The sequence below is a fragment of the Bacillus sp. AP8 genome, assembly GCF_000321185.1.
Lineage (GTDB): Bacteria > Bacillota > Bacilli > Bacillales > DSM-1321 > Bacillus_AD > Bacillus_AD massilioanorexius.
The window spans coordinates 1-115343 of record NZ_CAPG01000038.1; the positions used below are offsets into that span (position 1 = coordinate 1).

A 115343-nucleotide genomic window follows, 5' to 3' on the forward strand; every position below is an offset into this window, starting at 1 on the left:
AATTTTTATAATTATGATATATGTATCTTTAATCTCTAAAATAATTTTATTTTACAAAGATAGTTCTAAAGTTCTATAAATCCAGATCAATAAATGCTAATTATTGAAATTTCTTCATAACAGGCCTATAGCATCATAAATAATCAAAAAAAACCTCATCAAATTTGATGAGGTTTTTTATATATCATTTCATTTTCATTTAATTATTCTTTAATTTTTCTAATTCCATTAAGAATTTACTATTCAATACTTTAATGTAAGTTCCTTTCATACCTAGAGAGCGCGATTCAATTACGCCAGCACTTTCTAATTTACGTAAAGCATTTACGATAACTGAACGAGTAATTCCAACTCGATCAGCTATTTTAGAAGCTACTAATAATCCTTCATGACCATTTAGTTCTTCAAAAATATGTTCAATAGCTTCTAATTCGCTATATGATAACGAACTAATCGCCATTTGAACAACTGCTTTACTTCTCGCTTCTCCTTCGATTTCTTCCGCTTTTTCACGTAGAATTTCCATACCTACTACTGTCGCACCATACTCAGCTAGAATTAAATCATCATCTTGGAATTTTTCTTCTAAACGAGCAAGAATTAATGTTCCAAGTCTTTCACCACCACCGATAATTGGCACGATTGTCGTTAAACCATTCATAAATAAATCTTTGTTCTCAACTGGGAAAGCTGTATACTCACTTTCCACACTCAAGTTTGAAGATGTTTCTTGTAGGTTAAACAAACTATTTGTATAGTTCTCTGGGAATTGACGATCTTCGAACATCTTTTTCATACGTTCGTTTTCAATTTGTTGGTTGATTGCTAAACCAAGAAGTTTACCTCTTCTGCTTACAACATAAACATTAGAATCAATCACTTCACTTAAGCTTTCAGCCATCTCCTTAAAGTTCACTGGCTTACCAGCTGCTCTTTGAAGCATAGCGTTAATTTTTCTAGTTTTTCCAAGTAAATTCATGGATTTGTTCCTCCTAATAGTGCAATATTTAATTTTATGTCAAGTTTTAAGAATATTGTTTCAAATACTTTCAAATAGCTATTTTAGTCTTATTTCAATAAATTTATTCAGTAATCATTAAAATAAAATTATAAAATAAAGTGACTTAAATCTTTATTTTTTGCTATTGTACCCAATTTCCCTTCAACATATTGAGGGGTTATTTGAATTTTCTCCATCGTAATATCAGGAGCTTCAAATGATAAATCTTCAAGCAATTTTTCTAAAATGGTATGCAATCTTCTTGCACCAATATTATCAGTGTTCTGGTTAACATCATAGGCTACTTCAGCAATCTTACGAATAGCATCGTCTGAAAATTCTATTTGTATACCTTCAGTTTCTAATAAAGCAATATATTGTTTTAATAACGCATGATCTGGTTCATGTAAAATACGTTGGAAGTCTTCCACAGTAAGCTTTTGAAGTTCTACACGAATCGGAAATCTACCTTGAAGCTCCGGAATAAGATCTGATGGTTTCGCCATGTGGAAAGCACCAGCTGCAATAAATAAAATATGATCAGTCTTTACTGGACCATACTTTGTCACAACTGTAGAACCTTCAACAATCGGGAGTATGTCACGTTGAACACCTTCCCTTGAAACATCTGCAGAAGATCCACCTGAGGATTTACTAGCAATCTTATCAATTTCATCGATGAAGATAATACCAGTTTGTTCTGTTCTCGTTACAGCATCTTGTGTTACTTCATCCATATCAATTAATTTAGCCGCTTCTTCATTTGTTAAAACCTTCCTAGCTTCAGACACGGGTAGCTTTCTCTTTTTGTGTTTCTTTGGCAATAAGGAACTAAAAGCATCCTGCATATTCATCCCCATCTGTTCCATACCAGATCCTTGAAGCATGTCAAACATAGATGGTGGCTGTTCTTCCACTTCAACAGTCACAATTTCTTCTTCAAGTTCGCCTGCTGCTAGCTTTTTCTTAATAACACTTCTTTTTTCAGCTAGACTAGCTTCTTCATTAGCAGAAGAATCTTCTTGTTCTTCATTAGTATTTCCACCAAAGAACATTTCTAGTGGATTTTTAAATGAAGTAGATTTCTTATTTGAGGGAACGAGCAAATCCACTAGTCTTTTATTTGCATTTTGTTCTGCAATTTCTTTAACGCTTTGAATTTTTTCTTCTTTAACAATTCTAATGGATGTTTCCGTTAAATCTCTTACCATCGATTCAACATCACGCCCGACATAGCCTACTTCAGTAAATTTTGTAGCCTCTACCTTAATAAATGGTGCATTTACTAATTTAGCTATTCTACGAGCAATTTCTGTTTTACCCACACCAGTCGGTCCAATCATAAGAATGTTTTTTGGAACGACTTCATCACGAATTCCTTCTTGAAGTAAGCTTCTGCGATATCTATTTCGAAGAGCGATTGCTACTGCTCTTTTAGCATCATTTTGTCCAACAATATATTGATTTAATTTTTCTACGATCTGCCTTGGAGTAAGGTTTGCACGATTATCTTTCATTTTAAACATCCTCCTCGTTTTATAATTCTTCAATTATAATATTAGAGTTAGTATAAACGCATATTTCTCCTGCAATTTGAAGAGCTGCCTCAGCAATTTCACGAGCTGTTAGTGAATCTCCTGAATACCTTTTAAGAGCTCTTCCTGCACTTAGTGCATAACTTCCCCCAGATCCTATTGCTAAAATACCATCATCTGGTTCAATTACTTCACCAGTACCTGAAACAAGTAATATATTTTCTTTATCCATAACAATTAGCATAGCTTCTAACTGTCTTAACATTTTATCTCCGCGCCACTGTTTTGCTAATTCTACAGCTGCTCTTTGAAGATTTCCATTAAACTCTTCAAGTTTACCTTCAAACATTTCAAATAATGTGAAAGCATCAGCAACTGAGCCAGCAAATCCAGCTAAAACTTTTCCTCGAAAAAGTCTTCTAACTTTCCTAGCTGTGTGTTTCATAACGATTGCATTTCCCATTGTTACTTGCCCATCACCTGACATCGCACAATTTCCTTTATGATGAACGGCAAAAATTGTTGTTGCATGGAAGTTTCCCATACTACTTTCTCCTTTCATAACAAGCATTATGCTCGTGGATGTGAAGATAAATAAACTTTGCGAAGCTGTTCTTTCGTCACGTGAGTGTAAATTTGTGTAGAAGAAATATTGGAGTGTCCTAACAATTCCTGAACGGATCGTAAATCTGCACCATTGTTTAATAAATGCGTTGCAAAGCTATGTCTTAACATATGAGGATGTAATTGTCCATCTCTACAAGCATTATTAATCAATTGAGTCAAAATATACCTAATCCCTCTAGTTGTGATAGGCTCACCACGATAATTCACAAAGACAAAATCATGTTTAACATGTTTTAAAAGCTCATTTCTTGCATCATTAATATACATATGCAAAGCTTCTTCAGCATATTTCCCAAAAGGTACATATCGATCTTTTTTTCCTTTTCCATGAACAAGAATCGTCCCCAAAGAAAAATCAATATCCTTTAACGTTAAGCCACAACACTCACTCACACGTATGCCAGTAGCATACAAGATTTCCAATAACGCCAAATCTCTTTTACCTAATGCAGTATCAACCTTTATTGAATTGAACAAGGCTGTTATTTCTTTCTCGTATAAAAATTGTGGAAGCTTTTGCTCCTTTTTAGGTAAAGAAACGAGAGCAAAAGGATTATCAGTTACCATTTTCTCTCTCATTAACCACTTATAGAAGCTTCTTAAACTTGAAGTTTTTCTAGCGATGGATTTTTTGGCTAAATTTCTTTCATATAGCTTAGTTAAATAAAGTCGCGCATCAAAATATGTTACAGTATGTAAGCCTTTAATACTTTGTTCAATCATGAACATATAAAACTCATCAATATCAATTTGATAGTATTCAACAGTATAATCAGAATAGTTCTTTTCCAACTGTAGATATTGTAAGAAAGAACAAACAATTTCATCATTAGTTTGCATATATTAACACCTCACAAGGGCTACTAAATATTATCATACTTAGATAGCCCTTGCAATGAATAACACTAATTTTTCACAAAGTTCTGAATTGTTTCTAGTGCTCGTTTAGCATGCATTTCATTTCGTTCTTTTTTCCCTCTGATTTTTTCTGATAACTCAGGAAATAAACCGAAATTCGCATTCATTGGTTGGAAATTTTTTGAGTTTGCTGTAGTAATATATTTAGCCATACTACCTATTGCTGTTTCCTCAGGAAACTCAAGCGGTTCTTCGCCGTGGGCTATTCGAGCAGCATTTATTCCAGCTATTAATCCGGAAGCAGCAGACTCTACATAGCCTTCAACACCAGTCATCTGACCAGCAAAAAACAGGTTAGAGTTAGCTTGTAATTGGTACGTAGCCTTTAACACTTTAGGTGAGTTAATAAATGTATTTCTATGCATAACACCATATCTAACAATCTCTGCATTCTCCAGACCTGGAATTAATTTAATAACTTCCTTTTGTGCTCCCCATTTCAAGTGTGTTTGAAAACCAACAATATTATATAGCGTTCCTGCAGCATCGTCTTGTCGCAATTGTACAACTGCAAATGGTCTTTTACCTGTTTTTGGATCTTCAAGTCCTACTGGCTTTAACGGTCCAAATAACATGGTTTTCTTTCCTCTAGACGCCATTACTTCTATCGGCATACAGCCTTCAAAGAAAATTTCTTTTTCAAATTCTTTTAATGGAACTGTTTCACCAGAAATAAGAGCCTCATAAAAGCGATTGAATTCTTCTTCATTCATTGGGCAATTTACATATGCCGCTTCCCCTTTATCATATCTAGATTTCACATAAACTTTGCCAAAATCAATGCTATCTTTTTCAATAATAGGAGCTGCTGCATCGTAAAAATACAAATGTTCTTCACCAGTTAGCTCTTTAATTTTTTTAGATAGCTCAGGGCTTGTTAAAGGCCCACTCGCAATAATCGTTAATCCTTCTGGTATCTCTGTCACTTCTTCATTCACGATCGTAACATTCTCGTGATTTTTTAGTGTTTCAGTGATTTTCCCAGCAAACTCATGACGATCAACAGCAAGAGCTCCACCAGCAGGTACTGAACTTTCATCTGCTGCATTCATAATAAGAGAATTTAAATGTCTCATTTCTTCTTTTAAAACTCCGACAGCATTAGTAAGTGTATTAGCTCTCAATGAGTTACTACATACAAGTTCAGCAAATTGACTTGTATGATGAGCAGGTGTCATTTTAACAGGTCTCATTTCAAACAACTTTACTTTTACACCTCTATTTGCAAGCTGCCAAGCCGCCTCACTTCCAGCAAGTCCAGCACCAATTACATTTACAGTTATATCTGTCATAATTAAAAACCTCCGAATGAAGAAATAATAAGTATGGATCATGAACGATGCTACAATTGCTTATCTCAAAAACTCATACAAAGACAAGTTTTTCTAGTCAATTTCAAACATAACACTCTTAACCGATAGCAATTATATCCTTAATGTTCTCAATTTGTCCATATACATTTCACACAAATTTGAATGTTCCCAAGAAAAAAGTAGGTGAAAATCACCTACTGTTGTTGACCTTCTTTATAATCACAATCTACACATTGGACTTGAACGCCTTTTTTAAGCTTCTTCTCTACTAATAAACCGCTACATTTCGGGCATTTACGAGCAATTGGCTTATCCCAAGAAATAAAATCACAATCAGGATATAAATTACATCCGTAGAAAATTCTTCTTTTTTTGCTTTTTCTTTCTATAATTTCCCCTTTTTCACATTTAGGGCATTTTACACCAATTTCTTTTACAATCGGCTTAGTATTTCTACATTCTGGGAAATTACTACATGCCATAAATTTCCCATAGCGGCCCATTTTAAAGACCATCGGGTGCCCGCACTCTTCACAATCTTCTCCTGCTGGCTCATCTTTAATTTCAATCTTTTCCATTTCAGCTTCTGCTTTTTTCAAATGGACTTCGAAATCGCCATAAAAGTCGTTAATAACTTTTCTCCATTCTACATCGCCCACTTCAATATTATCGAATTCCTCTTCCATTTTAGCTGTAAACTCTACATCTATAATATCCGGGAAAAACTCCATTATTAGTTCACATACAATATTTCCAAGCTCTGTAGGAACAAATCTTTTATTGTCTAATGATACATAGCCTCTTTTTTGAATCGTATCAAGAGTTGGCGCATAAGTAGACGGTCTTCCTATCCCTAGTTCTTCAAGCGTTTTAACAAGCCTTGCTTCCGTATATCTTGGAGGAGGCTGAGTAAAATGTTGCTTAGGCTCAATATCTTTCGAAAAGACTTTATCGCCTTCATTTAAATCTGGTAGAAGGTGATCTTTCTCTTCGACATTATCATCTGTACCTTCAACATAGACTTTCATAAAACCAGGAAATTTAACCTTTGAGCCACTTGCTCTAAATATCACATCATTATTTTCAAGATCAACGCTCATTGTATCCAAAATAGCTGGTGCCATCTGACTCGATACAAAACGCTCCCAAATTAGCTTATATAATCTAAATTGATCTCTTGATAGGTACTCTTTAACAGAACTAGGATCCTTTACTGTACTCGTTGGTCTAACTGCCTCATGCGCATCTTGCGTTTTCCCTTGATTTTTCACTTTTCTCTTTTCAAGATTCACATACTCTTTCCCATACTGTTCTTCAATATATTGAGTACATTCACTTAACGCTACATCAGAAATTCTTGTAGAATCTGTTCTCATGTATGTAATTAAGCCGACAGTTCCTTCTTTACCAAGTTCGATACCTTCATATAACTGTTGAGCTAGCATCATCGTCTTTTTGGCTCTAAAGTTCAATTTTCTTGCAGCTTCCTGTTGTAGGGAAGAAGTTGTAAACGGAAGTGCTGCATTTCTTTTTCTTTCTTTTTTCGTTACACCGACAACAGTAAATTCATTTTCCTTGATATTCTTAACTATACTGTTTACGTCTTCTTCAGAGTGTAATTCTTGCTTTTGCCCTTTAAAACTATAAAAAGATCCGCTAAAGCCATCTTTTCCCTTAATAAATTCTGATCCAATTGTCCAATACTCTTCTGGTACAAATTTTTGAATCTCTTTCTCTCTTTCAATGATTAAGCGGACTGCAACGGACTGTACTCTACCAGCACTTAATCCTTTTTTTACTTTTTTCCATAAAAGCGGACTAATATTATACCCAACTAAGCGATCAAGAATACGTCGAGCTTGCTGAGCATCTACGAGATTCATATTAACTTGACGAGGATTTTTAAAAGATTCTTTAATAGCATCCTTGGTAATTTCATTAAATACAACTCGACACTTTGAATCTTCATCTAAATTCAACGTCTTAGCTAAATGCCAAGCAATTGCTTCCCCTTCCCTATCAGGGTCAGCTGCTAGATAAACTTTTTTCGCTTTTTTAGCGGCTGCTTTTATTTCTTTTAATACAGGACCTTTTCCACGAATCGTAATATACTTCGGTTCAAAATTATGTTCTATATCAACACCCATTTGGCTTTTAGGTAAATCTATTACATGCCCCATGGACGCTTTAACTTTATATTTTTTGCCAAGGTACTTTTCAATCGTTTTCGCCTTAGCTGGTGATTCTACTATGACAAGATATTCTGACATGCAAAATCCTCCTTAGAGGTATTTATAAATCTTCACTATTATTAATCAAACAAAAATGGTTTGTCAATCTCAATGTTATTTTCAATGATTATTTATATTCTAAATTTTGTTATTTTTCCTTCCATAAACAGATCTATTGAATATAAAGCGATGAAAACGTATTCACAGTTACATCGGTTTATTTCTCAAGGATTTTTTTATTTGTAGATTATTCAGAAATCTAAAACAAGAACGGTATTGATGATTTAAAACTATTTTAAATATATGAAAAATAATAATATACTTGATGCCCAATTTATCCTATATTAAAAAATATTTCAACCTATTTTGAAAATTATCCTTACATTTTTCTTACATTTTTCATATTTTTCATCTCACAAAAATCATTTGGATTCTTTTCCTCAAGCTACTTATACTTTTCATTGTATCAATAATAATTATCATTCTAGCCGTTCTAGCCGTTTTATTTCTTATTTTCCTTACTTTTTTATAAAAATTCTTGGTCAATATCTTTATATGATTGAACTAACTTAGCCCCTTCTTGGATTAAGGTATTCGTTCCCTCTGATAGCGGATTAGCAATATTCCCTGGAATACAAAATACCTCTTTTCCTTGTTCGAGAGCATGATAAGCCGTAATTAAAGAACCGCTTCTTCTAGTAGCTTCAACAATCAACACACCATCACTTAAACCGCTAATGATTCTATTTCTTTGAGGAAACATCCACGGCTCAGCCGCAAGCGCTGGATGGGCCTCAGAAAGCACTAATTGCTCATTCATCATCTTTAATGCAAGTGCGATATTTTCTTTTGGATATAGTTTAAATAAACCTCCACCAAGAACTCCAATTGTGGAACCAAGGTGACTTATCGCCAATTTATGAGCTAATGCATCAACACCTAATGCAAGACCACTTACAATCACATAGCCTTTCTTTATAAGCTGAGGTAATATCAAATCGAGTGCTTCAATACTATAATCAGAAAATTTCCTTGCTCCCACAACAGCGAGCATTTTTTGATTGTTTAATAGTTTCTTATTCCCCTTCATATATATAATCCAAGGAGGATTGTACATATTTTTCAATCGTTGTGGATAACCATCGTCAAAAATTGTCAAATAATCTATACTATTTTCTACATATTGTTCACTTTTTTTATCTATATTAATAGAGTGAAGATCATGATAAAATAATTGGATTTGTTGGGGATTTAATGGATGTAGAGTTTTTTGCCAATCTTTTAGAGATTTTTTCTTGAGGGTTTGAAGGTGGGGATCATTTTGAAGAATTAAAAAAATAGATTTCCATCCGATTCCTCGACAATGATGGATCAATAATAACTTTTCTCGAAATTCCTGCAATTGTTTTCCTCCTTAAAAAATACTATACACCCCTTCTAAAAGAAGCATAACCAAATGATCTAGCTAAACTATAATCCAGCTACAAATGGATATGCTTTCTAGTCTTTTGGAAAGAGTGTTTAGTTAAATACAAACGTATTAACCCTTCGCATTGGAAGGAAAATCGCTATTAATGTGTTTTACAAGAATCATAAATCCCTTTTTCTTTTATGACTGAAATAAGTGTTTCTCCCATAACCGAAGGAGTTTCTGCTACTTTAATACCACATTCATTCATTACACGGATTTTTTCGTCAGCTGTTCCTTTACCACCTGATATGATTGCACCAGCATGGCCCATACGTTTACCAGCTGGAGCTGTTCTACCACCAATAAAACCAACTACTGGTTTTGTCATGTTTGCTTTAACCCATTCTGCCGCCTCTTCTTCAGCTGTTCCACCAATTTCACCAATCATAATTACAGCGTATGTTTCTGGATCCTCATTAAATGCTTTAAGAACATCAATAAAGTTCGTTCCATTTACCGGATCTCCACCGATACCAACCGCTGTTGATTGACCTATTCCAGCTTGACTTAATTGATGAACCGCTTCGTAAGTTAAAGTACCAGAACGAGAAACTACACCAACATGTCCTTTTGTATGAATATATCCTGGCATAATACCAATTTTACATTCACCTGGTGTAATTACTCCTGGACAGTTTGGTCCCACTAAACGTGTTTTCTTTCCTTCCATAAAACGCTTTACTTTTACCATATCTAACACTGGAATATGTTCCGTAATACAAATAGCTAAATCGAGCTCTGCATCAACAGCTTCTAAAATTGCATCTGCTGCAAATGGAGCAGGAACATAAATAACTGAAGCATTTGCTCCTGTTGCTTCTACAGCTTCTTTTACTGTATTAAATACAGGCACACCTTCTACTTCAGAACCGCCTTTACCTGGACTAGTACCTGCAACAATTTGTGTACCATATTCAAGCATTTGTTTCGTATGAAAAAGGGCTGTTGACCCTGTAATTCCTTGTACAATTACTTTTGTATCTTTATTAATAAATACGCTCATTTTTCTCCCCCCTAGCTATTATCCTACTAATGCAACGATTTTTTGAGCTCCATCTGCCATTGACTCAGCTGCAGTAATATCAATACCAGAATTTTTCAAAATTTCTTTACCTAATTCAACATTTGTTCCTTCTAAACGAACAACTAAAGGTACTGAAAGCCCTACTTGTTTAGCAGCTTCAACTACACCCTCAGCAATTACATCGCACTTCATAATTCCACCAAAAATATTTACAAAAATCCCTTTTACTTTTGGATCAGAAAGAATAATTTTGAATGCTTCTGTTACCTTCTCAGCAGTTGCACCGCCCCCAACATCAAGGAAGTTCGCTGGGTCACCATTATAATGTTTAATAATATCCATTGTCGCCATCGCTAAACCAGCTCCATTAACCATACAGCCAATATTACCGTCTAAAGCGATATAGCTTAAATCATATTTTGATGCTTCAATTTCTTTTGCATCCTCTTCTTCTAGGTCTCGATAACCTATGATATCTTTATTTCTAAATAATGCATTACTATCAAAATTTAATTTTGCGTCTAACGCCATTACTTTTCCATCTCCAGTAACAACTAAAGGGTTGATTTCAGCGATAGAACAATCTTTCTCAACAAATGCCGTATACAAGCCCATCATAAATTTCACAGCTTGGCCTATTAAAGCATTTGGAATATTAATATTAAAGGCTATTCTTCTAGCTTGATAGCCTGATAATCCTACTACAGGGTCAATCACTTCTTTAAAGATTTTTTCAGGAGTCTTTGCTGCTACTTCTTCGATTTCCGTTCCACCTTCTTCAGATGCCATTAACACTACTCTCGAAGTTGCACGATCTAATACTAGACCGATATAGTATTCTTTCTTTATGTCACAGCCTTCTTCAATGAGTAAACGCTTTACTTCTTTACCTTCTGGTCCAGTTTGATGTGTTACGAGCGTTTTCCCTAAAATCTCTTCAGCATATGTACGTACTTCATCAAGATTTTTAGCTACTTTAACTCCTCCTGCTTTTCCTCTACCACCAGCATGGATTTGCGCTTTCACTACACAAACTTCTGTCCCTAATTCTTTAGCAGCTTCAACAGCCTCTTCTACAGAAAATGCCACTTTTCCATTTGGAACTGCTACTCCATATTTTCTAAGGACCTCTTTCCCTTGGTACTCGTGAATATTCATCTTCCATCCTCCTGTCATAACTTCTTTTTTCGACAAATAATTCAAAATTTTTAAACAAAAAGAAAATGAATCATTATTCAATTTTTAAGTAGCTTGCGCTTTCATTGTATATAATGTCAAAATACTTGTCTAGCATTTTTATGTAAAACTATAGAAAAATATGTTATTAAAATAGAATTATTTCGCCTAAAATACTATTTGTACTTATCGTTTTTTGCCGCTTCTCTATCTAATTTATAAATCAATACAAAAATTTCTGCGACAGCTTCATAAAGTTCCGATGGAATAGATTCATTAATATTTAGCTTTGATAATAGCTCTGTAAGTGAAGGATCTTCCTGAATAGGCACATTGTTCGCTTTAGCTATTTCCAATATTTCATCAGCAATTCTCCCTTTACCTTGTCCAACTATCTTTGGTGCAGAATCTTTCTCACGGTCATATTTTAAAACAACGGCTTCTTTTCTTTTTTTCATCATATTTTAATATCTACTCCATTGTATGGTGTTGTTTCATAAATTTTTTTATTTCTTTCCAAATTCATTGCTATCGGTCCTAATGATTTAGGTGGCTCAAAAGTAATAGCTGACAATTGATATCCAACCTCTTCTAATTTCTCTTTTACCTCGGATACCAAAGGACTCGCAAGTGTTTTCAATAAATTTGCTTTTTCATTTATAATATTTATTTTCATAATTTTATTCTGAACAACCATATCAATTACAGTTTCATTAATGTGATCTAGCTGTAAATAAAATAACACTCTACAAAAGGATGGATCGATTTCTCCTTCATTTTTCTTCCTTCCACTAAAGTGCATCGTTGCCTCAGTATGAAAACGATGATATGAAAGTGGGAAGCTTAGCATAATATGTTGAAGTGGACCAGAAGATTGTGAGAGCATCTGTTGGGCTGTGATTTTATGCAATAGCTGCTCTGCAGACTCTCTAGCCACGTGATTTTGATTTTCGTTAAGAAATTTTAAGAGCAGTGGTTTTAGATTTAGCAGTTCATTTTCCTCAATGACCGTTCCTTGATCAAGATTTGCCATATGATTCTCTAATCCTAATCCCATTAAACGTATAGCACTTTTCATTTCGTTAGAAAAAATGTTTGCTTGAGGAATATGTAATGCAGCTACTTCTTCTTGTAGTAACCCTTGTAAGAGTTTATTATCAAAGGTCAGATAATTCTTTGGTTGATGACTTTCTATTTTTTGCATAAGCATATTTCCAATATTATTTCTAGCTACTTCATAATTACCAGATTGATCCCCAGCTAAAGAAAATAGTTCAAGCATAGATTTAGCTTGAAGAAAATCATTATTTCTTGTATTTAAAAAGGACAATATATGTTTCGTCATATTCATAATAGCATTAAATATAGGGATCTTATCGCCAGATTTAACTGCAATTGATTGTGCCGTCCCAGTAACATTTACATTATTTTGGTGTATATTTTCGTTCTTTTTCACTTGAAGGGAAACAATTTCTTGAAGTAGTTGTTTCCACATCGGTTTTTCAGTACTATTATTTGATACAGTTTGCACTTTCTCATTTATAAGCTTCGCCAAATTTAGAATATTTTCTTGGAATTTATCATTTGTATTTCCTGCATTTTTTAAATACATACTAGATTGACCACTATTTCTTAATAATTCATTTAGTAGTTGAATAGAATTTTCTAAACTCGAATTTCGAACAATTATATTATTGTTCTCCAATAAATGTAGCGCTTGTGTAAATACTTTGTTTTGGTTGGTTTGTTCAGAAAAAAGTCCTACGTTCTGAAGCACTTTAAACAATTGATTTTTTATTTGCCCTTCCGATGATAACCATGCCGCAACAATTTTTTGCAATCCTCTCTCAGCCATTTTATCTAAGTTTGTTGACAGAAGGTGTATTAGTACAGATTTTAATGATGCTTCCGATACACTCTTACTAGAATTCAAGTTTTGTAAAATATCCTTAAATAAGGATTGCAATGTAACATTATTTTCAAACGCGGAAAGTGATTGAAAAACTTCTTTCGTGACTGGCAATGATAAACTATTTATCGTCTGCAATATTTTTATTGATTGACTTAAATCGTCCGACGAGCTTATGATTTGTAAGGCTTGAACAAACTGATCTTTCGTTATCGGAATCTGATTTTTCACATAGAATTGAGCCAACGCTAAACTTTCTTTTGTTTGAGATAAAGATAGATGCTGTAATAACTGTTGAGACATTTCTTTAAGATTCTCAGAGCCACCATTATTTTGAAGTACTTTTAGAGCGGTAATATCCGACGTATTTTGTACTTGAAACCAATAACGTTCACCAACTTTTATTGGTGCATCTAACTTAGCCATTACTTTTGATTGACCAATACTTATTTCAGCAGTTTGATTACTGTAAATTTTATTAACTTTTCCATATACCATTTGCCCATTGTTCAATGTAACATTTTGACTATTATGCTGTTGTGGAATTAGATTTTGGACGATACTTGTTGCCTGCATTTGTTTATCACTTCCTTATTCATTTCATCGTGATAACTCTTTAACTGGAGCAAAACTTAATCTATGCCAAGGTGTAGGACCATATTTCTTTAAGGCTTCTAGATGCTCCTTAGTGCCATAGCCCATATTATTTTTAAATCCATATTGCGGATATTGTTCATCATATTTATACATCATTGTATCTCGAGTAACCTTAGCTATAATTGAAGCTGCAGATATAGATACACTTTTAGCATCACCTTTAATAATTGACTGTTGTGGTACAGATAAAGGTAATTTCATAGCATCTATTAAGACATAATCTGGATCCACATTCAAATTGTTAATGGCCTCTAGCATTGCCTTTTTAGTAGCTTCATATATATTAATTTCATCAATTACATCATGATGCATAATTCCTATTCCAACTGCTAATGCACCATCTTTTATTTGCTGATAATACTCATTACGCTTTTTTTCATTTATTTTTTTCGAATCATCTAAACCAAGTAGGACAAAGTCTTTTGGAAGGATAACGGCAGCTGCAACTACAGGGCCCGCAAGAGGTCCTCTACCTACCTCATCAACTCCTGCAATGAAGTGATAGCCATCTACATAAAGGTTTTGTTCATATAGGGTCATCTCGTTCCACTTTTGTTTTAAGCTTTCTTGCTTTTCGTAGGCTTTTCTCCATTGTTCTACAAGTTTTATTACACCTTTTCTTTCATCAAGTAAACAGTTATTCAAGAAAGGATCGTTAGGTTCAGTAACAGTTTGTAATCGTTCTTTAATTTCTTTTATACTAGTAATTTTCGTCATTATTTTCACACCTTCTATTAATTCATTTATCGGCTTTTTACACAAAAAATAAAGAGGATGTCTCAAAAGCTTTACTTTTGTTAGACAGCCCCTTTACAGTTCATTTTATACTATTTGCCAGTTAAAGAATACTCTTGAAATTAGTGAAAATACTCTATATTGAAGTTTCATTCAAAATGAAATGAACTCAGAAGTGTTCATACAATGCAGAGCCTATTTTTTAAAAGTCCGTTTCTTTTATTTTATTGCTCTAGCTCTTCAATATCCTTTGGCGGCAATTCAAGAGTAATTCGTCCTAACTTCTCTGAACGCAGTTCACGAATAATCATTTCTGCAGTCTTATCATAATCAATCATTCCGCCACCTGCTAAAATACGGCGGTTTTTACCGATTGCATCGAACAATTCTACAATATCCTCTGGAATCACATCTAGTTGATATCTTTCCTTTAAGGCTTGCGGATATTCTAGCTCCAAAAATCGTAAAGCATATACAGCTAAATCCTGCTGATTCAATAATGTATCTTTTATAGCTCCAGTAACAGCTAATCTTTGACCAATCTCTTGATCTTCAAATTTAGGCCATAAGATACCTGGAGTATCTAGAAGTTCTAATTCTTTTCCAACCTTAATCCATTGCTGTGATTTAGTCACACCAGGCATATTACCTGTTTTAGCGATGTTTTTCTTTGCTAGTCGATTGATAAATGTAGATTTTCCTACATTTGGAATCCCAACAATCATAGCACGAATAGCACGCGGCTTGACACCCTTCGATTTCAAGCGATCTAGTTTTTCTTTTAGAAGCTCTTTAGACACACTTGTAATTTGCGATAAACCATTTCCAGCTTGTGAATTAATAGCAAGAGCCGTCATATCATTAGACGCAAAATATTGTAGCCATTGAGCTGTTTTTTGCGGATCAGCCATATCTGCTTTATTAAGTAATATTAGTCTTGGTTTATGTTGAATAATTTCATCTATCATTGGATTACGCGAAGAAAGAGGAAGTCTTGCATCAACAAGTTCATAAATAATATCAACTAACTTTAATTTCTCAGTAACTTCTCTTCTCGCTTTGGCCATATGGCCTGGAAACCATTGAATTGTCACTGGTATCCACCTTTCTTATTTTACGATTCTTATATCTTTAAAAGGCCAATAAACAATGCTCGTTTTTCCTAACACTTTATCTTCTGAAACAAACCCAATATGTCTTGAGTCTTTAGAAGAACGTCTATTGTCTCCCATTACAAATAAATATCCTTCTGGAACTTTTTCTTTTCCACCAGGAATATCCTTAAGTGTAAAATCTTCTGTTAATGGACCATCAAAAACCTGTGATTTATACTCATCTAAATATGGTTCCTTCTGTGCTTTTCCATTAACATAAAGTGTATCATCTTTATACTCTATCGTATCACCAGGAAGACCAATTATACGCTTTATATAGTCTTTCTTCTCTGGTGCATGAAAAACAACGATGTCAAATCGATCCGGATCACCTAATGTGTAACCAATTTTATTAACAATCATACGATCTTTATCATGTAAAGTGGGCATCATGGAATATCCGTCTACTACAATAGGTGCTAATAAAAAATAGCGGATCACTACTGCAAGACCTACAGCAATTAGTAGGGCCTTTGTCCATTCCCAAAGCTCGCTTTTCTTTTTCGTCATAATCCTCACCAGCCCATAAGTATATTTTCTTTATTAAACAAGGTCTTCATAATTAGAACAATATAAATTAGTATAATACTTATGTATTCATACAACAAACGATACGTTGGTAAAAATTCCGAACTGATTAAAAGAGGCTGCTCAAAAATAACTTTTTGGCAGCCTCTTTGTTCTTTGCATTCATTTATTTCCTACAAATGTAGCTAAGCTATTTGCTTGGAAAAATTAGCGGATCTCTTTAATACGAGCCGCTTTACCACGAAGACTACGTAGGTAGTAAAGTTTCGCACGACGGACTTTACCGCGACGAACTACTTCAAGGTTTGCAATTTTTGGTGTGTGTACAGGGAATGTACGTTCAACACCTACACCGTAAGAAATCTTACGTACTGTAAATGTTTCGCTAATTCCACCACCACGACGCTTAATAACTACACCTTCAAAGATCTGAATACGCTCACGAGTTCCCTCTACAACCTTAACGTGTACACGTACTGTGTCACCAGGACGGAAAGATGGAAGATCTGTGCGTAATTGTTCTTTAGTGATTTCATGAATTAATTGTTGCATCGTTTTCAACTCCTCCCACAGACGCTCTTGCAAGTCTTATATATACTTACAGCGGAACACCGTTATAAGTAACTTGGTCAATTTCTTCCCAAGCCACAAAAATTATCTTAACATATAAGGATTGCTAATGCAACTATTCATCTGTATTTTTAATTTCTTCCAGCCACTTTTTTTCTTGGTCTGAGAGCTCGATATTTTCTAAAAGGTCTCTTCTTCGATTCCAAGTTCTTCTTAAACTTTCCTTCATACGCCACTCTTCGATTTTTTTGTGATTTCCTGACATTAAAGTATCAGGTACTTTCATTCCTCTAAAATCATATGGTCTTGTATAATGAGGGTGTTCCAGTAAACCAGAAGAATAAGAATCTTTTACTGGAGAGTCTTCATTTCCAAGTACACCTGGTAAAAGACGAACAACGCTATCAATGATAACCATTGCCCCTAACTCTCCTCCAGTAAGTACATAGTCTCCCAGAGATATTTCATCCGTTACAATATGTTCACGAATTCTCTCATCATAACCTTCATAATGTCCACAAACAAAGATAAGATGCTCTTCTTGAGCCAACTCTTCTGCTTTTTTCTGTGTATACCTTTCTCCTTGAGGACATAAAAGAATCACGCGTTGTTTTTCGGTAGAATTTGAAGCTTGTAAATGTGCAACAGCGTCAAAAATTGGCTGTGCCTTTAACACCATACCTGCACCACCCCCATAAGGGTAATCATCTACTGTATGATGTTTATTATCAGCAAAATCACGGAAATTAACGACATTATAGCTTGCTGCCCCTTTTTCTTCGGCCTTCTTTAAGATTGAGGACCCAAACACCCCAGTAAACATTTCTGGAAACAATGATAGTACATCTATTTTCATTCTAATAACCCTTCCATTGGATCGATAATAATTTTTTTAGTAGGAACATGAATTTCTTTAACAATCTCATCGATATAAGGAATTAAAATGTCTTTTCCTTTTTTGGCTTGAATCACCCACACATCATTAGCACCTGGAGTTAAAATCTCTTTAACAGTACCAATAACTTCACCCTCTACTGTAGATACCTCACAACCAATAATTTCATGGAAATAATATTCATTTTCTTCTAATTCAGCCAGTTGTGATTCCGGCACCTTTAAAACGCTTCCTTTAAATGGCTCTACTTGATTAATATTATAAAATCCTTCAAATTTTAAGAGATCAAAATTTTTATGCTTTCGATGTGAAGTAATCTTTAATTCTAATGGACTTACTTGACCTTCTTGGAATAAAAATAATGTATTTCCTATTTTGTATCTTTCGTCAGCAAAATCCGTTTTCGAAATGACTCTGACTTCACCCTGTACTCCATGTGTATTAACAATTTTGCCTACATTAAACCATTTTTCCACAATTTACACCTCTAACGTATTTCTGTTACAATTCCATCCGTAACAATTATTGTTTTCGTTTTTGTTAATTCCTCCCAATTAGATCCCACTTCGACATCAACAAACGCCTGAATTTCACGTTCCTTTAATTCACTACCAATAGGAAGAATATTAAGTTGTTCTATTTTATAATCAATTAGCTTAATTTTTTCCGAACGATTCGTTATTTCTTTTTCAAAATGCGCTTTTAAACTAATCGGTTGATTTTTTTTAGTTTTTTCAAACTTTTTCAATTCAAACTTTAACTGATCTATTTCTTTTTGCATTTGATTTTTTTGATTGACATATTTTTCGAGGAGCTGATTCTTGCTGGTAACAGTTAAAACTTGCTTTACATTAATTGTTTGAAGAATCCTCATTTCATCCCCTCCTAATAGAACCTAACTTTATCATTCCATTATGTATAAAACACACTTATCTACAGAAAAACTTAATTCTTCCGAGTTGTTCTTCAAATGAACAAGTATGCTTAAATCTATTTCAAAAGTCTTCCACACTATCAACAAGGCTCCTCATCCTTATAGAAACTTACATTAGTATAATTGTTAAATACAACTATCATCAGCTCGTACATGATAGATCTGTAAAGTTCTTTTGCCATAAGTATTTATTACTTTTCTTTATTTTATCATACCAAAAAAGGAGGGTTTTAGCCCTCCTATTCGGAAATCTCAAGATAGATTTTCTTTTGCTGCGTTGACCCTGCTGCATATATTACAGTTCGAATCGCCTTAGCTACGCGTCCTTGTTTACCAATTACTTTCCCCATGTCTTCTTCATGAACAGACAAGTAATAAGTAATTCGGTTTTCATCTTCTTCTGATTTAATTGAAACAGCTTCTGGATGATCCACAAGTGACGTTACAATAGTTTTGATGAGTGAAGTCATCATTATTCGTATTATTTGCTGTGCTTAGCATTGTGGAATTTTTCCATAATACCTTGGTTAGATAATAAGTTACGAACTGTATCAGATGGTTTAGCTCCATCTTGTAACCATTTAAGAGCAAGCTCTTCATTGATTTCTACTTTAGCTGGTTGAGCTACTGGATTGTAAGTTCCTACAACCTCGATGTAACGACCATCACGTGGTGAACGAGAATCTGCTACTACAATACGATAGAAAGGAGATTTTTTTGCTCCCATACGTTTTAAACGAATTTTAACTGCCATTTTTAAAGCACCTCTTCCGATTAGTTTCAACAAGATAATATATTATCAAAGTTATTTATAGTTTGTAAAGGTTTTTTTCTTAACAGTACTAAAAACCTTACATAAAAGGGAGTTTAAACCCTTTTTTCTTACCTTTTTGCATACCTGTCATTTGTTTCATCATCTTCTTCATGTCATCAAATTGCTTCAACAGGCGGTTTACTTCTTGAATAGACGTACCACTACCTTTTGCAATTCTTTTTCGACGACTCGCATTAATGATTTCTGGGTTTGTTTTTTCTTTTGGTGTCATAGATTGAATAATTGCTTCAACATGTCCAATTTGCTTTTCATCAATTTTGAGATTGTTTAAACCCTTCATTTTGTTTGCTCCAGGAAGCATTTTTAGAAGGTCATCTAAAGGTCCCATATTGCGTACTTGGCCTAATTGTTCAAGAAAATCATCAAGGGTAAATGATTGAGTTCTGAATTTCTGCTCTAGCTCTTTTGCCTTCGCTTCATCAACATTTGCTTGTGCTTTCTCAATTAAAGAAAGAACATCACCCATTCCGAGGATTCTAGAAGCCATTCTTTCCGGATGGAAAACTTCTAATGCATCTAATTTTTCACCCATACCAACAAATTTAATTGGTGTATTGGTAACGGAGCGAATTGATAGTGCAGCTCCACCTCGGGTATCCCCGTCAAGCTTTGTTAAAACAACACCTGTAAGACCAAGCTGCTCATTAAAGCTTGAGGCTACATCCACAGCACTTTGTCCAGTCATACTATCCACAACTAAAAAGATTTCATCTGGCTGTGCTAACTCTTTAATATCTTTAAGCTCAGTCATTAGTTCTTCATCGATATGAAGTCGACCTGCTGTATCAATTAAAACATAGTCATTATGATCTTCTTTCGCTTTAGCAATAGCTTGTTTTGCTATTTCCACTGGACTTACTTGATCACCTAGTGAAAATACAGGCATATCCAATTGTTTACCAAGTGTTTGTAACTGCTTAATAGCCGCTGGACGATAAATATCAGCCGCAACTAATAACGGGTTACGATTATATTTTTTTCGAAGAAGATTAGCAAGCTTACCAGTAGTTGTTGTTTTACCAGCACCTTGTAAACCTACCATTAAAATAACAGTAGGAGGTCTCTTTGCAACAGCAATCTTACTTTGTTCTCCTCCCATTAAGTCTGTTAATTCTTCTTTAACAACCTTAATAACCTGTTGGCCAGGGGTTAAGCTTTTTAGAACTTCTTGACCTACTGCTCGTTCACTAACTCGCTTAACAAATTCTCTAACAACCTTAAAGTTAACGTCTGCTTCTAAAAGAGCGAGTTTTACGTCTCTCATCATCTCTTTTACATCTGTTTCGTTAACCTTTCCTTTGCCTCGAATCTTCTGGAGCGTTCCTTGCAGTCGATCGGCTAATCCTTCAAATGCCATACATGCCGCCTCCTAATCTAATTTCTCGAGCTCAGCAATCATTTCAAGCATTTTATTTGTGTCTAGAGAAGAAGCCTTCACTTCTTCAGTTAGCTTTTCAAGTAGGATACTTCGCTTTTGAAACTTTTCAAGTAATAAAAGCTTTGCTTCGTATTCCTCAAGCATTGCTTCTGTTCTTTTAATGTTATCATAAACTGCTTGTCGACTAACATGATATTCTTCGGCAATTTCACCAAGGGAGAAATCATCTAAGTAATATAGCGCCATGTAGCTTTTTTGTTTTTCAGTTAATAACGACTGATAAAAATCATATAAGTAATTCATTCTAGTCGTTTTTTCAAGCGTCATAGTGCTACCCCCCATGTTAAGTAAAACACCTTTACAATCCATAGTGTACAAGGTACAGATACAGATGTCAAGAGAATTTCTTGACAAAGTAAAAGTCTTTTGCAAATATACTTTTTTTGTTTTAAAAGTGCTGTCTCATTAATCGTTTTCATTCTAAAAAATACACTGTGGTAGCGTTCATTTTTCATAAATTCAAGTAGGTAAGCTCCCTTTCTCCTCATTCGTACCTCCAGTAGGAAACCTTATCAGTCTCGCTTTTTATCCCAGTAGGTTGACAAATTTACATTTCAATTTTTAACAATAAGTTCAGTGAATACAATTAGCATAAAAAGATTGATGAGATGTATATGGAGCAAAGATCCTGCGAGAGCAATGGGCAGATAAACATCCTAAAGAATTTAATTCATCTGAAATTCGCCACTTGTTCATTAGCAACAAACTATGCAAAAACCATCTTTAACAGGAACGTATAATCATACCATTTTCGAAATAATACAATACTTCACATATAATCAGAGTTGTATAGCTTGTGTTATAAAAATAAAGAATGTTCTATACATAAAGTCTACCAAAAGTAATGTTGTAACTTCTCATAATATACCGTTGTAGGTGATCCTAGTGAAATATAAAAATTGTCAAAGCTGTGGTATGCCTTTTTCTAAAAACAGAAAAAAATGTGGTAAAGAAAAAGCTGGAACAAAAAGCGTAAGATATTGTAGTCACTGTTATACAAATGAAGAATTTGTTTACCAAACATAACTTTACCAGAAATGAAGCAACTCGTTGAATAAAAGATGTCTCAAACTGGGTTTCCAAAATTCATTTCCAAACTTTTCACAAGAAAAATGACAAAGTTAGATCGCTGGAAATAGTATTATGAATTCTTTAATTTCCCCTTCGAAGTTCCCAAACCTTATAAACCAAAAGCGTCTAAAAATGAGTATAAACCCATTTTTAGACGCTTTTTTGGCATTTTATTCTTTTTCAACTAAATCTGCAAATAATCCGTACACATATTTTTCTGCATCGAATTCTTGCAAATCGTCCATTTTTTCTCCTAAACCAACGAACTTAACAGGAATCCCTAATTCATTTCGAATCGCTAACACAATACCACCTTTAGCTGTACCATCTAGCTTCGTTAATACAATTCCAGTTACGTTAGTAGCTTCCTTAAACATCTTAGCTTGTACTAAGGCATTTTGACCCGTAGTTGCGTCCAGAACTAGTATAACCTCGTGTGGAGCACCTGGAACTTCTCTCTCGATCACTTTTTTAACTTTTTCAAGCTCTTTCATTAAATTCACTTTGTTTTGTAGTCGGCCAGCTGTGTCACATAATAAAACATCTACATTACGTGATTTCGCAGCTTGAACTGCATCAAACATTACAGCAGCAGGGTCAGAACCTGCAGTTTGTTTCACAACATTAACACCTACACGCTCTCCCCATACCTCCAGCTGTTCAATTGCACCTGCACGGAAAGTATCTCCAGCTGCCAATAATACATTTTTTCCTTCACTCTTATATTTATGAGCTAATTTACCAATGGTAGTCGTTTTTCCAACACCGTTTACTCCCACAAATAAAATAACAGTTAAATCTTTTTGTATTGAAATAGCTGGATCATCTTCATCACCTTTACGATAAATATCTACAAGCTTTTCAGAAATAACAGCTTGTACTTCTTGAGGATCTTGAATATTTCTACGCTTTACTTCTAATTTTAATTCGTCAATTAAAGTCATTACTGTATCAAAGCCAACATCTGCTGTAATTAAAATTTCTTCAAGTTCTTCGAAAAAATCCTCATCTACTTTGCGATATCGTGCTACTAAATCATTCACTTTACCAGCAAATGAATCCCTTGTTTTTGTAAGGCCTTTCTTAAACTTTTCACTAGCTTGATCCGTTGTTGCCGTGAATTTTTCTTTTAATTTTTTAAAGAAACTCATATATTCACTTCCTATTTACTATGTTCTACTAACTCTTTGTCATCTAATCTAACGGACACAAGTTTAGAAACACCTGATTCTTGCATGGTAATACCATATAGTACATCTGCTGATTCCATTGTTCCTTTTCGATGCGTGATTACGATAAATTGTGTTTCCTCACTAAATTTCTTCAGATACTGACTAAATCTAACTACATTAGCCTCATCCAAAGCAGCTTCCACTTCATCCAAGATACAAAATGGTACAGGACGAATTATAAGAATAGAGAATAATAAAGCAATAGCTGTTAATGCTCTTTCTCCACCAGATAGCAGGCCTAAATTTTGCAGTTTTTTACCAGGCGGCTGTGCAATAATTTCAACACCAGTATTTAACAAATCATCTGGATCCGTTAATTTTAATTCAGCTTTACCCCCACCAAACAACTGCTGAAAAACACTTTCAAATTGTTCACGAATACCATTAAAGGTTTCTTCAAAACGTCTTTTCATTTCCTCATCCATTTCATCAATAACTTGGAAGAGAGTATCTTTAGCTTCTAGTAAATCTTCTCTTTGTTCGGTTAAAAAATGAAAACGTTCATAAACTCGTTCATATTCATCAATTGCGCCGAGGTTAATGGTTCCTAATTCATCAATAGCTAATTTAATTAATTTTACCTTTTTCTTCGTTTCATCGGGTGAAGCTTGAAGTTCATACTTTTCTTTCGCTTCTTCAAATGAAAGAGTATATTCCATTTGAAGGTGTTGCAGGCGATTCTCTAATTCTACATCCAAGCGATTAATTTTTACTTCTTCATCCTTTAAAGCCTCAACATGACCTTTATAGATTCTTTTTACTTCTTTTATTTCTTTTTCTTCATCCTCTAAACGAAGCTGTAGATGATTTCTTTCATTACGACGAGATGCAATAAGTTGAATCGTTTCTTCTTTATCTTGTGATTTTTTCTTTGCAGCCTCTTCCAGTTGAATTTCTCCACTTTCATTGCTTTCCATATCACTAAATAATAAATCAATATCTTCTTTAGCATCCTGTTCTTTTGTAGACCATTCTTCTATATCGCGTAATAGTCTATTGTATTTTTCTTGTATGCTTTGCAATTTCTCTTTCTTTGAAGCATGTGAAACTTTTAATTCATGTATTTCACTCGTCAATTGAGCTTTAGAAGATTGTTGCATTTGCTTTTTCAAAGTAAGCTCATCAATTGTTGCTTTTTGTTCTTCTAATCGATTCTTACAAGTTTCTAAAAATTGATTCAACTCTTGCAAACGGTTCTCTTTTTGTTGTTGTTCTTCTAAAAGTGAAGTTTTTTCATGATCATACAACGTTAATCGATCGTTCATATTTTTTTCTTCTAATTCAACTTCACGAATATCCCCTTTAATACTTTGCTCATGGAGGCGTGTATCTTCCTGCATTTGACGGGCTAATTCCATTTCTTTCGTTTGGAGCTGAATCATTTCTTTTAATTGTTTCACTTCTAGTTCAAGCTCTTCGGTCTTCGCTTTCATTTTTGGAAACTTATTATTTAGTTCGTCTAGCTCACCTTTTCTCGATAAAAGAGAATAGTTTTTCCCTTTTGATGCTCCCCCTGTCATACTTCCACCAGGGTTTACCACATCTCCTTCAAGTGTAACTATTCGATAACGATAATGAAGCTGTTTAGCTAATTCATTAGCACCTTTTAAATCATTTGTAATAATGACAGTACCTAATAGATTCGCAATTACTGAAGCATATTTTTGATCGAATGTTACTAATTGAGAAGCAACACCTATAAAAGCAGAATGATGTATGACCGACTGTAACTGGCTTTGTGGAATCATTCTTTCCTTCATTACTGATAAAGGTAAAAATGTTGCTCTTCCAAATGAATGCTGTTTTAAGAAAGCAATCGCTTTTCTAGCATTTTCTTCTGTTTCTACAACGATATGTTGTAAGCTTGAACCAAGTGCAGTTTCGATAGCTAGATTATATTCTTTAGGAACAGTAATTAAACTTGCAACAGCTCCTTCTATCCCATTAAGAGTCTTAGCCTTTAATACTTCTTTTACACCTTGAAAGAAGCCAGCATATTCATCTTCCATTCCTTGGAGCATTTCAATTCTAGATTGGCATTGCTGAACATATTGATAAGCCTGATATAATTTTGTTTCTTGATTTGTATACTTTTCTTGTAGCTTTTCCAAACTAGCTTTCTGTTCAAAAAGCTTAGATGCTGCATCTTCAATTTTTTGTTTTATTAAATTTAATTGCTCATTTAATGATTCTCTTCTATCAACTATCTCATTACGTTTAGCAACTAAGCCTTCATTATCTTGATCTAAACGTGAACTACGATGAGTAGTCTGTTCTAACTGCTGAGCTAGCATTCTAGCTTCATTATTTGCCGCAGCTTGTTCATTTAACAACTCAATATAATCACTTTTTAACGTCTCGATCTCAGCTTCAATATCTTCATTAAATTCCGCAAAATTCGCCTCTTTTAACGAAAGCTCTGAATTAATTCTTTCCACTTCATTTTCAGCTTCATCTAACGCTATTTTCTGTTGTTTTTGATCGATTTGTAATCGTTCTAATTGCTCTTTCGCATCTTGAATAATTTGTTCTAATTGCTGTTTACTTTGTGTAGCGTTTTTCTTTCTTTCTTGAAGAACATTTTTTCTACCTTCTAATTTTTCTAATTCCTCAGTAGTCACAAGTAATACATCTTGCAAATCACTCACGGATTCATCTAGAGCCGTCATTTGATCCCTTAACTTCGCAATCTCAGCTTCCTTTTGCTGCAATTCTGAACTTAGGGTAATTTCTTTATCTTTATGAATACGATGCTGTTCAGAAAGTGATTGCCACTTCTCATGTAGCGTTTCAATTTCGAAAACAGTTAAAGCAACTTCATATTGCTGAAGTTCTTCTTTTTTCTCAAGATAATCCTTGGCTATGGAAGCCTGTATTTTCAACGGTTCAACTTGTCCTTCAAGCTCATACAAAATATCTTGCACACGGTTTAAGTTTTCACGTGTTTCAGTTAGCTTTTGTTCCGCTTTCTTTTTACGGTTTTTATATTTTAAAACACCGGCAGCTTCTTCAAAAATTATTCTTCTTTCTTCAGCTTTACTGCTCAAAATTTCTTCTACTTTACCTTGGCTTATAATAGAGAAAGCTTCTCGACCTAAACCCGAGTCCATAAATAGGTCAATAATATCTTTTAATCGACATGCTTGTTTATTAATATAAAAATCACTTTCACCCGATCGAGATACTCTTCTTGTTACACTTACCTCATGAAAATCGATTGGAAGAAAGCTATCTTCGTTATCCAAAGTTAAAGTTACTTCAGCGAAATTTAGTGACTTCCGAGAGTCACTTCCTGCAAAAATAATATCTTCCATCTTAGATCCGCGTAAAGATTTTGCTGACTGTTCACCAAGAACCCAGCGGATGGCGTCAGTTACGTTACTTTTCCCACTACCATTAGGGCCAACTACTGCTGTAACACCATTTACGAAATCGATGGAAATTCTCTCTGCAAACGATTTAAATCCAATTACATCTAAACGTTTGAGGAACAAACAAATTTCCCCTTTCAACAACTACTATTATTTCTTTTCTATTTTCCTTAAGTTCATTAATGCTTCTTGCGCAGCCTTTTGTTCCGCTTCTTTTTTAGAGCGTCCTACACCTGTACCTTTAATATCTCCATTCAAAGAGACATTCGACACAAATTCTTTATTGTGCGCTGGGCCTTTTTCTTGGTGTATTTTATATTCTATCGTACCAGCTGCATCTCGCTGTACAAGCTCTTGTAATTGACTTTTGTAATCCATCACATGAGAAAAAGCACCTTCATCTATTTTTGGGAAAACTGTTACCTTTAAAAATTCAAATACAGCATCCATTCCTTGATCTAAGAAAAGTGCACCTACAAACGATTCAAAGACATCAGCTAATAAAGCAGGACGTTCTCTTCCACCAGTAAGTTCTTCCCCTTTACCGAGTAAAACAAGTTTGCCAAATGATAATGCATTAGCAAAAGTAACAAGTGATGGTTCACATACAATTGCTGCACGTAGCTTTGTCAGTTCCCCTTCACTCATTAATGGATATTTTTTATAAAGGTATTGTGATACTGTCAGTTCTAAAACAGCATCTCCCAAAAATTCAAGCCTTTCATTGTCTTCATATGGCTTACGACGATGCTCATTCACATAGGATGAATGAGTAAAAGCTTGCTTTAATAGTCTTTCATTATCAAATCGAAAGCCTATTTCATCTTGAAATTGTTCAAATTTCTTATTCGTATTTGGAGATTTTTTCTCTTTTCCGTTCTTCCGCATAATATCCTCCGAACCATAAACCTAACATCTTAGGGAGCAAGCATAAAACGAGCATCCACTCACTCTCAAACAAGGTTACATTGATTTAATACATTATAAAGTAATACCCAACAATAATTAGTATATAAAATGATAGTAAAAAAAGAAAACAAGTTTTTTAAATAACATTCTATATGCACAAGTTTACATGAGACACAACATAGAAGAAAGATGAAAAACCCCATTACACACGAAAACTTAAGCACGTTAATGAATAAAGACCGTTTCCGGTCCGTATTTATTTATGACTGTGTTATATTTCATTGTTGATAATGGCTTCGATCCGTTCGCTTCTTGCTATGCGAGTACTAAACTTCCTCGCTCAGTCCACACTCTGATGTCTTGACTTTCTTGTTTCTTTCACAGAGGATTTTCACGGATTTCTGATTTCCGCCTAAATTATTCCTAGTTAAATTTCACATGAACATATAACAAAGTCTTATTTCACTATATTATCATGTACGTAAAGTAGATTACAGTTTCCATTCCTACTGATAATACAAGAAAAAGCCAACTCTTTAAAAGAAGTAGCAAATACTAAAAATGATTGAAATCTTTCAAAGTAATTGTTATCTTCTTTTAAGAGTAGGCCTTATCATTAAAATTGAATAAATTACATATTGCTCTCTATGTAATTAACGGCATCTCCTACCGTTGAAATTTTTTCTGCATCTTCGTCAGAGATTTCCATTCCGAATTCATCTTCAAGCTCCATAACAAGCTCAACTACATCAAGAGAGTCAGCACCTAAATCTTCTTTAAAAGAAGCTTCTAGCTTAACTTCTGATTCTTCAACTTCTAAACGGTCAACGACGATTTTTGTAATGCGTTCTAAAACATCTGCCACAAATATCACCTCCCTTCAAGTCATTATATTGCATTTTCTATAGAGAATAAAGTGAAACTTCTAATTGATATTGTAAAATAAGAGTCTGTATTAGAAGTAACGTTTTACATTACCATTCCACCATCAATTGTAAGTGTCTGACCAGTCATATACGAACTATCATTTGATGCTAGAAAAGCCACTACTTTAGCAATATCTTCTGGCTCACCAAAACGTGCTAATGGTATTTGTTGAAGCATCGTATTTTTCACATCTTCAGGTAATTGATCTGTCATATCCGTTGAAATAAAGCCAGGTGCAACAGCATTTACAGTAATTCCACGAGGTGCAAGTTCTTTTGCAGTTGTTTTTGTTAAACCAATTACACCAGCTTTAGCAGCAACATAATTTGCTTGGCCAGCATTCCCACTAATACCAACCACACTAGCAACATTGATAATTCGGCCTTTACGTTGCTTCATCATAGGTCTTGTAACACTCTTTGTGCACAGAAAAACACCTTTTAAGTTTGTATTAAGAACCGTATCCCATTCTTCTTCTTTCATACGCATTAATAAATTATCACGAGTAACACCTGCATTATTAACTAGAATATCAACTTTTCCAAATTCTTCTATAGTTGTTTTAACCATAGAAGCAACATCATCACTATCTGCCACATTACAACGGATAGCTATCGCTGAACTACCTAATGCTTGAATTTCAGCAACTACCTCTTTCGCTTTTGCTTCACTTCCTGCATAGTTTACTACTACTGAAGCACCTTCCCTAGCTAACTCAAGAGCTATTTCTCTACCAATCCCTCTTGAAGCTCCTGTAACAATTGCTACCTGATCTTTTAATTTCATACCAAAGGTTCCTCCTTTAGGGCAGCTAGCACTGCCTGTACTTCTTCTTCATTGGACACTGAAAGTATACGTACATTACGATTAATTTTCTTGATTAATCCAGATAATACTTTCCCTGGACCAATTTCAATAAAAGTATCTACGCCCTGTTCAATCATAGTTTCTACACAATCTTGCCATAGCACTGGAGAATATAATTGTTCAATCAATTTCTCCTTAATTTCCTCACGAGAAACCATAGGCTGAGCAGTTACATTAGAAATAACAGGTATGAATGCTTCTTCCCATTTCATTTGTTCAAATGTTGCTTGTAATTTAGAAGAAGCTGGTTGCATTAAACTTGAGTGAAACGGTCCACTAACGTCTAACGGAATCGCTCTTTTCGCTCCTATTTCTTTTATTCGCTCTATCGCTTTTTGTACGCCAGCTGCTGAGCCTGAAATAACAATTTGCCCTGGACAATTAATATTAGCCAGTTGCACCGGTGTACCTTCATTAGTAATGTTAGCAGTCAATTCCTCTAGTTTCGTACGGTCTGCTCCCAAGCAGGCTGCCATAGCTCCTAAACCATTCGGCACTGCTTCTTCCATATATTCGCCTCGTTTTCGTACAGCAGCTACAGCATCTTCAAAAGTTATGACACCAGCTGCTACTAAGGCACTATACTCTCCTAAACTATGACCTGCTACAAAATCAGCTTCAATATTATGCTCTTTCAATCGAGATAGAATGGCAATACTTGTTGTCAATAATGCAGGCTGTGCATTTGTAGTTAAAGTCAATGTTTCTTTTGGTCCCTGAAAGATGACTTCACTTAGAGGAAATTTCAATGTTTCATCCGCTAAATCAAAATATTCCTTCACACTCGTAAATTGTTGATAAAGTTCCATACCCATGCCTACAGTTTGTGAACCTTGACCTGGAAAAACAAAAGCGATTTTTGCCATAATTCTCTCTCCCTCAAGCTTTTAATTGCAATTTATAAACATTCAACTATTGCTACCACCATAAAAAAACACATTGATTATATTAGTTTTTTAGGAATTTCGCTTCGTTAAAGCCATCAAAAAGGAATAACTTCCTTACTAATACATCCTTTACTGCATTTCATCAATATACTTTTGAATCGTAGGAGCAACTTCATGTTGAACCATTGTTTTTGTTTGTCTTATAGCATTAAAGAAAGCATTGCTATCAGATGAACCATGCGCTTTGATTACAGGGGCCTTTAATCCAAACAAACCAGCTCCACCATATTCAGAGTAATCCATCTTTTGTTTAATCTTCATTAATTCTGGTTTTAATACAGCTGCTGCAAGTTTGCTTTTTAAATTACTCATCATGGCATCTTTAATCATTTTAAACATATTTAAAGCTGTACCCTCTATTGATTTCAAGACCATATTTCCTGTAAAACCATCTGTTACAACAACATCAGCTACTCCGTTCATTAAATCACGACTCTCTACATTCCCAACAAAATGTATAGGAGCATTTTGCAGTAATTCAAAAGCAGCCTTAGTCAACTCATTACCTTTTTTATCTTCAGTACCAATATTTAAAAGACCCACACGTGGCTTAGTAATTCCTCTAACTTTTTCCGCGTAAACAGAACCCATTATGGCAAATTGAACTAAATGCTCTGGTCTGGCTTCTGAATTGGCACCCACGTCCAATAGCACGAATCCATCACCATTTAATGTTGGTAAAGTTGGTGATAAAGCAGGTCTTTCAATTCCTTTAATTCTTCCAACTACAAATAATCCAGCAGCCATTAGCGCCCCCGTATTTCCTGCTGATATACAAGCATCAGCTAAACCATCCGCTACTTGTTGTGCCGCTAACACCATAGAAGCTTGTTTTTTTCTTCTTACTGCTCTTACCGGCTCATCAGTAGCCAAAATTTGTTCTTCTGTATGTAATATTTGAATTCGTTCGTTGGGAGTTAAATACTCCTTGATTTTTGCTTCGTCACCAACCAACACAATTTCTAAATCAGAATATTCTTCAATTGCACGAACGGCTCCAAGTACCGCTTCTTTCGGTGCATGGTCGCCACCCATTGCATCAATAGCTATTTTCATCGTTGTTTCCATCCTTTTCACAAGATATGCATGTACATATTTAATCCTTGGTCAATACCACCTAGTCCTTGCTAATCCTAGAAGTATTGTCTAAGTCGCTTGATCTGTTATACGAAAGACACATAACAATCACGCTGTAAAGTATAGTTGTTTCTACATATAAACAATCAGTTGTTTTGTCCGATCCAAGTAGCTATTCTTTCGCATTTGATCTAAACATATCGAAAGAGCCTTTAAAAACTAATTCTTGTCCTACATAGCTTCTTACTTTTACTGTTGATCTAGTCGGATCATTTTCATTATTTACAACACTTGCTTTAGCAATAATTCGCTCGTTTTCTTTAACTGGACGAGTGAATGTAATATTAGCTTTAGCAGTAAGTGTAAATGGGTCATTCATAAGCGCGACAGCTAAAGAATTAGCTTGCGCAAATAAATGATGTCCACGTGCGATACCATTTCGAGTAAATACATGTTCTTTTTTTACATCGAATATAGAAATTGCACTTTGATCTAGCTGTATATCTATAATATCTCCAATTACCTCTTCAATAGGCAATGATTTAATTTCATCTCTATGATTTTTTTCCGCCACATGTTTTATTCTTTCACGTAATTCTGGGATTGATAATTCTAAACGATCTAAACGAATCGTTTGGACGCTAACTGAAAATTTTTCCGCTAAATCTTCATCAGTAATAAACGGATTATTATCAATAGTCTCTTTTAACATGAATTGGCGCTCTTTTTTATTCCGTCTCATTTTTTGTCACCATCCGCAGTATTATGACTAGGTACTAATAGTAGTATATATATATTAAAAAAAGATTGCAAGACAATATGTAAAGCTTACAATCTATTTAATTATTTTGACATTATCTTTTTAATCTAGTTTTTCATTATCAAATAAGCCTGAAGTCTCTAAATAAGCTCTTAAGAGAGCGAATTCATCCGACTTCCAAAATTCAGTGGAATTAACTAATTTAGCAGCATCGTCTCTAGCCACTTCAAGAATCCGATAGTCGTGTACAAGATCTGCCACTTTGAATTCTGGTAATCCACTTTGCTTTTTACCAAAGAAATCTCCTGGACCTCTTAATTCTAAATCTTTTTCGGATAAAACAAAGCCATCATTTGTTTCAGTCATGATTCTCATACGTTCCTTGCCATTTTCGGATTTCGCATCACTAACCAAAACACAATAGGATTGTTCACTACCCCTTCCAACTCGTCCTCTTAATTGATGCAACTGGGACAATCCAAATCTTTCTGCGTCGTAAATGAGCATAAAGGTTGCATTCGGAACATTTACTCCAACTTCAACAACGGTTGTTGATACTAACACTTGTATTTGATTCTCACTAAATGATTTCATCACTTCGTCTTTATCGGTTGAAGAAAGTTTACCATGCATTAATCCAACTTGATATCTTGTACCAAAATAATGAATAAGCATGCTATGAACCTCGATAGCATTTTGAAGATCAAGCTTTTCAGATTCCTCTATAAGAGGACATATGACGTATGCTTGTCTTCCTTTTTGAAGTTCCTTTTCCATAAAACCCAGTGCTCGTTCTAGCATGTTATGCTTAGCCCAATATGTTTCTATTTGTTTTCTACCTGCAGGCATTTCATCAATAATGGATACATCCATTTCACCAAATACCGTAATAGCAAGCGTTCGAGGAATAGGGGTAGCTGTCATAAATAAGACATCTGGATTCTCCCCCTTCTCGCGAAGTATTCTTCTCTGTTGAACCCCAAATCTGTGCTGTTCATCAGTTATTACTAGACCGAGCTTTTTAAAAAACACTTCATCTCCTATAAGGGCGTGAGTACCTATTAAGATATCGATTTCTCCTACTTTTAGGGCTTCCAAGAGTTCTCTACGTTTTTTCCCTTTTACAGAACTAGTAAATAAGGCCACTTTAACACCAGTATGTTTCAATAAAGATTGGATAGATTCAGCATGTTGCTCAGCTAATATCTCAGTAGGAACCATTAATGCACCTTGATAACCAGAATACACACTTGCTAATAAAGCAATAGTAGCTACAACTGTCTTTCCTGATCCTACATCACCTTGTAATAAACGATTCATTCGATATGGTGATTGCATATCAGTAAAAATTTCATGTATAACTCTTTTTTGAGCATTGGTTAATGGGAAAGGCAATTGTTCAATAAACAACTGAATTTGATTAGAATCATATTTATGAGTAATTCCGACTGAACCTTGTCGTTGAACTCGTCTTAATGCTTGCATTTTTAATTGAAAGAGTAATAGTTCTTCATATGCCATTCTCCTTCTAGCTTGCTTAAGATCTTCAGCACCAGATGGAAAATGCATAGCTTTTAATGCCTCTTTTTTTCCAAGTAGTTTATATTTTTGAAGTAAAAAGAATGGAAGTGTTTCTTGTATTTCATTTTCGTATTGAGAAAAAGCAAGGCTAATAAATTTCCGTAAGCCTTTTACAGTCACACTTCCTTTTACAGAATATACTGGCTCAAAATCATGTTGCTGCTTATTCAAACCTACTTGATACGAGTTAGCCGTAATCGTTTGTCGATTGCGGTCCCACTTACCGCTTATTGTTACGGATTGCTGTAGCTCAAATTTATTTTTCAAATAGTGCTGGTTAAAAAACACAACTGTAATAAGATAACGATTAACAAGTAATTTAAATGTAAGCTTTGTTTTTTTCTTTCCGTAAAACATGACAGATGGAGGACTATGAACAACACCCTCCACCGTAATACGTTCATCATGATTTACTTCTTCTAAATCTTTAAGACGATAATCTTCGTAACGATATGGAACATATTCCAATAAATCAGATATAGTTTCAATACCCATCTCACTTAAAGCCAAAGTTGTTTCAGAGCCGATACCTTTTATTTCAGATACCACATTAGATAAATTCGTCATTTTTTCACATTGAGCGACTTACCAAAAATTTTCGCTTCGAGTTCTCTACCTGTTGGCGTAGCCGCTAAACCTCCTTGTGCTGTTTCTCGTAAAGCAGAAGGCATCGTCTGACCAATTCTAAACATAGCATCTATTACTTCATCACACGGTATCCGACTTGTTACACCAGCTAAAGCCATATCGGCAGCTACAACTGAATTCGCAGCCCCCATTGCATTTCTTTTTACACAAGGTACTTCTACAAGACCAGCAACAGGGTCACATACTAATCCAAGCATATTTTTCAATGTAATAGCCATAGCTTCTGCACACTGAGAAGGAGTACCACCTGCCATTTCAACGATTGCAGCTGCTGCCATTCCGGAAGCTGAACCTACTTCAGCTTGGCAACCACCTGCTGCTCCTGATATAGAAGCGTTATTAGCTACTACAAAACCAAATGCTCCTGCTGTAAACAAAAAGGCTATCTTCTGTTCTCTAGTGGGATTCAGTTTGGGGATCAAAGCAAATAAAGTACCAGGTACAACACCAGCAGATCCAGCAGTTGGTGTTGCACAAATTGTTCCCATGGCTGCATTTACTTCATTAGTTGCCACCGCTTTGCTAACAGCATCCAGCAATAAAGACCCAGATAAACTTTTACCAGATTGGATATAATTTTGTAAAAGTACAGCATCGACACCCGTTAAACCTGAATGTGAATGTACACCAGCCAATCCTCTTTCAATTGCTTTTTCCATAACATCTAGGTTTTTTTCCATCATGGCAATTATCTCTTCCCTAGTACGCCCTGTGACCTCTATTTCTTGTTCAATCATAATTTCTGATATTTTTTTATTTTGGCTTTCAGCCAATCTGACTAATTCTGCTACGTTTTTAAACAATGACCATCCCACCTTACCATTCAATCATTAGTCAACAATTTTTGTTACTGCTAGTATATTAGGCAGCTTTTCTAATTCCGATAAAATACTATCATCAATATTTTGATCCACTTCAATCGTCATCAAGGCTTTTTGCCCAACATCCTTACGTGAAACTTCCATGTGACCTATATTTATTTCATGAGCAGCCAATACATTTGAAACACTTGCAATAGTACCGAATTTATCATTATGGGCTACTAAAATAGCAGGGTGATGTCCAGAAAGTCTCAATAAAAATCCATTTAGCTCAATAATTTCAATTTTCCCACCGCCAATTGAAATACCAACTAATTCAATTTCACCATCATCATCTCCCATTGTAATTCGAACTGTATTCGGGTGATCTGTCAGTGCTTCTTCTTCAGTAAATGAAATCTTCATACCTTGACTCTCAGCTATTGAGATACTTTCAATAATCCTCTCATCAAACGTATCGAAATCTAAAATCCCCCCGATTAAAGCTACATCTGTTCCATGTCCTTTATATGTGTTGGCAAAAGATCCGTATAATGAGATATTTACCCATGTAGGTTGTCTTCGAAATAAACTTCGAGCAACCTTACCGATTCTTGCTGCACCAGCTGTATGTGAACTTGAGGGACCAATCATAATTGGACCAATAATATCAAATACACTTTTATATTTCATATTTTACCCTCACTGTAATTAATTATTTTGGTTGTTTTCGCATGCTTTGTTGCTTATGAACAAGTAGTGATTATAGGTGGAGTTGAATTCTACTCCAGGATGCTCATTTTTATCCTTTGTATATTCACCAGACTTATTTATTATCAACAATCTTTTATAAAACAGCTTTTATTTTTAACTATTCAACATTCCCAATTATATTATATTTATTCCCAAAACTCATCCATTGTGTAAAGAAAAACTCAAGCACATTGCAAACAAAAAAAGATGATAATCCCCCTCATTCTATAGGAATGTCTTTTATGCGCGTAAAGCTATAAGCATCTGCTCCTGGCATAATCTACATTAGTAGAGATTACTCAATGAACGTTTAAACATATCGATTACTAATTTCGAAAGCTAGATAGTGTTTGATAATTACTTATTTACTACAAACATGGTATCCTCTTTCTCATACAGAAGGAAAACCCTCAATTATATTAGATAGACACAAAACAGGAATAGAAGAAAATGTCTTCTATTCCTGTTTTGGAAGATCAGCAGCAAATTAAAAATATTAAATGTTAGCAAACAGTATTACTGCTATCAAATATTATCTTGTCTAATACTTTGAATCGTTCTTATCTAATTATGAAATTACTTATAACTTATTCAGCAGAAAAAATAAAAGAGTACAGTGGTTGTTTTCCATCATGGATTTCAACTTCAACATCTTCATAATTTTCTTCTACAAAAGATACAAGTTGATTAACTTCTTCTTCTGTTACATCTTCACCATAAATGATTGTTAGAATTTCAGTATCTTCATCTATCATGTTACCAAGCAATTCCTTAGCAGCCAATAGTTTATCTTTGTTTTTGTTTTTAATTTTCCCTTCAACAATACCCATAAAATCGCCATTTTCAATTTCAAGGCCATCAATACTTGTATCACGTACTGCAAATGTAATTTGACCTGTTTTCACTTGAGAAAGTGATTCAGTCATATTTTTCTCATTTGCTTCAGCGTCTAATGATGGATTAAATGCTAACAATGCAGACATTCCTTGTGGAACTGTTTTTGATGGAATGACAATAACATTTTCATCTACAAGATCAACAGATTGCTGAGCAGCCATTATGATATTTTTGTTATTAGGTAAAATAATAACATTTTTTGCGTTAACTTCCTTAATAGCCTTAACAATATCTTCCGTACTTGGATTCATTGTTTGGCCACCTTCTATTACCGCTTTTGCTCCGATACTTTTAAATAGATCAGAAATACCAGAACCCATAGCAACAGTGACAATACCATATTCTTCTTTTTTCTTAGTCAATACAGGTGCTTGTTGTTCTGCAGGCTCATTTCCATAAACACTAGAGTATTGCTCTCTCATATTGTCTACTTTAACTTTAATTAAGCTACCATATTTCTGACCATAACTTATACACTCACCTGGTTGTTCAGAGTGAATGTGAACTTTAACGATTTCATCATCTGAAATGACTAATAATGAATCTCCATATCCACTTAAATCATTGCGGAAATCTTCTTCATTAAAAGTTTTTTTATCCTTTTCAAAGCGAACCATAAATTCCGTACAATAACCATAAACAATTTCTTCATTGCTCATATGGCCTTGAACATTCATATGGTGCTCAGCACTTACTAGAGATTCCATAGAAGGCTGTGCAGATGCTGCAAGATTTACTTTTTCACCTTTTAGTTGTGCTAAAAAGCCCTCGTATACAAATACTAAACCTTGTCCACCACTATCAACTACACCCACCTCTTTTAATACAGGAAGTAAGTCTGGTGTGCGCTTTAAGGAAGCATTTGCTTCTTTAACGATATCTTCCATAACTGCCACAATGTCTTCATTTTTCGTTGCTGATTCTACTGCAGCTCTTGCTGCATCCTTAGCAACAGTTAAAATCGTACCTTCTACAGGCTTCATAACTGCTTTATAAGCTGTTTCTACTCCTGCAGCAAATGCTGCTGCAAATTCAGTACTGTTAATTTCAGCTTTTGCTTCGATTTTTTTTGCAAAACCTCTAAACAATTGCGAAAGAATAACTCCTGAATTCCCTCGAGCACCCATAAGCAAACCTTTTGAAAGCGCTGATCCAACTTTCCCAATATGCTCTTGGATATGACCTTCAACTTCCTTAGCACCTGAAGTCATAGATAAATTCATGTTTGTTCCAGTGTCTCCATCTGGCACAGGAAAGACGTTAAGTGCATCGACTAATTTGGCATTAGCAGATAATTGATTAGCACCTAATATGATCATCTCTGCAAAACGCTTTCCATCTATACTTGTAATTGACACAAATGTTTCCTCCTTACTAAGGGTTCGTCACTCGAACTCCCTGTACAAAAATATTGACGGAATCTACTGCTAAGCCAACCGTTTTGTCCAGGGTATATTTCACTTTAGACTGAACATTATGAGCAACTTCTGAAATTTTCGTACCGTAGCTCACAATAATGTACATATCGATATGTACAGCTTCTGATTCTTCTTCTTGGCGCACAATTACACCCTTAGTGAAGTTTTCTTTTCTTAAAATCTCTGCAATTCCGTCTTTAAATTGCTTTTTACTTGCCATACCTACTATACCGTAACAATCTACTGCAGCTCCACCAGCAATTGTAGCGATGACATCATTAGATATATCAATTTGTCCGAAATTTGTTTTCAATTCAATGGACATTCGTTATTCCCCCTTTGGAAAATACAGTTTGACTACAAACATTTTACTACAACAATAAAATTATTAAAAGTTTTTCTCTGTTTTATTATAAAGCAACATTATTATTAATATGTCAAGGTTTTTTTCTTGAAAGCATGTAGCTTGAACTATTGCATTTCAATTTTATGTATGATACATTATTTAAGTATTTGATTATGACTTAAGAACAATTGATACTTAAGCTCGCTGTAGTTAGGAGGGAATTTATATATGGCACGCAAATGTGTAATCACTGGAAGAAAAACAACTTCAGGTAACACTCGCTCTCACGCAATGAACGCTAACAAACGTACTTGGGGTGCTAATCTTCAAAAGGTTCGTATCTTAGTTGATGGAAAACCAAAACGCGTATATGTTTCTGCTAGAGCATTAAAATCTGGTAAAGTTGAACGCGTATAATGAATGGGCATCCTATTAAACGGATGCCTTTGTTATTCTTTAACAAGTATAACTATTGATAATTATTATTATACATAGAGGAAGCGCCTAAATATTATAAAATATTTAGGCGCCTCCTCTATTTTCATCCTTTGATTCTTTCCGTTCATTACTAAATTGTGAAAAGGGAATTCTCATATTATTCGATATATTTTCGAACAAAAATTAGACTATTTGTTGCCTATGAACAAGTAATGAATATAGGTTACCTTGAACGCCACTTCATGATGCTCTATTTCCGCAGAATTGGACGGTAAGTATCCCCGCCAAATAGTTACCTGTGGGCTCTCATCTCGCCTCTGCTCACCATAGAAAAAATTCTTAAATAAAGAGGGTGCCTAGCAAAATAGATTTTGAAGACACCCTACTTAATTATCCTTTTCTAAAAGCACCTAGCATAGCCCTTACAATTCCACCTAATAGCCTCGGCAATTTAATTGTATAAAATTTCATTGTTTCCCTCCTCATTAAAACAATGCACTTAATTTTATAAGTTCAAATATAATATTTGTCTCCATTAAAAAGCACGATGATCACTGCTTCTTACGACTAATAATATGCCATAATCAAATGAAAAAGTACCAATATTTGAAATTAGTTCATTACTAACACATAGTGTAGACCCCAGCAAAATATCTTTTTTATTTAAAGGATATTTAAATCCTAACAAGGTAATACCTTTCACTTCTGAAGAAATCGGGAAAAAGGAAGTATAGGTATACTTATCATCCTGTAATATCGAATAATTACCTGGAAGAACTGCATAAATGACATTACTACGATCGTAAATAGTCACTTTTGATTTTCCGCTTAATGTTCGATTAGCTAATAATAATTGAATAGCACCCATCATATGATCAAATCTCCCACCGGTACTTCCATATATATGTATATGATCAGGCTTTTGTTCCAGAGCCCATTCTACAGCTAAACCAAGATCCGTATCATCTTTTTCAGGGGGATATGTATAAATTTCAATATTTTCTTTTTTTATTTTATGTAGATCATCTTTAGCTACAGAATCAAAATCACCAAATACAATGCTTGGGTGGATATCTCTTGCTAGTAAGGTACTTATACCACGATCAACTCCAATCCAAAAAGCACCTTCAGTATTAGGAAGGGAATCTGGAATCAATTCTATAGGACCTCCAGCCATAATATAAATATCTTTCAAAATAAAACCCTCTTTCTATAAGGAAATTTTGAACACCGGTCTTCTTAATATTTTACCTATTAAAATAACGTTGATATATTTTATTAATTAATATCACTGTCACTATATGAACGATGAACCTTCCCCCTCATTACCTATTCAGTTAGGATGTTATTACTATTTGTATTATATAGATCATTTACCTAACTACGTTGTAAATCATATTAGTATTCTTTAACAAAAACTGCACTTTTAAAAAAGAGGGTGCCTTAAAAGAAAAAATTTGAAGACACCCTCAGATATTTTATTTGATTTTCATACTCTTCCTTATCAAAGCGATGCACAGTACAAAAGTCCGTAATAGCTTTTTTCATAAACTTGTACAAAGCAGAGCCATAAAAATAGCATAAAGCATAGGGGCCTCCGCAAAGTGATAAGAATCACTTTGCAGACAGCCCCTTTTTACGTATCAATAGAAATTAATTACCTCTAATGGCTTCTATCGCTTTTTGACGATCAGCTTTATTATATATAGCCGAACCAGCTACTAATACATTAGCTCCTGCTTCAATACAAAGTTTTGCAGTTTCTTCATTAACTCCTCCATCAATTTCGATTTCAAGGGTAGGATTATATTGTTCTGCCATCTCTTTAACACTTCGTATTTTAGGCAGTACTTCTGGAATAAAGGATTGTCCACCAAAACCTGGATTTACACTCATAAGTAGGACCATATCAACATCCTTAATGACATGTTGAATTGTATTAACAGGAGTCGCTGGATTTAAAACTACTCCAGCTTTAACACCAAAAGATTTAATTAATGAAATAGTACGATGCAAATGTTTACATGCTTCAACATGCACTGTAATATAATCGGCTCCTGCATTTGCAAATGCTTCAATATATGTATCTGGGTTCTCAATCATTAAATGTACATCTAATGGAAGCTTCGTAACAGGTCGAATTGCATCAACAATTAATGGTCCAATAGTAATATTGGGAACAAAATGACCGTCCATCACATCTACATGGATGTAATCAGCGCCACCCAATTCTACATCTTTAATTTCTTCTCCCAGTCTAGCAAAATCTGCTGATAAAATCGAAGGGGCTATTTTTACCATATTAGTACCTCGGCTTTCTATCTTTTATTTCTAATAAAAACTCTAAATAATGATCATAGCGATATTTTTCAATTTCACCCTCTTCAACAGCCATTTTGACAGCGCATTTTGGCTCTTGATCATGAAGGCATCCTCTGAATTTACATTCATGGCTCTTTTCTCTAATTTCAGGAAAGCAATCTGATAACTCATGTTCTTCAATTGTGAATTCTAAAGAAGAAAATCCAGGTGTATCTGCTACCAATCCCTCTTCAATTGCTATTAATTCTACATGTCTTGTAGTATGCTTACCTCTACCTAAATGCGTAGAAATATCATCCGTTTTTAATGCTAAATCGGGATTTAAGGTATTTAATAAAGACGATTTACCTACACCTGACTGCCCTGCAAAAACACTAACCTTTCCTTTAAGAAATGGACGTAAGGACTCCATTCCTTGTGCTGTGATTGAGGATGTAGTAATAACTGTGTATCCCATTTTTTGATATTCTTTTTGGTATTGAAGGATTCTTTCCTTTTCTTCATCTGCTAATAAATCTACTTTACTAATAACAATTATAGCATCAATATGATTGGCTTCAATAAGAACTAAAAAGCGGTCTAACAATACTGTACTAAAAGCTGGTTCTACAGCAGAAAAAACTAATATAGCTTGATCGACATTACTGATAGGTGGTCTTACAAGCTCGTTCCTTCGTTCTTTAATTTCTAATATATACCCTTCATGTTCCTTTTCATATTGATAAACGACTGAATCCCCAACAAGCGGTGTGATTTTTCTTTTACGAAAAACCCCCCTACCTCTACATTGGATTGTCTTTTCTCCATCCATAACATAGTAAAATCCACTTAGTGCTTTTATTATTTTACCTTCAGGCATAGCATCCTCCTAAAATACATCTGTGTCCAACTGCCTACAAGTAGAGAACAACAATAATTGAAAGCTTCCTAATTTCTAGGAAGCCTCCAATCGTAGTGATTATGGATATGGAATTGATTCATCCATAATGACTTTGTTATCTCTAAATACTTTAAATCCTGCTTTTTGATTGGGAGCAATTTGGAATGTTAACGTTTTTTTCGTTGTAGCCGTAATCGTAAATTTATCGGCTGGATCGGTCATATCATGCTTCATATCTTGAATATAGATAATTACCTCTTGTTCATCGCCAGGGTTTACAGGTTCATAAGGTATGGTTATCTCTTTAGAAACTGTTTTAGGAGGTAACTCTTCCTTCCCTTTCGATATAACAACATACACTTTACTACCTTTTTTTAGTTTAGATCCTGGATTTGGTGACTGCTGCACTACAGAGCCTTCCGGAATAGTATCAGAAAAAGATTCCCTTGAATATTTTACGATTAATCCAGATTCTTGAATATAATCCTCAAGAGCTGTTTTACTATATCCTCGTAAATCCTTTAAAGTAATTAAATTTTGCCCCTTACTTATAGTAAGATGCAACACTGTATCAGATGGAACGATACTACTACTAGGCTGTGGATCTTGATTAATAATAAGCCCTTCCTCAATTTGATCATTATATTCGTAGGATATATCAATAGATTTAAAGCCAATATTGTCAAATACACCTTTCAAACTTTCATAACTACGTTCTCTGTAATCGTCTATTTCAATTTCCTTTTTCCCACTGCTTATTAAGATATCAACTTTTGAACCTTCGCTTACTTTCTTACCAGCTTCTGGGTCCGTTCCTATTACTTTACCTTTTTCTATTTCTTCATTTGGCAATTCAGTTGTTTTACCGATTTCAAATCCTTTTTCATCTAGCAAAGCTATAGCATCATTTAATTCTTTCCCCTCGACATTAGGAACGGATATGTCTGATGGTTCCATTAGCTTTGGAAGAACAGCAATAATTAGAACGGCAAGTATAGCAACTAAAAATAATAAAGCAATAACTATTTTTTTAAATTTGCTTTTAGGTTTCTTTTGATTATTTTTTTCCTTTTTGGTTTTCGTCTTGGTTTTTGTAATACCCTTCTGAGCTTTATTCTTTTTTACTTTTTGTTTCTTTGGTGGTTCTTCATCATATGAATCACTGTAAGCTTGAGTTTGATCATTCAATACAATCGTGTCTTCCTGTTCAGGAGTATAGGTATCCTGTGTTATAACTGGAATTGCCTTGGTCGCATCCATATCTTCTGGTACAACGAAAGGCTTTTCTCCTTTTCGGTCAGGAGAAAGAGCGGTAGTTATGTCTGCCTTCATTTCTTCCACATTATCATATCGATGAAACGGGTCTTTTGCTGTTGCTTTTAATACAATATTCTCTACACTTTGAGGTATAGATGGATTCCATCTTCTTGGAGAAGGTGTTGTTGATTGTAAGTGCTTTAATGCAATAGAAATAGCCGATTCACCAGAAAAAGGTAATCTACCCGTTAACAACTCAAACATAACAATTCCCAAAGAATAAATATCAGATTTTTTATTTACCATACCACCCCTTGCTTGCTCAGGTGATAGGTAATGAACCGATCCAAGGACGGCATTCGTTTGAGTAATACTAGTTGCACTTAAAGCTGTTGCTATACCAAAATCAGTAATTTTCACATTTTCAATTTCATCAATTAATATATTTTGAGGTTTAATATCTCGATGAATAATACCATGTTGATGGGCATGAGCAATGGCTAAAGTGATTTGCTCCATAATATGGAGCGTCGTTTCTATTGGTATATGTTGGTGGTATTGAATATATTGCTTTAGTGTATATCCCTTCACATATTCCATAACAATATAGTATATATCTTGATCTTCACCAACATCATATATACTTACAATATTCGGATGAGCTAGGCTAGTAGCAGATTGTGCCTCACGATTAAATCTTTTAATAAATTCTTCATCATTTGAAAAATCCATACGGAGGATTTTTATGGCCACTTCCCTTTCAAGAATCATATCTTGAGCTAGATAGACGTTTGCCATACCTCCTCCACCAATCATCTCCACAATCTTATATCGACCATTTATACGTTTTCCTATTAACATGGTTGTCACCTACCTTCGCTTTCAAAACTGTATTGTAAGAGTACGAGGGTAATATTATCTTCTCCACCATGATTATTTGCTATATTTATAAAATGATCCGCTTTTTGTTCTAGAGTTTCATCTTCTTCTATAATTTTTAACATTTCTTCAGAATTAAGCTTATTGGATAAGCCATCTGAACAGAGTAATAAAAAGTCCCCTTCTTCAAAAACTATCGTGACAATATCCATCTCCACATTAGGCTCAGTGCCCAACGCTCTAAGCAGCACATTCTTTCTAGGATGATGTTCTGCATCCTCACGACTAATTTGTCCTGTTCGTACTAATTCATTTACGAGTGAATGATCTTCTGTTAATTGTTTAAAGCCACTTTCATTCTTTATGTAGCAACGGCTATCGCCAATGTTAGCAATAGTTATGAAACGCTCTGTACATAAAGCCGCGACAAGGGTAGTCCCCATCCCCTTACATTCAAGATGTGATTCTGCATGTTTAAATAAAAGTTGATTTACTTTTTGAATATTTTCTTGCAACCAATTTTCGGCGTTTTCTGCTGTAAAATCGCCTTTTACCTGACTCCAAGATTCCTTAAAATAGGATAATGTCATACTGCTAGCAACCTCACCGGCACGATGTCCACCCATACCATCTGCTACAATTGCTAGAAATCCTGTTTCGTTATGAAAGATTCCACCATTATCTTCATTATGCTGTCTCACTTTGCCGCGATCTGTTCTAAAAACAGCCTTCATCATCTTCACCTCGTTTCTTCTTTTCTCTCCTTCGCACGAAGTTGTCCACATGCAGCATCAATATCATGGCCTTGTTCTCTGCGAACTGTTACATTAATTCCTTTATTTTTAAGTGTTTTTTCAAATAAATCAATTTGCTCCTTCGGTGTTCTAACATAGTCACGCTCTGGAACGTAATTGACTGGAATTAAATTCACATGGCATTTAAGCTTTTTAATTAAATCCGCTAGCTCAATCGCATGCTCTACTTGATCATTAACTCCACCAAACAAACCATATTCAAATGTAATTCTTCTTCCAGTCTTTTCAGTATAATACTTTACAGCTTCCATAAGATCCGGAAGTTTATACGCTCTATTAATCGGCATTAGTCTACCACGAATTTCATTATTTGGAGCGTGTAACGAAATAGCAAAATTGATTTGAAGATTCTCATCAGCAAATTTATAAATCTTTGGAATAATTCCACTTGTTGATACTGTAATATGTCGAGCTCCAATATTCAATCCTTTTTCATCATTAATAATCCTTAAAAAAGCCATCATTTGGTCGTAATTATCAAATGGTTCTCCTATTCCCATTATAACAATTGAACTAACTCTCTCGTTTGTTTCATCTAATGCTTGTTGTACCTTTACAACTTGAGCAACAATTTCACCAGCTTCTAAATTTCGCTTTAAGCCCCCTAATGTAGATGCACAGAAAGTACAACCGATTCGGCAACCTACTTGTGTAGTAACACAAACAGAGTTTCCATAATCATGTCTCATTAACACTGTTTCTATTGAATAACCGTCTTGTAGTTCAAACAAAAACTTCATAGTTCCATCGTTCGAAGTTTGCTGAATAATTGTATTAAGTGTTGTCAATGTAAAGTTTTCTTCTAATTTTGTTCGTAATCCTTTAGATAAGTTCGTCATTTCATCAAAGCTTTTCACTCTTTGCTTGTATAACCATTGTAATATTTGATCAGCTCGAAATGATTTCTCTCCATTATCCGTGAGCCAATCCTTCAATTCATTTGGCTGTAAAGAATAAATTGAGGGCAATTTTTTCTCAGCTGTATTCTCTAATTGTTTCATTATTTAATCCTTCTTTCTAAAACAAGCAATGAAAAAGCCATCACTTTCAATATCTTGTGGAAAAAGCTGTAGGGCGTTTTCTTTGATGAAAGGACGAACCTTTTCAGGTAGTCTGTTTTTAAACTCATTATCTTTAACAAATTCTGGATGATCTAATAAAAAGCTTTTTACAACCTCATCATTTTCTTCTTGGTCGACAGTACATGTACTATATACTAAGGTTCCTCCCGCTTTTAACAAAGGAGCTGTAGCATTCAAAATATCTTTTTGAATGGCTGCTAGTCTTTCAATATCTGCTTCACTTTTCGTATACTTAACATCTGGCTTTCTTCTCATTACTCCTAAACCAGAACATGGTGCATCAACTAAAATTTTATCAAATGTTTGTTCTTCAAATAGTTCAGAAGATTTTCGCGCATCAAATGCTCTCGTTGCAATATTTGCCAATCCTAATCGTTTTGCCTGCTGCTCAATTAGCTTAACTTTGTGATCGTGTAAATCTAACGCTACCACGCTTCCTTGTGGTAATCTTTCCGCGATTGAAGTTGTTTTCCCACCTGGTGCTGCACAGCAATCAAGAATTCTATCTTTTTCGTTTACTCCTAATGCATGAGCAACAAGTATGGAGCTTTCATCTTGAATACTCAATAAGCCATCCTTAAAAGCTTGAGAATGTGCAAGATTTCCTTGTAAACAAACGATACCTTCTGGAATGGCTTCGCTAACCTTCACTGAAAACCCTTCTTCTTCTAACTTTTCCATTACTTTCTCTCGAGTTATTTTCGCCACATTAATTCGCGCTGTTTGATGTGGTGCATATAAGTTACTTTCACACATTTCCTTCGTTTTTTGAACGCCATATTGCTTAATCCAACGTTCCACTAACCAAAGTGGATGACTTGTCTCTACACTAATTCGCTCTTCGTCATTATTTATTAGTTCAAATGAAGGTAGCCCTTTACGTTGAATATTTCTAAGCACACCATTCACCATGCTTGAAATTCCTTTATGGCCTCTTTTTTTTGCAATTTCTACCGCTTCAAATAGTATGGCATGGTCCGGTATTTTATCCAAATAATGCATTTGATATACGGATAATCTTAATAATATTCTTACCCAATCATCCATTTTAGCGTTATTTTTTACAAAAGGTTGTAAAAAATAATCTAACGTTAATTTACGTTGAATTGTCCCATATGTTATTTCAGTTAATAATCGACTATCAGCAGCTGATAATTGATTTTTATTTATAACCTTATTTAATAACAAATTACTATACGCTTGATTTTTTTCAACGGAAAGAATTAAATCGAGTGCAAGTTCTCGAACACCTTTGCTTTTGTTTTTACTCATGCTCTACTCCTAATTGATTTCCAATTTGCAAATTCGCACCCGCTCCACGAAGAAAATCAAAAGACGACATCTTCTTTTTACCTGCAGGCTGAACTTCTGTCACTTTAATAGCTATATCATTTCCTGTTTTCACAATGAAACCATCATCTTCAATCATAATAATTTCTCCAGGCGCTACTTCTGCTATTCTTTTCACTTTTTCTGCTTTCCAAACCTTCATGACTTTGCCGTCTAAAAGAGTGTAAGCTACTGGCCAAGGATTTAAACCACGAATTTTATTATAAATTTGCTCTCCATCAACAGTCCAATCAATTTTCTCTTGTTCGCGTTTAATATTTGAGGCAAATGTTGCTTTTGATTCATCTTGCTTGATAGCGTTTAATTGTCCTTTGATTAGTTGAGGTAATGTTTCTGATAGCAAATTAGCTCCAACTTCACTTAGCTTATCATGAAGGGTACCTACATTATCATCTTCATCAATCGTTACTTTTGCCTGTGTTAGAATATCACCTGCATCTAATTTCTCCGCCATGTACATAATCGTGATACCTGTTTCTTTTTTACCCTCTAAAATGGCATAATGAATAGGGGCTCCACCACGTAACTCAGGTAACAAGGAAGCATGCACATTAATACATCCATATTTCGGAGCTTCAAGTAATTCATTAGGTAGAATTTGCCCGAATGCAGCTGTAACTACTAAATCTGGTTGTAATGCAAGAATTGGCTCTAATTCCTCTTTATTGCGGATTTTTTCTGGCTGATAAACAGGGATATTATGCTTTAATGCCTCAACCTTAACAGCTGGAGGTGTTAGCACTCGTTTTCTTCCAACTGGACGATCTGGCTGAGTGACAACAGCAATTACATCATATCCATCTTGTATAATTCTTTGTAAAACTGGCACTGAGAAATCTGGCGTTCCCATAAAGATTATTTTTGTCATTCTTCTTCAAACCCTTCTAATTCTTCTTCCTTAATATATCGAATTACTTTAGAGGTAAATAATACCCCATTTAAGTGATCTATTTCATGCTGTATTGCACGTGCATAGAACTCCTCAGCTTCTAATTCATAATGATTTCCATTTCTATCTTGTGCTTGTATGACAACGAAGTCTGGTCTCTCAACTTCACCGTAAATCCCAGGAAAACTCAGGCAACCTTCAATATCGATATCAGAGCCTTTTTTTTCAATGACAACGGGATTAATCATTTCTAATGTGCCTTCTTCTTCATCTATTTCAACGATAGCTATACGTTTATTAACATTTATTTGTGGTGCAGCTAAGCCTACACCATCAGCTGCTATCATGGTCTCATACATATCATCCAACAGTTTCGCTAAATCTTGGTCAAAAACTTTCACATCTTCACATTTCTCTTCTAAGATTTTATTTGGATAGGTAACAATTTCTAACTTTGACAAATTTCTTCCTCCTACAACTTTTCATGAAAGTTACATCATCATCTGTGGATGTAAGTCTACAATGATTTGTAAATCCTTCTGAGCACGATTTTGTTGATAATGCTCAATTACATTTCTTAATTTATTTTTCAACTCAGGTTCACGCTTGTATTTTATCAGAACTTGATACCGATATCTATTATTGATGCGTGGAATAGGTGAAGCAGCTGGTCCAAGCATAATAGCCTTTCGAGATAATCCGCTTCTCATATAATTTGTTATTTTTTCTGTCACAGAAATTGTAGTCATAAGATCAGGATGTGAGACCGTTATAAGAGCGATATAATAGTAAGGTGGATACATACTTTGTCTTCTCATAAACATTTCATGTGTGAAAAAGGCCTCATACTGTTGATCAGCAGCGAGAACTATTGAATAGTGTTCCGGAGTATAAGATTGAATAATCACTTCTCCAGGAAGCTCATGTCTTCCAGCTCTTCCACTAACCTGAGTTAATAATTGAAATGTTTTCTCCGAAGAGCGAAAATCTGGTAAATGAAGCATTGTATCCGCAGATAGAACACCTACTAAAGTAACATTAGGGAAATCTAGCCCTTTCGCAATCATTTGTGTTCCAAGTAAAATATCAGCTTGTCCTGATTGAAAAAGCTGCAATAGTTTCTCATGACTTCCTTTCTTACTAGTCGTATCCACATCCATACGAATGATTTTCGCATTTGGTATTAATTTCATTAATTCTTCTTCAACCTTCTGTGTACCAGTACCAAAAAAACGAATAGCCTCACTTTTACAAGCTGGACAATGTGAAGGCATACCTTCTTCATGTCCACAATAATGACACTTTAGCAGATGGTTATACTTATGATACGTTAAAGAAATATCACAATGAGGACAATGAGCAACCTCTCCACAACTTCTACACATTACAAAAGAAGAATGACCACGTTTATTAAGCATTAAGATGGTTTGTTCTTTCTTTTGAATGCGGTCTTGGATTTTCTCGAGCAAAATCTTAGAAAAAACCGAACGATTACCCGCACGAAGTTCTTCCCTCATGTCAATTATCTCTACGGTAGGTAATGGACGATTGTTCACTCGATTTTTCAATTCTAAAAGTTTATATACACCTTTTTTTGCACGAGCATACGTTTCAAGAGAAGGAGTGGCACTTCCTAAAACAACCGGACAATTATGATATAAACCTCTTTGAATCGCAACATCTCGAGTGTGATAACGTGGTGTTTCTTCTTGTTTATATGTTCCTTCATGCTCTTCATCAATAATGATAATTCCTATATTATGAAATGGAGCAAAAATAGCTGAACGAGCCCCCACTACTACTTGTACTTCTCCTCTTGATATTTTTCTCCATTCATCATATTTTTCACCAATAGATAGTCCACTATGAAAGACTGCAACACGGTCCCCAAATCTAGATTTAAAACGTTCGACCATTTGTGGTGTTAATGAAATTTCAGGAACAAGCATAATGGCCTCTTGTCCTTTATTTAAAGCTAAATCAATACTTTGAAGATATACTTCGGTTTTTCCACTTCCAGTCACACCATGTAATAAGAATACATCATGTTTATTAATCTCCATACTTTCTTTTAAGGGAACAAAGACAGAAGCTTGTTCCTCAGTTAAAGCTAAATGATGACTTTTAGTAAAGGTCCGCTCTTTAAATGGATCACGATAAACTTCAGTCTGAATAAATTTAATATAGCCTTTGTCAGCCAAAGCTTTTATTACACTTTCGCCACAATTGCTTTGTTTAATTAACTTTTGAACAGAGATAGTCTCTTGATGAGTCATTAAATAATGCATAAGTCTTATTTGTTTCTTAGCACTTTTATTCATTTCTTCTACCTTTGATTGTAATTCTTCTGGTGAAAGTAGGACTTCAACGCTTCTCTCTGTCTTTGTATTATGTTTATCCTTGACTTGATAATTGACTTCAATATTTCCTGCAATAATTTCTTTTTGAAAGATTTTAGCATACTCATGTTCCATTGCTGCCTCAAAATCAACAGCATCATTATGAATAAAATATTTTCTTATATGATCATTAATATTGGCAATATTCCCTTTTAGGGTTAATAATTTTTTATATTTTGCTTTCAAAGCAGCTGGTAACATCGCTTGATAGGCTACAATTTTAAGACATAGTGTTTCTGTTGTTAACCAATCAGCTAATTGGAGTAACTCTTGATTTAAGACAGGTTCAAGGTCTAATAGTGAATCAATTCCTTTTAGCTTGTCGATAGAAGTGCTCTCTTTTATTTCAACAACAAAACCTTGCACCTTCCTTGGACCAAATGGAACTACAACACGAGTCCCAGGAACTATCATTCCTTCCCACTGCATAGGAATAAAATAATCATATGCTCGATCGGTCTGTCTAGTAGGAACATCTACAACAACAGAAGCAATTTCCATTCTAATCAATCCTTTTTCAGCAAACTCGCAATCTCATCAAGTATTACTTTGGCAACATCATGCTTACTCATCATCGGTACGTCTACTACCTTACCACTTTGCTCGTAAATCGTAACCATGTTTGTTTCTCCACCAAAGCCAGCCCCTTTAGTTGCTACGTTATTAGCTACTATCATATCTGCTCGTTTCTTTTCAAGCTTGGCTTTTGCATACTGTTCAACATTTTCTGTTTCAGCTGCAAAGCCTACTAAAATTTGTGAAGTCTTTTTCTCACCCAGCTCCAATAAAATATCCTTCGTTCTTTCGAGCTCAATCGATAAATCTCCACCCTTTTTTTTCATTTTTTGATCATAGGTTGTTTTAGGGCGATAATCTGCAACAGCCGCCGTTTTAATAACAACATCTTGTTCTTCAAAATTAGCAAAAACGGCTTCATACATATCTTGAGCAGATTCAACAGAAATCAAATGAACATTAGAAGGGGCTTTAATATTAACAGGACCTGATACAAGTGTAACTTCTGCTCCCATATTTGCTGCTTCTTCAGCCAATGCATAGCCCATTTTCCCTGTTGAATGGTTTGTAATGAATCTCACTGGATCTATTCTTTCTCTTGTAGGTCCAGCTGTAATAATGATCTTTTTCCCGGATAAATGCTGACTTGGCTTTTGATTTTCTAAATAATGTAACAAATATTGAATCATATTGTCTGGTTCCTCTAATCGACCTTTTCCTATGTATCCACATGCTAAATAACCTTCACCTGGTTCAATAAATGAATAGCCAGATTGTCTAAGTGTTTCTAAGTTTTTTTGTACAGCTGGATGAGCATACATATGTACATTCATTGCAGGAGCAATAAAAACCTTCGCAGTCGTTGCTAACATAATTGTCGAAATCATATCATCAGCAATTCCATTTGCCATCTTACCAATAATATTTGCCGTAGCAGGAGCGACAATAACAATATCTGCCCAATCTGCTAAATCAATGTGCGCGACAACTTCTGGATTATTCTCTTGAAATGTACTTGTAAAAACTTCATTGCGTGATAATGCCTGAAAAGTGATAGGGGCAACAAATTTTGTTGCTGATTCGCTCATTACAACCTTAACCTTTGCTCCTTGTTGTGTTAGCTTACTTGTAAAAGCTGCTGCTTTATATACGGCAATTCCACCAGTTACACATAATAATATTTTTTTATCTTTCAGCATTAAACTTCCTCCCGATTATTTCTGTTTCTATTATGAAGGATTATGTATTATTTTTCATCAATTCTCAAAGTAGCTTCACACTCAAAAAAATCATAAAATAAAGCGTAAGAGGGTGTCAAACAAAAGCAAAGCTTTTACGACACCCTCCAATCATTATCGCTTATTCATTTGTTCGATCAGCTGATTCATGCGTATACGTTAGTATTCCCGCATTAATTTCTTCCAATGCTTTACCTACATTCTTATGTGAAACAGGATTAGCAATTTTTTGATCTCCATTTAGTTGCATCTTTCTAGCACGCTTAGCTGCAACTGAAACTAAAGAGTATTTAGAATCAATTTTATTTAATAATGAGTCAATAGATGGATATAACAAATTTATTCAACCTCCAACATTTTTAAATATCTTTTTGCCACGTATTCCCTGTTGCAATGACCTGCAACAACAATAGCTTTTATTTTATCACAAGCAGATTCGACTGTGTCGTTTTCTACTACATAATCATACAAGTCCATCATTTCAATTTCTTCTCTAGCAGTTTGTAATCGATTAGCAATTACTTCATTTGTCTCAGTACCACGTCCGACAATTCGGTTTTCTAGCTCGGACAAGCTAGGTGGTGCCAGGAAGATAAATAAAGCTTCTGGAAATTTTTCACGTACTTGTCTAGCGCCTTGTACCTCAATCTCTAGAAATACGTCTTTTCCGTTATCAATTGTTTCTCGAACATAATCCACTGGAGTACCATAGTAATTCCCAACAAACTCTGCATACTCCAATAATTTACCTTGTTTAATTAAGGATTCAAATTCTTCACGTGATTTGAAGAAATAATCTACACCATCAACTTCTCCCTCACGAGGAGCACGAGTTGTCATGCTAATTGAGTATTCAAATGCCACATCAGAATGTGAAAACAATTCCTTACGAACTGTTCCTTTTCCTACACCTGAAGGTCCTGATAATACAATGAGCAACCCTTTTTCTTTCATTAATTCCACTTATCCTTCCTCTACACTATCTTCTCGATCATGAAGCCTCGAAGCAACTGTTTCAGGCTGTACTGCCGACAAAATGACATGATCACTATCCGTAACAATAACGGCTCTTGTTCTCCTACCATAGGTAGCATCAATTAACGAACCCCTATCTCTTGCTTCCTGTATTATTCTTTTAATTGGAGCCGACTCTGGACTAACAATAGAAATAATACGGTTAGCAGAAACGATATTCCCATAGCCAATATTTATTAACTTAATCGACATAATGATCCTCCATTTATCATAATACTAGTTTGACCTTCATAATAGAGCTATAAACGATGTTTATTCTATATTTTGTATTTGTTCCTTGATTTTTTCAAGTAAACTTTTCATCTCAATAACTTCAGATGCTATATTGGCATCATTTGCCTTTGAGCCAATGGTATTTACTTCACGATTCATTTCCTGAACAAGAAAATCTAGTTTTCTTCCCATAGCTTCATCATTCTCGATCGTCGATAAAAACTGACTGATATGACTATTTAGCCTCGTTAACTCCTCATTGATATCTGCTTTATCTGTAAAGATTGCAACCTCATTGAGTAATCGAATTTCATCAACCAGTCCAGACGTAAATTCCGTCATTTTTTGTTGGAGTCGCTCCTTATATTGTTGAATAACAACTGGAGCATAATCTTTTACTTTTTCAACGGTATTTTGTAGCTTTTCAAGCTGAGTTTGAATATCTTTCTTCAAAAGAAGACCTTCCGCTTCTCTCATCTTTTTCAGCTGTTCTCCAGCTTCCTTAACCGCTTGAAGAACTTGTGTTTCTACCTCAGTAGCATCCATTGGCTTTTCTTTTATGAAAAACACATCTTCCATTTGAGCGACCGAATTATGTAAGCTATTAGGATGCAAATGATATTTATCAGTAATAATATCCATATTATTTATATATTGATCTAGAAGAGACCAATCAACTTGAAGTTCTTTTTGGATTAGTCCATCGCCTTCAATTGAAATAAATACTTCTGCTCTTCCTCTTCTTATGTATGAAGCTAATTGTTTTTTTACCTTATCCTCTATAATAAGTAGTTGGCGAGGCATTCTAATATGATACTCACAAAATCGATGATTCACAGTTTTCACTTCAACATGAATGAGCAAGTTCTCACTTTGACTCACACCACGTCCGTACCCCGTCATACTTATAACCATTATCAATCACTTCCAATTCTAGCACATATATGGAGTCTAAGTATTGCACTTAAACAGATGTATATGAACAGCGTTGTTGGTACACTTTTTCCATCTTAATACATATAAAAAGGTAATAGAGGACACCCTATTACCTTTTAGATTATATCATAAGTTACGTTGCTTTTCTTACTAAAAATGTCCCTGCCAATAAAAAAGTTGGTAGTGATGCTAATCCAATAATCATTAGCCAATCTTTAAGTGGAATAGCAACTGTTTTAAAGATTACTTGTAAAGGAGGATAATAGACTACTACAAGAACCATTACCATTGAAAGAATAACTGCCCAAACTAAATACATATTCCCGAACGGATTCCTTGCAAAAATATTTCTTTCACTTCGACAATCAAACACATGTATCAGTTGTGCTAAGCATAAGGTTACAAAAGCGATGGTTTGAGGATAATTTTCCTGATTCGGATTTAGATGCAAAGCTGACATAAATGCTATTAACGTAACTAGCCCTATTAAGAATCCTCTTGAGATTATTTTCCACCATAAACCTCTTGCAAACACTCCTTCTTTTGGATGACGAGGATTTCGTTTCATAACATTGCCTTCTGGTTGATCCAAACCTAATGCCATAGCTGGTAAACCGTCTGTAACAAGATTCACCCATAGAATTTGTATTGGAAACATTGGTAAAGGTAATGCAAGTAACATGGCAAATAACATAACAAGAATTTCCCCTACATTAGAAGCTAATAAGTATCTTATAAATTTCCGAATATTCTCATAAATATTTCTTCCTTCTTTAATAGCAGCTTTTATCGTAGCAAAATTATCATCTAACAAAACTAAGGAAGAAGCTTCCTTCGATACATCTGTTCCTGTAATCCCCATTGCAATCCCTATGTCTGCAGATTTTATTGCTGGAGCATCATTGACACCGTCTCCAGTCATAGCTACTACATGTCCCTTATTTTGTAATGCTTTTACAATTTTCAATTTATGTTTCGGAGATACTCGCGCAAATACAGCAACATCGTCCACAACGTTTTCCAATTCCTCAATACTCATTTCGTTTAATTCTTTACCTTCAACGACCAACTGATGCTCATTTAACACACCTAAATTTTTCGCTATAGCTGAAGCGGTCGTTACATGATCACCTGTAATCATGATGGTCTTAATTCCTGCTTTCCGACATTCTTCAACGGCTTCTTTGACTTCTGGTCTAGGTGGGTCAATCATTCCTTGTAAACCGATTAACGTTAATTCCTGCTCAATATCATTTTCATTTATGTATGCACTTTGAGATGTGAGCGGTTTATAACCAACCGCTATCGTTCTTAACGCATGGGAAGCCATATCATCAATGGAAATCTGAACTTCCTGCGCGATTGATTGATCCATTCGTTGAACTCTTTCATCCCACAAAATAGATTTACATTTTCCCAAAAGGACATCTGGTGCTCCTTTTGTAATGGCAAATTTTTTCCCATGCTCATCTTGTATGATGACACTCATCATTTTTCTTGTTGAATCAAAAGGAAATTCTTTAATTATTTTAAACTGTTTCATTAATTGGTGTTTAGTAATCCCAGCCTTTATGGCAGCAATATGAATCGCACCTTCTGTCGCACTTCCATCAATAACTAATTTTCCATCCTTTGATCTGACATCAGAAGAATTACATAACAAACCAAAAGTAAGTAGTTGTTGTAACGACTTAGGTAAGCTGTTTAATTCTCTATCATTTTCATAAAACGCACCTTCTGCTTCATTTCCCTTACCGCTTAGTAAGTACGTTTTACCACTATTCCAAATCGTTGTGACGGTCATCTTATTTTGAGTCATTGTGCCCGTTTTATCTGAACAAATAACAGATGCACAACCTAATGTTTCAACTGCAGGAAGCTTTCTAACTATTGCTTTTTGTTTTATCATTCTTTGGACGCCTAATGATAAAGCCACTGTAACGATAGCTGGTAATCCCTCTGGTATGGCAGCCACAGCTAACGAGACCCCTGCTAAAACCATTGTATAGAAATCATTACCTTGATATACTCCTAACCCTACCACTAATATCGTTAAAAAAATGGCTGCTACAATCAAAATTTTTCCTAGCTGTTCTAATTTATGCTGTAAAGGAGTAATCATCTTTTCCGCCGATTGAAGCATATCTGCGATGTGTCCCATAGCCGTCTGCATACCTATAGCCGTTACTATTCCAACACCTTTACCTCGCGTTACCATCGTTCCCATAAATGCCATATTTTCTTCATCACCAATGCTATGAATTGTATGGAAAACAGGGGAAGATGTTTTCGTAACAGCCTCTGATTCACCTGTTAAAGCGGACTCTTCGATTTCTAAAGAAAAATCTTCAATAATTCGTAAATCAGCACCTATTCGATCTCCGGTTGAAAACTTCAATATATCCCCAACAACCACTTCTTTTGCAACAATTTTAAGCCATTTCCCCTCCCGTAAAACAACTACTTGGGGAGCTGACATTTCCTTTAGCGCCTCTAATGATTTTTCGGCTTTTCTTTCCTGAAAGAATCCTAAAAATGCATTAATTACAACAATCGCAATAATAGCTATGGCATCCACATATTCTCCTAACAAACCGGATATTAACGTTGCTGCAAGTAACACCAATACCATAAAATCTTTAAATTGACTAAAAAACACGAGTAATGCAGATTGTTTTTCTCCTTCTTGTAATTCATTGAACCCATCTTTCTTTAATCGATGCCCCACTTCTTCCTCACTTAGACCACTTTTACAATTGGTGTTCAGAGTTCTTTCTAACTCTTTCACATTCATTTCTCTAAGCATCATGAATTTCTCTCACTTCCATTTCGTTACTATAAAGAGTTGTCCTCCTTTTAATCATGCTTATTCAGACTCGTCCAAAAAAATGCTATACTTATTTAGAAAAGCGGAAGCAACTAGTTTAGCCCTGACCAGCATAAGGAAAATTGGTTAGGAAGTCGCTTTTTAACCTTTTGGGCGGATTAACCTCTAAAGAGACCTTGGAAACAGAACCGGACTATGTTATCTCTATAATTCAAGCGATTGTAATACTTATTTAATGGTTGTTTTCTAAAAGATTGTTGCATTCCAATACGCTTGGTGAAGATAACCAGTGGATAAAAAGGTCGGTTGATTGGAGTATAAGATGCGAAACCCCTACGGAAGCATCCAGAAGCAGAATTTAAGCACTACTCACTCCTTAGTAGGCAACCAAGTATACGAAAACAACCTGTTTAATCAACGAATCTTTATGCTAAGATGAGGTCCATCTTAACTAGAAGAATGTTTCACTTTATAAAAAGAAAAGGAAGTTTTTTTATGGCATTCGATGGTCTATTTACAAAAGCAATGTGTGAAGAATTGACACATACAATAAATGGGGGAAGAATTAATAAAATTCATCAACCTTATCCAAATGAAATTATTATGATTATTCGAGCGAATGGTAAAAATCATAAATTATTACTATCTGCTCATCCCAGCTATAGTAGAGCTCAGCTAACAGAGGAAGCTTATGAAAATCCTCAAGATCCTCCGATGTTCTGCATGTTATTGCGCAAGCATCTAGAAGGTGCAATCATTGAAAATATATATCAAAAAGATTTGGATCGAATTATCATCTTCGATATCAAAGGTAGAAATGAAATAGGGGATATTAGCTACAAAAAATTAATTGTTGAAATTATGGGGCGCCATAGTAACATCATTTTAGTTAACAACGAAAACAACACTATTTTAGATAGTATCAAACATGTATCCTATGCAGTCAATTCCTATCGTGCTATTTTGCCTGGACAATTGTATAAGTTTCCTCCAGAACAAAACAAACTAAATCCAATAACGGCATCCGAAACAGATATACTAAAATCACTGGATATGAATGCTGGCAAATTAGACAAGCAGCTTGTCGCCCATTTTTCTGGCTTATCGCCTTTCATAGCAAAAGAAATACTTTTTAACAGTGGATTACCTACTTCAGATAACATCATAAAATCATTTTTACATGTTATGGAACATTTTCAACAGCAACAATATAAGCCATCTATTTTCTATACAAATAAAGAACATTTTTACTGTATACCTATTGCACATCTTGAGGGAACGTGTAAAACGTATACAACTTTAAGTGAAATGCTAGATCGATTCTACTTTGGTAAGGCAGCTCGTGATCGGATAAAACAACAAGCTCAGGATTTAGAACGCTTTATCAATAACGAAAAGGAAAAAAATGAAAAGAAAATAACAAAGCTACAAGTCACATTACAAGAAAGTGAAAAAGCAGAAGAATTTCAGCTGAAAGGTGAACTTCTTACAGCAAACATGTTTCAAATTACTCAAGGAATGACGGAAATTGACGTTATCAATTACTATGAAGAAGAAGGTAATACAATAAAAATTTCATTAGATCCACAAAAATCACCTTCTCAAAATGCGCAAGCCTACTTTAAGAAATATCAAAAAGCTAAACATGCGATTAAAATTGTCTCTGTGCAAATTGAACTAGCTAAAGAAGAAGTCATGTATTTCGATTCACTTTTACAACAGTTAGATTCAGCTCAACCAAGAGATATTGAAGAAATAAGAGAAGAACTTCAAGATGGCGGATATATTAAAGTTCGAAATAAAAAAGGGATGAAAAAGAAAAAAGATGCAAAACCAATTTTAGATGAGTATATTTCCTCGGATGGAGACCTCATACTTGTTGGCAAAAATAATATCCAAAATGAATTTTTAACAAATAAGCTTAGTAAAAGAGATGAGCTATGGTTCCATACGAAGGATATACCTGGATCCCATGTCGTTATACGTAATAGTTCTCCATCTGATACAAGCATACAAGAGGCTGCTACTATTGCTGCTTACTATAGTAAAGCAAAGGAATCTAGCCAAGTTCCTGTTGATTATACTCAGATTAGAAATGTTAAAAAGCCAAAAGGTTCTAAACCTGGTTACGTAATTTATGACAATCAAACAACGATTTATGTAACCCCAAATGCAGATATCGTTTTAAGTTTAAAAAAATAAAGCAAACCATTGTTCCACAAAGGAAATTTATTTAAGTAGAAGATAAAATAAAACTCCCTAAGATTGCATTCTAGGGAGTTTTATTTTGTTTACTGCGAGCCAATCCAATCTCTGTCATAAATCTACCAAAAAGTTCACAATATACTATCTTCTTATTATTCATAAAAAAATCTATAATTAAACTATCAAGTATTCCAGGAGTGATTACATGGAGATGGAAAACATTTTTGCGCAAATGCCTCAATTAGAAACCGAACGACTTATCTTACGAAAAATTACTATGAAAGATGCCGAAGATATGTATGAATATACTTCTCAGGAGGAAGTTAGTAAATATGTTACTTGGGAGGCTCACCAAACATTAGCAGATACGAAAGGATTCATACATTTCGCTCAACAAAAATATTACTTAAAGAAAGTCGCTCCATGGGGAATCCAATTAAAGCAAAGCAATAAACTAATAGGTACAATCGATTTTGTTTCCTGGGATCCTAAACATAAAATAGCAGAAATAGGCTATGCCATATCTAAATATTATTGGAGAAAAGGTATTACATCTGAAGCAGCTGAAGCTGTTATAAAGTTTGGTTTCAACAACATGGATTTAGTTAGAATTCAAGCTCGTTGTTTTGTAGAAAATATCGGGTCTCAACGGGTGCTCGAAAAAAATGGTTTTACATATGAGGGAACTATGAGAAAGGCCATATTTGTTAAAGGGCGACACCAAGATATAAAACTATATTCTATTCTTAAAGAAGAATTAACTACTAATGAATAGTAAAAAATAAAGGCCATAAAAAGGGAATTTTCATCACCTTTTTATGGCCTTTTATATGGGCAATTTTACGCTTCCATCCAAGCCGTTTCTGTTGGAGTTTCACGCCACTTTGTTAATTTTTGCACATCTTCCTCAGCAATATATCCTTTTTCTTGTGCGACTTCTACTAATGTTGAATAATTACTTAAAGAATGATTGACAATACCCTCAGCTTCTAACTGTTCTTTACCTTTTGCAAGTTCATACGTAAAAATTGAAACAACACCTAACACTTCACAGCCTGCTTCTCTTAGTGCCTGTACAGCTGTTATAACACTTCCGCCTGTTGAAATTAAATCTTCTACAACAACTACTTTTTGACCAGGTGCTGCAATTCCTTCAATTTGATTTCCTTTTCCATGCCCTTTAGCTTTTGAACGAATATAACACATTGGTAAATTCATTTGATCGCTCACCCAAGCAGCATGTGGAATTCCAGCTGTTGCAGTTCCAGCAATTAGTTCAGCTTCAGGATAAAATTTCTGAATTAATTGAACCAAACCTTTTGCAATATTTTTACGAACTGTCGGATATGATAATGTTAATCGATTATCGCAATAAATAGGTGATTTCATTCCAGACGACCAAGTAAAAGGATCATTTGGTTGTAAAAATACAGCTTTTATATCTAATAATTGTTCTGCAATTGTAACTTTCATTAATTAGTACCCTCCCAAGCATGTTTAACTAATCGATAGGCTTCAACTGGTGATGCTGCCTTTGTAATCGTTCTACCTACAACAATAGCATTTGTACCTAATAATCTTGCTTTTTCTGGTGTTGCAATACGTTTTTGATCATGAGCATCATCATCTGCCATACGTATACCTGGCGTAACAGTTAAAAAGTCATTACCTAACAGTTCATGAATTCTTTCAACCTCATGAGTTGAACATACAACGCCGTCTAATCCAGCTTCTTTGGCTAGTGTAGCATATGATAAAACGGACTCTTCTAAGCTAATTTCTATACGCTGGTCTTGCTTCATTTCCTCTTCAGTAGTAGATGTAAGTTGAGTCACAGCAATGATTAATGGACGTTGCTTACCTTGAGCTGTACCCTCGAGTAAACCTTCTAATGCTGCACTCATCATTCTCTTACCACCAGCAGCATGGACATTTACTAAGTCTACATCTAGTGTAGCCAGAACTTTCATCGCCTGCTTAACTGTATTCGGAATATCATGAAGCTTTAAATCTAAAAATATTTTATGTCCTCGATTTTTAATTTCTTCAATAATACTAGGCCCAGCACTATAGTATAATTCCATGCCAACCTTTACAAATAAACTCTCATTCTCAAATTGATCTAAAAAACTTGTCACTTCTTTTAAACTATTAAAATCTAATGCTACTATAAGTGATTTATTCACTATTTCCAGCTCCTTCCGATGCATTCTGTGATATGCCCATATCCTAATTCTTCAAGTAAAGCTGGAAGTTTTTCAATAATAGTTGGGCAAACAAAAGGATCCACAAAGTTTGCAGTTCCAACTGCTACTGCACTTGCTCCTGCATAAAAAAATTCAATCACATCTTCAGCATTCGTTATACCACCCATACCGATGATTGGAATATTGACTTGTTGACTAACTTCATGAATCATACGGATGGCAACGGGTTTAATAGCAGGTCCGGATAAGCCACCTGTTTTATTAGCTATTACTGGTTTTGCCGTTTTCAAATCTAATTTCATACCTAACAATGTATTAATCATTGTTAAACCATCTGCTCCACCGTCTTCAACAGCTTTTGCCATTTCAACAATATTTGTTACGTTTGGAGATAGCTTTACATAAACAGGTACTTGAGAAGCTTCTTTTACTTTTCTCGTTAAACGTTTGGCCGTTTCTGGATCCGTACCAAAGGCGATACCGCCTTCTTTAACGTTGGGACAAGAAATATTTAATTCGAGTGCTGAAACGTTTGTTGCAGTAGATATTTCTTTAGCAACTTCAACATAATCTTCCTCAGTAGAACCTGCGACATTTGCAATAATAGGAAGATCAAATTGCTCTAACCATTTTAATTCATTATTCATTACATGCTCTAATCCAGGATTTTGTAGACCTATAGCATTTAACATACCTGCATGTGTCTCAGCAACGCGTGGTGTTGGATTTCCAAATCTACTTTCTACTGTTGTAGCTTTGATCATAATGGATCCTAATACATTTAAATCATATAACTCACTAAACTCTTTACCAAAACCAAAGCATCCAGACGCAGGCATGATAGGATTTTTAAGTGATAAACCTGGTAGTTCTATCTGTAATTTACTCATAGGATCACCTCTCCCGAACGAAAAACTGGTCCGTCGCTGCAGACTTTTTTGTAATTATGACCTGGACGATTATCGTTTGTTTTACATACACATGCATAACATGCTCCAATTCCACAACCCATTCTTTCTTCAAGAGATAAGAATACTTTTTTATGAGAATAATTGTTTTCTAATGCTTTTAGCATTGGCGTAGGTCCACAAGAATATAAAATATCAAAATCTATCGCTTTTTTTTCAATAATATCGGTAACAAACCCTTGTTCACCTAATGAACCATCGACAGTCGCTATATAGGTATCGCCTAATGCAGAGAATTTTTCTTCATAGAATGCGACATTTTGGGACTGAAAGCCTAAAACGTGAATTACTTTAACTCCTTTTTCCACTAAACGTTGAGATAGTTCATAAAGTGGTGGTACACCAATTCCACCACCAACTAGAAGAGCTATCTCACCATTTCTAGCTTCTTCTATAGGAAAGCCATTTCCTAATGGTCCTAATACATCAACTGTTTCATTAGCTCTTTTTTCAGCTAATAATTTTGTCCCTCTTCCTTCTGCGCGATAGATCATTGTAAATTGATTTAATTTGGGATTAATAGAACAAATACTAATCGGTCTTCTTAGAAGTGGCTCAAAACTATCCGATACTTTAATATGAACAAATTGACCAGGTTGCTTCATCTCAGAAACGAGCTCACCCTGAAGGGTAAGCTCGAAAATTGATTGTGCAATTTCATTCTGACTAATGACTGTTAATCTTTCATTTTTCTTCATTAAATTGCACCTTCCTTTTGCAATTTGTGCATGGCTTCAGCTGAAAAAGTCATTGATTCAAATACTCGCAAAATCGCTTCAGCTGTATCAAGTGAAGTTAAACATGGTACTCCATTTTCAACTGACTCACGACGAATTCTAAATCCATCTCGTTCTGGTTGTTTACCTTTTGTTAACGTATTAATAACAAATTGTGCCTCGCCATTTCGAATTACATCTAGTAAGGTTGGCTCATCAGATCCGATTTTATTAACAATCTTAACCGGAATTCCTGCTTTTTGTAATAATGAGGCTGTTCCACTTGTCGCCAATAGTTGATAGCCAATGTTATGGAATCTTTTCGCTAACTGTAATGCTTCCTCTTTATCTTTATCCGCAATTGTTAATAGTACAGATCCATGCATTTTCATTTGAATACCGGAAGCTACTAAACCTTTGTATAGAGCTTTTTCTAATGTTGAATCTTTTCCCATTACTTCACCTGTAGATTTCATCTCAGGTCCTAATGTAATATCCACTCTTCTCAGTTTTGCAAACGAGAATACTGGGACTTTAACAAAGACACCATCTTGCTCTTTAACAAGCCCTGATTGATATCCTTGCTCTTTTAAGCTTTGTCCTAATATTACTTTTGTCGCTACATTCGCCATTGGTACATTTGTAATTTTACTTAAAAATGGCACTGTACGACTTGAGCGAGGATTTACTTCAATAACAAATACATCATCGTCTTTTACAACGTATTGAATATTCAATAACCCAATAATATTTAGTCCTCTTGCAAGACTTTTCGTATAAGCAATAATTTTATCTTTCACGATTTGTGAAATATTTTGAGGTGGATATACCGCAATACTATCGCCTGAGTGAACTCCAGCTCGCTCAATATGCTCCATTATTCCAGGGATTACAACATCTTTTCCATCTGAAATAGCATCAACCTCAATTTCTTTCCCTGTTACATAGCGGTCAATCAATACAGGATGCTCTGGATTTACTTTTACCGCATTTTCCATATAATGCAGTAGCTCCTGTTCTTTATAAACAATTTCCATTGCACGACCTCCTAATACATATGAAGGACGTACCAATACTGGATATCCGATATCTGTTGCAATGGTTACTGCTTCTTCAACCGATGTTGCTGTTTTCCCTTTCGGCTGTGGAATTCCTAGTTCGGTTAAAGCATGTTCAAATTTATCTCGGTTTTCAGCGCGATCTAAATCTTCAAGTGAAGTTCCTAGTATTTTCACACCACGTTCAACTAATTTATCGGCTAGGTTAATAGCTGTTTGACCACCAAATTGAACAACTACACCCTCTGGTTTTTCAAGATCGATAATATGCATAACATCTTCAATTGTTAATGGCTCAAAATACAGCTTATCCGAAATGCTAAAATCTGTTGAAACCGTTTCAGGATTGTTGTTAATAATAATTGCTTCATAGCCAGCTTGATTAATTGCCCATACAGAGTGAACAGTTGCATAATCAAACTCTACACCTTGACCGATGCGAATTGGACCTGAACCTAGTACGATTACACTCTTACGATCTGTTACAATACTTTCATTTTCTTCTTCGTATGTTCCGTAGAAATAAGGAGTTTCTGATTCAAATTCCGCTGCACAAGTATCAACCATTTTGTAAACAGGTGTTAATTGATTTTCTTTTCTCCAATTGTAAACATCTAATTCTGTTGAATTCCATAACTTCGCAATAGTAATATCCGCAAAACCGGATTCTTTTGCTTTTGTTGCTACTTCTAAATTAAATGGTGCACTTGCTACTTCTTTTTCTAGCTTAATAATATTCTCAAACTTTTTCAGGAAGAACAAGTCGATTTTGCTCCAAGCGTGAATAGTTTCAATTGTTACTCCACGTCTTAACGCTTCACCAATATAGAATAAACGCTCATCACCAGCTTTTCTAATACGCTTCTCAATTAACTCATCTGTAATCTGTTCGTCATCTTTTAAACCAAGATGATAAATACCAGATTCTAATGAACGTACTGCTTTTAACAGCGACTCTTCCAACGAACGACCAATTGCCATTACTTCACCAGTAGCTTTCATTTGTGTTCCAAGGTGGCGATTGGCTGATTCAAATTTATCAAAAGGCCATCTAGGGATTTTAGAAACTACATAGTCTAATGCTGGTTCAAAGCTTGCGTATGTTTTGCCTGTTACAGGGTTCATCATTTCATCTAAAGTTAATCCAACAGCAATTTTTGCTGCTAATTTTGCAATTGGGTAACCAGTTGCTTTAGAAGCAAGTGCTGACGAACGGCTTACACGTGGATTTACTTCGATAATATAGTAATTGAAGCTATCTGGATCTAGTGCAAGCTGAACATTACATCCACCTTCTATTTGTAGGGCACGGATAATTTTTAAAGAACAGTTACGTAATAATTGATATTCACGATCACTTAATGTTTGGCTTGGCGCAACAACGATTGAATCACCAGTGTGTACACCAACCGGATCAATATTTTCCATATTACATACGACAATTGCATTGTCATTGCTATCTCGCATTACTTCGTATTCGATTTCTTTAAAGCCTGCAATACTTTTTTCAATTAAACACTGTGTTACAGGGCTATGTTTCAATCCACTAGTTACGATTTCAATTAGTTCTTCTTCATTAGAACAAATACCACCGCCAGTTCCACCAAGTGTGAATGCAGGTCTTACTATAATTGGATATCCTACACGGTTAACGAACGTATATGCTTCTTCAAGAGTGTGAATGATATCACTGTCAGGTACTGGTTCTCCTAACTCATTCATTAGAGTTCTGAAAAGATCACGATCTTCTGCTTGTTCAATCGCTGAAAGTTTTGTTCCAAGAATCTCTACGCCACATTCTTCAAGAACACCCGCTTCAGAAAGTTCAACAGCTAAGTTTAGCCCTGTTTGACCTCCTAATGTGGGTAGCAATGCATCTGGGCGTTCTTTACGAATGATTTTACTAACGAATTCAAGTGTTAACGGTTCTATGTAAACAGCATCTGCTATTTCAGTATCTGTCATGATTGTTGCTGGGTTGGAGTTTATTAAAATAACTCGGTAGCCTTCTTCTTTAAGTGCAATACAAGCTTGGGTTCCCGCATAATCAAATTCCGCTGCTTGACCGATAATGATAGGACCTGAGCCTATAACAAGTATGCTTTTAATGTCTGTACGTTTTGGCATTATTTTTCTACCTCCGCTTTTGCTGCTTCAATCATGTTAATGAATTGATTAAATAATCCATTTGCATCCTCTGGACCAGGCGATGCTTCTGGATGATATTGTACGGTGAATGCTGGGTATTCCTTATGTTTTAAACCTTCTACCGTTCCATCATTTAATGCAATATGTGTAATTTCTAATGGTGTATTGCCTATCGAATCTTCTTCAACCGTATATCCGTGGTTTTGAGATGTAATCGAAATCTTACCTGTAGCTAAATCTTTTACAGGATGATTTGAACCACGATGACCGAATTTCAATGGTGCTGTGTTTGCTCCATTTGCTAAAGCGAATAACTGATGTCCTAAACAAATCCCAAACAGAGGTACCTTCCCTTGCACACCTTTGATCATTTCAATTGCTTGAGGAACATCCTTTGGATCACCAGGTCCATTTGATAACATAATTCCATCTGGACTTAAGTTCAGAATCTCTTCAGCTGTTATATTGTAAGGTACAACGACTACATCACAATCTCTTTTATTTAGTTCACGAAGAATTCCGTGCTTCATACCAAAATCAACTAATACAACTCGAGAACCTCTTCCTGGACTTGGGTAAGCTCTTTTTGTAGATACTTTCTTTACTTGGTCGTTAGGTAAAACCGTTGCCTTTAAAATTTCAATAACATCTTCTGGTTTTTTTTCAACATTCGTTAAAGCACCTTTTAATGTACCGTATTGACGGATAATTCTTGTTAATTTTCTAGTATCAATCCCTGAGATTCCAGGAATTTTATTACGTTTAAAATACTCATCTAACGTACATTCATTTCTCCAGTTAGATGGGAAATCTGCCACTTCTTTTACTATAAATCCTGAAATAGCAGGTGTAATCGATTCAAAATCATCTCTATTAATTCCGTAATTTCCAATCAGTGGGTATGTGAGGGTAACGATTTGACCGCAATATGAAGGATCCGATAACACTTCTTGATATCCTGTCATTCCAGTATTAAATACAACCTCTCCCATTCTCTCAACATCCGCTCCGAATGCTTCCCCTATGAATACTGTTCCATCTTCTAAAATCAGTTGTCTTTTCATGCTTGAATGCTCTCCTTCTGCCAAACTACTTTTCCTTCGACCATTGTTAATACTGGCCATCCCTTACAGTTCCAACCTGCAAAAGGAGTATTGATTCCTTTAGAGGCAAATTCTTTAACATCAATTTCTTTCTCTTCATTTAAATCAAGTAACACTACATCAGCTAGCTTCCCTTCTTGTAATGTTCCATATGGAAGCTTAAATGCTTCTGAAGGTTTACTTGTTAAAAAGCTTAATAATTGCTCTAGTGTAATAATGTGCTTTTCTACTAAATGTGTGTAAAGAAGAGGAAATGCTGTTTCCAAACCAACAATTCCAAATGGCGCTAATTCGATTTTCTCAGCTTTTTCTTCTGCTGTATGAGGCGCATGATCTGTCGCAATAAAATCAATTGTTCCATCTAATAATCCTTCAATTAATGCTGCATGGTCTTTCTTTCCTCTTAGCGGTGGATTCATTTTATAGTTTGTATCAAGACCTGGAATATCATCTTCACAAAGTAACAAATGATGTGGTGTAACTTCTGCTGTTACTTTGATCCCAGCTCTTTTAGCATCTCTTACCACTCGCACCGAGCCTTCTGTACTAATATGGCAGACATGATAGTGACAATCTGCCGCTTCAGCTAAAAGAACATCTCTGGCAATTTGAACCGATTCACAAACAGATGGTATACCATTTAGCCCATGCTTTTTAGAAAATTCTCCTTCATGCACACAACCTTTATTAATCAACGTATTTTCTTCACAGTGCGCTACAATAGCTGCATCTACTTTTGCGGCATTTTTCATTGCTTCTAACATCATTGCCGCTGATTGTACTCCAACACCATCATCAGTGAAGGCAAATGCACCAGCTTGTTTTAATTCATCAAGATTTGTTAACTCCTGACCTGCTTCACGTATTGTAATAGAACCATATGGTAAAACGCGTACAACCGCAGTTTCTTCGATACGTTTCATCAAGTTAGTCATATTTTCTTTTGTATCTGGAACTGGACGAGTATTTGGCATTGCAGCAACAGTTGTAAAACCACCACGAGCTGCTGCTTTAGTACCAGTTTCAATCGTTTCTTTCTTCTCCCCACCTGGCTCACGTAAATGAACATGTAAGTCTACAAAACCTGGTGATACTACTAATCCAGTAGCATCAATTATTTCACAGTCATTATCGTTAATTTGGTCAGCAATCTCAACAATATATCCGTTATCTATTTTTAAATCCTTTGCTTCTAGTTTGCCTTCATTATTAAACAATTGACCATTCTTTATTAAAGTTGCCATTGATAATTCTCCCTTCAGCTTTTGTTCCTTTTAATGCTCTCTTAAGTACAGCCATACGAATAAAAACACCGTTTTCCATTTGTTTAAATATTCTAGAACGTTCACATTCTATTAACTCTTCATCTATCTCTACATTACGATTGACTGGTGCAGGATGCATAATGATGCTTTTCTCTTTCATTTGTCTTTCTCGTTCCTTCGTAAGTCCATATCTTTGTAGATATTCTTCTTTACTTCCAACCATTTCCTCATCATGACGTTCGTGTTGAATTCTTAATAACATTACAACATCTGATGTTTGAACAGCTGTATCTATATCTTCATATTCTCCAGTTCGAATTGTTTCATCAAACCACTCTTGTGGGCCTGAGAACACAACAGTTGCTCCCAATCTTGTTAAAGCATCGGCATTTGAACGAGCAACACGACTATGTCGTATATCACCAATAATCGCTACTTTTAATCCTTTAAAACTGCCAAACTCTTGAACTATGGTTAATAAATCTAATAGACATTGTGTTGGATGATGTCCGCAGCCATCTCCAGCATTTATTATAGGTATATTTACCTTATTGATTAGCTGATTGAAGTATTGATCTTCATAGTGGCGGATTACCACTGCTCCTACTCCAATTGATTCTAAAGTTTTTACTGTATCGTAAAGCGTTTCACCTTTTTGTACACTAGAAGTCGATACTTCAAAAGGAATTACATCTAATCCAAGTTTTCTTTCAGCTACTTCAAAACTCACTTTCGTTCTTGTGCTGTTTTCAAAAAATAAATTAGCCGTAAATGTCTGACAATTTGGTGTCCATACATCCCCGTTTGCGAAGTTTCTTGCATCATTTAATATTTCATTAATTTCTGTAACAGATAACTCATTAGTTGTTAATAAATGATTCATTAGTGTCTTCCTCCTTTACGAATTAAACGCAAAACTTTCTAAAAAAGCACCCTAAACATTTGATTTAGGGTGCTTTTTTAAATAGCTCGTACTTCATATACAATCCATTACAAATTGTATATGAAGTGTACGTTCTATTTTTTTTACACCCTTATAAGCCTCTCTGGACTTCTTTTTAAAAGGTGAACCTTATTCTGTTTTTTCTTCAAACATATCCTTTGGTGTCTCTGCACCAGGTAATACTAAGTTTAAGATAACTCCGACGATTGCTGCTAAAGCCATTCCTGAAAGTGAGAATTGTTCTCCAATTTGTATGAATGCTCCACCAATTCCTAATACTAAGATAACTGAAGCGATAATTAAGTTTCTATTTTTACCAAAGTCTACTTTATTATCAATTAACATACGAAGACCACTTGATGCAATAATCCCGAATAGAAGGATTGAGATACCACCCATTACAGCTTGTGGAATCGAATTAATTAATGCTGAAATCTTTCCTACGAATCCAAACATGATGGCAATTGTTGCCGCTCCTCCAATTACATACACACTGAAAGCACGTGTAATCGCTAATACTCCAATGTTTTCACCATAAGATGTAAGTGGTGGACCTCCAATGAATGAACCAATAATAATTCCTGTTCCATCACCTAAAATCGAGCGGTGAAGACCTGGTTTTTTAATAAAGTTTCTTCCTACTACCTTACTTAAAACTAGCTGATGTCCAATATGTTCAGACAGTGTTACTACTGCAACTGGAATCATTACTATCGCAATTTCCCAACTTATAACTGGATCATAGTTCACAAAAGGTACCATGAATTGTGGTACTTCAAACCAAGGAGCTGCCTTGACACCATCAAAATCGACAATTCCTACTGCAATCGCAGTTAAATATCCTGCGATAATACCAATTAATATAGGAATAATTTTTAAAAATCCTTTTAAGAATACTGATGCAATAATCGTAATTGCCAAGGTAACAAGTGCTACACTAAAATGTGTTAAACTATACTCTTGATCTGGTGTACCAAAATTTTTATACATGGCCATCCCTGCAGCCGTTCCCGCTAAACCTAATCCAATAACCATGATAACTGGACCAACTACTACTGGTGGTAAAATTTTAAATAACCAATTGACACCGGCTTTTTTTATAATGAGTGCGATAATTCCATAAACAATCCCCGCAAGGAAACAACCAAACATAACCGATTCTGGACCGCCCAAACTTTTTGCTAGACCAATAGGTGCAATAAACGCAAAGGATGAACCTAAGTATGCTGGTATTTGCCCCTTCGTAATTAATAAATAAGCTAAAGTTCCTAAACCACTTGATACTAATGCAACAGCGGGACTTAAACCTGTCAAAAACGGTACAAGCACCGTTGCCCCAAACATTGCGAATACGTGCTGAATGCTAAGCGTTAACCATTGAAACGGCTTTGGCACTTCCTCTACATCTAAAACTCTGTCTCTTACTTGTTGTTCCATTTTGTATTCCTCCCCACCTTGTTATAAAACAAAAGCCCTCGTCTAAACGAGGGCTTTAAGGGCAGAATGACATACTAGTTTTCTATAATACAGAATGACTAGCAGCTTCTTCCCTTTGTTAGCCTCGCAGGACTATCATTAAAAGGGTATCTCTATTTATCAAAAATACTTACTTTATCTAAACCATCCACTTCAGTTAAACTGACTGTAATCTTTTCCGCTAATGATGTCGGAACATTTTTCCCAACATAATCAGCTCTAATCGGAAGTTCTCTATGTCCTCTATCAACAAGTACACCTAATTGTATTTGTGAAGGTCTACCTAAATCAACTAGTGCGTCCATCGCAGCTCGAACTGTTCTTCCTGTATACAAAACATCATCAACCAATATAACCTTCTTATTGGTAATATCAATTGGTATATTAGATCCTTTAACAAAAGGTTCACCATCATGATTCTTCTTGCTTAAATCATCTCGGTAAAGTGTAATATCAAGTTCCCCAACTTGAATCGCTTTACCCTCAATTTGTTCAATTTTTTCGGCTAGTCTATTGGCGATAAAAATTCCTCTTGTTTTAATACCAACTAGCACACATTCTTCAATACCTTTGTTTTTCTCAATAATTTCATGAGCAATCCTTGTGAGTGCTCTTCTTATCGCTTGCTCATCTAGTACGACAGCTTTTTCATTCACTATGTACGGCACCCCTATCTTAAAATAAAGTAGGTAACGAAATAAAAAATCCTCTTGCCCGATGCAAGAGGATTTGGCCATACCAATTTACAACATTCTATAAAGAATGTATTAGGTTATTCCGTTTCCTTCTCAGTCTCTCGGGACTGTTTTAAAGGCTCTTATTTAACTGTAATTATAATACTATCTAAATATTATATTGTCAATGCTCTTTTCTTAATTTCGACAATAGATTTGTGAAGTATTCTGGTAGTGGGGCATTAAATTCTAGATATTCCTTTGTTCGTGGATGGATAAATCCTAAAACACCTGCATGTAGAGCTTGTCCGCCAAGATCTAATGTCTTTTTCGGACCGTATTTAGGATCACCTGCAAGCGGATAACCAATATATTTCATATGAACACGAATTTGATGAGTTCTTCCTGTTTCTAACTGACATTCCACCAATGTGAAATTTTTAAAAGTTTCCACTACTTCAAAATGTGTCACAGCATGCTTTCCATCTGGTACAACTGTCATACTTTGACGATCTTGCTTATCTCTGCCTATAGGCGCATCGATTGTACCGTGATTATGTTGAATGACCCCATGAACAATCGCTTTATACTTTCTTGTCACTGTCTTATCAACTAATTGCTGAACAAGTCCTTCATGAGCCAAGTCATTTTTCGCTACCATTAGAAGACCTGATGTATCCTTGTCAATTCGATGTACAATACCTGGGCGCATTACACCATTAATACCAGAAAGATCTTTACAATGTGCCATTAATCCATTCACTAAGGTACCACTTGTGTGACCTGGCGCTGGATGCACGACCATTCCCTTAGGCTTATTAACAACTAGAACATCCTCATCCTCATAATAAATGTCTAAATCCATTTCTTCTGCTTGAATGTCGAGCTCTACTGGAGGTGGAATAGTAATCGTCACTTGATCATTAATTTGACACTTATAATTTGTCTTAACCGTTTTACCATTGACTAAAACATGACCATCCTTCATTAACAATTGCACTTGTGTACGAGAAAGATCTTCATTTTTAGATGAAAGAAATTTATCGAGACGTTCTCCTTTACTTTCTTCATCTATGATGTACGAAACATTATCCATTCTTTTTCTCCTTCATTAATTTTTCTTCAAAAAACATAAAAATCATCAATAAAATAACACCAATTGTCAAAGCCGAATCAGCTACATTAAAAACAGGAAAATCATAACCAAAAATATTAGTATCGACAAAATCAACTACTTCTTTTCTAAATAAGCGATCGATAAAGTTGCCAATTGCTCCACCAAGCATTAATGCTAGTGATGTTCCTAACAACATATGAGTTTTACCCATTTTTTGAATATAATATACTAACACAACGATTACGATCACTGTAATTATGTAGAACAACCACATTTTCCCTGCTAATATTCCCCAAGCAGCACCTGTATTACGATGTGAGGTAATATTTAAGAAATTATTGATAACTTGTATACTATCGCCTATTTCCATAGTCTTATCAATGATAACTTTTGTTATTTGATCTAATGCAATAACCAAAAGAGCTATTAAATAATAAATCACAGTAATCCCCCAACTTCTTAATTAGTAATGATAAATAGAATTGTAGCATATTGCGAAAGTGAAAAAAAGCGAGTGGCCTAACAAATAAGCCAGCTCGCTTTGAAGTATTACATATTATATGCTTCTTTTACAACTGATGCACATCGAGGACATAAAGTTGGATGGTCACTATCTTGACCTATACTTTCTGTCACATTCCAACAACGCTCACACGTTTCTCCTTCTGCTTTAGAGATTACGATGGCACAATGCTCAAATTTAGTTGCATCCGCAGGAGCTTCTGATAGTTCTCCAGCGATTTCAAATTGAGACACGATGAAAAGTTGTTCAAAACTTTCTTTAATTGTCTCTAAGAATACTTTTGTATCTTGATCAACGTACATCGAAACTTTTGCATTTAACGATTTACCAATAACTTTTGCATTACGCGCTTCTTCTAATGCTTTTAAAACATCATCACGGATGAGCATAAATTTGCTCCATTTTTCTTCAAGCTCTGCTTCGTTTGGAAGTGATTGATATGTTGGCATATCTGTAAGCTGAACACTTTCTTCCTCCACATTCGGAATGTACGGCCAAACCTCATCAGCTGTATGTGATAGAATTGGTGATACAAGTTTTGTTAATGAAACAAGAACTTCATACAGAACGGTTTGAATAGCTCTTCTTTGATCTTTATTTGGTGCTTCACAGTATAAAATATCTTTTGCGTAATCTAAGTAGAATGCACTTAAATCTAACGTACAGAAATTGTTGATATTATGATAAATAACTGCGAATTCATATTCATCATAGGCATTTCTAACATTTTTAATTAATTTATTTAGCTTCACTAACATGTATTGATCTACTTCAGCTAATTCTTCGTATTTTAATGAATCAACTTTAGGATCAAAACCATCTAATGTTCCTAATAAGAAACGGAATGTATTACGGATCTTACGATATACCTCAGCTACTTGTTTCAAGATAGCATCCGATACACGAACATCAGCCTGATAATCAACAGAAGCAACCCATAATCGAAGGATATCTGCTCCTAATTGATTCATAACTTTTGATGGAAGAATTGTATTTCCTAATGATTTACTCATTTTACGTCCTTCTCCATCTAAAGCAAATCCATGGCTTAGTACACCTTTATATGGAGCCTTACCAGTCACTGCTACTGCAGTTGACAAAGAAGAGTTAAACCAACCACGATATTGGTCAGAACCTTCTAGATATAAATCAGCTGGTCTTACTAAATCCTCACGCTCTTCAAGAACAGCTTGGTGTGAAGAACCTGAATCGAACCAAACATCCATAATGTCTGTTTCTTTTGTGAAAACGCCATTTGGACTTGCTTCATGAGTAAAGCCTTCAGGCAATAAATCTTTTGCCTCACGTTCAAACCAAACATTTGAACCATGTTCACGGAAAAGGTTAGAAACATGATCAATTGTCTCATCAGTGATAATCGGCTCACCATTTTCTCCATAAAATACTGGAATTGGAACACCCCAAGCTCTTTGACGAGAAATACACCAATCACCACGATCACGAACCATATTAAATAAACGAGTTTCACCCCATGCAGGGTACCATTTAGTTTCTTTAATAGCTGTTAGAAGCTCATCACGGAAATCATGAATAGAAGCAAACCATTGAGCTGTCGCACGGAAGATTGTTGGCTTCTTTGTTCTCCAATCATGCGGGTACGAGTGAGTAATGAATGAAAGCTTTAATAAGGCGCCCTTTTCTTCTAGAGCTTCACCAATTGCTTTATTTGCATTTTCATAGAACATACCTTCAAATCCAGGTGCTTCTTCTGTCATATGTCCTTTTTCGTCAACTGGGCATAAAGTTTTTAGTTTGTATTTTTGGCTGACAATAAAGTCATCTTCCCCATGTCCAGGAGCTGTATGAACGCAACCAGTACCTGCATCTGTTGTTACGTGCTCACCCAACATAACTAATGAATCACGATCGTATAATGGGTGCTTCGCAATAATATATTCCAATTCTCTACCTTTAACCGTTTTAACAACTGTTGCTTCTTCCCAACCAATTGTTTCTTTAACAGCTGAAAGCAAGTCTTTCGCTACAACATATTTATTTCCTTCTACCTCAACTACAACGTAATCAAGTTGTGGATGAACAGAAATACCAAGGTTTGCTGGAATTGTCCAAGGAGTTGTTGTCCAAATGATAAATTTAGTTCCTTCCTCGAGTACTCCTTTACCATCTGTTACATCAAATGCTACGTAAATTGAAGCAGACTTCTTATCTTTGTATTCAATTTCAGCTTCAGCAAGTGCAGATTCACTTGATGGTGACCAGTTAACAGGCTTTAAACCTTTGTAAATGTAGCCTTTCTTAGCCATTTCACCAAATACTTTAATTTGCTGTGCTTCATATGCTGGCTTTAAAGTGATATATGGATTTTCCCAATCACCACGTACACCAAGACGTTTAAATTGTTCTCGTTGACGATTAATTTGCTCATAAGCATATTCTTCACAAAGCTTACGGAAAGCAGCTACAGTCATTTCTTTACGGTTTACTTTACCGCTTTTCGTTAAAGCTGTTTCAATTGGTAGACCATGTGTATCCCATCCAGGCACATAAGGTGCATTAAATCCACTCATTGATTTATAACGAACGATAAAATCTTTTAAGATTTTGTTTAAGGCATGACCCATATGAATATCTCCATTTGCATATGGAGGGCCATCATGTAAAACGAACATAGGGCGTCCTTTTGTACGATCTTGAACTTTTTTATAAATGTCCATTTCTTCCCATGTTTTTTGCATATCAGGTTCTCTTTTTGGTAAATTTCCACGCATTGGAAATTCTGTTTTTGGCATTAATAAAGTATCTTTGTATTCCATCTCTACTACCTCCTAAAATTAATAAGCAGATTTGTTATGATTACATTTTGTACAAAAAAATCATTTGTTAACAAAGTAACCATTAGTCTATAGCGCTTATCCTTTTGCAAAGCACAAAAAAGCCTTCTCATCCCCAAAAGGGACGAGAAGACTTGTTCCCGCGGTACCACCCTAGTAAATGTTAAATAATTAACATCCGCTCTACATTCTTAACGCGAACTACACGCTTAAACTACTACAAATCAATATTTCATCTAAGAACTCCAGGGTGATCTTCAGATTCTTCACTTACGTCGGGCTTTCACCATCCCCGATTCGCTATAGTGTAAGTGTACGAAGAAACTTACTGTCCCTATCAACGTTTAAAATATAATCTTGTTGGAATTATAAACGATAACTAAAGGAATAGTCAATATTACAACTACTCATCTTTTAATAAAACATCAGTCGCATCATTTTCAAACTCCATTAAATGATCCCAATCTTCATTTTTTATTAAATCTAACTGTGCTTCAACAAGCATTGTAAATCGTGTTCGAAATACTTTTGCTTGTTTTTTTAGTTCTTCTATTTCCATAGCTATTTTTCTTGCTTTAGAAAGCGATTCATTTACAATACGATCCGCATTTTTTTCTGCTTCTTTAATAATAAGTTTTGATTCTTTTTGCGCATTTCTCTTTACTTCTTCCGCTGCTTCTTGAGCAATAAGAATCGATTTATTCAACGTTTCTTCTATATTATTATAATGACCTAATTTTTCATGAACATTTAAAAGTTTCTCTTCTAAGTTCTTCTTCTCACGTAAAACTAGTTCATAATCCTTCATTACCTGCTCAAGAAATTCATTGACTTCGTCTTCATCATAACCACGAAATCCTTTATTAAAACTTTTATTATGTATATCAAGCGGCGTTAATGGCATTGGTACACCTCCGTTATTATTAAAATCGTTTATATTCTTTAACTATTATTCTACGTTTCGACAGCCTTTTTGTAAATCCTGCAAATATTACAATTATTTTTGCCTTCCGTATTCTATTCTCCATTTATCTTTCTTTGTCTTTCCATCAATAGCCATAATTCGATATCTTCCCAATCCTCTTACAGAAATTATATCTCCCTGCTGACATTCAAAGTCACTTTTTTCAGTAAGTGTGTGATTAATCTTCACTTTACTGCCTAAGATTAAAGCCTGGGCTTTACTACGAGAAATATTCGCAACTGTAGAAATTACATTATCGAGTCGCATTGAGGTACAAGTGGTAGTAGCTAGTTGCCATTCATTAGAGACAGTAACAATCTCCTTAAGCTCTTTACGAACTAAGACTACAGAGGCTTGTCCTATTTTCGTCATATTCATTTCAATATAATCGCTAATTTCATTAGCAACAATTAATTGAGTAGCTTGCTCTGATATAAGAATGTCACCAAACTTTTCTCTTTTTATTCCTAATGACATTAATGTACCCAAAATTTGTTGATGACGTAATTCATGAAATTTTTTATTATAAGAGACATCGAATAATGTTAGCTGAAAATCTTCTTCATTTGCTTCATAATAATCCGGAAATAGAAAAGCTCTCTTCCTTTCAGCATTTTCGTATCCACCAAAGAACACATAGTTGCATTCATTACTGTGACTTCCAATTACAGCTGCTAAAATTTGTTGCTCTCTAGGATCTAGAAAAGATGTTAATTTTGGCGAATAATACGTTTCAACATTATCTTTCCACTGCAAAACCGTGTCTATAAAAACTCTTTCTTCATCGCGAAAATGTTGATATATACTCATGATATTTCCTTTCTAACATTCAACTCGCAGCACATTACATTATGTACATACAAGTAAAAAAGACTAACTCAACAAATTCTAGGTTTGGTTTGTTGGTTAGTCTTTCTCAACCCTTATAAAAACATCTTAAATACTTCAACCAAACCTATTGAAGCAAAATTCAACGTAATGATCGCTACGATTGGTGAAAAGTCAATCATTCCAAGTGGTGGAATAAAACGTCTAAACACTTCCAAGTATGGCTCACAAATACGAGCTAAAAATTGTCCAATGACTGATTCACGCGCACCAGGAAACCATGACATTAATATATACACAATTAGTGCGTATGAGTATATTCTTACAATTTGAAGTATAACCGTTAATACTAAACCCATTCATTTACCACCTTAAATCTTCATTCTCTTCTTGAAGTATACCAGAAATCGTTCCAGATACATCAACATTATCAGGAGTACAAATAAATATATTTGTGCCTATTTTTTGTATATCTCCACCAATAGCATACACCGTACCACTTAGGAAATCTACTATTCGTTTCGCTTGATCATGAGCAATTCTTTGCAAATTCACAACTACAGCCTTACGAGATTTCAGATGATCCGCAATTTCTTGTGCTTCTGCATATGCTCTTGGCTCCATCAAGATAACTTTTGACGTTTTTTGAACACTTTGCAAACTAACTACATTTTGTGCTGTCGAATTTGAAGTATGCTGTGCTTTTGATGATTTTATAGGGATTTCAGTTTCTCTTTCTTCTTCGACTGCTTCTTCTCTATATTCATATTCATCTTCAAGCGCAAAAAATGATTTAAATTTTGAACCAATTGACATTTTATTTCCTCCCCTTAAGAATCTTCACCGACTAGTGCAGTTCCTATACGAATAAATGTTGAGCCTTCTTCGATCGCAATTTCATAATCATTTGACATACCCATTGACAATTCATTACATGGTACGTTTTCCAATTGAAGCTGTATAACTTGTTGTTGTAATTCTTTCATTTTTTTGAAACAGCTTCTAAGTACAGAAGTATCTTCTGTGAATGGAGCCATTGTCATTAAACCTACTACTTTAATGTGATCTAACTGCTCTTTTTTAAGATCTTTGATAAATGGAACAACCTCATCTGGTGCAAGACCGTGCTTTGATTCTTCTCCAGAGGCATTGACTTGCACAAAACAATTTATCGGTTTACTTGCTCTTTTATGTATTTCTTTAGCAAGAGAAAGCCTGTCCAAGGAATGAATATAGTCAACTCGATTGACAACATCTTTTACTTTTCTTGTTTGAAGCGAACCAATAAAATGCCATTTCGGACCTTGTTCTAAAGCTTCTTGTTTTTGAACAAGACCTTCCAATCTATTCTCACCTAAATCGAGAACTCCCGCATTAAAAGCTTCTTGTGCCCTTTCAGATGAAACATATTTTGTAACAGCAATAATCTTTATATCTTCAATTTTTCTACCGCTTTTTTCACAAGCTTGTTTTATATTTTCTCGAATGACATTCAAGTTATCTATGACTTTCACTTTAAAGAAGATCCTCCTTCCATCCAATATAGCTCATTAATCTTCCCGTTTTTCCACCATCTCTTCTATAGGAAAAAAACTCGAGTTCGTCACATGATGTACATAAATTCGTAATGGCTATATGCTTCACCCCAGCTCTTAATAACAATTGCTGGTTTAGCTTTTTTAAATCTAATCGGTATTGACCTTTACTAATTAAATTATATGGTTTTTTACTGACATCTTCCACTGTTTTATCGACTTGTTCTATTACTTTATCGTCAACAATATAGCAATTTTGACAAATTGATGGTCCGATAATAACAAAAATATCCTCTATAGGAACTCCTTCAGCTTGCCACTTCTGAACCATTTCAAGGGCAATCCCAGCAACGGAACCCTTCCAGCCTGCGTGTACAACACCAATATAGTGTTGTTTTGGAGCATAAAAATAGATTGGAACACAGTCCGCATAACAAAGCGTTAATAGAATGCCCTCTTCCGTTGTATATAAGCCGTCTGTATCTTTTATAGAAGTAGAATAGTCATAAGACCCTAAGCCTCTATCCTTCTTTGTCACACGTCTAATATTTGTTTTGTGGGTTTGTTCAGCTGCTACCCAATGATCTAATGGGAAATTGATTCGTTCTGCAAGTATTGCCTTATTTTTCACAACACTCTGTTGTTCATCTCCAACATGAAAACCTAAATTTAAAGATTGATAATCCCCTATACTAATTCCACCATTTTTGGTTGTAAAACCAACAATAAGATTTTTATCTATATTTGACCATTCTTTTATTGAAAAGAACTGTTTCTCTTGTTTTATAAATATTTCACCCATAACGACAATCCTTTTTCATTTTTCTATTGAATTTCAAATAACATGATTATTTTTTATCATTTTATCATATATGCTCTTGCCTCACCTAGAGGTATTGTTATAATTCCTCTTTTTCTCCATTTATGGTTGTTAATGTGACATATTCGACAAAAATAATGTCTTTCCCTATCTTCTTAATTTTTCTCCATGGGATAATGATTTCTTCTTCTCTTTGAAAAAAAGTCATCCATTTTCCATTTGGAGTAACAATGATTGCATTTATTTGTCCAGTAACCAAATCTATATCTAAATCCTGTAATGTACCGAGTTTTTTCCCATCTGAAAGATTTATAATGTCCTTCAACTGAAATTCTGATATTCTCTCCATTTGAAAAAACCCCCCTGAGCATTTTTTACAATATATGAAGTCACACAAGTGAAAATGAATTTAAAAAAGCCACTCACTCTACAATATTCAAAGAATATCCTAGAGTGAGTAGCTTTAGGTAATAATTAATACTAGTGCTGAATATTTTTATTCATTTGTTTAATCGCTGCCTTCTCCAAGCGAGAAACTTGAGCTTGTGAAATTCCAATTTCATCCGCAACTTCCATTTGTGTTTTTCCTTGGAAGAATCTTTTCCGAATAATCATTTTTTCACGCTCATTTAACCTTCTCATCCCTTCTTTTAAGGCAATTTCATCAATCCATGAAGTATCCTTGTTCTTCTCATCACTTAATTGATCCACAACATAAATTGGATCGCCCCCGTCATTATAAATCGGCTCAAATAAACTAACTGGATCCTGTATGGCATCAAGCGCAAAAACAATATCTTCATGCGGAACATCTAATACTTTTGCAATTTCCTCAGCAGTTGGTTCACGGGATGTTTGACTCATCAATTTTTCTTTTACCTGCAAAGCTTTGTAGGCGATATCACGTAAAGAACGTGAAACACGAATCGGATTGTTATCTCTTAAATACCTTCTTATTTCACCAATAATCATCGGTACAGCATATGTTGAAAATTTAACATTTTGACCTAAATCAAAATTATCGATTGATTTCATTAATCCAATACACCCTACTTGAAACAAGTCATCGACATATTCTCCTCTATTGTTAAATCGTTGAATAACACTTAACACAAGTCTCAAGTTGCCATTAACGAGTGTTTCTCTTGCAGTGAGATCTCCTGCTTGCAATTCTTTAAACAGTTTCCGCATTTCTTCATTCTTCAAAACCGGTAACTTCGATGTATCTACACCACATATTTCAACTTTATTTCGAGACAAAATATCTCCCTCCTTACAGGGGTGCTGTACAAAATTCAGTATCTCCCTGCAAGGAAAAAATATGCACAATGGCCATTAACAAAAATATTGAAATGAAGGGTATATTTTTCCGAAAAAATGAGAATGGCCAGACTCAGAAAGAGCGTAAGCCACTACCTATCTTATCTACTATAGAACTCTTCCTCATACTTAAAAAACATGCTTATAATCATATTTCCATCCATTCATCTTTCCTCGGGAGAGTGATTAGCCAAAACAGTCAATTCCCCAACAAAAGTCTCACCGATTTTCATCCTATTTTATTAAAATCAATCGAAATTTTGAAAGTTTTTTTCTAACAGATTATTGTAATGAAATAAGTTGGTAGTAGCGGCTAATACAGGAACAGCACAATGTGCAGATGATACTCACTGTGTACGGAAAGATAGTATCCTTATGGAGCAGAATTCGACTCAGCCTCTATTTACAAATTTGTTCCGTCGATATAGTATTCCAAAAAAACTTTATCAAAGAAACCAAAAATAAAAATCGGTAGAGAATATGTCACAATCTCTGCCGATTTTTATTTGATTACACCATTTTATTGAATTCTTTACGTAATCTTTTTATAATTCTTTTCTCTAATCTAGATATATAGGATTGTGATATTCCAAGCATATCTGCTACATCTTTTTGTGTTTTTTCTTCCTCTCCCATTAATCCGAAGCGCAACTCCATAATTTGCTTTTCTCGATCCGATAATTGATACAGCGCTTTTGTAAGGAGCTTACGATCAATGTTCGCTTCTAAATCTTTCGTTATAATATCATCCTCTGTTCCTAAAACATCTGATAGCAATAATTCATTTCCATCCCAGTCAATATTAAGCGGCTCATCAAAAGATACTTCAGAGCGAATTTTGTTATTCCTTCTTAAAAACATAAGAATTTCATTTTCAATACAACGGGATGCATATGTAGCTAATTTTATTTTTTTCTCCGGATTAAACGTATTAACTGCTTTTATTAATCCAATTGTCCCAATACTAATTAAATCCTCTATATTAATACCTGTATTTTCAAATTTTCGTGCAATATATACAACTAAACGTAAGTTTCTTTCGATAAGAATTGTTCTCGCCGCTTGATCACCATTAGGAAGCTTATGAATTAATACCTCTTCTTCTTCTTTTGTTAAGGGCGGAGGTAATGCTTCACTACCACCAATGTAATAAATTTCATCCGTTTTTAATCCCAATTTTATTCTTAATTTATACCAATAATATGTTAATTTAAAAAACCATCTTTTCACCAAAAAATCCTCCTTCTAAAATACTAAAATGAGAGTATAGTGTTATTAAGAGACATTTTGATTTTGCAATGAAATCATCATTCTTGGATGAACAATACAATGATATTGCCCATCGTGGGATAATGTTTGTAAAGTTAAGCCAACTAACCCTTTCTCTACTAAGCCTTTTTGATTACCTTGAACGATTTGTATCCAATCCGGCCGAAATGCCACCATTAATTGCTGCTCATTACCTACTACTTTATATGGAATTACTCTCAGACGCTCTCCCCAAGAGCAATACAAATGACTCGATAAAAATTCCTCAGATGCGGAATCGATTACCAACTTTACAACATCCTCAGGAATTTCCTTTAAAAAGTTTGATATAGAAAATATCATAACGGGGATATTAGTAATTGGCTCATATAAGGCATTACCAGTATCAATCAATCCTTTACATGAGATTGTATGATCTTTTATCTTTATCATGACGTCAACAATTTCTTTATGTAATACTTGATCCATTTCCATATCACTAAACACTTTCTTCGAATAAATCCATGCTAGAGGAAAACCAATCATAACAAATAACCAGCTTACCGGATCTCCATAGCTTTTGGTCGTATAAAAAAACCCTGTATCCTCCGCTATAAATTTATATGCAAACAAGAAATGAATACCTATTAATATTCCGCCTGATAAAAAAGTAATCATATAAAACGTTAAAACAGACTTTAAAAAGAGCTTCAATCTTACATAGCCAAAAACAATCCAAACCATTAATAAAGAACATAAAATTTTCACTATAACAGAATTACCTAAGTAATAATAAGGTGAAAAAGAAAATACAATTAGAAGAGAACCTAATAAACCACCCAAAAAAATTCGTTTATAGGTTACTTTTCGTTTTAAAAGTATAGAAGTCCAATAGAGAAGCAAACAATCAAAGCAGCCATTTAATAACACAATCAAGTCCAAATACGCAACCAAACGTCACCCTCCAATTGGAAATGTTCTGTTGATTGAAGTATAACTCATCTCATTTGGAAAAGTATGTCACTTTATGAGCAATAAAAAGGAGTTTTTTTTTAGATTTTTGTCGGATAAATTACAATAGATAGAAATACTCTTCGAATCAATCTTTTGAATAAAAAATACAGAAATCTAACCATCTATCAGAAGATCAAAATGCTCCTTGTTTGTTGTGTGAACCAGGAGGTCTCTATTCATTTCCAAAGATTTTTTAACATTTGGATATCAGAAAGTAGTAATGATAGATTGAATTCTACTTCAGGATGTTTGCTTTCCGCGGTGCTTTGCGCTCCAATCAACCATCCTTTTATCAATTGATTTTTTTACCAAAACTATAAATTAACAATCTTTTAGAAAACAGACTTTCCAAAAGAATGAGCCAACAGACGTTATATAACGTAACTGTTAGCTCATTTTCGTACCAATTTCACTAGAAGCTTTTTCTAAATAAATAAATAAAGAGACTGGGTAAAAAGTCGTCAATTGACGAAACTTTTGACCCAGCCTCTTTTTAAGACTTCTTTTATTTTCTATTACGATTACGTAAAAAAGTAGGAATATCTAAAGCGTCGTCAGAAACCGAAGTTGGAATTCTCGTTGTTTCCGTAGACTCCACTCTTGAATGCCTCACTTTTTCTGTATTATGGTTGATTGTTGGTCTTGTTTGACCAAGAGTTGGATTATTTGTTTTTGGTTGGATAGCAGCTTCATTAAAGCCTGTTGCAATAACAGTTACAACTATTTCGTCTTTTAAATTCTCGTTAATCACAGAACCAAAAATCATATTTACTTCTTGATCAGAAGCAGTTGCCACAATGTCAGCCGCCTCTTGAACCTCAAATAAGCTTAAGTTAGTGCCACCTGTAATGTTCATTAGCACTCCTTGAGCTCCATCAATTGAAGTTTCAAGTAACGGTGAAGAAATAGCTTTTTTAGCCGCTTCAGCCGCTCTATTTTCTCCAGAAGCAACACCGATTCCCATTAATGCAGAACCTTTGTTACTCATTATTGTTTTCACATCTGCAAAGTCTAAATTGATTAATCCAGGTACAGCAATTAAATCTGAGATACCTTGTACACCTTGACGAAGAACATTATCCGCCTCACGGAATGCTTCTAACATTGGTGTATTTTTATCTACGATTTCTAACAAGCGATCGTTTGGTATAACAATTAACGTATCAACGGACTCTTTCATTGAAGAAATACCACCTTGTGCTTGAGTGGATCTCTTACGACCTTCAAAAGTAAATGGTCTTGTTACTACACCAACAGTTAATGCTCCAAGCTCACGAGCGATATTTGCAATAACTGGTGCTGCACCTGTTCCAGTACCGCCGCCCATACCAGCAGTAACGAATACCATATCCGCACCACGTAGTGCTTCTTCAATTTGCTCTCTGCTTTCTTCAGCTGCTTTTTTTCCTACTTCAGGATTCGCACCTGCTCCTAAACCTCTTGTTAATTTTCCACCAATTTGCATTTTCACTTCTGCTTTTGATAGATTAAGCGCTTGTGCATCTGTATTAACTGCAATAAAATCTACACCTTGTACACCATGCTCAATCATTCTATTAACAGCGTTGTTACCGCCTCCACCAACGCCAATTACTTTTATCGTTGCTAATGCATCTAAATTAGACTCAAACTCTAACATGTTAATCCTCCTAGTCCGCTAGTTTCTTTCTATTCTTTATTCAAAGAAATACCCTAAAAGCTTTTTAAATTTTCCTTTTTCGTTAGGGTCTTTAATTTTTTTAGGCTGTGCTGCCACTTTTTCTTCTTGACGAATTGGGCGCATCTCATGACTTTCAGTATGAGGAACCGCTGTATTTCCGAAAGAAACTCCTAAGTGTCGTGCTTTTTGACACGTATGTGTTATTAAACCAACAGCTGTTGTATATTGAGGTTCTCTTACACCAATATAGTTTGGTTCTGCTGTTCTCACTCGATTTTGGAATACATATTGAGCTAAATCAAGTACACCAGGCATCTTAACACTTCCACCTGTCAATACAAATCCACCTGGAATATCATGAAAACCTTGTTTTTTCAATTGATCAATAATTAAATCAAAAATTTCTGTTAATCGTGCTTCAATAATTTCTGCTAGCATTAACTGATTACATGGTTGTTTTTGATCACTACCAATAATCGGCACATCGAAAATCTCGTCCTCTGAAGCATCATCGAAAAAAGCATGTCCATATTTTACTTTTAATTTCTCTGCATCTTCCATGGTTGTACGAAGGACAATAGATAAATCTTTTGTAATGGTTTCTCCACCAATTGGAATAACAATAGACGAGATTAATGAACCACCTTCGAATACAGCAACTGTTGTAGAGCCACCACCAATATCAACTAATGCTACACCCAGTTCCTTTTCGTCTTTCGAAAGAACAAGCGACCCACCTGCTAATGGCTGTAATGCTATTTCAACAATTTCCAATCCTGCCCTTTCAACGCAACGAAGTGTGTTATGTAGCAGTGTTTTTAACCCTGTAATAAGAATCCCTTTCATTTCAAGGCGTACACCTATCATGCCTCTTGGATCATTAATTTCATCCAATTCATCGACCTTGTAATGAAGCGGAATAATATCTATTACTTCACGATCAGAAGGAATCGTCATTACCTCTGCAGCTTCTCTAACTCTATGTACATCACTCTGTGTGATTTCTTTATTATTACTAGCAACAGCTACAACTCCATGACATGGGTGAAGTAAGACGTGATTCCCACTAATACCTACTACAACTTTTTTAATTTCCATACCGACCATACGTTCAGCCTCATCAACCGCTTTTCTAATAGAATGAACGGTTTCATCAATATCGACAATAGCTCCTTTACGTAATCCTGCCGATTTAACGTTACCAACACCTAGTATGTTTAAAGTGTCATGAACCATTTCTCCAATGATTACTTTTACACTGGATGTACCGATGTCAAGACTAACATATATTTCGTTGTTGCTCATTCCATGGCACCTCCTTAACCAAAAATTATATAAGAAAACAATATACTAATAATCTTTTAAACTAACTAATAATAAAATAGTATCAATGTTAGCAAAACACTATTATGTATCATTTCGTCAAAGGTTTTTTAATTCCTTTTACAACATTAAAATTATTTGATAATATACATACTTATTTATCGGATTATGCGCTTTTCTTTGAAGAAAAATTGGAAAGTAATATGCATTAAAAGTTTAACAATGTTCTGCAACAGCCATATAGCTTGTGCAAAGACTGTTACTAATTATTAGTCTACACCAAGTTTTACTCATAGAAAAGATAAACTTGCCGCTAAAACAGGATTGGAAAAAAAAAATGTCAAAAATGCTAAATAATCATAATCATTACATCCTAACATCGTGGATAAGCATAATACAAAACACCATATTATACCAAACGATTCCGTAATTCTATATGAATCAAGCATTTTTAACATCTTCAAAATCTTGTATTTAGCATTGATTTTTATTGCTGTTTTTTCTCATCTTTTTTATCAGACTGCTCGGAGGCATTTGAATTAAAAGGTCTGAAAAAAGTTGCCACCTCTAAATCAATGACTCCCTTTTGTTTTGGATCAAGTTGACTGATAATCGACGGATAATGTACAAGTTTTTCTGCTAAAGTTCTTGATGTCGCACTTACCTCATAGCCATCATTCATATAAATTCTTACATGATAAGAATCCATTTTCGTTGGCTCATGATGAATTTCAGAAATAGCATTATTTATCTCTGCTGGTAGCTCTTCTAAAGCTCCTATGATCGATTGGAGTTCATCACCTTCACTGTAATTAATTAGCACTGGTGCAAGAACTGGAATCTCCCCTTTTTCTAATGGTTCTAATAATGTTCCACTCGATACGATAGGATAGTAATTCGAATCTTTCATCAAATAGCCAATACGGTGATATTCTTCAATTTGAATATGAACGGAATTTGGTAACTTTATTGAAACTGTCGCTTTCTTAACTTCAGGTAAATCTTCAATTTGCTTTTTAACAGCTTCTTTATCTAATTTCCAAATACTCGTTTGGTTAGAAACTCCGCTTACTGACACTATTGTTTCTTCAGGTAAATAGCGATTTCCAGATACATCCACTTCGCCAACATTGCTTAAAGGTGAAAGAAAATAAAGCACAAGAATAAGTAATAAGAAGAAAAAGGATAATAGAATAATTGCTCTTCTATTCGCTTTCTTTTTTCTTCTTTGTTTTAATTTTGGAATTCGATCTTCTAAAGATACAATATTTCCTTTCTCCACTTACATCACCTCTTGTGTCAGTAACACAATTTTTTCTGTATATCTACATTTCAACTTTTTTAATTACCCTATTTTCAAATATGTAAACGTATTAAACCTATCCAACGCTTACACTTATTTTTTACTTAGCTTTTACGATGTCTACCATCAAACGATACAATTTAGAACTTGCATCCGGAATGCCCAATCCTTTAGCAGCTTTCTTCATATCCGCCAGTTGCTGTTTTGATAAAAGAATTTGATCCATCGTTGATACTAATTTATTTCCTGTTAAATCTTTTTCAAGAATCATAATGGCTGCTCCTTGTTTTACAAGAGAGTCCGCATTTTTTTCTTGATGATTATTCGTTACATAAGGACTTGGTATTAATATACTTGGAACACCTAGAGCTGTTAATTCTGCCAAAGTGGTCGCACCAGAACGAGCTACAACTAAATCAACTCCCGCTAATACTTCTGGCATATTATGAATGAAAGGTTTAACAACAACATTGTTAGGGTTTCCAATCAAATTCATTTCTTCGGCTACTTTATCATAGTGAACATCACCTGTAACATACAATAATTGATATGGTTTTTCTTCAATTAATGACATGCTTTTTAGTACCGCTTCATTGATTGGGCGTGCTCCTCGACTTCCTCCTACTACTAAAACAGTAGATTTATTTGGATCGAGTCCAACAGTTTCTAATCCCTTCTTGCCAGAATATGATACAACCTCTGAGGCTCTTGGATTACCAGTCAATACTGTCTTCGTATTAGGAAAAAAAGATTTAGCTTCTTCAAAGCAAACAGCAATCTTATTTGCATATCGGCTTAAAAATTTATTTGTTAAACCAGGTACACTATTTTGTTCATGAATGATAGTCGGAATACCTAATTTAGCTGCCGCATAAACAACGGGACCACAAACATAACCACCCGTCCCAATGACAATATCAGCATCAAAATCCTTCAGTATTTTTTTACTATCTGATACGCCTTTTAAAAAACGAAATACGGTTTTAACGTTTTCAAAAGATATTTTTCGTTTGAATCCTGTAATATATATCGACTTAAATGGAATATTTTCTCTTGGTACAAGCTTACTTTCTAATCCTTTTTCTGTTCCAATGTATAAAAAAGAACAGTCCTTGTGAGTTTTTTGGATTTCTCTAATTAAAGCGAGCGCTGGATAGATATGCCCTCCTGTTCCACCACCACTTACTACGATTTTCATAAATTCACCTCATACATATTTTCATAACCTATACACCATTTTACTATATAATAGAATCCTTTAGAAGGAATCAATAAAATAGAAATAAACTTAATTTCTCTAGGTTAACGTTTTGTATTGTAGCACTTTTTTTAGAAAAAGTATCCTTTTTCAGTAATTTAAATTTAAGCTCCATTAAATGTCTCTGTTATTTTTTAATTAATAAATGATTCTTTGCCAAGCATCAAACATCCTTTTATGAATGGAAAATCTCAAGTGACTTTTTCAAGACTAACATGTAAAAAGGTGCCAAACAATGGTTTAACATTTGTTTGGCACCTTTTCTTTAACAAAACCTTTATCGGATACTTTACTGCTCTTAAAAGAGAGTATTCTTAGTACCCTTGCTACCCCTTTATGCTTTACTAGTATCGTGAATATCTACTAATATTTAATAGTACTCCAATAGCGAGGAGCATCAAGGTCAACGAAGATCCACCATAGCTTAAAAATGGTAAAGTAATACCTGTAACAGGTATTAAACCTGTTACAACACCAATATTAATCATAACTTGAATGGCTACCATGCTGATAATTCCAACTGCTAAAAAGCTTCCGTATAGATCTGGAGCACCAATTGCAATTCGTATTCCACGCCATAATAGCAATGAAAATAATAATATCACAAAGCTTCCACCAATAAACCCCAGTTCTTCTGATAAGATAGCAAATATAAAATCAGTTTGAGGCTCTGGTAGATAAAAAAATTTTTGACGACTTTGTCCCAGACCTAATCCAAATAATCCCCCTGGTCCTATGGCAAGAAGTGATTGTATCATTTGAAAACCACTACCTAGAGGATCTTCCCAAGGATCTAAAAAGGAGGTTATACGCTTTATTCTATAAGGTGCTGATGCTATTAACGCAACAAATCCACCAACGCCTAATAACACTAACCATACAAAGTGCCTAATCCTTGCTCCAGCAACAAATATCATGACTACGCATGTACCAACCATAACTGTTCCCGTCCCTAAATCTGGCTGAAGCATAATCATTCCAAAGGCAAAAAAGACAATTCCTAAAGACGGCATTAATCCTTTTTTCAACGTTGTTATATATTTTTGCTTCTCAGATAAGAACTTAGCAAGGAAAGCAATCATTGCTAATTTTGTAAATTCAGATGGTTGAATAGAAAATGCTCCAACTCCTATCCAGCTTCGAGATCCATTGCGTTCCATCCCGATCCCTGGTATTAGAACAATGATTAATAATATAAAACAAAAAATGATAAAAACCTTTGACCATGTTCTCCATGTCCAATAATCAATATTCATAATAAAAAACATGGCAACTACTCCAACACCAGCAAATAGGAATTGACGCTTAGCAAAAAAGAAAGAATCACCATCAAACTTATATGCTGCCCATATGGCGCTTGCACTATAAACCATAATTAAACCAATTGATAGCAGGGCTAGTGTTATAATGATCAATACGATATCCGGTTGGCCTTTTTTTGTGTGCACAGTTCTACACCTCTGATGGAAAGATTAGAGCCTATACTCTTACTAAAAAAAGGCTTACATCAAGAATGAACATACAAAAAATATCAGTTTCACTATTTTTCGTATGTCACTTCACTCTCGTTGTAAAACCTTCTAGTAGTAAAATAAAACGTATGTACTGCATGTAAAAAGACCATTTTAATATTATCTACGATCTTTTTACACTAGTTTTTATCATTTTGAACAAGCTCTTATTTTAGCTTATGCACAGCCTCAACAAAAATGCTTCCTCTTACCTCAAAAGTTTTAAATTGATCCCAGCTAGCACATGCTGGGGATAAAAGAATGCAATCTCCTTCTGCTGACAACTCATAAGCAACTGGCACAGCCTCTTTAACAGTATCGACACGTTTAATAGTCGGTATACCTGCTTCCTTAGCCACTCTTTCAATTTTTCCCGCTGTTTGTCCAAATGTAATAACGGCCTTTACATTTTTTAATGCAGGCATTAATTCGTCAAATTCATTACCTCGATCTAAGCCACCAGCTAGTAGAATTGTTGGTTGAGAGAAAGAATTTAATGCCTTTGTAGCCGCTAAAATATTAGTTGCTTTCGAATCATTATAAAACTTTCTACCGTTAACATTTGCTATAAACTGTAAACGATGGGGCACTCCTGGAAAAGTTGTTAACACTTTAAAAAAGGCTTCATTATCCGCACCTTTTAGTTTACATACAGCAACGGTAGCTAAAATATTTTCTAAGTTATGCTCTCCTGGTAAAACAATGTCAGATAAAGCGATAACACGTTCTTCTTTAAATTTAATCCAGCCATCTTCCACATAAGCACCATTTTTCATGATCTTCTTTGTAGAAAAAGGTACAATTGTAGCTTGAGATTGTTTTGCTATTGCTTCAACTTTTTCTTGGTCAGCATTATAAACAAAATAATCTGCACTAGTTTGATTTTTTACGATATTGCTTTTAGCCGCGGCATATGATTCAACATCACCATGATAATCAAGATGTGCTTCATACAAATTAGTAATTAATGCAATTTCAGGTTTAAATGTTTCTATTCCCATTAATTGAAAGGATGAAAGTTCCATAACAATCGTATTCTCTGCTTTAGCCTCCATTGCAACACCAGAAGCAACTGTTCCGATATTTCCTGCAATTAACGATTTCTTTCCAGCAGCTAATAATACTTCATGAATGAGTGTTGTAGTTGTTGTCTTGCCATTCGTACCTGTGATACCGATTATTGATGCTTCACTTATTTGATAAGCAAGCTCAACTTCTGTAATAACAGAAATTCCTCTTTCAATTGCCCCTTTTACTAACGGGTTACTATAAGGAATACCAGGATTTTTCACAATTAGCTGAAATCCTTCATCTAATAGTTCTAAAGGATGCTCTCCACAAATTACAGTTATGCCGTGCTCTAGTAAGCCTTGAGCATCTGGGTTTTCAGAAAATGGCTTTTGGTCATTAACCGTTACAAATGCTCCTAGTTTATGCAAAAGCATTGAAGCACTTACACCACTTTTCGCTAATCCAAGTACAAGAACTTTTTTTCGTAAATATGTTTCAGGCGTCTTCATTTACATCCACACCTCCAAGTAGATTCCGAGAACAGCAAATAATAATCCAACTGTCCAAAAAGTCACAACAACTCTCCACTCAGACCATCCACTTAATTCATAATGATGGTGAAGGGGACTCATTTTAAATACCCTTTTTCCAGTTGTTTTAAAACTAGTGACTTGAATAATAACGGAAAGAGTTTCAATAACAAATACTCCTCCAATAATAACAAGTAATAGTTCTGCACTCGTTAATAACGCTACAGTAGCAAGTGCTCCTCCAAGTGCCAAAGAACCTGTATCTCCCATAAACACCTTCGCTGGATGTGCATTGAAAACGAGGAATCCTAATAATGCTCCTGCAACAGCTACTGAGAATACAGCCACATCATACTGAGCATTATTCCAAGCAAGTACAGCAAACGCACCAAAAGCAATTGCTGCTGTTCCGGAAACTAAACCATCTAACCCATCAGTTAAGTTCACTGCGTTTGAGAAACCTACCTGCCAGAATATAACGATAGCTACATAAAACCAGCCAACGTTTATCGCAATGTCTGTCCCGGGAATCATGATTTCTGGTGAAAAGCCTGATGTATTCTTATAAACGATATAGAAAATAACTGCTATAACAATCTGCCCGATTAATTTTTGTAATGAAGTTAATCCAAGATTTCTTTTCATAACTACTTTTATAAAATCATCTAAAAATCCAAGTAACCCAAAGCCTAATGTTACAAATAATAGTAAAAAGATATTTGTAGACAATTCATCGTATTTCGCTACCATAACAAGAGTAGTTACTGTTATCGATAATAATATGACTAAACCACCCATTGTTGGTGTTCCTGATTTTTTCTGATGAGATTGTGGTCCCTCTTCACGAATACTTTGACCAAACTTTAAGCGTCTTAGAAAAGGAATAAAAACAGGAGATAAAAGTACCGTAATTATAAATCCTGTTAGTATTGTAAAAAATATTGCTTGCTCCATCATTCTTCTTTGACTCCCTTTCCTAGTGCGTAAAACGATTTACTTCATAATGTACTTAGTTTTAGGCTCTGTTAAAATTCATTGGCTCCAATACATTTGATTTCTCTTGCAAGAGTCTCATGAATTGGAGCTCATTTATTTCTTGTTAAGATCCAACAGTGATATATAACAAAGTCTAGTTTTAAAAAGTACTAGAAAGCATTAAAGATTCTTTTTCCATGTACAGATGCCGTAAACATCTTATTCACACTCATTTATATTATTAATTTAGATTGAAAATGTATTTATTTTTTAAAAAATTGTTTGATTGCCTCACTGGCTATTTCTCGATCATCAAAATGATGCTTTACTTTATTCACTTCTTGATAGGTTTCATGACCTTTTCCTGCAATCAATATAACGTCATTTGCTTTTGCATGTTGAACTGCCCAATAAATTGCTTCTTTACGGTCAACGATCGTTTTATGTGCTTGACCATGAACACCAGCTTCCATATCTTCAAGAATCGCTTCTGGTTTCTCTGTACGAGGATTATCAGATGTAAGAATCGGATACGTTGCTAGGTCACAAGCAATTTTCGCCATGATTGGACGTTTTGTTTTATCTCTATCTCCACCACATCCAACTACTACATAGGTATCTCCTTTTGCAAACTCATTTACCGTTCTCATTGCATTCTCTAAACTGTCTGGCGTGTGTGAATAATCCACAATAACAGTAAAGTCTTGTCCAGCATTCACTAACTCAAAACGTCCGGCTACTCCTTGAACTTCTTCAAGAGAGGAAATTATTTGTTCCAACTTAATATTTAGGCAAAGGCCAGTTGATATAGCAGCTAATACATTGTATACACTGAATTTCCCTACTAATTTCAAATGCACCTGCATCGTTTGATTAGTCGTTTCTAATGTGAATGTAGTACCACCAGAAGTAATTTCTATGTTTTTCGCACGAACATCTGCATCATTATCGATTCCATAAGTTACTACATGAGCAGCTGTAGCTTTAATAAAATCACTTGCTGCGTCATCATCATTATTTATAATAGCAAATTTTCTTTTGTTATTATAAAATGAATTTCCTAATTGTGAGAAAAGTAATGTTTTGGCATGTTTGTATGCCTCCATTGTTTTATGAAAATCTAAATGATCTTGAGTTAGATTTGTAAAAACAGCTACATCATAATCGCAGCCATGAACTCTACCTAGTTCTAGAGCATGAGAAGACACTTCCATAACTGCTGAATCCACTCCTACTTCAACCATCTTATGGAAAGTTTTTTGCAACGTAACGGAATCAGGAGTCGTATTTTTTGTTTCTTGAATGGTTTCATCAATTTTTGTATACATTGTGCCAATAAGACCTGTTTTTTGCTTATCATCCCGCAAAATTTTCTCAATCAAATGACTAGTTGTTGTTTTACCATTCGTTCCTGTAATCCCTATTAGCTTTAAATGTTGTGTCGGCTGATTATAAAAATAATTCGCTAAAACAGCCATTGCACGAGTAGTATCTTTCACTATAATAACAGGCACAGGTAAATCTAAAGGCTTTTCTGATACAATAGCAGCCGCACCACTCTTTACAGCAGCCGGAGCAAAATCATGACCGTCTACCGTATATCCCTTTACACAGACAAATAAACTTCCTGGTTTCACTTGTCGATTATCATTTTCTATCGAAGTAATTATTGGATTTTGACTTACATTACCTGAATAAAAAGGCAATGAAGAAAGTAGAGTATGTAATTCCATTCTTTTAATCTCCTCAAGCATTTTTTAAAACATATCTAATCATACCGTAATTATTAAAAGTTTTCCATGTGAATGCAGTTATATATTATAGTACAATCACATTTCTATTACTATAAAAACTTATAAGAAAAACCGATACCGGTCCTTTTTGGTAAAATTGTTTTTATAAGAAATTCATTATCTTAAATGATTTCCATACCATGATATATTTCCATTATCTTTTCTTACATATTTGCACCACAAGGATATCCTTTTTCATCTTAACAAAAGGGTGCTTAAAAAGCTTTGCTTTTCAAACACCCTTTTGGACAAATCAAGAATTTTTATTTAAACAATAATATGACATACTAATCTCCCAAATAGATGCGAATCGTCGAACCTTCTTTAACTTTTACTCCTGCCTCTGGCGCTTGTTTGACAACTTTATTTCCTTTTCCTGCTATATCTAATTTTAACGTTAACAATTGAGTACTCAATTCTTTCTTATTCATGCCGACCAAATTAGGAATTTCAATTAAAACCGGATCTAAATAATTTTTCTCTTTTTCCAAACCATTTTTACGAGGCTTCACATCTAACACTTGAAGTGAGTCCTTCATTATATTTCCTACAATTGGGGCAGCTACAACTCCTCCAAATTGTACAGTTTCCTTCGGATTATCTACTGCGATATAGACAACAATTTGAGGATCATCAGCTGGTGCAAACCCTATAAAAGATACAATATAATTATTTTTAATATAATGGCCATCTTTTACTTTTTGAGCTGTACCTGTTTTACCTCCAACACGGTAAGATTCAATATACGCATTTTTACCGGACCCCTTTGCAACCACCGTTTCTAACGCTTCTCTAACTTGCTTTGACGTTTCTTTCGAGATAACTTGCCTTTTGGCTTGAGGGGTTTTTCTCATTGTAATTTCCCCTGTTTTAGAATCAATTAATTGCTTAGCTATATACGGAGTATAAAGAGTACCTCCATTAACTGCTGCCGATACGGCTGCTACTTGTTGAATTGGTGTTACAGATACACCTTGCCCGAAAGCAGTGGTCGCTTGTTCAACAGGTCCTACTCGTTTCAGATCAAATAATATGCCTTTTCCTTCCCCACTTATGTCTATTCCTGTTTTTTCACCAAAGCCAAATTTTCTTATATAAGAAAATAATTTTTCCTTCCCTAAACGTTCTCCTAATTCAACAAAACCTGGGTTACAAGAGTTCTGAACAACTTCTAGAAACGTTTGAGAGCCATGTCCACCAGCTTTCCAGCAATGCAGGTTAGCTCCCCCTACCTTCACTGATCCAGAATCATAGAATGATTCTGAAGTTAAATTGACTTTCTTTTCTTCTAATGCAGCCGCTAATGTAATAATTTTAAAAGTCGATCCTGGCTCATAAGTACTCCAAACTGGTAAGTTTCGATTATATACTTCTTGAGATACCTCTTGGTACTTAGAAGGATTAAATGTAGGTCTACTTGACATGGCCAGTATTTCACCGTTATTCGGGTTCATTGCTAAACCAATAATGCCATCTGGGTTATATGTCGCCTGAGCGATATCCATTTCCCTCTCCATTATTGTTTGAATCTTATTATCTATTGTTAATTGGAGTTTTTTTCCATCGGTTGGTGGTTTATAATCATCAACCATATTTTCCATACGTTTTCCTTTAGCATCTGCATAAAACTTAACATATCCCTTTTCACCTTTTAGTTCTTTATCATAAGATAGTTCAATCCCCATTAATCCTTGATTATCGATACCTGTGAATCCAAGAACGTGCGACAAATAACTACCAAAAGGATAATAACGAACAGAATCTTCAGCTATATATACTCCTTTTAGCTCTAGAGCTTTTATTTCTTTTGCTTTTTCATGAGAAATTTTTCTTCCTTTACTCAACCTAACACTTGATTGTATTTTGGTAATCTCTTTATATAGTTCCTCTTCGTTCGCATCTAAAGTTGACGCTAGCTTACCCGCCGTTTCTTGTGGATTTTCTATCTGCCTAGGAACGACATACACAGTAGGAGCACTTAAATTAGTAGCTAAAGCCACTCCATTACGATCTACTATTTCTCCCCTCTTCGGTTCAAATGGGATATTCCGGCTCCAAGAATCTTTTGCTTTACCCGTTAACATATTCCCTAGATAAAACTGAACATATCCAAGCCTTAGATCAATAAGTAAAAAGACAGCTAATCCAATAAGAAAAAAGATTAATAATCTTTTGCGTACAGTGACATTTGAGACACGCACTTACAACACCTCCGGTACATGCTACCCTCAATGTATGCTTGTCTATGTCATAATAGAACCAGACTGTTTTTTTAAAAATAAGCTATGTAAAAATTCGTTGGTATTGATAACCCCAATCCCATTGTTTTCTACGGTCATGTATCAAGCTTCCTCGCTAGGAGCTCTAAAGAAGTCTTGCGAATTTTCGACAGTTACTTATATCTCACTAAAAATCTACAATACTGTAAAACAGAATCTATAAATAGAAAAGGATGTCATCAAAATCAAGCTTTTGAGACATCCTTCTCTATAATCATCAAATGAAGTTAATCATAAACCTCTTCTATTTTCTTTTTAACAGGTTGATCAGGTTCCGCTAAATGAACAATGAGGTCTTGATCTTTAGATAAAATCGTACCAATTTTGATATTTTGCTTTTTCACATAACCGTTACCAGTAGTATGTAGATTAAGCTCTTCTAAATCAGCAATTTTCATCACATCTCGTAACGACCAACCGAGTACATTTGGCATTTTAACTTTACCACTTGTTTTTAAGACAATTTTTTCACCTTGAATTAATAGTGTATCTGCTGCTGGTGATTGAGCAGTTATTTCCTTACCATCACCTAGCGTAATGACATCGTAACCTAAGTCTTTTAAGTATTGAGCTGTTTCATCTACAGCTTCTCCTTGATAATCTTTTATTTTAATGGCTTCTTTCTTTTTCGTTTCTGTAGGTTTAATATTCATATAGTTTAAGCTATTTTTCATAACTGGATTAAAGATTTGTGCTAATACTTCAGAAGCCGTTTCATCCTCTGGCAATTCTGGTTGCTGCATAGCCACATACATGATAAGTTCCGGATCTTCTACAGGAGCCATACCAATGAAAGAAAATAAATAATTTTCTCGACCAGTCAAATATCTACCATTAGGGCCTGGAATTTGAGCCGTCCCTGTTTTACCAGCAACTTTGTACCCTTCAATCGCATAATTTTGTCCCGTTCCATGTTCATCTGAAACCACCGTTTCCAAATAACCTCTAACCGTTTTTGCAGTTTCGGCTGAAATAGGCGTCCCTGCTACTGTCGGTTTTGTTTTTTCAACTACCTTGCCACTAGAATCCTTAATTTCATCAATTACATATGGCTTCATCATTTTTCCATCATTCGCAATGGCTGAAAAAGCTTGAATTTGTTGAATTGGAGTAATTACGGACCCTTGTCCAAAAGCAGTTGTCGCTTTCTCAATTTTTCTGCTATAGAGAATTTTCCCCCCTACTTCATTTGGTAAATCAATACCCGTTGGCTTATCAAAACCAAATTTCGTTAAATACTCTCGAAATTTTTCCTCACCAAGCTGTTCCATAGCAATTTTGACAAAAGCAACGTTAGATGATCTTTGTACACCTTGCAGGTATGTTAAAACTTTCCCTGGAGTAATCCCTGTATGGTCACCAATATTACTACCTTGGATATTCATTCTTTGTGAAACATACGTTGCATTTGGATTGAACACACCTTCTTCAACAGCAGCAGCAAGAGTAAACGACTTCATGGTTGATCCAGGTTCGAAATTCTCTTCGATCGCCAAATTTTTCCACATCGTATTTAATCCTTCTTTTGTTGTTGGATTAAAAGAAGGGCGTTGACTCATTGCATACACTTCACCCGTTTTAGGATTCGATACGATAGCAATTAGTTTTTTAGGATTATATTTTTTTTGTACTCTACTTAAAGAATCTTCTAGGAAAGATTGAATCTTTTTATCTAAAGTTAAAGTAACATTGTCTCCGTCTTCCGGCGGTGTTACTTTCTCTTCTTTATTTGGCAATAAGAAGCCCCATCGATCACTTTCATAATTAATCTTTCCATCAGTACCTTTTAAGCGATCATTTAATTTCTTTTCAAGCCCTAGCTTCCCGACCATCGTTACTTTTTTTTCATCTTCATTCCTTTGTTTGTCCGCATATCCAATGACATGAGAGGCAAACATTCCATTTGGATAAAAACGCTTTGTATCTCTAGAAAAATTAATTCCTGGAAGGTTCAATTCTTCTATTTGCTTTTTAACCGTATGTGATATATCTCTTCCGGCAGCACCAAATTCAACCTGAAAGACATTTTCTTTTTGTAACCTTTTTAAAATGTCTTCATAACTCATATCAATATATTTAGACAATTTCCTTGCTGTATCTTCTGGATCGACTACATACTTCGGATGGTCATCATCAACTTTAAACGTTTTATCTAAAATCGCAAAGAGTGTATATGAAGAGGTATCTTCAGCAATAACTTCTCCATTTCGATCTAAAATACTTCCTCTTTTCGACTCTACAGCCTTTTCTTTTAATATTTTTTCCTGTGATTTTGCAGCTAGTACCTGACCATCTACTTGTCCGGTAATCTGAATATATAATATTCGTCCTGCTAACACAAAAAAGAGCAGGGCGAAAAATACAAAAAGCGCCATTGCTCCTTTGTTTATATTCAATCTTTTCATCAATCTTGCACAACCTTAACATTGTTTTCATCTAGAGTTAACCCAAGTTTAGAAGCCTTCTCCCATATCCGCTCATATCTACTTAATTCACTAACTTGTACATTTAAGTCATTATTTACTTTTACTTGTTCAGTAATAGACTTGTCCAATGTTTGGATTTCTTTGTTTAACACATATAAGGAGTATTGATTTGTGATAATCTTTACAGATACCACTGTTAGCAATAAAGCACATACAATGAGCAATATCTTTTCTCCTAACGTGACTTTACCCTTATGAACAACAACGGTTTGAACAGTTGTTTGAGGTTGACGATTTTGTTGGTTTTCAGCTGCTATCTTCTTTGCTAACATACTCAAATTCTTCCCCTCCACATATTCAGTCAAATATTTATTCTGTTCTTAATTCGTAAATAACTGAAACCTCTACTAAAAGTTGCTTATTCATTAATAAAACTATATTCGCTTAATAAAAGCTCTTTATTAGTGTTCCCCTTAGGAATATAGAATCTTTACTGTTTCTCTGCCACTCTTAATTTAGCTGATCGAGCTCGGTTATTTGCATCTAATTCTTCTTTACTAGGTAATATCGGCTTTCTAGTAATAAGTTTTAATTCCGGCTGAAATTCTTTTGGAATAACAGGTAACCCCGGAGGCATAGGAGGTAATTCACTTTTCTTCTTAAAGACACTCTTGCAAATACGATCTTCTAAAGAGTGAAACGTAATAACAGATATTCTTCCTCCTTTATTCAGGAGATCTATGCTTTGAAGTAAAGAATCTTCGAACACCTTTAATTCATCATTTACCGCAATCCGGATGGCTTGAAATACTCGTTTAGCAGGATGTCCACCTGTCCTTCTAGCTGGCGCAGGAATACCTTCTTTAATTAAGTCCACTAACTCATATGTAGTTTCAATCGGCTTGATTTCTCTAGCCGCTTCAATTTTTCTTGCAATTTGTTTAGAAAACTTTTCTTCACCGTATTGGAAAAAAATTTTTACTAAGTCATTGTAAGACCAAGTATTCACCACATCATAAGCCGATAGAGAGGCATCCTGATTCATTCTCATATCTAGTGGTGCATCGTGTTGATAACTGAAACCTCTTTCTGGTGTATCAAGTTGTGGAGATGATACACCCAAATCATAAAGAACACCATCAACTTTATGTACCCCAAGTGCATTTAGCTCTTCTTTAATATTTTTAAAATTGCTTTGAATAAATACAACTTTATCCTTATAAGAAGCAAGCTTTTTTTTAGCATTTTCAATTGCTACAATATCTTGATCAAAAGCATATAGCTTTCCATTGTCTGATAACTGAGATAGCAAATACTCACTATGACCTGCTCCACCTAATGTACAATCTACGTACACACCATCTTCTTTTATATTTAATCCATCTACCGTTTCTTTCAGCAGAACTGTAACGTGTTTAAACAAAACTTCCAACTCCAATCGATCTTCAAATATGCTGTTACTTCTTCTTGTTTGTCCAATGGTGAGACATTTTAAATATCAAATCCAACCATATTTTCAGCAATATCAGCAAAAGAATCCTCTGATTCTGAAAAATATTCTTCCCATTGTTTTTTACTCCAAATCTCTATTCGATTGGATACTCCTAAAATTACGCATTCCTTTTCAAGCTTTGCATAGTTCACTAATGGGGAAGATATATTTATTCTTCCTTGTTTATCAAGTTCACATTCAGAAGCTCCTGAAAAGAAAAAACGTGTAAATGCTCGTGCATCTTTTTTAGTAAGTGGTAGTGTTTTTAGTTTTTCTTCAATTTGTTGCCATTCATCCATGGAGTAACCAAATAAGCATTGATCTAGACCGCGAGTAATTATAAATACCTCACCAAGAGCATCCCTAAACTTCGCAGGAATGATAAGTCGACCTTTATTATCAATGTTATGATGATATTCACCCATGAACATGGTCACTACCCCACTTTCTATTTTAAATTTACCACATCCCCCCACTTTTCTCCACTTAATTTTAGTATTCTTTTTCCAATTCCAAATTCCTTCACACAAATTTCAAGAAGTTTCGCGTCCTTCAGCATCAACATACATTTAATGAATAACATTGTTGTTGCTGCAAGTGATTTTTTAGCGAATATCCACTAAACTTCTCAGCATTTGTTTGAAATTTCACTTACACAAAAAAACTCTTTTCACAAAAAATTGCGAAAAGAGCTTTTTCCTTTTTATTTGTCTTCACCTATAATTTTTACTTCTGTTTCTAAATCCACGTTAAACTTTTCTTTTACTGTTTTTTGAACATGCTTGATTAATTCGATATAATCACTAGCTGTTCCTTGATTCACATTAACCATAAATCCAGCATGCTTTGTAGATACTTGAACTCCACCTATTTGTACACCTTGAAGCTCACTATCTTGAATAAGCTTACCAGCAAAATGACCTGGAGGGCGTTTAAACACGCTTCCACAAGAAGGATATTCTAATGGTTGCTTTGACTCTCGTAAAAATGTGAGCTCATCCATTTTCTTTTTAATTTCTGTAGCATCACCTTTTTCACAAGCAAAGGTAGCTTCAAGAACACAATAATTTTTTTTAGCAAAGGCACTTGAACGATATCCAAAATCAAAATCTGCTTGAGTAAGAGTTAATAATTCCCCTTCCTCATTTAACACAACAGCAGATTGCAATACATCTTTTACTTCTCCACCATATGCACCTGCATTCATGAATAGTGCCCCACCAGTTGTACCTGGAATTCCACAAGCGAACTCTAAGCCAGTAAGACAATATTCTAAAGCCGTTTTTGATACATCAATAATTGTCGAACCACTTTGAGCAATGATTAGGTTATCTTCTACGGTTATGTTGTTTAGTTTAGTAAGAATAATAACAATTCCTCTAATACCGCCATCTTTAATAATTAAGTTCGAACCATTCCCTAAAATGGTAACTGGAATCTTTTGTTCTTTAGCGAATGCCAATGTTTTTTCTACTTCAACATATGAAACAGGGAAAACAAGAATATCCGCATGACCACCCGTTTTCGTAAACGTATACTTTTTCAAAGGTTCATTTGTTTTTACATTCTTTTCAGGTAAAAAGCTTATTAATTCATTATATATGTGTAAATTCTCCACTTGCTATTCCTCTTTTTTATAGATTTCAATTCGTTATATTGATTAAGCTTGTTAACAATACAAAACAAAATTTCCATTCATACTTTTACTATTGTAACAATTTCTTATATGTTGAGACAATTAATTATATAAATTCCCATAAAGTTCATAGAAAACTTTAGCTCTAAAAACATCATATTAGCATACGTATGAACTGAAACACAAAAAAAGAACAAGACTATAAAAGCTCTTGTTCTTTTCAATAGTGTTTTTCTCATACTTTGCTGCTTATGGACAGATTAGTGAATATTAGTTGATTTGATAATGCTCGCTTTCCACAAAGCGGGAGGTGAACATCCTCTCGGCACAAAAGTGCCTGCGGAGAATCTTACCTGTCCCACTGCTTCCTCAGATGGAGTCTCACACCCTTAGTTCCCATCGATCTTTTATGCAGATTTTATTCACTGAACTTATATCTTTTAGAAATCAACTTTTCAAAATGAAAGCTACATCACTACTATTTTGTGAAAATTGTTACTCTCAAAATTTAAAGCCATTAAATCATCAATAAAATGTAGACCATATTTATTTACAAAGTAATAAATATTGATAAGTCTTTCTTGTGGTCCTCCGTTTGGACGTAAGGCGTTTTCAATACGCATGAACGCTTGTAAAGTTTGAGTATGATTTTTCTCGATACTTTGTTGAATTTTTTTATATAAAAACTGTATTTGATTTTCGATAATTTCAGCATTTTTTTTCAGCAGTGGTTCTAAACCACGGTCTACACTAAGTGCTGATTGTGAAAGTAATTGATGGCTTTCCTTAAACTGTTTCTGCATATTTTCATAAAGCAGAATCATTTGTGGATCTTCAACTGTCGCAATAAAACGATTACGTGCTTCGGAAGTTCCAGCCACTAATGCTTCATAGATATCCATATCAACATCTAATAAGTCTTTTTTAATTTTTGGTTCGAGTATGGTAATATTCATTCTCGGCACAATCGGAGGTAATTTCATCTCTAATAATTCAAACGCTTTTTTTAGCTCTGCCCAATAAGCAATCTCCCCAGGCCCAGAGATAAATCCTAACACTGGAAATAAATACTCTTGCATCATTGGTCTTGTCACAACATTATTACTTAATTTCCATGGCTCATTTCGGGCGATATTAAGCAATTCATCTTTCGTAAAATGAATAGATGAATTTTTCCCACAAAATAATTGACGGTTATTATCATATTCTAACAATACTCGTTCTTCATTGTCGTAATAGAATAGGTTCGCATTCTGATTATCCATTGCAATAACCGTATTATAGCCATTTTCCATAATAAATGTTTGCTGTGATCTAACAGCTTCATTAATTTCAGAATGACGCGTAATCAATGTTTCAAAAAACTCACCTTGAAGTCTTCTAAAATTTTGATCCGCTGAATCAATTAAGAGTAATCCATATTTATTAAAAAGCTCATTTATAATGAATGAGAAAAAATCAGTGAAGTTGCTTGAGCGTTTACTATAATCTTTTAACTCATGATATAGTTCTTTTGTATACGCCGTTTCTTCAAAACTTGAAAACACTTCTTCTAACCATTTATCGAAGCTTCCTTCTTCTAGTGGAGTATCTGAAATATTCGCTTTCGTTTGAACTGTACTTCCATATGTCTTTTTCTCAAAATGGCCTTCTTTTTCAACAAATACATGATTTACTTCATCTAAATCATGATCTTCTCCAGCAATCCAAAAAACAGGTATTACTGGTTTATTTAATAATTCCTCTTGTTGCTTAGCAAGTTTAATTATTGAAATGACTTTATGAATGGTATACGTCGGTCCTGTTAATAAGCCCGCCTGCTGTCCTCCAATAACAACTACTGAATCATGCTGTTGCAAACGTTCAAGATTATTTCGTACTTCTGTAGAAATACCAAACTTTCTTATATAATTTTCTATTGCTTGGGCTAGTTTCTCTCTATTAAAAGATTGCTTCATCACATCATTATATCTATGATTGTACATATTTACTTCTTTTAGATCATAATGAAAGTATGTATTCGCATGCGAAAGATCTTTCAAATAATTTGAAGCAAATTTATTGATAGATGGCAATACAATTTCCTTTATTTCCATCACAGGACTTCCTTTCCAGAACATCTCTTACATCTCGTTAAAGTATATCATCACACTATATAAAAACAAAAAAATCAGCCCACACCCTAAATAGAATCGATTAGATGTGAAGCGATTTATTTTAGAATATGTTTAAAACGCTTTTAAATATTCCATAAAACACCAAACCGAAGTAAATAAAAATAAATACTAAGGCATTAAGCCGCCATGCTCCTGTTAAAACCTTCGAAAACACTATCTCTTCTTTATATTTTCTATGTACGATTACGACGGTCATCGAAATCAGTATCATCACTAATAAAATCATCCATAATAATGAGATATTCCATATAGTTTGTATTAAAAAATGCACAGATATAATAAAAAGAAGAGTAGAACTATTCATAGCAAAATTAACTGCTTTTCGATGATTTTTTGTAATCTGTTTTGTCGCAACAAAAATGAGAACATATGCAATAATTGGGATTGTAATTAAGGTAGCAATAATCCACGACAAGACAACATCCATTTACTTCTCCTTCCCTTGAAGCTCCTTCCCTTTGACCATTAAATACAAATTTTCAGAGATCGGGGTATTCAACTGTTTTTTCTTTGCTAAATCAAGTATATATCCTAAAATGGCATCGATCTCTGTCGGACGATTTTCCTCTAAATCTCGAAGCATAGATGATCGATTTTTTGATGTTTTCTTACAAACTTCTTCCACATACAATAAGATTTCCGATTTATTTTCAAACTGTAAAACTTCGGATAGTTCATTGAAATATGTATGAAATAGTTTTTTATAAAACATGTTGTCTAGCAAGGAACCATTCGTTACACCTAAAATAGCAGTTAATGGATTAATAACTGCATTAACAATTAATTTTTCAGACAACATTTTATAATAATCTTCCTCAAATATAACTGGAAACGAAGGAATATCCGCTAAATATTGGATTGAAACAAGATTGCCCATGTATGATGCTACTTTCAACACACCATCCCCAGTATGAACAACTGTGCAAGAATCTTTTTTTAAAGCACCATGCTCTACTATGCCAAGATAAACTTCGTTTCTTTTTGTAAGAGACTCTATATAAGATAAATGTCTCATGCCATTTTGTATAAAAAGCAAGCGACAGTCCACATTCTCTAAACTCGGAATAATCTGATTCAGATGATATTGCTTGACAGCAACAACTATTAAATCTTGTTCTCCTAACGAATCATGAGGAAATACAACCCCAGAGACATCACTCTGGATACAATGATGATTCTTCACAAGTGATAAACCATTATGAGATAAATCTTTCGCTTGCTTTTCAGTCCTTGTATAGATTGTTACAGTATGTTCTTTTGCAAAATAGGAGCTAAGTAACAGGCCAATTGCTCCACCACCAATAACACCAATTTTCATCAAAATCCCTCATTTACTTGTTGTATCGTTATTTTAACAAAAATGCGAATGTTGTGGAATAGAACAATTATGTCCATCGAAATTATTATGATCATCCCGATGACATTAAAGAAGTATTTTCCATCTCCATGGTATATAATAGTATTGAAGTTAAATAGATGAATACTTCAAGATAAGGATGTTGCAACATATAGAGAGCAACTACAAAAAAGTTAGGGGACTTTTTTAAACACGAGCAAAGGGGAGTAAATATGGAGTGCACAGTAAAAAGACTATTAGTTAACTACAAAACGCTTGAAGAATTTAAACAATTTAAGCAATACGGACTTCAAGAACTTTCAATGTTAGAAGATTTAGAAAGCAAAATCATTGAAAATGACAGTAAATCACCTTTTTACGGAATTTATTATGGTGATAAGTTAGTAGCTCGTATGTCATTATACAAGCATAATGAAGATGCAGATCAGTATTTCACACCACCACAAGAATATTTGGAGTTATGGAAGCTTGAGGTTTTAGCACCTTATCAAAAGCAAGGTTTTGGAACAGCATTAGTTAATTATGCAAAATCTTTTAATCTACCGATTAAAACAAATCCAAGAGTTCACTCAGACGACTTTTGGAGTAAGATGGGTTTCTCAGCCGTTTCATACAATATGGAGCGTGATTTGAGCCAAAACCCACTCGTATGGGAGCCAACAATATAATACCTTTCAAGTAATCTCTTTCACTTAACCTCCTAGCGATAATAAGCAGGCAACTTTATAGTTCAATAAACGAACAACAACGGATGATTATTATCCGCAATTGCTCGTTTATTGAACGATTCATTACCTCTTTGACACGTCTCATCTCAACATCTTTCAGGAATTTCAGATAATATTTAATGAATCAATGAATTCATACTTTTATAAAGTAAAAATAAGAAGTGCCATTTAAGCATTTCTTATTTTCGGAGACAAACATTCTTATATTGTAAACAGTATGGTTATTTTTTTACTCTTTCTAAATTCCCGTTTTTATCCATCTGAAATTTCACTTTGGGATTTTTTTTACTTTCTTCAGATATAACCATTTTTCTCGCTTTGTCCATGATTTCTATTAATGCTCGATAATCTTCTTCAATTATTACAAGTTTACTTTCAAATTCTTCCACTTCTTTTTTCAATATTTCGTTTTCTTCTTGTAAGCTGAGAATGTCTTGCTTTACTCTTTCATCCTCAATTCCTTTACTACTCATATCGTTTTCTAATGCAACTAGAAAAGAAATAACATCTTTTAAACTAATACTTTGGGACTTTTCTAAAATTTCTTGTTGGACTTCCTCTACTACATTTGAAATAGATTTACCTTTTAAATGTGACTTTTTACTTTCTTTTCGCTGCTTTTTAGCTAACTCTATTCCAGAATTGTATTGCTTTCGAACATATGAATTCCAACGAAATCCACATGCTGCAGGTGTACGTGATAATCGCTTTCCCACCTCTTCAAAAGCAATTAATTGTGTACTACCTTCCCTAATATGTCTTAATACCAATTCTGCGAGAATTAAATCTTCGTCCTGTGTCCAGGCATCTTGTCTCGATACAGACATCACTCCACCCTCCTTGCAAGCTATACTACATACTATGCACTTACTAGAAAAGATAGAAATGATTCTGTATTATTTTTCACTTCTTTTTGAATCGTTGTTAATTTCTATTTCTTTCGGTTTCTAAATCCATCAACTGCTATATGATGCTCTTCTTTCTCCCACAGTTTCGAACAAGTTACTATTTCTTCATGTATTCTTTCTTTCAAGTCTGTTTCTCGCCATCTACGTAGTAATATTTCCTTATAGGCTTGTAGCGAACCAAGTGGCTTTTTCACGAATTTCTCTAGAAACATACTCAAATCTCCATCTTCATAAATGATTTCTGATACAAATCCATTTTCCTTCGCTTCAAAAGCAGATATAACTTCAGCTGACCATAGCATTTGCAACGCTTGAGATGGTACCATTTTTTCTAATATTAAGGTACCTCCTCCCCATCCAGTTGTAATGGCTAGATTAGCTTGTACGAATCCCATTTTTGCCTGATGATTAGCCACTCTTATATCACAAGCTGCCGCTATTTCGCAGCCACCACCAACCGCAGCTCCATTAATATAAGCAATTGTAGGCTTTGGCAATGTAGCTAGTTCATATAACACTTCACCCATTTTCGATAACATACCATATGCCTCTTGCTCAGTGATTAAATCATGGAACTCAGACAAGTCTCCACCAGAACAGAAAGCTCGTTCTCCAGCTCCTTTAATGACAACCATTTTTATGGCAAAATTATTTTTGGCCTCATCGATTGCTCTATGTAATTCATCAATCATTTGAAAATTTATAGCATTTCTCATATGGGGACGATTAAGCGTTAGCATAAACATCCCATTATCTAGCTTCTCTTTAATAAGAATTTCATTCATTTTTCATTTCCCCCTTAGAAAACCCTACCTAAACTCCACCTACTCATTATACAGAATATTTAAACAATAAAAAACAGTAGTTCCCAACCTTACTTATAAATAGGATCGTTAAAAATTAAGAAATATTATCAAAGAGCATCTAGGTAATTCACAATATTACTGTCATCTTGAACCAGGAGATGCTCAAAATTAGCTTATAAACTCGAGAAATTATAGTAAAAATGACTTTTCCCTATTTACAAGTAAAATATGTAATTATTTTTCCTAAACAATGAAAAAGAGAGGATCCTAAAAGCTATACTTTTAAAATCCTCTCTTTTATTTGAAAGCAATTATTTGCTTACAACTTCTTTACCTTTGTATGTTCCACATTCTTTACATACGCGGTGAGCAAGTTTCATTTCACCACAGTTTGGGCAACTTACCATACCAGGTACCTCAAGTTTAAAATGAGTGCGGCGCTTTCTTTTTACAGTTTTAGACGTTCTTCTAAATGGTACAGCCATTATTCCCACCTCCTTAAAAAATGGTTTAAGAAGAAGGACCGGATAATTCCGTATCTTCTTGTTTCATATTATTATTTGTTGTCGTCGTCAAAGAATTTTGCAAGACCTGCTAAGCGAGGATCAATTTTCTTCTCCTGCTCTTCCTCCGTTACTACAGACCAATCATTACCTGACCTAGGTGCTGCACCTTCTGGATTTGGATCTTCACAAAATACTTGCATCGGTACTTCTAACAATAAATTCTCTCTTATAATCGGTGTTAAGTCAATTACATCACCTTGAACAACAGTAAAATACTCGCTATCTTGGTAATCATAATTATCTTTTAGCAGAAAGGTTTCAGTCGTCTTAACATCAATTGGATATTTCACGTCTACGAGAGTTCTAGCACAAGGCAAGATCAGCTCACCTGTTAGATGGATATGAAATGTAACTTTTGTTGCACTTATATCCGCTCTTCCAGTAACATTGATAAGGGAAACATCACGTATTTGTGAATCAATTTCCTTAATATCTGAAACATCAACTTTTTCATCAAGAACAAGACCTTTATCCCGATACTTCTGAAGTTGAGTTATTGTCCATTTCATTCAAATCACCTCAAGGCAACAAAGGTAATTATAGCTTTCATTGAATTGATTGTCAATATAATTTCTTTACAGCGTTTTCCCTTTGTTTTATCTAAATATGTGTCTTACAGTAAACACTAATCTTATGTATTGTAGCATTATCTAATTACAAATTGCAAAATCAATCAAACAAGTTGATTTAGTAAGTCTATGAATTATTTTAGAGGCGAGGATATAAATTTTATTCGTGAATATTTGTTGTCTATTTACCTTTACTCTATAATGAAAGAAATGTCGTCATTGTTCGGTATTCGTAATTTATTGATTTAACGGAGGTATTTATGAAAGCTGTTGGTTTAGTAGTTGAATATAATCCCTTTCATAATGGTCATTTTTATCATGCAGAGCAAAGTAAAAAACAAAATGAAGCGGATATAGTAATCGCTGTAATGAGTGGTTCATTTTTACAAAGAGGAGAGCCAGCTCTAGTTAACAAATGGTCTCGAACTCAAATGGCATTAAAATCTGGTATCGACCTTGTTATTGAGCTGCCTTATATTTACAGTACACAACATGCTCAACACTTTGCTTTTGGAGCGATTTCTCTTCTCGAAGCTATTCAATGTGACACCTTTTGTTTTGGTAGTGAACAAGGTGATATTGCTATGTTTGTTTCCAAATATGAGCAAATGAAAAAATATGAAATAGAAATAAATAATCAAGTTCGTTATTTTAGTAAACAAGGATACAATTATCCTAAATCTTTTTCACTTGCACTCGCTTCACTAGGTCTCGACTCTCATGATGAACTCGATTTAACAAAGCCAAACAATATTTTAGGCTACCAATATATACGAGCTGCCCTATCCAATCATTATCGTATCCAACCAACACTCATTCAGAGAATTGCGGCTCAATATCACGATCAAACGTTACCTACAGGACATATTGCAAGTGCTACTAGTATTAGACAAGCATTATTACATAATGAGCAAATGACAGAAGCGCAAACATTCATGCCATCCTACACTTTTATTGAGTTACAAAGATACTTAGAGGTAAATCAAACTCTACATCATTGGGAAAGCTATTGGCCATTATTACAATACAAACTCATTTCAACGTCAAATGAAGAGTTATCTCAAATCTATGAAGTAGAAGAAGGACTTCAATATCGTCTAAAAGAGGCTGCTCGTACATCCACATCTTTTGCTAACTTTATTACTGCGGCAAAAACAAAAAGATATACATTAACACGCTTACAAAGAATATGTGTACATATTTTAATTGGAGCCAATAAAATAAAAATAAAGCAATTACTTGAGCAACCATCATATTTAAGAATTTTAGGTTTTACAGAACAAGGTAGAAAATACTTAAACGAAAAAAAGAAACAAATTGAATTACCTCTCATCACAAAGGTATCTAACTTTGAACATGATGCCCTCTCTTTAGATATAAAAGCAGCCATCATTCACTCACTTATTTTACCAGCTGATAAACAACAGTCAGCTTTCCAAAGAGAGTACCGACATCCAGTTATCATCTAACAGTATGACAATCATCTATATCAAGAAAAAAGCTTAGAAATCAACTCAAAAGAAGGTTGTCACAAAAGTATTAGATCAATACTTTTGTGACAACCTTTCTTATTCTTTATCAGATATGTTATATAAATATTCAAGCGCATCATCCATTGTATCTACAGGGATAATTTTCATTTTAGTTTTAATTTTTTCTGCCGCTTTCTTGGCAACATTGTAATTTGAATTCTTTTTTCCATTCTCATTTGGAGCAAAGAAAATTTGTGCTCCATTTTTATCTGCTGCTACTACTTTTTGATCTATCCCACCAATTGCTCCTACATGTCCTTCTGAATCAATGGTTCCAGTACCTGCAATTTTATAACCTTTAGTTATATCCTCTTTTACAAGTTGATTATAAATTTCTAGTGAAAACATTAAGCCAGCTGAAGGTCCACCAATTTGAGAACTATCAATCGACACTTTGGGATTCGTTTTCACATCATAATCATCTACCAAAGCAATTCCAATACCAATCTTGCCTGAATCAGGTATAGAAGCTAACTCAATATCTTCTCGTAAAGTTTTACCATCTCTCATGACTTCTAAGTTTACCAAGTCACCTTTCTTTTTCTTTGCTACATATTTCATGAATTGATCGGATGATTGAATAGTTTGTTGATCGATTTTTGTTATTCTATCACCAGCGTGTAATTTTTTCTCAGCTGGCATACCTTTAACTACTTGATACACATATATTCCCTTATAGATCTTTTCATATGGCTTATTTGCCGCTTTAAAAGCACTCATAATTGCTTGTTCTTTAGAATCGTCCATCATATGTAATTGTCTAACTTCATATTCTTCATCAGACTCACCTTTAATCTTAATATCCTCTTCTGGATATACCTTCCAAAAGTCTTTAAAATCCGATATGAAGTATGAGAAGATATTCGCTTTTCCCATTTGAATGGTCGTTAACATTAAACTTCCTTTCTCCTCTTTTCCCCCATCTACTTCTATAATAGGGGCAAGTTCCTTTGCCATTCCTGGCTTAGAAATATAATAGGGCATTGGGATAAAATATCCCCCTAATAATATGATGCAGACAACAATAAATAGTCCCTTTAAAAACCTATTACGTTTCATTCTCTTCTTTCCCCTTCCAGCTAGCAATATCACTTTTTATTTGTTCGATATGCTTTCTAGCTTCACTTTCACCTATAGCAACAATTTCATCAATATTCGTAAAAGCTTTTGAATCATACATTTCTAATTTAGGTCTAATCATACTATCAGCTGAAATTTTTCTGTTTTTCATCGCTTCCATTTGCAAAATATCTAAAGATTGCATAATGACATCATATATAGACGTAACTTCCATATCTTGATTTAATTGAGATACATCCACTGCGATGACATAATCTGCCCCCATCTCCTTAACAACTGAAACAGGTACTCTGTCAACAACACCTCCATCAACAAGAAGTTGCTCTCCTATTTTTTCCGGTGTAAAGATTCCTGGAATTGAAATACTAGCTCGAACAGCATTTGCTACTAATCCTTCTTTAAACACCACTTTTTCTCCAGTTTTAATATTCGTTGCAACTACTGCTAACGGGATGTCTAACTGTTCAATGTTTTTCCAATGAGTAAATATTCCGATAAACTCTTTAATTCGATTCCCTTTTATTAGACCCATTTTAGGAACGGTAAAATCCAAATAGTATTTTCTTTTGAAACTCGTTATTATTTTGTATAGCTGGTCCAAGTCTGTTCCAGCTGCATACATACTTCCAACCAAAGCTCCCATACTACTTCCTGCTATATATGAAATAGGAATATTCTCTTCCTTTAATACTTTAATAACGCCTAGATGGGCAAATCCCCTAGCGCTGCCTGATCCTAGTGCAAGACCAATCTTTGGATGCTTTTGATTCAAAATATCACCTCCCATTTCTCTAAACATGTATGAAGCATTCTTGTTCTAAATTAATCACTTCAGAGTATATTTGGATATAAGGACAAGATCCTTTTTATTACATTTATAATACATATACTTATGTTTGATATTTTAACATTGCATCAAATCAATGCAAAGTTGAAAACTTCTTAGGAGGCCTGTTAGGTGAATAAATCAATCTTAAAAACACTTATACTCGCTTTAGGAGCTACAACGCTAGCAGGTGCTCTAATAAAATTTCCTCAGCAAGCATTAGAAGCATCTATCCGTGGTTTGAATATGTGGTGGGAAATTGTATTTCCATCCTTGCTACCCTTTTTCATTCTTTCTGAGATGCTTATTAGTTTTGGTGTTGTTACTTTTATTGGTGTTTTATTAGAGCCCTTAATGAGACCTTTATTTAAAGTTCCCGGGGTTGGAGGGTTTATTTGGGCCATGGGCATGGCATCAGGTTATCCTTCTGGAGCAAAACTAACGGCTCGCCTGAGGAAAGAAAAACAGTTAACTAAAATTGAAGCAGAACGTCTTGTTTCCTTTACGAACTCTTCTAATCCACTATTTATTTTCGGCGCTGTTTCAATAGGTTTCTTTCAAAATCCCACTCTTGGAATTGTACTAGCTATAGCTCATCATTTTGGCAATCTCTTGGTTGGACTAATAATGCGTTTTTATGGAAAAGATTCTGTTAAGGTCGAGAAAGTAAAAGTAAAATCCATTAAACAAGCACTACAAGAATTGCATCGAACAAGAATTAAAGAAAAAAGACCTTTTGGAAAAATGCTTGGTGATGCAGTCCTCTCCTCTATCGAAACATTATTACTCATCGGTGGCTTTATCATCCTGTTTTCTGTTATAAATAAACTATTGTTCATTATGAATATTACAGACTTTTTAGCTTATGGCTTAGGTATTTTCCTTTCCGTTATTCATATCCCTAGCGAATTTAGTATTCCACTAATGTCAGGAATGTTTGAAATCACTTTAGGATCACAAATGACTAGTGGTGTTCAGAATGTATCTCTTTTACAACAAGCAATTGTAACAAGTTTTATTTT

At 34.7% G+C, this 115343-nt stretch carries 105 protein-coding genes and 1 other annotated feature (1 of these 106 running past the window's edge); of the genes, 7 read left to right on the top strand and 98 right to left on the bottom strand.

Translation table 11 applies throughout. The features are described from left to right. Nucleotides 1-199: 199 nt before the first annotated feature. The 22 genes from codY to BN349_RS10865 all read right to left on the bottom strand — a co-directional run bounded on the left by codY (nt 200) and on the right by BN349_RS10865 (nt 21217). Nucleotides 200-979: a GTP-sensing pleiotropic transcriptional regulator CodY gene (gene codY / locus BN349_RS10760; RefSeq protein WP_019242316.1), complete on the bottom strand. Its 780-nt coding sequence runs from the start codon at nt 977-979 to the stop codon at nt 200-202. 128 nt (nt 980-1107) lie between these two features. Beyond that, nucleotides 1108-2517 carry an HslU--HslV peptidase ATPase subunit gene (gene hslU, locus BN349_RS10765; RefSeq protein ID WP_019242317.1) on the bottom strand — a complete coding sequence of 470 codons (1410 nt, stop codon included), beginning with the start codon at nt 2515-2517 and terminating at the stop codon, nt 1108-1110. A gap of 19 nt (nt 2518-2536) precedes the next feature. After that, nucleotides 2537-3079, bottom strand: coding sequence for an ATP-dependent protease subunit HslV (gene hslV / locus BN349_RS10770; protein WP_019242318.1), 543 nt, complete (start codon nt 3077-3079; stop codon nt 2537-2539). A gap of 26 nt (nt 3080-3105) precedes the next feature. Then, nucleotides 3106-4002, bottom strand: a complete 897-nt coding sequence (gene xerC / locus BN349_RS10775) for a tyrosine recombinase XerC (RefSeq protein WP_019242319.1) — start codon at nt 4000-4002, stop codon at nt 3106-3108. 65 nt (nt 4003-4067) lie between these two features. Beyond that, the gene (gene trmFO, locus BN349_RS10780) at nt 4068-5372 is read right to left on the bottom strand and encodes an FADH(2)-oxidizing methylenetetrahydrofolate--tRNA-(uracil(54)-C(5))-methyltransferase TrmFO (RefSeq protein ID WP_019242320.1); all 1305 of its coding nucleotides are present in this window, start codon (nt 5370-5372) and stop codon (nt 4068-4070) included. A 215-nt stretch (nt 5373-5587) separates the two neighbouring features. Beyond that, nucleotides 5588-7663 (bottom strand): type I DNA topoisomerase, encoded by a 2076-nt coding sequence (topA, locus tag BN349_RS10785; protein ID WP_019242321.1) that lies wholly within the window; start codon nt 7661-7663, stop codon nt 5588-5590. A 487-nt stretch (nt 7664-8150) separates the two neighbouring features. After that, entirely contained in the window at nt 8151-9026 is an 876-nt protein-coding gene (gene dprA / locus BN349_RS10790) for a DNA-processing protein DprA (RefSeq protein WP_019242322.1), read from the bottom strand. Between the two features lie 169 nt (nt 9027-9195). Further along, nucleotides 9196-10098 carry a succinate--CoA ligase subunit alpha gene (gene sucD / locus BN349_RS10795; RefSeq protein ID WP_019242323.1) on the bottom strand — a complete coding sequence of 301 codons (903 nt, stop codon included), beginning with the start codon at nt 10096-10098 and terminating at the stop codon, nt 9196-9198. Between the two features lie 18 nt (nt 10099-10116). Then, the gene (gene sucC, locus BN349_RS10800; RefSeq protein WP_019242324.1) at nt 10117-11277 is read right to left on the bottom strand and encodes an ADP-forming succinate--CoA ligase subunit beta; all 1161 of its coding nucleotides are present in this window, start codon (nt 11275-11277) and stop codon (nt 10117-10119) included. 194 nt (nt 11278-11471) lie between these two features. Continuing rightward, nucleotides 11472-11756, bottom strand: a complete 285-nt coding sequence (locus BN349_RS10805; protein WP_019242325.1) for an EscU/YscU/HrcU family type III secretion system export apparatus switch protein — start codon at nt 11754-11756, stop codon at nt 11472-11474. Beyond that, the gene (locus tag BN349_RS24900) at nt 11753-13780 is read right to left on the bottom strand and encodes a hypothetical protein (RefSeq protein ID WP_019242326.1); all 2028 of its coding nucleotides are present in this window, start codon (nt 13778-13780) and stop codon (nt 11753-11755) included. The genes BN349_RS10805 and BN349_RS24900 overlap by 4 nt, the downstream gene beginning before the upstream one ends. A 24-nt stretch (nt 13781-13804) precedes the next feature. Continuing rightward, nucleotides 13805-14578 carry a ribonuclease HII gene (locus BN349_RS10815; protein ID WP_019242327.1) on the bottom strand — a complete coding sequence of 258 codons (774 nt, stop codon included), beginning with the start codon at nt 14576-14578 and terminating at the stop codon, nt 13805-13807. 242 nt (nt 14579-14820) lie between these two features. Beyond that, entirely contained in the window at nt 14821-15690 is an 870-nt protein-coding gene (ylqF, locus tag BN349_RS10820) for a ribosome biogenesis GTPase YlqF (RefSeq protein WP_019242328.1), read from the bottom strand. A 15-nt stretch (nt 15691-15705) separates the two neighbouring features. After that, entirely contained in the window at nt 15706-16260 is a 555-nt protein-coding gene (gene lepB, locus BN349_RS10825) for a signal peptidase I (RefSeq protein ID WP_019242329.1), read from the bottom strand. A 225-nt stretch (nt 16261-16485) separates the two neighbouring features. Then, the gene (rplS, locus tag BN349_RS10830; protein ID WP_019242330.1) at nt 16486-16830 is read right to left on the bottom strand and encodes a 50S ribosomal protein L19; all 345 of its coding nucleotides are present in this window, start codon (nt 16828-16830) and stop codon (nt 16486-16488) included. A 133-nt stretch (nt 16831-16963) separates the two neighbouring features. Continuing rightward, nucleotides 16964-17704, bottom strand: a complete 741-nt coding sequence (gene trmD / locus BN349_RS10835; protein ID WP_019242331.1) for a tRNA (guanosine(37)-N1)-methyltransferase TrmD — start codon at nt 17702-17704, stop codon at nt 16964-16966. Continuing rightward, nucleotides 17701-18219, bottom strand: a complete 519-nt coding sequence (rimM, locus tag BN349_RS10840; protein WP_019242332.1) for a ribosome maturation factor RimM — start codon at nt 18217-18219, stop codon at nt 17701-17703. The genes trmD and rimM overlap by 4 nt, the downstream gene beginning before the upstream one ends. Nucleotides 18220-18230: 11 nt before the next feature. Continuing rightward, nucleotides 18231-18617, bottom strand: a complete 387-nt coding sequence (locus BN349_RS10845; RefSeq protein ID WP_019242333.1) for a YlqD family protein — start codon at nt 18615-18617, stop codon at nt 18231-18233. A 299-nt stretch (nt 18618-18916) separates the two neighbouring features. Beyond that, nucleotides 18917-19147, bottom strand: coding sequence for a KH domain-containing protein (locus BN349_RS10850; RefSeq protein WP_026089275.1), 231 nt, complete (start codon nt 19145-19147; stop codon nt 18917-18919). A gap of 11 nt (nt 19148-19158) precedes the next feature. Next, on the bottom strand, nt 19159-19431 hold the full coding sequence (gene rpsP, locus BN349_RS10855; protein ID WP_019242335.1) for a 30S ribosomal protein S16: 273 nt from the start codon (nt 19429-19431) through the stop codon (nt 19159-19161). Between the two features lie 97 nt (nt 19432-19528). Then, a complete protein-coding gene (gene ffh / locus BN349_RS10860) occupies nt 19529-20869 on the bottom strand; it encodes a signal recognition particle protein (RefSeq protein ID WP_019242336.1) in 1341 nt (446 codons plus the stop codon). A 12-nt stretch (nt 20870-20881) separates the two neighbouring features. Continuing rightward, nucleotides 20882-21217, bottom strand: a complete 336-nt coding sequence (locus tag BN349_RS10865) for a putative DNA-binding protein (protein WP_019242337.1) — start codon at nt 21215-21217, stop codon at nt 20882-20884. 648 nt (nt 21218-21865) lie between these two features. Here BN349_RS10865 and BN349_RS26355 point away from each other — a divergent pair. Then, nucleotides 21866-21976 carry a zinc ribbon domain-containing protein gene (locus tag BN349_RS26355; protein ID WP_232423549.1) on the top strand — a complete coding sequence of 37 codons (111 nt, stop codon included), beginning with the start codon at nt 21866-21868 and terminating at the stop codon, nt 21974-21976. A 215-nt stretch (nt 21977-22191) separates the two neighbouring features. Here the strand turns inward: BN349_RS26355 and ftsY are convergent, their stop codons facing one another. From ftsY to BN349_RS10935, 13 genes are all read right to left on the bottom strand, one after another. Next, nucleotides 22192-23172 (bottom strand): signal recognition particle-docking protein FtsY, encoded by a 981-nt coding sequence (gene ftsY, locus BN349_RS10875; RefSeq protein ID WP_019242339.1) that lies wholly within the window; start codon nt 23170-23172, stop codon nt 22192-22194. Between the two features lie 11 nt (nt 23173-23183). Further along, complete coding sequence (gene smc / locus BN349_RS10880) at nt 23184-26747, bottom strand: chromosome segregation protein SMC (RefSeq protein WP_019242340.1); 3564 nt, start codon at nt 26745-26747, stop codon at nt 23184-23186. Nucleotides 26748-26774: 27 nt separating this feature from the next. Further along, the gene (gene rnc / locus BN349_RS10885; protein WP_019242341.1) at nt 26775-27512 is read right to left on the bottom strand and encodes a ribonuclease III; all 738 of its coding nucleotides are present in this window, start codon (nt 27510-27512) and stop codon (nt 26775-26777) included. 652 nt (nt 27513-28164) lie between these two features. Further along, nucleotides 28165-28398: an acyl carrier protein gene (acpP, locus tag BN349_RS10890; RefSeq protein ID WP_019242342.1), complete on the bottom strand. Its 234-nt coding sequence runs from the start codon at nt 28396-28398 to the stop codon at nt 28165-28167. 104 nt (nt 28399-28502) lie between these two features. After that, nucleotides 28503-29246, bottom strand: coding sequence for a 3-oxoacyl-[acyl-carrier-protein] reductase (gene fabG / locus BN349_RS10895; RefSeq protein ID WP_019242343.1), 744 nt, complete (start codon nt 29244-29246; stop codon nt 28503-28505). Then, nucleotides 29243-30193: an ACP S-malonyltransferase gene (fabD, locus tag BN349_RS10900; RefSeq protein ID WP_019242344.1), complete on the bottom strand. Its 951-nt coding sequence runs from the start codon at nt 30191-30193 to the stop codon at nt 29243-29245. The genes fabG and fabD overlap by 4 nt, the downstream gene beginning before the upstream one ends. A gap of 150 nt (nt 30194-30343) precedes the next feature. Continuing rightward, entirely contained in the window at nt 30344-31330 is a 987-nt protein-coding gene (gene plsX / locus BN349_RS10905; protein ID WP_019242345.1) for a phosphate acyltransferase PlsX, read from the bottom strand. A 193-nt stretch (nt 31331-31523) separates the two neighbouring features. Then, complete coding sequence (gene fapR, locus BN349_RS10910) at nt 31524-32093, bottom strand: transcription factor FapR (protein WP_026089276.1); 570 nt, start codon at nt 32091-32093, stop codon at nt 31524-31526. 120 nt (nt 32094-32213) lie between these two features. Beyond that, nucleotides 32214-34259 carry an ATP-dependent DNA helicase RecG gene (gene recG, locus BN349_RS10915; RefSeq protein WP_019242347.1) on the bottom strand — a complete coding sequence of 682 codons (2046 nt, stop codon included), beginning with the start codon at nt 34257-34259 and terminating at the stop codon, nt 32214-32216. After that, entirely contained in the window at nt 34256-35143 is an 888-nt protein-coding gene (sdaAA, locus tag BN349_RS10920) for an L-serine ammonia-lyase, iron-sulfur-dependent, subunit alpha (protein ID WP_019242348.1), read from the bottom strand. The genes recG and sdaAA overlap by 4 nt, the downstream gene beginning before the upstream one ends. A gap of 27 nt (nt 35144-35170) precedes the next feature. After that, the gene (gene sdaAB, locus BN349_RS10925; protein WP_019242349.1) at nt 35171-35833 is read right to left on the bottom strand and encodes an L-serine ammonia-lyase, iron-sulfur-dependent subunit beta; all 663 of its coding nucleotides are present in this window, start codon (nt 35831-35833) and stop codon (nt 35171-35173) included. Between the two features lie 647 nt (nt 35834-36480). Further along, on the bottom strand, nt 36481-38148 hold the full coding sequence (locus BN349_RS10930; protein WP_019242350.1) for a DAK2 domain-containing protein: 1668 nt from the start codon (nt 38146-38148) through the stop codon (nt 36481-36483). 16 nt (nt 38149-38164) lie between these two features. Continuing rightward, the gene (locus BN349_RS10935) at nt 38165-38533 is read right to left on the bottom strand and encodes an Asp23/Gls24 family envelope stress response protein (protein ID WP_019242351.1); all 369 of its coding nucleotides are present in this window, start codon (nt 38531-38533) and stop codon (nt 38165-38167) included. Nucleotides 38534-38782: 249 nt separating this feature from the next. Between BN349_RS10935 and rpmB the strand changes: the two genes are divergently transcribed. Next, a complete protein-coding gene (gene rpmB, locus BN349_RS10940; RefSeq protein ID WP_019242352.1) occupies nt 38783-38971 on the top strand; it encodes a 50S ribosomal protein L28 in 189 nt (62 codons plus the stop codon). Between the two features lie 411 nt (nt 38972-39382). Here the strand turns inward: rpmB and spoVM are convergent, their stop codons facing one another. The 17 genes from spoVM to BN349_RS11025 all read right to left on the bottom strand — a co-directional run bounded on the left by spoVM (nt 39383) and on the right by BN349_RS11025 (nt 57612). Further along, nucleotides 39383-39463 carry a stage V sporulation protein SpoVM gene (gene spoVM, locus BN349_RS23835; RefSeq protein ID WP_019242353.1) on the bottom strand — a complete coding sequence of 27 codons (81 nt, stop codon included), beginning with the start codon at nt 39461-39463 and terminating at the stop codon, nt 39383-39385. A 64-nt stretch (nt 39464-39527) separates the two neighbouring features. Then, complete coding sequence (locus BN349_RS10950; RefSeq protein WP_019242354.1) at nt 39528-40187, bottom strand: thiamine diphosphokinase; 660 nt, start codon at nt 40185-40187, stop codon at nt 39528-39530. Between the two features lie 458 nt (nt 40188-40645). Beyond that, a complete protein-coding gene (gene rpe / locus BN349_RS10955) occupies nt 40646-41293 on the bottom strand; it encodes a ribulose-phosphate 3-epimerase (RefSeq protein WP_019242355.1) in 648 nt (215 codons plus the stop codon). Nucleotide 41294: 1 nt separating this feature from the next. After that, nucleotides 41295-42173, bottom strand: coding sequence for a ribosome small subunit-dependent GTPase A (rsgA, locus tag BN349_RS10960; protein WP_019242356.1), 879 nt, complete (start codon nt 42171-42173; stop codon nt 41295-41297). Between the two features lie 99 nt (nt 42174-42272). Beyond that, a complete protein-coding gene (pknB, locus tag BN349_RS10965) occupies nt 42273-44312 on the bottom strand; it encodes a Stk1 family PASTA domain-containing Ser/Thr kinase (RefSeq protein WP_019242357.1) in 2040 nt (679 codons plus the stop codon). Nucleotides 44313-44317: 5 nt separating this feature from the next. Beyond that, nucleotides 44318-45064 (bottom strand): Stp1/IreP family PP2C-type Ser/Thr phosphatase, encoded by a 747-nt coding sequence (locus BN349_RS10970; RefSeq protein WP_026089277.1) that lies wholly within the window; start codon nt 45062-45064, stop codon nt 44318-44320. Nucleotides 45065-45069: 5 nt separating this feature from the next. Beyond that, nucleotides 45070-46146: a 23S rRNA (adenine(2503)-C(2))-methyltransferase RlmN gene (gene rlmN / locus BN349_RS10975; RefSeq protein WP_019242359.1), complete on the bottom strand. Its 1077-nt coding sequence runs from the start codon at nt 46144-46146 to the stop codon at nt 45070-45072. A gap of 3 nt (nt 46147-46149) precedes the next feature. Continuing rightward, entirely contained in the window at nt 46150-47499 is a 1350-nt protein-coding gene (gene rsmB, locus BN349_RS10980; RefSeq protein ID WP_019242360.1) for a 16S rRNA (cytosine(967)-C(5))-methyltransferase RsmB, read from the bottom strand. Next, nucleotides 47492-48445, bottom strand: a complete 954-nt coding sequence (fmt, locus tag BN349_RS10985; RefSeq protein WP_019242361.1) for a methionyl-tRNA formyltransferase — start codon at nt 48443-48445, stop codon at nt 47492-47494. The genes rsmB and fmt overlap by 8 nt, the downstream gene beginning before the upstream one ends. Then, nucleotides 48442-48927, bottom strand: a complete 486-nt coding sequence (def, locus tag BN349_RS10990; RefSeq protein ID WP_019242362.1) for a peptide deformylase — start codon at nt 48925-48927, stop codon at nt 48442-48444. Before def ends, fmt begins: the two co-directional genes overlap by 4 nt. Before the next feature lie 30 nt (nt 48928-48957). Then, the gene (gene priA, locus BN349_RS10995; RefSeq protein ID WP_019242363.1) at nt 48958-51366 is read right to left on the bottom strand and encodes a primosomal protein N'; all 2409 of its coding nucleotides are present in this window, start codon (nt 51364-51366) and stop codon (nt 48958-48960) included. Between the two features lie 5 nt (nt 51367-51371). Further along, a complete protein-coding gene (gene coaBC, locus BN349_RS11000) occupies nt 51372-52580 on the bottom strand; it encodes a bifunctional phosphopantothenoylcysteine decarboxylase/phosphopantothenate--cysteine ligase CoaBC (protein ID WP_019242364.1) in 1209 nt (402 codons plus the stop codon). Nucleotides 52581-52740: 160 nt separating this feature from the next. Next, nucleotides 52741-52956: a DNA-directed RNA polymerase subunit omega gene (rpoZ, locus tag BN349_RS11005; RefSeq protein WP_019242365.1), complete on the bottom strand. Its 216-nt coding sequence runs from the start codon at nt 52954-52956 to the stop codon at nt 52741-52743. A 2-nt stretch (nt 52957-52958) separates the two neighbouring features. After that, on the bottom strand, nt 52959-53573 hold the full coding sequence (gmk, locus tag BN349_RS11010) for a guanylate kinase (protein WP_026089278.1): 615 nt from the start codon (nt 53571-53573) through the stop codon (nt 52959-52961). A 9-nt stretch (nt 53574-53582) separates the two neighbouring features. After that, nucleotides 53583-53846: an extracellular matrix/biofilm regulator RemA gene (gene remA / locus BN349_RS11015; protein WP_019242367.1), complete on the bottom strand. Its 264-nt coding sequence runs from the start codon at nt 53844-53846 to the stop codon at nt 53583-53585. A gap of 60 nt (nt 53847-53906) precedes the next feature. Then, complete coding sequence (locus BN349_RS11020; protein WP_019242368.1) at nt 53907-54782, bottom strand: YicC/YloC family endoribonuclease; 876 nt, start codon at nt 54780-54782, stop codon at nt 53907-53909. A gap of 154 nt (nt 54783-54936) precedes the next feature. Then, nucleotides 54937-57612: a cation-translocating P-type ATPase gene (locus tag BN349_RS11025; RefSeq protein ID WP_026089279.1), complete on the bottom strand. Its 2676-nt coding sequence runs from the start codon at nt 57610-57612 to the stop codon at nt 54937-54939. Between the two features lie 513 nt (nt 57613-58125). On the opposite strand from BN349_RS11025, the gene BN349_RS11030 reads away from it, so the two are divergent. Both BN349_RS11030 and BN349_RS11035 read left to right on the top strand, forming a co-directional pair. Then, a complete protein-coding gene (locus tag BN349_RS11030) occupies nt 58126-59832 on the top strand; it encodes an Rqc2 family fibronectin-binding protein (protein WP_019242370.1) in 1707 nt (568 codons plus the stop codon). A gap of 208 nt (nt 59833-60040) precedes the next feature. Then, complete coding sequence (locus BN349_RS11035; protein WP_019242371.1) at nt 60041-60610, top strand: GNAT family N-acetyltransferase; 570 nt, start codon at nt 60041-60043, stop codon at nt 60608-60610. Nucleotides 60611-60675: 65 nt separating this feature from the next. Here BN349_RS11035 and pyrE read toward each other — a convergent pair whose 3' ends face one another. From pyrE to BN349_RS11250, 40 genes are all read right to left on the bottom strand, one after another. Continuing rightward, nucleotides 60676-61308, bottom strand: a complete 633-nt coding sequence (pyrE, locus tag BN349_RS11040; protein WP_019242372.1) for an orotate phosphoribosyltransferase — start codon at nt 61306-61308, stop codon at nt 60676-60678. Further along, a complete protein-coding gene (gene pyrF, locus BN349_RS11045; protein WP_019242373.1) occupies nt 61308-62021 on the bottom strand; it encodes an orotidine-5'-phosphate decarboxylase in 714 nt (237 codons plus the stop codon). Before pyrF ends, pyrE begins: the two co-directional genes overlap by 1 nt. Beyond that, complete coding sequence (locus tag BN349_RS11050) at nt 62021-62932, bottom strand: dihydroorotate dehydrogenase (RefSeq protein ID WP_019242374.1); 912 nt, start codon at nt 62930-62932, stop codon at nt 62021-62023. Before BN349_RS11050 ends, pyrF begins: the two co-directional genes overlap by 1 nt. Further along, nucleotides 62929-63708, bottom strand: a complete 780-nt coding sequence (locus tag BN349_RS11055; protein WP_019242375.1) for a dihydroorotate dehydrogenase electron transfer subunit — start codon at nt 63706-63708, stop codon at nt 62929-62931. The genes BN349_RS11050 and BN349_RS11055 overlap by 4 nt, the downstream gene beginning before the upstream one ends. Then, on the bottom strand, nt 63708-66911 hold the full coding sequence (gene carB, locus BN349_RS11060; protein WP_019242376.1) for a carbamoyl-phosphate synthase large subunit: 3204 nt from the start codon (nt 66909-66911) through the stop codon (nt 63708-63710). The genes BN349_RS11055 and carB overlap by 1 nt, the downstream gene beginning before the upstream one ends. Further along, the gene (locus BN349_RS11065; RefSeq protein ID WP_019242377.1) at nt 66911-67996 is read right to left on the bottom strand and encodes a carbamoyl phosphate synthase small subunit; all 1086 of its coding nucleotides are present in this window, start codon (nt 67994-67996) and stop codon (nt 66911-66913) included. The genes carB and BN349_RS11065 overlap by 1 nt, the downstream gene beginning before the upstream one ends. After that, on the bottom strand, nt 67993-69279 hold the full coding sequence (locus BN349_RS11070; RefSeq protein WP_019242378.1) for a dihydroorotase: 1287 nt from the start codon (nt 69277-69279) through the stop codon (nt 67993-67995). The genes BN349_RS11065 and BN349_RS11070 overlap by 4 nt, the downstream gene beginning before the upstream one ends. Next, the gene (locus BN349_RS11075; protein WP_019242379.1) at nt 69245-70183 is read right to left on the bottom strand and encodes an aspartate carbamoyltransferase catalytic subunit; all 939 of its coding nucleotides are present in this window, start codon (nt 70181-70183) and stop codon (nt 69245-69247) included. The genes BN349_RS11070 and BN349_RS11075 overlap by 35 nt, the downstream gene beginning before the upstream one ends. 189 nt (nt 70184-70372) lie before the next feature. Beyond that, nucleotides 70373-71680, bottom strand: coding sequence for a solute carrier family 23 protein (locus tag BN349_RS11080; RefSeq protein ID WP_019242380.1), 1308 nt, complete (start codon nt 71678-71680; stop codon nt 70373-70375). Nucleotides 71681-71832: 152 nt separating this feature from the next. Continuing rightward, nucleotides 71833-72375, bottom strand: coding sequence for a bifunctional pyr operon transcriptional regulator/uracil phosphoribosyltransferase PyrR (pyrR, locus tag BN349_RS11085; protein WP_019242381.1), 543 nt, complete (start codon nt 72373-72375; stop codon nt 71833-71835). Nucleotides 72376-72577: 202 nt separating this feature from the next. Continuing rightward, nucleotides 72578-73489, bottom strand: coding sequence for an RluA family pseudouridine synthase (locus BN349_RS11090; RefSeq protein ID WP_019242382.1), 912 nt, complete (start codon nt 73487-73489; stop codon nt 72578-72580). After that, nucleotides 73482-73952 carry a signal peptidase II gene (lspA, locus tag BN349_RS11095; protein WP_019242383.1) on the bottom strand — a complete coding sequence of 157 codons (471 nt, stop codon included), beginning with the start codon at nt 73950-73952 and terminating at the stop codon, nt 73482-73484. The genes BN349_RS11090 and lspA overlap by 8 nt, the downstream gene beginning before the upstream one ends. Nucleotides 73953-74059: 107 nt before the next feature. Beyond that, complete coding sequence (ileS, locus tag BN349_RS11100; protein ID WP_019242384.1) at nt 74060-76828, bottom strand: isoleucine--tRNA ligase; 2769 nt, start codon at nt 76826-76828, stop codon at nt 74060-74062. Between the two features lie 135 nt (nt 76829-76963). Then, nucleotides 76964-77196, bottom strand: a binding site (T-box leader). A 53-nt stretch (nt 77197-77249) separates the two neighbouring features. Further along, on the bottom strand, nt 77250-77750 hold the full coding sequence (locus tag BN349_RS11105; protein WP_019242385.1) for a DivIVA domain-containing protein: 501 nt from the start codon (nt 77748-77750) through the stop codon (nt 77250-77252). A gap of 93 nt (nt 77751-77843) precedes the next feature. Further along, nucleotides 77844-78620: a YlmH family RNA-binding protein gene (locus tag BN349_RS11110; protein ID WP_019242386.1), complete on the bottom strand. Its 777-nt coding sequence runs from the start codon at nt 78618-78620 to the stop codon at nt 77844-77846. Nucleotides 78621-78733: 113 nt separating this feature from the next. Further along, on the bottom strand, nt 78734-78997 hold the full coding sequence (locus tag BN349_RS11115) for a YggT family protein (protein WP_019242387.1): 264 nt from the start codon (nt 78995-78997) through the stop codon (nt 78734-78736). A gap of 4 nt (nt 78998-79001) precedes the next feature. Beyond that, nucleotides 79002-79454, bottom strand: coding sequence for a cell division protein SepF (locus tag BN349_RS11120; RefSeq protein ID WP_019242388.1), 453 nt, complete (start codon nt 79452-79454; stop codon nt 79002-79004). A 14-nt stretch (nt 79455-79468) separates the two neighbouring features. After that, nucleotides 79469-80152, bottom strand: a complete 684-nt coding sequence (locus tag BN349_RS11125; protein WP_019242389.1) for a YggS family pyridoxal phosphate-dependent enzyme — start codon at nt 80150-80152, stop codon at nt 79469-79471. A 1-nt stretch (nt 80153) separates the two neighbouring features. After that, nucleotides 80154-80975 (bottom strand): peptidoglycan editing factor PgeF, encoded by an 822-nt coding sequence (pgeF, locus tag BN349_RS11130; protein ID WP_019242390.1) that lies wholly within the window; start codon nt 80973-80975, stop codon nt 80154-80156. A gap of 97 nt (nt 80976-81072) precedes the next feature. Beyond that, on the bottom strand, nt 81073-81342 hold the full coding sequence (locus BN349_RS11135; protein ID WP_019242391.1) for a YlmC/YmxH family sporulation protein: 270 nt from the start codon (nt 81340-81342) through the stop codon (nt 81073-81075). A gap of 131 nt (nt 81343-81473) precedes the next feature. Further along, on the bottom strand, nt 81474-82253 hold the full coding sequence (gene sigG / locus BN349_RS11140) for an RNA polymerase sporulation sigma factor SigG (RefSeq protein ID WP_019242392.1): 780 nt from the start codon (nt 82251-82253) through the stop codon (nt 81474-81476). A gap of 570 nt (nt 82254-82823) precedes the next feature. Further along, on the bottom strand, nt 82824-83543 hold the full coding sequence (gene sigE / locus BN349_RS11150; protein WP_019242394.1) for an RNA polymerase sporulation sigma factor SigE: 720 nt from the start codon (nt 83541-83543) through the stop codon (nt 82824-82826). Nucleotides 83544-83588: 45 nt separating this feature from the next. Further along, nucleotides 83589-84515: a sigma-E processing peptidase SpoIIGA gene (gene spoIIGA, locus BN349_RS11155; RefSeq protein WP_019242395.1), complete on the bottom strand. Its 927-nt coding sequence runs from the start codon at nt 84513-84515 to the stop codon at nt 83589-83591. 565 nt (nt 84516-85080) lie between these two features. Beyond that, the gene (gene ftsZ / locus BN349_RS11160) at nt 85081-86214 is read right to left on the bottom strand and encodes a cell division protein FtsZ (RefSeq protein ID WP_019242396.1); all 1134 of its coding nucleotides are present in this window, start codon (nt 86212-86214) and stop codon (nt 85081-85083) included. 36 nt (nt 86215-86250) lie between these two features. After that, a complete protein-coding gene (gene ftsA / locus BN349_RS11165) occupies nt 86251-87540 on the bottom strand; it encodes a cell division protein FtsA (protein WP_019242397.1) in 1290 nt (429 codons plus the stop codon). Between the two features lie 505 nt (nt 87541-88045). Beyond that, entirely contained in the window at nt 88046-88840 is a 795-nt protein-coding gene (locus BN349_RS11170; RefSeq protein WP_019242398.1) for a cell division protein FtsQ/DivIB, read from the bottom strand. A gap of 121 nt (nt 88841-88961) precedes the next feature. After that, on the bottom strand, nt 88962-90059 hold the full coding sequence (gene murG, locus BN349_RS11175) for an undecaprenyldiphospho-muramoylpentapeptide beta-N-acetylglucosaminyltransferase (protein WP_019242399.1): 1098 nt from the start codon (nt 90057-90059) through the stop codon (nt 88962-88964). Between the two features lie 404 nt (nt 90060-90463). Then, nucleotides 90464-91567: a stage V sporulation protein E gene (gene spoVE / locus BN349_RS11180; protein WP_019242400.1), complete on the bottom strand. Its 1104-nt coding sequence runs from the start codon at nt 91565-91567 to the stop codon at nt 90464-90466. A 230-nt stretch (nt 91568-91797) separates the two neighbouring features. Continuing rightward, nucleotides 91798-93150 (bottom strand): UDP-N-acetylmuramoyl-L-alanine--D-glutamate ligase, encoded by a 1353-nt coding sequence (murD, locus tag BN349_RS11185; RefSeq protein ID WP_019242401.1) that lies wholly within the window; start codon nt 93148-93150, stop codon nt 91798-91800. Next, the gene (mraY, locus tag BN349_RS11190) at nt 93151-94128 is read right to left on the bottom strand and encodes a phospho-N-acetylmuramoyl-pentapeptide-transferase (RefSeq protein ID WP_019242402.1); all 978 of its coding nucleotides are present in this window, start codon (nt 94126-94128) and stop codon (nt 93151-93153) included. Nucleotides 94129-94409: 281 nt separating this feature from the next. Further along, entirely contained in the window at nt 94410-95879 is a 1470-nt protein-coding gene (locus tag BN349_RS11195; protein ID WP_019242403.1) for a UDP-N-acetylmuramoyl-L-alanyl-D-glutamate--2,6-diaminopimelate ligase, read from the bottom strand. A gap of 347 nt (nt 95880-96226) precedes the next feature. Next, nucleotides 96227-98140 (bottom strand): stage V sporulation protein D, encoded by a 1914-nt coding sequence (locus BN349_RS11200; RefSeq protein ID WP_019242404.1) that lies wholly within the window; start codon nt 98138-98140, stop codon nt 96227-96229. A gap of 305 nt (nt 98141-98445) precedes the next feature. After that, on the bottom strand, nt 98446-100623 hold the full coding sequence (locus BN349_RS11210; protein ID WP_019242406.1) for a penicillin-binding protein: 2178 nt from the start codon (nt 100621-100623) through the stop codon (nt 98446-98448). Further along, entirely contained in the window at nt 100623-100976 is a 354-nt protein-coding gene (gene ftsL, locus BN349_RS11215) for a cell division protein FtsL (RefSeq protein ID WP_051024241.1), read from the bottom strand. Before ftsL ends, BN349_RS11210 begins: the two co-directional genes overlap by 1 nt. Before the next feature lie 158 nt (nt 100977-101134). Further along, nucleotides 101135-102067 carry a 16S rRNA (cytosine(1402)-N(4))-methyltransferase RsmH gene (gene rsmH, locus BN349_RS11220; RefSeq protein ID WP_019242408.1) on the bottom strand — a complete coding sequence of 311 codons (933 nt, stop codon included), beginning with the start codon at nt 102065-102067 and terminating at the stop codon, nt 101135-101137. Nucleotides 102068-102135: 68 nt separating this feature from the next. Beyond that, nucleotides 102136-102567, bottom strand: coding sequence for a division/cell wall cluster transcriptional repressor MraZ (gene mraZ / locus BN349_RS11225; RefSeq protein ID WP_019242409.1), 432 nt, complete (start codon nt 102565-102567; stop codon nt 102136-102138). Nucleotides 102568-102839: 272 nt separating this feature from the next. Further along, nucleotides 102840-103754, bottom strand: a complete 915-nt coding sequence (gene murB / locus BN349_RS11235) for a UDP-N-acetylmuramate dehydrogenase (protein WP_019242411.1) — start codon at nt 103752-103754, stop codon at nt 102840-102842. A 485-nt stretch (nt 103755-104239) separates the two neighbouring features. Further along, nucleotides 104240-105868 (bottom strand): bacillithiol biosynthesis cysteine-adding enzyme BshC, encoded by a 1629-nt coding sequence (gene bshC, locus BN349_RS11240; protein ID WP_019242412.1) that lies wholly within the window; start codon nt 105866-105868, stop codon nt 104240-104242. A 121-nt stretch (nt 105869-105989) separates the two neighbouring features. Beyond that, complete coding sequence (locus BN349_RS11245) at nt 105990-106376, bottom strand: DUF3397 domain-containing protein (RefSeq protein ID WP_019242413.1); 387 nt, start codon at nt 106374-106376, stop codon at nt 105990-105992. Continuing rightward, nucleotides 106377-107267: a 2-dehydropantoate 2-reductase gene (locus BN349_RS11250; protein ID WP_019242414.1), complete on the bottom strand. Its 891-nt coding sequence runs from the start codon at nt 107265-107267 to the stop codon at nt 106377-106379. Between the two features lie 251 nt (nt 107268-107518). Here BN349_RS11250 and BN349_RS11255 point away from each other — a divergent pair, with 251 nt between their 5' ends. Beyond that, nucleotides 107519-107974: an N-acetyltransferase gene (locus tag BN349_RS11255; RefSeq protein WP_019242415.1), complete on the top strand. Its 456-nt coding sequence runs from the start codon at nt 107519-107521 to the stop codon at nt 107972-107974. Nucleotides 107975-108255: 281 nt separating this feature from the next. On the opposite strand, the gene BN349_RS11260 is transcribed toward BN349_RS11255, so the two are convergent. The 4 genes from BN349_RS11260 to BN349_RS11275 all read right to left on the bottom strand — a co-directional run bounded on the left by BN349_RS11260 (nt 108256) and on the right by BN349_RS11275 (nt 110823). Next, nucleotides 108256-108861, bottom strand: a complete 606-nt coding sequence (locus BN349_RS11260; protein ID WP_019242416.1) for an RsfA family transcriptional regulator — start codon at nt 108859-108861, stop codon at nt 108256-108258. Nucleotides 108862-108965: 104 nt separating this feature from the next. Then, entirely contained in the window at nt 108966-109727 is a 762-nt protein-coding gene (locus BN349_RS11265) for an enoyl-CoA hydratase/isomerase family protein (RefSeq protein ID WP_019242417.1), read from the bottom strand. 332 nt (nt 109728-110059) lie between these two features. Next, nucleotides 110060-110233, bottom strand: a complete 174-nt coding sequence (gene rpmF, locus BN349_RS11270) for a 50S ribosomal protein L32 (protein WP_019242418.1) — start codon at nt 110231-110233, stop codon at nt 110060-110062. Nucleotides 110234-110304: 71 nt separating this feature from the next. Continuing rightward, on the bottom strand, nt 110305-110823 hold the full coding sequence (locus BN349_RS11275) for a YceD family protein (protein ID WP_019242419.1): 519 nt from the start codon (nt 110821-110823) through the stop codon (nt 110305-110307). Nucleotides 110824-111143: 320 nt separating this feature from the next. Between BN349_RS11275 and BN349_RS11280 the strand changes: the two genes are divergently transcribed. Beyond that, nucleotides 111144-112352, top strand: coding sequence for a nucleotidyltransferase (locus tag BN349_RS11280; RefSeq protein WP_019242420.1), 1209 nt, complete (start codon nt 111144-111146; stop codon nt 112350-112352). A gap of 99 nt (nt 112353-112451) precedes the next feature. Here BN349_RS11280 and BN349_RS11285 read toward each other — a convergent pair whose 3' ends face one another. Both BN349_RS11285 and BN349_RS11290 read right to left on the bottom strand, forming a co-directional pair. Further along, the gene (locus BN349_RS11285; protein WP_019242421.1) at nt 112452-113474 is read right to left on the bottom strand and encodes a SepM family pheromone-processing serine protease; all 1023 of its coding nucleotides are present in this window, start codon (nt 113472-113474) and stop codon (nt 112452-112454) included. After that, nucleotides 113464-114282, bottom strand: coding sequence for a patatin-like phospholipase family protein (locus BN349_RS11290; RefSeq protein WP_034294159.1), 819 nt, complete (start codon nt 114280-114282; stop codon nt 113464-113466). Before BN349_RS11290 ends, BN349_RS11285 begins: the two co-directional genes overlap by 11 nt. A gap of 171 nt (nt 114283-114453) precedes the next feature. Here BN349_RS11290 and ylbJ point away from each other — a divergent pair, with 171 nt between their 5' ends. Then, nucleotides 114454-115343 carry the 5' portion of a sporulation integral membrane protein YlbJ gene (gene ylbJ, locus BN349_RS11295; RefSeq protein WP_019242423.1) on the top strand. Its footprint extends 316 nt past the window's final position, so 890 of the gene's 1206 nt are visible here — the first part of the coding sequence; its start codon is at nt 114454-114456; its stop codon lies off the right edge, out of view.

Coding starts and splice junctions, on each gene's coding strand:
- BN349_RS11080 (WP_019242380.1), bottom strand. CDS start 71,680: ATGGAACAACAAGTAAGAGACAGAGTTTTAGATGTAGAGGAAGTGCCA.
- mraZ (WP_019242409.1), bottom strand. CDS start 102,567: ATGTTCATGGGTGAATATCATCATAACATTGATAATAAAGGTCGACTT.
- BN349_RS10805 (WP_019242325.1), bottom strand. CDS start 11,756: ATGATGAAAAAAAGAAAAGAAGCCGTTGTTTTAAAATATGACCGTGAG.
- rpmF (WP_019242418.1), bottom strand. CDS start 110,233: ATGGCTGTACCATTTAGAAGAACGTCTAAAACTGTAAAAAGAAAGCGC.
- BN349_RS11020 (WP_019242368.1), bottom strand. CDS start 54,782: ATGGTTATAAGTATGACGGGGTACGGACGTGGTGTGAGTCAAAGTGAG.
- priA (WP_019242363.1), bottom strand. CDS start 51,366: ATGGAAATTGCTTCTGTTGTTGTAGATGTTCCTACTAGACAGACCGAT.
- recG (WP_019242347.1), bottom strand. CDS start 34,259: ATGACGAATTTATCTAATGTGGTATCTGAAATAAAAGGTATCGGCTCT.
- hslV (WP_019242318.1), bottom strand. CDS start 3,079: ATGGGAAACTTCCATGCAACAACAATTTTTGCCGTTCATCATAAAGGA.
- BN349_RS11075 (WP_019242379.1), bottom strand. CDS start 70,183: ATGAATCATTTATTAACAACTAATGAGTTATCTGTTACAGAAATTAAT.
- BN349_RS11070 (WP_019242378.1), bottom strand. CDS start 69,279: ATGGCAACTTTAATAAAGAATGGTCAATTGTTTAATAATGAAGGCAAA.
- BN349_RS10935 (WP_019242351.1), bottom strand. CDS start 38,533: ATGTCCATTGAATTGAAAACAAATTTCGGACAAATTGATATATCTAAT.
- BN349_RS11090 (WP_019242382.1), bottom strand. CDS start 73,489: ATGGATAATGTTTCGTACATCATAGATGAAGAAAGTAAAGGAGAACGT.
- BN349_RS11265 (WP_019242417.1), bottom strand. CDS start 109,727: ATGAATGAAATTCTTATTAAAGAGAAGCTAGATAATGGGATGTTTATG.
- BN349_RS10970 (WP_026089277.1), bottom strand. CDS start 45,064: ATGAAGGCTGTTTTTAGAACAGATCGCGGCAAAGTGAGACAGCATAAT.
- ftsA (WP_019242397.1), bottom strand. CDS start 87,540: ATGAGCAACAACGAAATATATGTTAGTCTTGACATCGGTACATCCAGT.
- ftsL (WP_051024241.1), bottom strand. CDS start 100,976: ATGTTAGCAAAGAAGATAGCAGCTGAAAACCAACAAAATCGTCAACCT.
- BN349_RS11025 (WP_026089279.1), bottom strand. CDS start 57,612: ATGATGCTTAGAGAAATGAATGTGAAAGAGTTAGAAAGAACTCTGAAC.
- rlmN (WP_019242359.1), bottom strand. CDS start 46,146: ATGAAACAATTAGAGAATACAGCTGAGAAAAAATTGCCCTCAATTTAT.
- fabD (WP_019242344.1), bottom strand. CDS start 30,193: ATGGCAAAAATCGCTTTTGTTTTTCCAGGTCAAGGTTCACAAACTGTA.
- BN349_RS11065 (WP_019242377.1), bottom strand. CDS start 67,996: ATGAAAAGACAACTGATTTTAGAAGATGGAACAGTATTCATAGGGGAA.
- BN349_RS11285 (WP_019242421.1), bottom strand. CDS start 113,474: ATGAAACGTAATAGGTTTTTAAAGGGACTATTTATTGTTGTCTGCATC.
- BN349_RS24900 (WP_019242326.1), bottom strand. CDS start 13,780: ATGCAGGCAACAAGTATCGTCCAAAATCTAATTCCACAACAGCATAAT.
- codY (WP_019242316.1), bottom strand. CDS start 979: ATGAATTTACTTGGAAAAACTAGAAAAATTAACGCTATGCTTCAAAGA.
- bshC (WP_019242412.1), bottom strand. CDS start 105,868: ATGGAAATAAAGGAAATTGTATTGCCATCTATCAATAAATTTGCTTCA.
- BN349_RS11275 (WP_019242419.1), bottom strand. CDS start 110,823: ATGAAATGGACAATAACTCAACTTCAGAAGTATCGGGATAAAGGTCTT.
- BN349_RS11030 (WP_019242370.1), top strand. CDS start 58,126: ATGGCATTCGATGGTCTATTTACAAAAGCAATGTGTGAAGAATTGACA.
- hslU (WP_019242317.1), bottom strand. CDS start 2,517: ATGAAAGATAATCGTGCAAACCTTACTCCAAGGCAGATCGTAGAAAAA.
- rpe (WP_019242355.1), bottom strand. CDS start 41,293: ATGGTAAAAATAGCCCCTTCGATTTTATCAGCAGATTTTGCTAGACTG.
- BN349_RS10845 (WP_019242333.1), bottom strand. CDS start 18,617: ATGAGGATTCTTCAAACAATTAATGTAAAGCAAGTTTTAACTGTTACC.
- BN349_RS11280 (WP_019242420.1), top strand. CDS start 111,144: ATGAAAGCTGTTGGTTTAGTAGTTGAATATAATCCCTTTCATAATGGT.
- coaBC (WP_019242364.1), bottom strand. CDS start 52,580: ATGCTGAAAGATAAAAAAATATTATTATGTGTAACTGGTGGAATTGCC.
- topA (WP_019242321.1), bottom strand. CDS start 7,663: ATGTCAGAATATCTTGTCATAGTAGAATCACCAGCTAAGGCGAAAACG.
- BN349_RS26355 (WP_232423549.1), top strand. CDS start 21,866: ATGCCTTTTTCTAAAAACAGAAAAAAATGTGGTAAAGAAAAAGCTGGA.
- ileS (WP_019242384.1), bottom strand. CDS start 76,828: ATGGAATACAAAGATACTTTATTAATGCCAAAAACAGAATTTCCAATG.
- sdaAB (WP_019242349.1), bottom strand. CDS start 35,833: ATGAAATATAAAAGTGTATTTGATATTATTGGTCCAATTATGATTGGT.
- BN349_RS11195 (WP_019242403.1), bottom strand. CDS start 95,879: ATGGAATTACATACTCTACTTTCTTCATTGCCTTTTTATTCAGGTAAT.
- sucC (WP_019242324.1), bottom strand. CDS start 11,277: ATGAATATTCACGAGTACCAAGGGAAAGAGGTCCTTAGAAAATATGGA.
- plsX (WP_019242345.1), bottom strand. CDS start 31,330: ATGAAAATAGCTATTGATGCAATGGGTGGCGACCATGCACCGAAAGAA.
- pyrE (WP_019242372.1), bottom strand. CDS start 61,308: ATGAAAGTTACAATTGCAGAACAATTATTAGATATAAAAGCTGTATTT.
- BN349_RS11210 (WP_019242406.1), bottom strand. CDS start 100,623: ATGAAAAGATTGAATATAAACAAAGGAGCAATGGCGCTTTTTGTATTT.
- ftsZ (WP_019242396.1), bottom strand. CDS start 86,214: ATGTTAGAGTTTGAGTCTAATTTAGATGCATTAGCAACGATAAAAGTA.
- spoVM (WP_019242353.1), bottom strand. CDS start 39,463: ATGAAATTTTATACAATTAAATTGCCGAGGCTATTAGGTGGAATTGTA.
- lepB (WP_019242329.1), bottom strand. CDS start 16,260: ATGACGAAAAAGAAAAGCGAGCTTTGGGAATGGACAAAGGCCCTACTA.
- gmk (WP_026089278.1), bottom strand. CDS start 53,573: ATGAAAGAAAAAGGGTTGCTCATTGTATTATCAGGACCTTCAGGTGTA.
- BN349_RS11120 (WP_019242388.1), bottom strand. CDS start 79,454: ATGTCAATTGGTTCAAAATTTAAATCATTTTTTGCGCTTGAAGATGAA.
- xerC (WP_019242319.1), bottom strand. CDS start 4,002: ATGCAAACTAATGATGAAATTGTTTGTTCTTTCTTACAATATCTACAG.
- rpsP (WP_019242335.1), bottom strand. CDS start 19,431: ATGGCAGTTAAAATTCGTTTAAAACGTATGGGAGCAAAAAAATCTCCT.
- BN349_RS11115 (WP_019242387.1), bottom strand. CDS start 78,997: ATGGGTTTAGTATTAACGGTTATACTTCAAATTGTAAGAATATACTCA.
- fabG (WP_019242343.1), bottom strand. CDS start 29,246: ATGAAATTAAAAGATCAGGTAGCAATTGTTACAGGAGCTTCAAGAGGG.
- BN349_RS10815 (WP_019242327.1), bottom strand. CDS start 14,578: ATGACGAAAATTACTAGTATAAAAGAAATTAAAGAACGATTACAAACT.
- rplS (WP_019242330.1), bottom strand. CDS start 16,830: ATGCAACAATTAATTCATGAAATCACTAAAGAACAATTACGCACAGAT.
- rnc (WP_019242341.1), bottom strand. CDS start 27,512: ATGCGGAAGAACGGAAAAGAGAAAAAATCTCCAAATACGAATAAGAAA.
- BN349_RS11290 (WP_034294159.1), bottom strand. CDS start 114,282: ATGGGAGGTGATATTTTGAATCAAAAGCATCCAAAGATTGGTCTTGCA.
- BN349_RS10865 (WP_019242337.1), bottom strand. CDS start 21,217: ATGACGCTTGAAAAAACGACTAGAATGAATTACTTATATGATTTTTAT.
- BN349_RS10850 (WP_026089275.1), bottom strand. CDS start 19,147: ATGACTTCACTCATCAAAACTATTGTAACGTCACTTGTGGATCATCCA.
- rsmB (WP_019242360.1), bottom strand. CDS start 47,499: ATGAGTAAAAACAAAAGCAAAGGTGTTCGAGAACTTGCACTCGATTTA.
- BN349_RS11245 (WP_019242413.1), bottom strand. CDS start 106,376: ATGGATGTTGTCTTGTCGTGGATTATTGCTACCTTAATTACAATCCCA.
- BN349_RS11135 (WP_019242391.1), bottom strand. CDS start 81,342: ATGGAGAGAATATCAGAATTTCAGTTGAAGGACATTATAAATCTTTCA.
- BN349_RS11110 (WP_019242386.1), bottom strand. CDS start 78,620: ATGAGTATATATCAACATTTTCGCGATGAAGAAAGAGTTTTTATAGAC.
- carB (WP_019242376.1), bottom strand. CDS start 66,911: ATGCCAAAACGTACAGACATTAAAAGCATACTTGTTATAGGCTCAGGT.
- rsgA (WP_019242356.1), bottom strand. CDS start 42,173: ATGCCTGAAGGTAAAATAATAAAAGCACTAAGTGGATTTTACTATGTT.
- BN349_RS11260 (WP_019242416.1), bottom strand. CDS start 108,861: ATGTCTGTATCGAGACAAGATGCCTGGACACAGGACGAAGATTTAATT.
- BN349_RS11105 (WP_019242385.1), bottom strand. CDS start 77,750: ATGCCATTAACGCCGCTTGATATACATAATAAAAGTTTTAATAAAGGA.
- fapR (WP_026089276.1), bottom strand. CDS start 32,093: ATGAGACGGAATAAAAAAGAGCGCCAATTCATGTTAAAAGAGACTATT.
- ffh (WP_019242336.1), bottom strand. CDS start 20,869: ATGGCATTTGAAGGATTAGCCGATCGACTGCAAGGAACGCTCCAGAAG.
- BN349_RS11050 (WP_019242374.1), bottom strand. CDS start 62,932: ATGAGTAAATTACAGATAGAACTACCAGGTTTATCACTTAAAAATCCT.
- BN349_RS11035 (WP_019242371.1), top strand. CDS start 60,041: ATGGAGATGGAAAACATTTTTGCGCAAATGCCTCAATTAGAAACCGAA.
- BN349_RS11255 (WP_019242415.1), top strand. CDS start 107,519: ATGGAGTGCACAGTAAAAAGACTATTAGTTAACTACAAAACGCTTGAA.
- murG (WP_019242399.1), bottom strand. CDS start 90,059: ATGAAAATCGTAGTAAGTGGTGGTGGAACAGGAGGGCATATCTATCCA.
- mraY (WP_019242402.1), bottom strand. CDS start 94,128: ATGATGGAGCAAGCAATATTTTTTACAATACTAACAGGATTTATAATT.
- fmt (WP_019242361.1), bottom strand. CDS start 48,445: ATGACAAAAATAATCTTTATGGGAACGCCAGATTTCTCAGTGCCAGTT.
- remA (WP_019242367.1), bottom strand. CDS start 53,846: ATGTCGATTAAGTTAATAAATATTGGCTATGGGAATATCGTTTCTGCT.
- pgeF (WP_019242390.1), bottom strand. CDS start 80,975: ATGGGTGAAATATTTATAAAACAAGAGAAACAGTTCTTTTCAATAAAA.
- pknB (WP_019242357.1), bottom strand. CDS start 44,312: ATGTTAATAGGAAAACGTATAAATGGTCGATATAAGATTGTGGAGATG.
- murD (WP_019242401.1), bottom strand. CDS start 93,150: ATGAAGACGCCTGAAACATATTTACGAAAAAAAGTTCTTGTACTTGGA.
- sucD (WP_019242323.1), bottom strand. CDS start 10,098: ATGAGCGTATTTATTAATAAAGATACAAAAGTAATTGTACAAGGAATT.
- BN349_RS11055 (WP_019242375.1), bottom strand. CDS start 63,708: ATGAAGAAAAATGAAAGATTAACAGTCATTAGTCAGAATGAAATTGCA.
- ftsY (WP_019242339.1), bottom strand. CDS start 23,172: ATGAGTTTCTTTAAAAAATTAAAAGAAAAATTCACGGCAACAACGGAT.
- rpmB (WP_019242352.1), top strand. CDS start 38,783: ATGGCACGCAAATGTGTAATCACTGGAAGAAAAACAACTTCAGGTAAC.
- trmD (WP_019242331.1), bottom strand. CDS start 17,704: ATGAAAATAGATGTACTATCATTGTTTCCAGAAATGTTTACTGGGGTG.
- BN349_RS11250 (WP_019242414.1), bottom strand. CDS start 107,267: ATGAAAATTGGTGTTATTGGTGGTGGAGCAATTGGCCTGTTACTTAGC.
- trmFO (WP_019242320.1), bottom strand. CDS start 5,372: ATGACAGATATAACTGTAAATGTAATTGGTGCTGGACTTGCTGGAAGT.